Source organism: Runella defluvii, assembly GCF_014195535.1.
Taxonomy (GTDB): domain Bacteria; phylum Bacteroidota; class Bacteroidia; order Cytophagales; family Spirosomataceae; genus Runella; species Runella defluvii.
Genome location: NZ_JACIBY010000019.1, coordinates 1 through 107,676 on the forward strand (window position 1 = coordinate 1; position 107,676 = coordinate 107,676).

Annotated in this window: 71 protein-coding genes; 40 read left to right on the plus strand and 31 right to left on the minus strand. The window is 45.0% G+C overall.

What is annotated here, in order from left to right:
• Nucleotides 1-318 precede the first annotated feature (318 nt).
• A complete protein-coding gene (locus FHS57_RS27570) occupies nucleotides 319-2,445 on the minus strand; it encodes a xanthine dehydrogenase family protein molybdopterin-binding subunit (protein ID WP_183979369.1) in 2,127 nt (708 codons plus the stop codon).
• 24 nt (nucleotides 2,446-2,469) lie between these two features.
• A complete protein-coding gene (locus FHS57_RS27575; protein ID WP_183979371.1) occupies nucleotides 2,470-5,250 on the minus strand; it encodes a DUF7133 domain-containing protein in 2,781 nt (926 codons plus the stop codon).
• A 194-nt stretch (nucleotides 5,251-5,444) separates the two neighbouring features.
• On the opposite strand from FHS57_RS27575, the gene FHS57_RS27580 reads away from it, so the two are divergent.
• Nucleotides 5,445-6,050, plus strand: coding sequence for a Uma2 family endonuclease (locus FHS57_RS27580; protein WP_183979373.1), 606 nt, complete (start codon nucleotides 5,445-5,447; stop codon nucleotides 6,048-6,050).
• A gap of 272 nt (nucleotides 6,051-6,322) precedes the next feature.
• Here FHS57_RS27580 and FHS57_RS27585 read toward each other — a convergent pair whose 3' ends face one another.
• Complete coding sequence (locus FHS57_RS27585; protein ID WP_183979375.1) at nucleotides 6,323-7,300, minus strand: ThuA domain-containing protein; 978 nt, start codon at nucleotides 7,298-7,300, stop codon at nucleotides 6,323-6,325.
• Nucleotides 7,301-7,669: 369 nt separating this feature from the next.
• Here FHS57_RS27585 and FHS57_RS32295 point away from each other — a divergent pair, with 369 nt between their 5' ends.
• Both FHS57_RS32295 and FHS57_RS27590 read left to right on the plus strand, forming a co-directional pair.
• Nucleotides 7,670-7,765, plus strand: a complete 96-nt coding sequence (locus FHS57_RS32295; RefSeq protein ID WP_510186787.1) for a DUF8594 domain-containing protein — start codon at nucleotides 7,670-7,672, stop codon at nucleotides 7,763-7,765.
• Between the two features lie 93 nt (nucleotides 7,766-7,858).
• Nucleotides 7,859-8,155, plus strand: coding sequence for a DUF6958 family protein (locus FHS57_RS27590; RefSeq protein WP_183979377.1), 297 nt, complete (start codon nucleotides 7,859-7,861; stop codon nucleotides 8,153-8,155).
• Nucleotides 8,156-8,191: 36 nt separating this feature from the next.
• Here FHS57_RS27590 and FHS57_RS27595 read toward each other — a convergent pair whose 3' ends face one another.
• From FHS57_RS27595 to FHS57_RS27640, 10 genes are all read right to left on the minus strand, one after another.
• Nucleotides 8,192-9,097, minus strand: a complete 906-nt coding sequence (locus FHS57_RS27595; protein ID WP_183979379.1) for a 5-dehydro-4-deoxyglucarate dehydratase — start codon at nucleotides 9,095-9,097, stop codon at nucleotides 8,192-8,194.
• 21 nt (nucleotides 9,098-9,118) lie between these two features.
• Entirely contained in the window at nucleotides 9,119-10,432 is a 1,314-nt protein-coding gene (locus tag FHS57_RS27600) for an enolase C-terminal domain-like protein (protein ID WP_183979381.1), read from the minus strand.
• A 112-nt stretch (nucleotides 10,433-10,544) separates the two neighbouring features.
• The gene (locus tag FHS57_RS27605; RefSeq protein ID WP_183979383.1) at nucleotides 10,545-11,663 is read right to left on the minus strand and encodes a mannonate dehydratase; all 1,119 of its coding nucleotides are present in this window, start codon (nucleotides 11,661-11,663) and stop codon (nucleotides 10,545-10,547) included.
• Nucleotides 11,664-11,684: 21 nt separating this feature from the next.
• Nucleotides 11,685-13,115 (minus strand): GntP family permease, encoded by a 1,431-nt coding sequence (locus FHS57_RS27610; protein WP_183979385.1) that lies wholly within the window; start codon nucleotides 13,113-13,115, stop codon nucleotides 11,685-11,687.
• Between the two features lie 157 nt (nucleotides 13,116-13,272).
• On the minus strand, nucleotides 13,273-14,823 hold the full coding sequence (locus tag FHS57_RS27615; protein ID WP_183979387.1) for a SusD/RagB family nutrient-binding outer membrane lipoprotein: 1,551 nt from the start codon (nucleotides 14,821-14,823) through the stop codon (nucleotides 13,273-13,275).
• Between the two features lie 65 nt (nucleotides 14,824-14,888).
• Nucleotides 14,889-17,978 (minus strand): SusC/RagA family TonB-linked outer membrane protein, encoded by a 3,090-nt coding sequence (locus FHS57_RS27620; protein ID WP_183979483.1) that lies wholly within the window; start codon nucleotides 17,976-17,978, stop codon nucleotides 14,889-14,891.
• A 492-nt stretch (nucleotides 17,979-18,470) separates the two neighbouring features.
• Nucleotides 18,471-19,472 (minus strand): FecR family protein, encoded by a 1,002-nt coding sequence (locus FHS57_RS27625; protein WP_183979389.1) that lies wholly within the window; start codon nucleotides 19,470-19,472, stop codon nucleotides 18,471-18,473.
• 41 nt (nucleotides 19,473-19,513) lie between these two features.
• On the minus strand, nucleotides 19,514-20,182 hold the full coding sequence (locus FHS57_RS27630; protein WP_183979391.1) for an RNA polymerase sigma-70 factor: 669 nt from the start codon (nucleotides 20,180-20,182) through the stop codon (nucleotides 19,514-19,516).
• Between the two features lie 184 nt (nucleotides 20,183-20,366).
• Nucleotides 20,367-21,953, minus strand: coding sequence for a galactarate dehydratase (gene garD, locus FHS57_RS27635; protein WP_229601472.1), 1,587 nt, complete (start codon nucleotides 21,951-21,953; stop codon nucleotides 20,367-20,369).
• 76 nt (nucleotides 21,954-22,029) lie between these two features.
• Entirely contained in the window at nucleotides 22,030-23,469 is a 1,440-nt protein-coding gene (locus FHS57_RS27640) for a GntP family permease (RefSeq protein ID WP_183979393.1), read from the minus strand.
• A gap of 180 nt (nucleotides 23,470-23,649) precedes the next feature.
• Between FHS57_RS27640 and FHS57_RS27645 the strand changes: the two genes are divergently transcribed.
• Together FHS57_RS27645 and FHS57_RS27650 are read left to right on the plus strand one after the other, a co-directional pair.
• Nucleotides 23,650-25,032, plus strand: a complete 1,383-nt coding sequence (locus FHS57_RS27645) for an FAD-binding oxidoreductase (RefSeq protein WP_183979396.1) — start codon at nucleotides 23,650-23,652, stop codon at nucleotides 25,030-25,032.
• Nucleotides 25,033-25,141: 109 nt separating this feature from the next.
• Nucleotides 25,142-26,566 (plus strand): TlpA family protein disulfide reductase, encoded by a 1,425-nt coding sequence (locus FHS57_RS27650; RefSeq protein WP_183979398.1) that lies wholly within the window; start codon nucleotides 25,142-25,144, stop codon nucleotides 26,564-26,566.
• A gap of 112 nt (nucleotides 26,567-26,678) precedes the next feature.
• Here FHS57_RS27650 and FHS57_RS27655 read toward each other — a convergent pair whose 3' ends face one another.
• Together FHS57_RS27655 and FHS57_RS27660 are read right to left on the minus strand one after the other, a co-directional pair.
• On the minus strand, nucleotides 26,679-29,213 hold the full coding sequence (locus FHS57_RS27655) for an ABC transporter permease (RefSeq protein ID WP_183979400.1): 2,535 nt from the start codon (nucleotides 29,211-29,213) through the stop codon (nucleotides 26,679-26,681).
• A gap of 11 nt (nucleotides 29,214-29,224) precedes the next feature.
• Nucleotides 29,225-29,893: an ABC transporter ATP-binding protein gene (locus FHS57_RS27660; protein ID WP_122930831.1), complete on the minus strand. Its 669-nt coding sequence runs from the start codon at nucleotides 29,891-29,893 to the stop codon at nucleotides 29,225-29,227.
• Nucleotides 29,894-30,009: 116 nt separating this feature from the next.
• On the opposite strand from FHS57_RS27660, the gene FHS57_RS27665 reads away from it, so the two are divergent.
• A complete protein-coding gene (locus FHS57_RS27665) occupies nucleotides 30,010-30,705 on the plus strand; it encodes an arylesterase (protein ID WP_183979402.1) in 696 nt (231 codons plus the stop codon).
• Here FHS57_RS27665 and pbfA read toward each other — a convergent pair.
• Complete coding sequence (pbfA, locus tag FHS57_RS27670; RefSeq protein ID WP_183979404.1) at nucleotides 30,689-32,038, minus strand: (R)-1-hydroxy-2-aminoethylphosphonate ammonia-lyase; 1,350 nt, start codon at nucleotides 32,036-32,038, stop codon at nucleotides 30,689-30,691. The two genes, FHS57_RS27665 and pbfA, sit on opposite strands and share 17 nt — an antisense overlap.
• 107 nt (nucleotides 32,039-32,145) lie before the next feature.
• On the opposite strand from pbfA, the gene FHS57_RS27675 reads away from it, so the two are divergent.
• Nucleotides 32,146-33,915 (plus strand): AMP-dependent synthetase/ligase, encoded by a 1,770-nt coding sequence (locus FHS57_RS27675; protein ID WP_183979405.1) that lies wholly within the window; start codon nucleotides 32,146-32,148, stop codon nucleotides 33,913-33,915.
• 70 nt (nucleotides 33,916-33,985) lie between these two features.
• Here FHS57_RS27675 and FHS57_RS27680 read toward each other — a convergent pair whose 3' ends face one another.
• The 5 genes from FHS57_RS27680 to ffh all read right to left on the minus strand — a co-directional run bounded on the left by FHS57_RS27680 (nucleotide 33,986) and on the right by ffh (nucleotide 40,486).
• Nucleotides 33,986-37,108 (minus strand): ligand-binding sensor domain-containing protein, encoded by a 3,123-nt coding sequence (locus FHS57_RS27680; RefSeq protein WP_183979407.1) that lies wholly within the window; start codon nucleotides 37,106-37,108, stop codon nucleotides 33,986-33,988.
• A gap of 71 nt (nucleotides 37,109-37,179) precedes the next feature.
• Nucleotides 37,180-38,088, minus strand: coding sequence for a S66 peptidase family protein (locus FHS57_RS27685; RefSeq protein ID WP_183979409.1), 909 nt, complete (start codon nucleotides 38,086-38,088; stop codon nucleotides 37,180-37,182).
• Between the two features lie 46 nt (nucleotides 38,089-38,134).
• Nucleotides 38,135-38,665, minus strand: a complete 531-nt coding sequence (locus tag FHS57_RS27690; protein WP_183979411.1) for an NADH-quinone oxidoreductase subunit J family protein — start codon at nucleotides 38,663-38,665, stop codon at nucleotides 38,135-38,137.
• Between the two features lie 6 nt (nucleotides 38,666-38,671).
• A complete protein-coding gene (locus tag FHS57_RS27695) occupies nucleotides 38,672-39,160 on the minus strand; it encodes a hypothetical protein (RefSeq protein WP_183979413.1) in 489 nt (162 codons plus the stop codon).
• Between the two features lie 12 nt (nucleotides 39,161-39,172).
• Entirely contained in the window at nucleotides 39,173-40,486 is a 1,314-nt protein-coding gene (gene ffh / locus FHS57_RS27700) for a signal recognition particle protein (RefSeq protein ID WP_183979415.1), read from the minus strand.
• Nucleotides 40,487-40,630: 144 nt separating this feature from the next.
• Here ffh and FHS57_RS27705 point away from each other — a divergent pair, with 144 nt between their 5' ends.
• The 12 genes from FHS57_RS27705 to FHS57_RS27760 all read left to right on the plus strand — a co-directional run bounded on the left by FHS57_RS27705 (nucleotide 40,631) and on the right by FHS57_RS27760 (nucleotide 52,214).
• Nucleotides 40,631-42,796 (plus strand): T9SS type A sorting domain-containing protein, encoded by a 2,166-nt coding sequence (locus FHS57_RS27705; protein ID WP_183979417.1) that lies wholly within the window; start codon nucleotides 40,631-40,633, stop codon nucleotides 42,794-42,796.
• A gap of 142 nt (nucleotides 42,797-42,938) precedes the next feature.
• Nucleotides 42,939-43,313 carry an NADH-quinone oxidoreductase subunit A gene (locus FHS57_RS27710; protein WP_157607765.1) on the plus strand — a complete coding sequence of 125 codons (375 nt, stop codon included), beginning with the start codon at nucleotides 42,939-42,941 and terminating at the stop codon, nucleotides 43,311-43,313.
• A 19-nt stretch (nucleotides 43,314-43,332) separates the two neighbouring features.
• Nucleotides 43,333-43,878 (plus strand): NADH-quinone oxidoreductase subunit B, encoded by a 546-nt coding sequence (locus FHS57_RS27715; RefSeq protein WP_028526557.1) that lies wholly within the window; start codon nucleotides 43,333-43,335, stop codon nucleotides 43,876-43,878.
• Between the two features lie 24 nt (nucleotides 43,879-43,902).
• Nucleotides 43,903-44,406, plus strand: coding sequence for an NADH-quinone oxidoreductase subunit C (locus FHS57_RS27720; RefSeq protein WP_028526556.1), 504 nt, complete (start codon nucleotides 43,903-43,905; stop codon nucleotides 44,404-44,406).
• 18 nt (nucleotides 44,407-44,424) lie between these two features.
• Nucleotides 44,425-45,657 carry an NADH dehydrogenase (quinone) subunit D gene (gene nuoD / locus FHS57_RS27725; protein WP_183979419.1) on the plus strand — a complete coding sequence of 411 codons (1,233 nt, stop codon included), beginning with the start codon at nucleotides 44,425-44,427 and terminating at the stop codon, nucleotides 45,655-45,657.
• Between the two features lie 12 nt (nucleotides 45,658-45,669).
• Entirely contained in the window at nucleotides 45,670-46,170 is a 501-nt protein-coding gene (locus tag FHS57_RS27730; protein ID WP_183979421.1) for an NADH-quinone oxidoreductase subunit NuoE family protein, read from the plus strand.
• A gap of 21 nt (nucleotides 46,171-46,191) precedes the next feature.
• A complete protein-coding gene (gene nuoF / locus FHS57_RS27735) occupies nucleotides 46,192-47,532 on the plus strand; it encodes an NADH-quinone oxidoreductase subunit NuoF (RefSeq protein ID WP_122930843.1) in 1,341 nt (446 codons plus the stop codon).
• 35 nt (nucleotides 47,533-47,567) lie between these two features.
• A complete protein-coding gene (locus tag FHS57_RS27740; RefSeq protein ID WP_028526552.1) occupies nucleotides 47,568-48,677 on the plus strand; it encodes an NADH-quinone oxidoreductase subunit G in 1,110 nt (369 codons plus the stop codon).
• 18 nt (nucleotides 48,678-48,695) lie between these two features.
• Nucleotides 48,696-49,799: an NADH-quinone oxidoreductase subunit NuoH gene (nuoH, locus tag FHS57_RS27745; RefSeq protein WP_183979423.1), complete on the plus strand. Its 1,104-nt coding sequence runs from the start codon at nucleotides 48,696-48,698 to the stop codon at nucleotides 49,797-49,799.
• 70 nt (nucleotides 49,800-49,869) lie between these two features.
• Nucleotides 49,870-50,448 carry a NuoI/complex I 23 kDa subunit family protein gene (locus tag FHS57_RS27750; protein WP_183979426.1) on the plus strand — a complete coding sequence of 193 codons (579 nt, stop codon included), beginning with the start codon at nucleotides 49,870-49,872 and terminating at the stop codon, nucleotides 50,446-50,448.
• Between the two features lie 12 nt (nucleotides 50,449-50,460).
• Nucleotides 50,461-51,006, plus strand: a complete 546-nt coding sequence (locus tag FHS57_RS27755; protein ID WP_183979428.1) for an NADH-quinone oxidoreductase subunit J family protein — start codon at nucleotides 50,461-50,463, stop codon at nucleotides 51,004-51,006.
• A gap of 11 nt (nucleotides 51,007-51,017) precedes the next feature.
• Nucleotides 51,018-52,214, plus strand: coding sequence for an anhydro-N-acetylmuramic acid kinase (locus FHS57_RS27760; protein WP_183979430.1), 1,197 nt, complete (start codon nucleotides 51,018-51,020; stop codon nucleotides 52,212-52,214).
• A gap of 521 nt (nucleotides 52,215-52,735) precedes the next feature.
• Here FHS57_RS27760 and FHS57_RS27765 read toward each other — a convergent pair.
• Nucleotides 52,736-53,992: an aspartyl protease family protein gene (locus FHS57_RS27765; RefSeq protein WP_183979433.1), complete on the minus strand. Its 1,257-nt coding sequence runs from the start codon at nucleotides 53,990-53,992 to the stop codon at nucleotides 52,736-52,738.
• Nucleotides 53,993-54,239: 247 nt separating this feature from the next.
• Between FHS57_RS27765 and tpiA the strand changes: the two genes are divergently transcribed.
• From tpiA to FHS57_RS27795, 6 genes are all read left to right on the plus strand, one after another.
• A complete protein-coding gene (tpiA, locus tag FHS57_RS27770) occupies nucleotides 54,240-55,004 on the plus strand; it encodes a triose-phosphate isomerase (protein ID WP_183979435.1) in 765 nt (254 codons plus the stop codon).
• 81 nt (nucleotides 55,005-55,085) lie between these two features.
• A complete protein-coding gene (locus tag FHS57_RS27775) occupies nucleotides 55,086-56,177 on the plus strand; it encodes a hypothetical protein (RefSeq protein WP_183979437.1) in 1,092 nt (363 codons plus the stop codon).
• 44 nt (nucleotides 56,178-56,221) lie between these two features.
• On the plus strand, nucleotides 56,222-57,175 hold the full coding sequence (locus FHS57_RS27780; RefSeq protein WP_183979439.1) for a YihY/virulence factor BrkB family protein: 954 nt from the start codon (nucleotides 56,222-56,224) through the stop codon (nucleotides 57,173-57,175).
• 372 nt (nucleotides 57,176-57,547) lie between these two features.
• Nucleotides 57,548-58,552: a glycosyltransferase family 2 protein gene (locus FHS57_RS27785; protein WP_183979441.1), complete on the plus strand. Its 1,005-nt coding sequence runs from the start codon at nucleotides 57,548-57,550 to the stop codon at nucleotides 58,550-58,552.
• 101 nt (nucleotides 58,553-58,653) lie between these two features.
• Nucleotides 58,654-59,271: an L-threonylcarbamoyladenylate synthase gene (locus FHS57_RS27790; protein ID WP_183979443.1), complete on the plus strand. Its 618-nt coding sequence runs from the start codon at nucleotides 58,654-58,656 to the stop codon at nucleotides 59,269-59,271.
• A 1-nt stretch (nucleotide 59,272) separates the two neighbouring features.
• On the plus strand, nucleotides 59,273-60,604 hold the full coding sequence (locus tag FHS57_RS27795) for a DUF58 domain-containing protein (protein WP_183979445.1): 1,332 nt from the start codon (nucleotides 59,273-59,275) through the stop codon (nucleotides 60,602-60,604).
• Nucleotides 60,605-60,608: 4 nt separating this feature from the next.
• Here FHS57_RS27795 and FHS57_RS27800 read toward each other — a convergent pair whose 3' ends face one another.
• The 4 genes from FHS57_RS27800 to FHS57_RS27815 all read right to left on the minus strand — a co-directional run bounded on the left by FHS57_RS27800 (nucleotide 60,609) and on the right by FHS57_RS27815 (nucleotide 64,940).
• Complete coding sequence (locus FHS57_RS27800; RefSeq protein ID WP_183979447.1) at nucleotides 60,609-62,480, minus strand: gamma-glutamyltransferase family protein; 1,872 nt, start codon at nucleotides 62,478-62,480, stop codon at nucleotides 60,609-60,611.
• A 36-nt stretch (nucleotides 62,481-62,516) separates the two neighbouring features.
• On the minus strand, nucleotides 62,517-63,203 hold the full coding sequence (locus FHS57_RS27805; RefSeq protein ID WP_183979448.1) for a polysaccharide deacetylase family protein: 687 nt from the start codon (nucleotides 63,201-63,203) through the stop codon (nucleotides 62,517-62,519).
• 120 nt (nucleotides 63,204-63,323) lie between these two features.
• Nucleotides 63,324-64,475 (minus strand): glycosyltransferase, encoded by a 1,152-nt coding sequence (locus FHS57_RS27810; RefSeq protein WP_183979449.1) that lies wholly within the window; start codon nucleotides 64,473-64,475, stop codon nucleotides 63,324-63,326.
• Between the two features lie 3 nt (nucleotides 64,476-64,478).
• Nucleotides 64,479-64,940, minus strand: a complete 462-nt coding sequence (locus FHS57_RS27815) for an Lrp/AsnC family transcriptional regulator (protein WP_122930858.1) — start codon at nucleotides 64,938-64,940, stop codon at nucleotides 64,479-64,481.
• Between the two features lie 284 nt (nucleotides 64,941-65,224).
• Between FHS57_RS27815 and FHS57_RS27820 the strand changes: the two genes are divergently transcribed.
• The 6 genes from FHS57_RS27820 to FHS57_RS27845 all read left to right on the plus strand — a co-directional run bounded on the left by FHS57_RS27820 (nucleotide 65,225) and on the right by FHS57_RS27845 (nucleotide 75,209).
• Nucleotides 65,225-65,446: a hypothetical protein gene (locus tag FHS57_RS27820; RefSeq protein ID WP_183979450.1), complete on the plus strand. Its 222-nt coding sequence runs from the start codon at nucleotides 65,225-65,227 to the stop codon at nucleotides 65,444-65,446.
• Nucleotides 65,440-65,811, plus strand: coding sequence for a type II toxin-antitoxin system VapC family toxin (locus FHS57_RS27825; RefSeq protein ID WP_183979451.1), 372 nt, complete (start codon nucleotides 65,440-65,442; stop codon nucleotides 65,809-65,811). Before FHS57_RS27820 ends, FHS57_RS27825 begins: the two co-directional genes overlap by 7 nt.
• 2 nt (nucleotides 65,812-65,813) lie before the next feature.
• Entirely contained in the window at nucleotides 65,814-69,605 is a 3,792-nt protein-coding gene (metH, locus tag FHS57_RS27830; protein ID WP_183979452.1) for a methionine synthase, read from the plus strand.
• Between the two features lie 63 nt (nucleotides 69,606-69,668).
• The gene (gene dtd, locus FHS57_RS27835; protein WP_183979454.1) at nucleotides 69,669-70,121 is read left to right on the plus strand and encodes a D-aminoacyl-tRNA deacylase; all 453 of its coding nucleotides are present in this window, start codon (nucleotides 69,669-69,671) and stop codon (nucleotides 70,119-70,121) included.
• A 105-nt stretch (nucleotides 70,122-70,226) separates the two neighbouring features.
• Entirely contained in the window at nucleotides 70,227-72,002 is a 1,776-nt protein-coding gene (locus FHS57_RS27840) for a T9SS type B sorting domain-containing protein (protein ID WP_183979455.1), read from the plus strand.
• Nucleotides 72,003-72,533: 531 nt separating this feature from the next.
• Nucleotides 72,534-75,209 (plus strand): ATP-binding protein, encoded by a 2,676-nt coding sequence (locus tag FHS57_RS27845; protein WP_183979457.1) that lies wholly within the window; start codon nucleotides 72,534-72,536, stop codon nucleotides 75,207-75,209.
• A 2-nt stretch (nucleotides 75,210-75,211) separates the two neighbouring features.
• Here FHS57_RS27845 and FHS57_RS27850 read toward each other — a convergent pair whose 3' ends face one another.
• Nucleotides 75,212-76,360, minus strand: coding sequence for a TIGR03364 family FAD-dependent oxidoreductase (locus tag FHS57_RS27850; RefSeq protein ID WP_183979459.1), 1,149 nt, complete (start codon nucleotides 76,358-76,360; stop codon nucleotides 75,212-75,214).
• A complete protein-coding gene (locus FHS57_RS27855; protein ID WP_183979461.1) occupies nucleotides 76,360-77,097 on the minus strand; it encodes an HAD family hydrolase in 738 nt (245 codons plus the stop codon). The genes FHS57_RS27850 and FHS57_RS27855 overlap by 1 nt, the downstream gene beginning before the upstream one ends.
• Before the next feature lie 348 nt (nucleotides 77,098-77,445).
• On the opposite strand from FHS57_RS27855, the gene FHS57_RS27860 reads away from it, so the two are divergent.
• From FHS57_RS27860 to FHS57_RS27890, 7 genes are all read left to right on the plus strand, one after another.
• On the plus strand, nucleotides 77,446-80,652 hold the full coding sequence (locus FHS57_RS27860) for a SusC/RagA family TonB-linked outer membrane protein (RefSeq protein ID WP_374758008.1): 3,207 nt from the start codon (nucleotides 77,446-77,448) through the stop codon (nucleotides 80,650-80,652).
• A 49-nt stretch (nucleotides 80,653-80,701) separates the two neighbouring features.
• The gene (locus FHS57_RS27865) at nucleotides 80,702-82,201 is read left to right on the plus strand and encodes a SusD/RagB family nutrient-binding outer membrane lipoprotein (RefSeq protein WP_183979463.1); all 1,500 of its coding nucleotides are present in this window, start codon (nucleotides 80,702-80,704) and stop codon (nucleotides 82,199-82,201) included.
• 196 nt (nucleotides 82,202-82,397) lie between these two features.
• Nucleotides 82,398-83,864 (plus strand): PhoX family protein, encoded by a 1,467-nt coding sequence (locus FHS57_RS27870; RefSeq protein WP_183979465.1) that lies wholly within the window; start codon nucleotides 82,398-82,400, stop codon nucleotides 83,862-83,864.
• Between the two features lie 68 nt (nucleotides 83,865-83,932).
• Nucleotides 83,933-85,726 (plus strand): cytochrome-c peroxidase, encoded by a 1,794-nt coding sequence (locus FHS57_RS27875; protein ID WP_183979467.1) that lies wholly within the window; start codon nucleotides 83,933-83,935, stop codon nucleotides 85,724-85,726.
• Between the two features lie 39 nt (nucleotides 85,727-85,765).
• Complete coding sequence (locus FHS57_RS27880) at nucleotides 85,766-86,842, plus strand: alkaline phosphatase family protein (RefSeq protein ID WP_183979469.1); 1,077 nt, start codon at nucleotides 85,766-85,768, stop codon at nucleotides 86,840-86,842.
• 144 nt (nucleotides 86,843-86,986) lie between these two features.
• Nucleotides 86,987-87,535, plus strand: coding sequence for an HD domain-containing protein (locus FHS57_RS27885; protein ID WP_183979471.1), 549 nt, complete (start codon nucleotides 86,987-86,989; stop codon nucleotides 87,533-87,535).
• Between the two features lie 156 nt (nucleotides 87,536-87,691).
• On the plus strand, nucleotides 87,692-97,981 hold the full coding sequence (locus tag FHS57_RS27890) for a LamG-like jellyroll fold domain-containing protein (RefSeq protein WP_183979473.1): 10,290 nt from the start codon (nucleotides 87,692-87,694) through the stop codon (nucleotides 97,979-97,981).
• A gap of 67 nt (nucleotides 97,982-98,048) precedes the next feature.
• Here FHS57_RS27890 and FHS57_RS27895 read toward each other — a convergent pair whose 3' ends face one another.
• Nucleotides 98,049-98,333: a hypothetical protein gene (locus FHS57_RS27895; RefSeq protein ID WP_183979475.1), complete on the minus strand. Its 285-nt coding sequence runs from the start codon at nucleotides 98,331-98,333 to the stop codon at nucleotides 98,049-98,051.
• 245 nt (nucleotides 98,334-98,578) lie between these two features.
• On the opposite strand from FHS57_RS27895, the gene FHS57_RS27900 reads away from it, so the two are divergent.
• Nucleotides 98,579-101,134: a phosphocholine-specific phospholipase C gene (locus tag FHS57_RS27900; protein WP_183979477.1), complete on the plus strand. Its 2,556-nt coding sequence runs from the start codon at nucleotides 98,579-98,581 to the stop codon at nucleotides 101,132-101,134.
• Nucleotides 101,135-101,219: 85 nt separating this feature from the next.
• Here FHS57_RS27900 and yidC read toward each other — a convergent pair whose 3' ends face one another.
• Nucleotides 101,220-103,091, minus strand: coding sequence for a membrane protein insertase YidC (gene yidC / locus FHS57_RS27905; RefSeq protein WP_183979479.1), 1,872 nt, complete (start codon nucleotides 103,089-103,091; stop codon nucleotides 101,220-101,222).
• Nucleotides 103,092-103,530: 439 nt separating this feature from the next.
• Between yidC and rho the strand changes: the two genes are divergently transcribed.
• Entirely contained in the window at nucleotides 103,531-105,342 is a 1,812-nt protein-coding gene (gene rho, locus FHS57_RS27910; protein WP_183979481.1) for a transcription termination factor Rho, read from the plus strand.
• Nucleotides 105,343-105,450: 108 nt separating this feature from the next.
• On the opposite strand, the gene FHS57_RS27915 is transcribed toward rho, so the two are convergent.
• On the minus strand, nucleotides 105,451-107,676 hold a 2,226-nt coding region (locus FHS57_RS27915), incomplete at its 5' end, for an SdrD B-like domain-containing protein (RefSeq protein ID WP_183979482.1).

A 107,676-nucleotide genomic window follows, 5' to 3' on the forward strand; every position in this document is an offset into this window, starting at 1 on the left:
TCTATTTGCTGTGATTCACTTAGAATCGGTCTGTTTACTCGTCCCATTAGGACAAATTTACAAAATAATGCAAACTATTTATGAATCAGTACTTATTTTCATTTATTCTAATACACACTGTCATGGAACACGATGATTTTTTTACACTTGGTGGTGTCTGCACCGCCAAGCCCCATGAAGTTGTTAAAAAACACCGCACGGGCACGATATCGCTCGGGCAGCCTCAGCCGCTGCGGGCCCCGCAACTCCGGCAGAGAAGGTCCCAGATTCCGACCCGAAAGCGTTCGGATCAGAATGACAAATCTATGATGATAGATATTAACTGCTTTGACCAAACTTCACTCCTTTCATCGCCTCTTCTTTCATAAAAGGTTGGTTGTAAAGGCGTTTACCTGTGGCTTTGAAAAAGGCATTGGCAAAGGCAGCAGCGGCAGGCGGTAGGGCGGGTTCACCCAAACCCGTGGGGTTGATGGCGCTGTCCATAAAATGCACCTCCACGGCGGGGATTTCGTTGATGCGTATCAAGCGGTAGGTATTAAAGTTTTGTTGGTTGGGGATACCGTCTTTGAGCGTTACTTCGCCATATAAGGCGTGCCCCAAGCCGTCGATGATGCCACCTTGCACTTGCTGGTACGCGCCGCTGAGGTTGACCACTACCCCACAGTCCACCGCTGCAATCATTTTTCGCAGCACTATACGACCCTTTACCTTCTCTATTTCAGCTACTTGTGCAATGTACGAGCCGTGCGAAAAATAGGCACTAAAACCTTGATAAACGTTTTTCTTTTTGCCCCAATTCGCTTTTTCGGCTACCAGTTTTATCACTCCTTTCATCCGCTCAATGTCGTACTTGACCGCCCCAACGGGTTCTTTTTGGGCTTTTTCGAGGTATTCCAAACGGTATTCGATGGGGTCGCGGTGGGCGGCGGTGGCGATTTCGTCAAAAAACGACTGCTCGGCAAACCCCAAAAAATTCTCGGAAGGTGCCCGCCACGGACTCGTCGTCACGGGGGATTTGTGGTCGATGGAGTCCACCTGAAAATTTGGCACTGCGCCCGCAGGGAAATGGTCAGGACGCGTGCTGTTACCTGAGTTGACGCCCACACCCCGCATTCGGTAGCCTATCCAATTGCCTTTTGCGTCTAATGCCGCCTCAAAACGGTAGCGCATTGCGGGTCGGTATTGCCCACCTCGCATGTCGTCTTCGCGCGTCCACATGAGCTTGACGGGTGCTTTGACCAAACTCGACAATTCGGCGGCTTCCATCGAATAATCCGAGCGCTGTCGGCGGCCAAAACCACCGCCCATACGCGTCATTTCTAAGGTAACTTTCTCGATATCAACGCCCAATAGTTTTGCCACATTTTTTCGGGTATCTTCGGGCAATTGGGCAGGGCCAATCAGTTCAACGCCGTCTTGTTTCACGTGCGCAAAGAAATTCATGGGTTCCATGCAAGCGTGAGACAAAAAAGGCGCTTGGTATTCGCGGGTAATAATTTGGGGGGCTGTTTTCAATACAGCCTCTACATCACCCTCTTTGCGCGACGGTTTTACGTCTGATTTTTCCAGCAATTGTTTCATAATGCGGTCGTGGTCAGCCGTGCTTTCAACCGCTTCTTCGGGTTCATAAGTTACTTTGAGTGCCTTGCGGGCGTTCATTACTTGCCACGTGGACTTACCCAATACCGCTACTTTGTTCTTAAACACAATCACTTCCACAACACCAGGCATGGCTTTGGCCGCTGCGGTTTCGACCGATTTTATTTTTGTACCAAACGGAGGGCGTTCAATCATCGCCAACAACATCCCTTCCCGATAAATGTCCAAGCCATAGATTGGTTTTCCCGTAATGATGTCTGCGTTATCGACGTTGTGAATGGGTTTACCGACCAGTTTATAGTCTTTTTTCTCCTTAAACTTTACTTCTGTCGGTACGGGTAAGGCGGCGGCTTCGGTGGCCAATTCGCCGTAATTAAGTTTGCGGCCAGATTCTTTGTGCCACACCCAGCCATTGTCCGTCGTCAACGTATGGTGAGCTACGTTCCAACGTTTGGCGGCGGCTTCCATGAGCATCCAACGGGCGGTAGCACCTGCTTTGCGAAGCCGATCCCACGAATGCTGCATGGCGCCGCTCCCCGCTGTGGCTTGGCGGTTGAATTTTTTGGTATCCAAATGGGCTTGAACGATTTTCACGTTCTTCCAATCGGCGTCCAGTTCTTCGGCCACAATCATCGGAAAAGCCGTTTTGATGTTTTGGCCTACTTCTGGATTTGGGGCAAAAATAGTGATGAAGTTATCGGGAGAAATGGAAAGGTAACTGTTGAAACTCACCTCCGCAGGCAACGTCGCTGCCACCGAATCATTTCCCCGAAAACTCAGTAAAATCCCCCCTCCCATCATGGTGGAAGCCTTTATAAAATCCCTACGATTCAATTTGTTAGACATGGTGTGTACGAAATATAGTACTTTTTAATTTTGACCAAAAACCTTCAGTTGTCGCATCGACCACGGAACCTCATCGCTGTCTTGGGCCAAGTCTTCGTTGAGTTTTAGGCGTACAAACTTGGTTTTAACATTGCCCAAAGAAACTACGTTTTCCCCTTCTTTTCCCTTCAACTGGACCAAGGACTCCTTCCAAGTTGCCCCATCAGACGACGTCTCAACGGTATAAGCCCTTGGGTAAGACTGAACCATCGGAGGTGGAGTTTGGGGAGCTTTGGGGTTGCGCTGCCAGCCTTTTTTGATACCGGCAGGTGCCACAAATTGCAGTTCAGTTAGGTTCACTTCTTTTGGAAACTCAATTTGGTACCACATTCCTTTGGACTGACGACCACCCGTGGTCCAACCTTCGTACGTAAAAGCACTTTGAGGAGAGACATTTCCCCCAATACGGGTCGAAGTGGTGTGGCTCGCCGTTATTTTCCAACTTTCTTGTGGTTGCAGTTCGTGCGGCACGGTTTTTATTAATTTTTCGTACGGATACATCCCTTTTTGATCGGCCGTTTTAGCCCGAATGCTCGCCACTTGCTGCGGCGTCACCAACGATGCGTCGTTCGACAACCCATTTCTGATGTACGAAATGACATCAGCGACCCATTCGTCCGAATGTTCTTTCATCGAAGTCATCATTCCGCCCGCGTAGGTTTTTCCGTCAATCGCCCCTTCCATTCCGTGCAAAACTACCCGAACAGCATACTCGGGATGCGACTGAATACGGGCCGACCCTGCCAACGCGGGAGCAATCAACTTACCACCGCCTGCGGGCGTTCCTTGGCCATTGTTACCATGACATTGAGAGCACAACTCACTGTAAATCAGCAATCCTCTATCCAAAGAAGCCTGTTGTTCTTTGTTCAGCGCTCCCCCACCAAACGGCCCCATGTTTCTGGATTTAGGGGGTTCAATGATTTGCGAACCTACCAGTTTTACGCCCGCTGCATTGTTCTTTTCCGTGGCGGCTTTGATACCGCTTTCCATGTTTGGCAACTTCAAAAACTTGGCCGTCATCATGGTTTGAATCACCACGTTGGCGTCGGGGTCGTTGAGTAGATTTGCATAAGTCGTTTCTAGACTTTTTTCGCCTGCTTTATAAAGGGTTTCACTGGCACGAATGGCCTGAATACGGACGCGCGGATTGAGGTCTTGCATCAACTTTTGCACCAAATTTACTTTCAACGCTCCCAATCCCTCCAACGACCACAACGCGTGAAAGCGGGCGACGACACTCTTGCTAGTCAGCGCCATAGAAGTCAAAGCGGGCACAACAGAAAGGTCTTTTTTGAGTACGATTAGCTGTTGAGCGGCATCGCGACGCCAGCCGTTGGGGTGCTCCAAATGTTTGACCAAAGCCGCCGAATTTTCGTTGAGCATTTTTGGTGCTGCTTTATCACGTTCTTTTCCGTCGTAGGTAACGCGCCAAATTCGACCCAGTCCCACCACTTTGTCCAGTTGATATTGCTCAATTTTGGTACGGAGGTACGTTCCTTTTTGGGTCCATTGCCCTTCCTGAATAATGCCGTGGTACATATCCACAATATACATCGTTCCGTCGGGGGCAGTGGCCATGTCAACGGGGCGAAAAAGCGGGTCGGTAGAGCGTAAAAACTCCGATTTTTGGTCTTGGAAAGCATTGTGCAGCGTTGTCAATCCTTCCGTGACGACGGGGTTGATTTGACGAACAATTCGCGCCACGGGCTCCCCGTAAAAATACTGTCCTTTGATATTTTCGGGCAAACGATCGCCGCGATATACGTCATTTCCTGCCGCACCCGTCACTCGATTTAACGAACCATCAGGCTGACGCACTTCGTCCATTCCACCCTGCATATCAGCCAGTTTGACGGGCGCCCCCCACGGTACATCAAATCCTTTAGCAAATTCGTTGGGAACGTCAAAATTGCCGTAATGAATCGGAAACTGAAAGTACGAAGGTAAGCCACTTGCCCCACCCTGAAACCACAATTTTCCGTCGTCGTCGTGCGTAACGCCCCATTGGGCACGGTTAAAGCCCGTTTTTTCACGAATCACCCCATTGGGCGTTTCCCGCACCCGAAAAGCGTTGACGGTACTGTATAGCCAGTTGTCCATGCCATAATACATAAACGCCTGCTGGTGCTCCACATTCCCAGACCGACCGTATTTGGTGGTAAACAGTTCTTTTTTATCGGCCTTTCCATCGCCGTTGGTATCGGTATATTTATACACATTATCGGCGTCAGACTCCATGGTGAGGATGCAGTCTTTGCCGTAGGGCAGTACAAAACGGGGGAAGATTAAATTATCCAAAAAAGTCGTTCCTGACTCATACACGCCGTCGTTGTTTTTGTCTTCCCAACGCGAAATACGACTGGTAGGCTCTAGCTCATTTTTTGAATCGGCGTCGAGCATGTACGAACGTAGTTCCAAGACATACATACGTCCGTTGCCATCAAAGGCAATGGCACCTGGTTGTTGGATGGCGGGTTCGGTCAAAACAGGCTCAATGCGGTAACCTGGCGGCAGTAAAAACCGACTTTGCTCCTCAGCCACACCGAGCGGTCGAACGGGGGCTTTGGGTTCTAAATCAATCCCTTTCCAATCTTCGCTTTCGGGGTCAACCCCAGGCGGCAGCTTTACTTTGGTCAAGGTATCCGATTGATTTTCGTACACCTTTTTCAGCAATTCATTTGGAGGAACAGAAACCATGAAAGAGCAAAAAGCAAGTGCTAAACAGGCACTTACCAAGCCAAGTTTTAACGTAGAGGTTTGCATACAACTTTGGGTTTTTCAAGTTGTACGTATAAGCCTAAATGGGTCAAAATCTACTAATTAGGATACATACGTTGAAAGTGGATGGCTTGGTGACATGCTTCAGGCGAAACACGGCCAATTCCCGAAGCAGCTCCTGTAACGAGCGCCACTTTGTTTTCAAATCGTTTCATTTATTTTTGTAAAAATTTAAAGTTATGAGTGAAATTACAAGCCTTTCACAATTAGACCTTTCCAACGACAAATACACCTATGCCGACTATCTTTCGTGGAAGTTTGAGCAGACAGTTGAGTTAATCAAAGGCAAAATTTTCCCGATGTCGGGGCCAAGTCGTAGGCATCAAGATCTTTCAAGAGAGATTAATGGCATTTTTTACAACCATTTTAAAAATCACCGTTGTAAATTTTATGCTGCTCCTTTCGACGTTCGACTTTATGACAAACGTAAGGCTGCCAAAGGAGATAAAAATTTGTACAGCGTTGTCCAACCTGATATTTGTATTATTTGTGATTTAGATAAACTTGACGATAGAGGCTGCAACGGTGCCCCAGATTTGGTGATTGAGATACTTTCGCCAGGAAATTCTTCCAAAGAAATGAAGCTCAAAAAAGACCTTTACGAGGAAAATGGCGTACGAGAATACCTTATTATTGACCCCGAACACGAGAACGCTTTCCAGTTTCACTTGACGGAAGCGGAGGTGTACAGTCCAGCTACGATTTACGTGGATGATGAGGTGTTAACAAGCGTCATTTTTCCTGATTTACAACTCAACCTCAAGGAAGTTTTTAGTGCTTCTTAATGAATCATACATTCCTCCAACGCCATCCCGTTCACCACAAAAAAAACCGTACCGTCTTCGGTATGGCCTGTTACGACGCGTCGAATGGGGTTAGTCATATATTTTGCAGAGAGCTAGGTTAATTTCTCACAAAAGTATATTTCTTTCTTGGGAAGGTACTATACAAAAAACGGCAGAATATTGACAAAATCAGGCAATATCGCTTGCCAAATTTTGAATTTTTAAGCGTTGAGTAGGGCTTTTTCTCTACTCAACGCTTTTATCAGCGCGTATTACTCCACAAACTTACGCTGACTCACCGCTGTTTCCGTAGGAAAATCGGCAGGAATCGGGATATCAACTTTGCCCGTTGCCGCCCACTGTGCTCCGCGCTGAAGAGAAATAATAAAGCCCACGCACTCTACCGAATAATCAACGTGCCCAAGCGGCGTGTGAAAAATACGACCCTTCCCTTGTTTAATGGTCATCAGCATGGGTTCGTGGCGGTCGGTACCGCGATTGTCTTTCGGAGAAAAAGCCGTGGCCAGTACCTCCATATTTTCGGCAGGCCCACGCAAGCGGTCGTACATTTCGTCTTTGGAGTGCATCCAATTCAGCGGCATTCCCTTCGTAATTGGGTGTTTTGAATTGCGCACCGTAATCAAAAACTCCTTTTGCGCCCCGTGCGAGCCCGCCCGTCCTGGGCTTGTATCCCGCACCAATTTCCCCTCTTTGTCATAATACACAAACGGGCCATCTTTTTCGGTGCGATCGCCCCAACCACCCAAACCAATCATGCGGTTGTAAGCAGGCCACATCGGAAACGAATTATCGGCGGCATGAACCACCACTAGCCCACCTCCATTATTAATGTATTTTTCAAAATCTGCTTGCGTACCGTCCGACCAAGGGGCCGCGTTCCAACCAAAATTACAGATAACGACATCGTACTTGAAAAAATCGGGGTGATAGGCTGAATCCATCTTAGGTTTGGGCAACGATTGCGTCGCAGGAAGACCTTTGATTGGGTACTTTGCTTCCAAATCGCCTCCGTTCCACGTATAATAGGTACGCTGTACGTCCACGGTAAATTTACCCGTTTCCTCCAAGTAACGCTTCATCATGTAGGTGATTTTAGGCCATTGTTCGTGGTTATTTTGACCATCAATAATCAGTGCCTTTAACACTTTTTTTGAGGGATTAGCTACCGAAACATGACTAGCATAGATGCCTATCACTAGCACAAGAAGCAAAAAACTGAATTTCTTCATTGGTTTTTCTGGGGTTTAAAGTACATTTTACCTTTAGGTAGGTAAAGCAAAAAATACCTGCTTCCTATCTATTGTTTTGGGATTGATTTTTGAAACCCTCCCGAAAGTTTCATTTTAAAACCTCCCGAAAGTTTTAGAACTTTCGGGAGGTTGCTGTTATCTTTAAGAACTGAACCCACCTACTGTAAAACTGCCACAACGAGGACTTTATATATTAGACAATCACCATGTATAAACAGAAACTTTCTATATCAATTAACTCTACTTTTGACAGAAACAAGCTTTGTGATGAGTTTGAAATTCTGATGAGTAATTTTTGCAAAACAGGACAGATAATTGGGGATTACAAAACCCCTTACATTACTGACAATGAACTCATTGCTTATCAGACAACTTCTTGATTTTTATGACTTTAAATGTGAAAAATGCAAATTACTGTCCACTTTTTCACTTGTAACATTTTGAAAAACCCTTTGCGGTATGATTTCAAACCTTCCCGAAAGTTTTAGAACTTTCGGGAAGGTGATGTAATTCCCCATAAACTAATTTCCAGAACCCATGAAAGAAGAAACCATTCAGACGCTTCATCCAAAAGAAGGGAAGGTCAACAAGAAAATATCATTAGAAAAATACAACTTCATCCGAAAAAACTTGCTGCAAATTTTGGAGAAAGATGAGCTTACTCACACCGAACTCATGGAAAAATTGTACGAAAAGATAAAAGATGATTTTGTGGGTGGCGTGCAATGGTACGGCGAAACCGTTAAACTTGACCTAGAAGCCAGAAGCATCATTTTCAGAACGAAGTCAAGGCCCGAAAAATATACGTTGAAAGGAAAAGAGCAAACACAATGAAAAAGAGGCGATTATCACTAACCGCCTCTTTCCATTTTAACTATTAGCTTTTATAATTTTTTCAAGCTCAGCATAGTCAGCCTCAGTAGGCATCGATAACGGCGGACGAACATCGCCTGCGCTTTTACCAATTATTTTTGCCCCTGCTTTAATCAAACTGACCGCATAGCCGTTTTTCTTGCTCCGCAAGCGTACCAACGGAATGTAAAAACTCTTGGTGATTGCAGCGACGGCTTCGGTATCGCCCGCGCGGAGGCTATGGTAAAATTTATTTGCCAATTCGGGCACAAAATTAAACGCCGCCGACGAATACGTATTGACTCCAATCGACAAATAGGCTTCGGCAATAATCTCAGCCGTAGGCACACCTCCGATGTATGACAACCGCTTTCCAACGGTTTTGATGGTGTCGTTCAGGTCTTGCATGTTGCCCGTACCGTCCTTTAATCCTATAAAATTGGGACAGGCATCTGCTAGTTTTTGAATGTATTGCGTTGATAAAACACCGTTGCCACGGTTGTAATAAATGACGGGCAACGTGGTATTTTGAATAATCGTTTTGGCGTATTCAAACACCCCGTCTTGCGGGCATTCGGTCAGGTAAGGCGGGAAGAGCAACAACGCATTGATGCCCGCTTTTTCGGCCATTTTTGCAAAGGCAATGGCTTCGGGAATGCTACGCCCCACGCTCGAAATGACGGGTACGCGTTCGGCTACAACCTTCGCCGAAAGGTTGACAATCTGCTCATATTCTGCCGCCGAAAGCGAGAAAAACTCCCCCGTTCCCCCTGCTACAAACACCGACGAAACATCATGACTCACAAACCATTCGAGACGGTCGGCATAAGTTTCGGCGTTAAATTCTCCATTTTCGTCAAAATCAGTAATTGGAAACGAAAGAAGCCCGTCTTCGAGCGATGATTTTATTTTTGAAAGTTCCATGTTTTTTTAGTGATGAGTGATTTACCAACGTGTTGCCATAAATTTCCAGCCTGGTACTACTTTTTGCATTTCGATTTCGTCGTCGCGTTTGGTCAGGCCGCATTTTAGGTAGTTTTCGTGCAATTTTGCCAAGGCCACTTTGTCCAACTCCACGCCCAAGCCTGGGCCTTCGGGAACGGCAACGGCGCCTTCTTCAAACTTCAAGCGACCACCTACCACAATTTCGTCCGACTGCCATGGATAATGCGTATCAAGGGCATAACGTAGGTTAGGAATAGCCGCCCCTAAATGCACCATCGCCGCCAATGAAATCCCCAAATGCGAGTTGGAGTGCATCGACAAATCACGCCCAAAGGTTTCGCAAACGCTGGTAAGTTTCATCGATTCTTGCAAGCCCCCCCAAAAATGGTGATCGCTCAAAATAATGTCCTCCGACCCTAACTCAATCGCCTTGGGAATATCACCAAACGAAGTCGTACACATATTGGTTGCCAACGGTGTTTTGAGCGCTTTCCGAACCGTCGCCATGTTTTGCTGACCTCGGCAGGGGTCTTCCAAATACTCAAGTACGCCCTCCATTTCTTTCCCGTATTGAATAGAAGTTTCTACCGTCCAAAGGGCATTTGGGTCTAAACGCAAAGGCACATCGGGGCCAAAAGCGTTGTGCAAGGCCAAAATAGCATCTACTTCTTGGCGCGGGTCAAATACGCCTCCTTTGAGCTTAATCGACTTAAAACCAAACTCTTTGCACATGGCATGTGCTTGGGTAACAATCTCTTCGGGATTGAGCGCACTCGCCTGACGAGCCGCCGCCCAACCCGTGGCATTGGGGTCGGTGCCAAACTCAAGTTCACCCCCTGCTCCTTCGTATTTATAAAACAAATAGGCAGAAAACGGTACTGCATCGCGCCGACGCCCGCCTAACAAATCGACGACGGGGCGGTTGATGATTTTACCAATAATGTCCAAACACGCTACTTCAATGGAGCTAAACACGTGCACAACCGTACGTTGGTCCCAAGGAGTAAACCCACGGTCGGCGGGTTTTTCTGTGCCAAATTCGGCTTGCAGAATGTCCTTGATTTTATTGAGTTGAAACGGGTCTTGGCCAATGATTAGGCGTTTGCTACGCTCCAGTGCCTTATCGATGTCGATATTGCCAGGAATTTCACTGATTCCTACGATGTTGTCGTCGGTGATAAGTTCTACCACCGTACGCAACGCATAAGGCGCGTGAAGTCCCGCCGCATTGAGCAAAGGCGGGTCCACCACCGCGATGGGTGTAATGTTAAATTCTTTAATTCGTGGTCCTTGGGAGGGAAGGCTGATTGACATAAAAAGTTGAATAAATTGGTAAAGACGTACGATTGATTAAAACGAATTACTTTTTAAAAGCGCTTCTTGTGCCCAATCTTACGTCTTTGGGGTCTTTTTTTTATCAATGATACTAGGCGGTTTCGCTGGCAACTACTTGCAACAAACCTTTGATGTAACCGTAACAAAACGCAAAGGCTTCTTGAGTACTGTTAGCTGCATGGTGGTGCGGTACGTGGTCGGGCATAACCATCCCCGAATAACCTACATCCCGTAATGCTCTGATGACTTTGACAAAATCCATTTCACCGTTGTCGGGATAGACTTCTTGGAAATTATTGAAACTGCCTTTGATGTTTCTTAGGTGAACGTTAAAAATCTGATTGCGCTCTCCTACCCATTTGATGATGGGATAAATTTCGTTTTTGGGGTCTTTTAATCCCTCCGCAATGGAGCCAATGCAAAAGTTAAAGCCATGGTATTCGTTGTCGTACAATTTGGCAAAACGCTGAATCCCTTTAAACACATCGGGGCTGTTCCAACGCATCACACCACGGTAAGCCGCTGGCACTGGTGGGTCGGCAATGTGGTTGGCGAGTTTGACTTTGTACTCTTTGGCCACGGGAAGTAATCGGTCGAGCAAATACGTAATTCGCTCAAAAATTTGGTCGATTGATACATCTCCTGCTACCGTTTTGGGGTCATTCCTTTTCAATGCTTCTTCGTAATTCCAAACACTGTATTCGGCATTTCCGCGCTTGGGATCGGTGTATTTTCCCGTCCGCAGTACGGGCAATATGGTCGTATTGTAGTTCAGTACTTTGATGCCCGATTTGCCCGCCACTTGAATCATTTGTTGTAAATACTCAATCTCACGGTCGCGCTCAGGGCTTTTTCCCAACATAATATTGGGGTAAATCACTTTGTCAATTCCCGCCGAACTCAAGGGGTAATGGTACGCGTCCAAACTGATTCCGTACTTTTCGCAGGCTTCTTTTTTGGCCAACGAATCTTCCAAATCCCAGCCTTTACCTGGAATTACTTTTGGGGCACCACCGTCGATATTAAAGATACCATGACGGGCCTTAAATTCGAGATTTTCAACGCTCGTCCCGCCCGATTGGCAGCCTGCTTTCATCAATACTTTTTTGGGAGGCGTAACAAGCGACGCCGCATGGGTCTTTTCGCCCCCTGTTACCGAAGCACTTACCGAACCTACGGCAACTGCTTTGAGAAAATTACTACGTTTCATCTTATTTTAAACGGTTATTTTTTATACCAATGGAAACAAAGCCGCTCCAATCATAATGACAATCAAACCCGTCAACCCCATCACTACCAGCAACGGCGAAATGGTTTTGAGGGCTTCTTTTTCTGTAAGATTGCTCAATTTACAGATAATCCAAAAACCAGCATCATTCATCCAAGGCACTAATTTTGACCCACATCCAATCGCTAACCCTAAATAAACAGGGTGAAACGACAGGTTGGCGTTGCTGGCCATTCCTGACAAAATACCCGAGGCTGTAATCAAGGCTACCGTAGCCGAGCCTTGGGCGGTTCGAACCACGGCCGCAATAAAAAATGCCATTGGAATAAGTGCCATTTGGTATTCTTTGGTCATATCAGCAATGCGGCTACTGATGCCCGTTTGCTGCAACATTCCCCCAAACACACCACCCGCCGCTGTAATCAAAATAATACCGCCGCCACTCATCAAAGCCGACTGCACAAAAGGCGTTAATCCGTCTTTTTTAGCGTCCTTTTTCTGACTTGCCAACACCCACAACGCAATGAACCCTCCCGTGAGAATGGCAATGTTTTTGTCGCCAAAAAATTTCACAATAGCCACCAAAGTAGTAGGGACTTCACTTGCTTTAAAAAACGCGCTAAAAGCCGTATCGAGGCAAATAAAAAACAAAGGAACAGCTACGGGCAACAACGAAATACCCAACGAAGGGAGTTGTTTGGTTTCTTTAGCCGCAATCGACTTCATGTCTTCCAGTTTCGCATCCAACGAATCGCGGAGTTCAATTGGCCATTTTTTATTGGCCCAAAGGGCAAAAAAGTAGCCCGAGGTAATGGTAAAAAGCCCCACAATGACACCCGTCACCATCATCAAACCCATCGGAATGTGCATTTCGCCAATCAGGAACAACGGACCAGGCGCAGGGGGCACCAGCGAGTTGGCCATTGCCGCCCCCGCCATGATACACAACACCAACAAAAGGTAATTTTTACCAATGCGGAGGGTCATGGCTTTGGCAAGAGGCACCATCAAAAACAAAACGGTATCAAAAAAAACGGGGATTCCGAGGAAAAAACTGCTTAGTAGAAAGGCAATCGGGGCTTTTTCGATGCCCGTTAGACGAAGAATCGACCGAATGATGCGCTCGGCCGCTCCGCTTTCAAGCATACATTTTCCAATAATAGCGGCCATCGCTATCAGAATGCCTATTTTGGCGCAGGTATTTCCAAACTCGGTGGCAATGCGCTCACCTACGCTCTTTTTGGCCATCGCCAAGGCCGCAGCGGGAGCCGTTCCTTTGGACAATGCGTATTGCTCAATGACTTCGGGTGGTGTCAGCATCGCAACGGCCAAGGCTCCTAACAACAGAGCCAAAAATGGATGCAGCTTAGCGCCAATGATTCCACCCACCACAATCAACACGCCCACCGACAAGATAAATAAGGGGTCAGACATTCAGGGTTTTAGGTTTAGGTTTTTTAATTTTTCAAGGCTTGCCAAACGACTTGCCAAGTCTTTACTTTTATCGGTAGTGAGACTTGGCAAGTCGTTTTACCAAGTAGTGAGACTTGCCAAGTCTTGTTATCTCTTTTTCCAGACTTGGCAAGGCTTTTTATTTTTTATCCCACCAGATGCGGGTATCCAACAAGTTAGGCCCTTGGCGGTCGATGGCCTTTTGGACGTTCACTTTATTGACGTTCAACTCAGCATCAGTATAAGTCAAACGACGAATAAATGGCTCGGTTTTAAGGTCTTTTCCTGGATACGTATTCGGTGTTAACACAGGAAAATCGCTTCTTCGGAAGTTTGCCCACGATTCGGGGCCGTTCAGAAACGTGGCTACCCAATATTGTGTATTGATTTGTTCCAACTCTTTTCCTACTGCTAACGGATTCGCCTTTACGTACGTATCTATCGCCGCGTCGGCAATGGCCGAACTTGTGCCGTAGTTGGCATATTGCTGCATGTTGGCCTTTATCCCGTTGGCATACAGTGTAGCGGCATCGCCCGTTGTCCATTTCCGATACACTGCCTCTGCCAACAACAATTGGGTTTGGGCATACGTCACCAAAAAGCTAGGCGCCGTTAAGCCGCCCATACGCGTACGATCTAATTGACTATAATCCCACAAACTTGCCAGTTTTTTAGCGGTGACTGCGGTGCTTATTGTTGTGTTGTCGTAGCCTTGAGGCGCCCCAATCTGAACCGCAGACGTACGATTGGCCCGCGACTCCACCTGCTGAGCACCGCTCGTTGCGCCCACGTAACGCACAGCAATTGAAGCTAAACGCGGGTCGTTGTTTTTATTCAAATACTCCACAAAATCTTCGGAAAGGTAAAAGAACGCCGACTGCCCTCCGTTGAGTTGTGAGCCAATGGGGTTAGTAAAACTCGCATTGTGACGAATAATCGCATTGTCAGCGTTGGATTGCATTACCCCGCCCGTCACGGCCTTGGCCACGTATTCTGCCGCTTTTGCAGGGTTTACTTTTGATAAACGCATGGCCGCTCTCAACAAAAGTGAGTACCCCAAGCGCTTCCATTTGGTGACGTCACCATCGTACAACAAATCGGTAGTTGCTTTGGCTTTAGAGGCATCCAAAGCCGCCGAAGCGCCGTCTAATTCGCTTAAAATCGCCATATATACCGACTCTTGGGTATCGTAAATTGGCGTTGAGATGCCTTCCAAATAGTTTCGTCCTGCTTGGGTGTAAGGAATATCGCCGTAGGTATCGGTCAAAATCATGAACGAATATGCCTGCCAAATCCGAATCAAGTTGTAGAGGTTCGAGCGTGCGGGAATATCTTTGGTTTTAGCAAGGGCGTCTGTCAGTTCTTTGATGTTGGTTTGGTAATAGGTATTCCAGTTGCCCGACGCTACCCCCCGATTGTCTTGGTTAAAATTAGCCGCCGACCCTTGCCCGCTAAAGGGCGTTATCATCTGTTTGACGATGGTGGTTTCGTAACTCAAGTTCCCGTAGGCAGGTGCCGTATTGACAATGGCCGTATTGAGTTGATAGCCAGGGTCAACGGCCGTAAGGGCAATGGGGTTTACGTTCATTTCATCAAACCCTTTATCGCAGCCAACCAAGCCCCCCACTCCAACAACGATTGTCGTCCAAAAAGGGAGCGAAAAAGCCAATTTTCTGATTATATTTTTCATTGTTTGTATCCTTTTATTGTTTCCCCGAAAGCTTTGTATTTAGCCCCCATCGGGGGTTTGGGGGCTTAAAACTTCACATTCAAGTTAAAGCCAATGTTTCTGGTAATCGGTAGGCCCGTCGCTTCGAGGCCCACGAGGTTATCCGACGGAAATCCAAACTGCTCTGGGTGAATGTTTGGCACCCATTTTTTGATGACTGCTACGTTGTTGGCGACAGCATTGAGGCGGATTCCTTTGACAAAACGGCGGTTGGCGGGCAACAACTTGCTCAAATCATACCCCAACGAAATCTGGCGTAGCTGCCAAAGACCTGCGTTATAAACAAACTCTTCGGCAATGTTTTGCGAGCGTACCGTTTCGTAATAAGCCTGAACAACCGACTTGGTTTTGTTTACTTCTCCATTCGGATTTACGCCGTCTCCAATCACAAAATTCTCGGCCCGACCAACCAACGTGGCCTTGTGCAAACCATGACGCCACGCGTTGTGGTTGGTGCCAGAAATCATTTTATGACCCAATTTGAAGTCAATCAAAAACGATAACTCTACCCCTTTGAAGTTGAAACTATTGGTGATTCCACCCACCCAAAGTGGTAGGGCACTTCCAAACGGAATTTGGGTAGCAGTACGAAGTGGACGGCCATTGCCCGCGTCAAATACTTGGCGGCCTTGGGCATCGCGGAGGTAACCAAATCCGAACAATTGCCCCATCGGTTGCCCCACCACTTGGCGCAACTCTCCCGTAAATTCTCCCGTTCCGACGGTAATCATGTTATCGCTCACACCGCTTCCCAAATCCAGCACTTTGGTTTTGTTGTAAGCCGCGTTCAGAATCAGGCTCCAAGTGAGGTCTTCACGCCGAATGGGGTTGAGAGTCACCAACATTTCGACACCTCGGTTTTGGCTCTGGCCTACGTTGATAAGTTGCGTTAAGTACCCACCTGCATTGGAGGTCTGCGCCCGCAAAATTTGGTCAGAAGACAGTTTGTCGTAATAGGTAAAATCAAGTCCCAAGAAATTGTTAAACAACTTCAACTCCAACCCAAATTCCTTCTCTGACACACGCATGGGGCGTAAGTCTGGGTTGGGCACGGTGCTTCCGCTAATAGTTGCCAAAGGCTGAGCCACTCCCGTTGGAGAGGGAAATTGCTGCGCATTGATGCTGTAAAAAAGGTTGTTGGCATAAGGTGACACGTCGGTATCGCTACCCACTTCAGCGTAGGCAGCCCTGATTTTTCCGAAATTAATCCAAGTGGGCAACTTCGTCGCAAAGGCTTGAGAAAAGACAAAACTTGCGGTAACCGATGGGTACAAAATGCTTCTGTTGGCTGGCGATAACGTTGAAAACCAATCGTTGCGCACGGTTCCGTTCAAAAACAAATAATCTTTGTACGACACCTCAGCCGACGCATAGAGAGAGTTCACTTGGCGCTCAGAAAAATCGTACGTGGCATCACGCAAGCGACCGTTTCCAACGGTATATAGGTTTCTGGTATAAAAATCTTGCACAAACACATTGTGGCGGCTGATTCGGCGGTACATTTGGTTGCCCCCCACGTTTACGTTCATCCCAATGACTCCAAACGTACGATTGGCTCCCAACAGAAAATCGGCATTGAGCTCGCGTACACTGCGCGCATCTTGTACGAATTGCCCATTTACAAAACCTGCGGGGGCGGCGGGCTGTCGCTGCGTACCTGTGGGCAAGTTATAATCTTGCTCTCTCGAATAGTAATCTTGCCCTACCCGACCTTGCAAAAACAACCAGTCCGTAAAATTGTAGCGGGCGGTTAGGTTGCCAAAAACACGGTCATTATGAATATTATCAAAGCGTTTGAGGGCAAAATAAGGGTTAGTACGGTTCGTAAATCGCGACCAAACCACTTCGTTTCCGTTGGCATCTTCCGCATTTTTTTCCAATAAATCGAGCGGCATCGAATTGGCCATGTTGAAAATAATTACGGGACTGTAATCTTGTTCGGCAATGTTGGGGGGATTTTTACGGTATTCGTTTGAATAGTTTACGTTTCCCGAAACCGTCAGTTTTTTGGCAAATGTTTGGGTAAAACCAAGGTTGATGGTTCGACGGTGATAGCCCGAATTTCGGAGAATGGTGCGGTTGTCAAGGTTAGATACCGAAAGACTAAATCCTCCATTTTCACCTCCCGAAGATAGCGTCATGGTGTTAGTCCAAGTGTATCCTTTTTGGTAAAACTGTGAGATTTGATTCCGCTGTGGCTCATACGGAACGGTAATGTTGTCGAATAAAACTTGCGTCATTCCAGGCTGAAATTTTTCTCCAAAACTCCACTGCCCCGACGTAGGAAAGGCCGCCGTTGGACGCTGGCCGTTTTCGCCCTGACCGTATTCGTACTGGTAATCGGTGTAATCCAAGGGGGTTTCGGACGTAAAATTGGAATTATATGTCAAAGAAACGCCCGAGCCCGAACCACGATTTTTGGTCGTAATCATAATGACGCCGTCTTTGGCACGAGAGCCGTACAAGGCCGAAGCCGCCGCCCCCTTCAAAACCGTCATCGACTCAATGTCGTCGGGGTTGATGCTACTCAAACCGTCACCACCGTCGGAGGTACGGTTGCTTCCTTTTTCAGAAACATCACCGCGCGCGCCGTTGTTGGTATTATCGATGGGCACGCCATTGACCACAATCAAAGGTGAATTATTGCCCCCAAACGACGATTGGCCGCGAATACGAATTTTGCTCGTACCTGCGGGCCCAGACCCCAACGATGTGATATTTACCCCCGCCATTTTACCCTGCAACGCATTCATAAAATTGGCCGTGCGGTTGACCGTCATTTCGTCTGTTCCTACCGTTGCGGTCGCATAACCTACGCTTTTTGCTTGTTTTTTTATCCCCAAGGCCGTTACAACCACCTCACCCAACGACTTACTTTCGGGAACTAGCGAAATGTTGATGGCCGTTTGAGCACCTACGATGACTTCCTTGCTTTCGTATCCGACGTAGCTAAAAACCAGCACCGCCGCGTTGTTGGGCACTTCCAATTGATAGGCTCCCTCAACGTTGGTGGTAGTGCCGCGTTGCGTACCTTTGATTAAGACACTTACGCCTGGCAAACCTACGCCCTTTTCGTCGGACACTTTTCCTTTGATGAGTTCGGCTACTATTTCCATTTTTTCTACGGCTCTCACCACCGAAACCTCCGCCGTCAAGGGCTTCTCGGTGAGTTGAGGGGCAATGATGCTTTCTTGAAATCGGGCGTCAGCTTCCGCCGTTTTTTTGTTTTTTTTCGTTTCCAAAATCACGTAAGCCCCTTCTTTTACCTTCTTGTAGTTCAGTCCCGAAACTTTCAGGACTTTTTCTAAATTCGATTCCAACGAGGCTTTGTAATCAACAAGGTCGGTAGGCACTACAAGGCCATCCACAAGCCCGCCTTCAAAAAGAATATCAACGCGATAATAGCTTTTAAGTTGGCTCAAAACTCCTTTTAATTTTTGAGTTTCAGGCGCCGTTTTTTGTTCGGGTCTTGGCGCAAGTTTATACGCTTTGGCATACACCTGCTGCGACCAACTTGGCCGCCCAAAGAGCAATAAGGCAAGTAGTAAACTACCTACCCAACTTGATTTTTGTAGGTTTGTCTTCATTATAACACAGGTTTGGGTCTATTATTTATCAGTAAGAAGTACAGTATCACCCACTTTGGTGATTTGGAGGTTAAATATTTCGGAAACAATTTCAAGCAATTCGTCGGCATTATTGGCTCGAAACGATCCCACTAGCGTCCGTTGAGCCAAGGAATCGTCGGCGATAATTACTTTTAAACCATAATTATCCGCCATAATTCGGACAAACTCTTCCAAGGTTGTATCGTCAAACACAAAGCGGTGTTCTTTCCATGCCGTGTATTTTTCAGGTTGCTCGGTAATTTCTTTTTTGAGGTGATTACTTTGGTCAAACGTCACCAATTCTCCTGGCTTCATCATTAGCTCTTTCTGCGTTTTTCCTTCTTGGTAGCGCAACTGAACTTTGCCTTTATTCAACACCACTTTGGCTTCTTTACGGCGGGCATAAACCGAAAATTCTGTCCCCAAAACAACCACCTCCACGCCTTTTTCGGTTTTTACTACAAATCGTTGGTTATCAACGGTATGCGTAACCGTAAAATTAGCTTCTCCCGTCAACCTAACTTGGCGTGTTTTTTTACCAAACCCGAATCGAGGAACTTCCAACGATGAGTTGGCATTGAGTGTTACTTGGGTACCATCGCTAAGGGTAATTGTTTGGGTTTCACCAAATTCGGTGCGATGAGTTTTATACAAAAACGTATCTTGATAGACCCATCCAGTTACTAAAACACTGATTATTGAAGCTGCAATGGCCCACCATCGCCATGAAAAATGCGTAAATTCTTTTTCTTCCGATTCGGATAAAATCGACCAATCTGGGTTTTCATCAACTTGATTGGCCAATTGATTAAAACGGTCTAAACCAGCAGCTATATCGGTGCTATACTGCGGATTTTGACACTCATATTCGACCAACCATTTGTAAAACAGTTCTTCGTTTTCAGGTTTTTTAACCCAATCATCTATCATTCGTTTTTGTAAGGCCGACGCGCGTCCCGACAAATAGTTAAATATAATTTCTTTTGTAATTTCTATGTTCATTGACGTAAGTAGTAAAAACCTCACAAACGTGATAGTTTTGGTTAAAAAACGAGGCTTAACACGACTAAAACTTCAGAAAGTAACCACTTTCCTTTAAGTAGTGCTCGAATGTACTGATTGGCTCGATGAAGTTGTACATCCACTGTTTTTACTGAAAGATTCAGCTCATCCGCAATTTCTTGGTACTTTTTCCCTTCAAATTTTCGCATCAAATAAATTTTACGCCGCTCAATGGGTAATTTATTGACGGCTTCTTCCACATCATGGTACAGTTCTTCAAACTGACTGATATGGTCGGGCTGGTATTCATCAAGCATCGGTTTTTGGGCGGCTTCGAGCAGGTCCGCCTTACGGCTCAAATCCCAACGGAGGTGGTTATACGCTTTATTACGAACGGCCCGAAATAGGTAAAACCGATAAGAGGAAGTGATGTCGCTAAACGTTTTGTTGGCATACAGCTGAAAAAAGATTTCGGAGACAAGGTCTTCGGCCGTTTCTCGCGAACCAACATACTTCACCGCGTGGGTACAAAGGGGTTGGTAATAGCGTTTGTAGAGCAAGGCCATTCCTTCCCGCGCATTGGTTTCAAAGGTTTTTCGGATAAACAATTCGTCATCAAACTCCACGACTTTTTTATCGTCGGAAGAAGATAATGGTGTGGTAATAGGAGTACCCTTGGTTTCAATATAATTATTGTTGACCTGCTTCATCGTGCTATGGTGTACTTTCTCTAAAGACAAGTTCGCACGAATACTTCCTTACACGAATTGAAAAATATTTTTATTTTTTTGAATTTTATTTAGAATAGCGGGGGCTTATTTTGTAACCATATAAGAAATATAAGAGATTATAAGGCAAACCGTAAACCCAAAACAGGAAACAGGAAACCCAACACTAAGTCAAAGGCCCAGGGTTAAAGAGTACTAAGTCGTTGTAAAGGCCCAATTTATCGGTTGCTACTTTTTTGGTTCCACTGGCAACTTCCAAAATCAAGTGGAACAACTCCCAACCCATTTCTTCAATTGTTTTTTCGCCAAAAGCAACGGGGCCCGCGTCGAAATCAATCAAATCGTGCCAACGGTTGGCGAGTTTTGAGTTAGAGCTCACTTTTATCACAGGTACCATGTTTAGCCCATAAGGAGTGCCGCGCCCCGTGATGAAGACGTGCATGTTCATTCCTGCGGCCAATTGCAGCGTGCCGCAAGCGAAATCAGAGGCAGGCGTTGCGACAAAATTTAGTCCTTTCTTGCTTACTTTTTCTCCTGGGGAAACCACATCCACAATCGGGCTTGTCCCCGACTTTGCGACCGAACCCAATGCTTTTTCGACAATGTTACTTAGTCCTCCACCTTTGTTTCCTGGGGTTGTATTGGCGCTTCGGTCGGCTTGACCTTGGTAGAGGTAATTGTCGTACCAAGCCATTTCGTCTTTGAGTTTTTGGGCAACGGTTGCATCCATTGCCCGTGGCACCAACAAATGTATGGCATCGCGGACTTCGGTTACTTCCGAGAAAAACACCGTCCCACCCGCTTTCACAATCAAATCGGCGGCAAAACCTGACACAGGGTTGCCCGTCAAGCCCGAAAAAGCGTCGCTTCCGCCGCATTGCATCCCCACCACCAAATCGGCTACTGAACATTGCGTACGTTGGCGTTGGTTGAGTTTTTGAAGGTGCGTTTCTGCCATTTCCATGATTCCATCCACCATTTCATAAAAACCCTCAAAACGTTCATCTTGGAGGTAGAGAATGGAAGATTGGTTATCATTATCGGGGAGTAACCTTTCTGGTCTAAGTTTCTCACAACCAAGGCCAATAATCATCACTTCGCCGCCAAAATTGGGATTTTGCGCAATGTTTTTGATGGTTCGAATCGGCACAATTGCCCCAGGGGCATCAATCGCAATGCCACATCCATAACTGTGATTAAACGCCACCACATCATCGACATTAGGGTACAAAGGCAGCAATTCTTTTCGTATTTTATTTTCAATAAAATTGGTGATACCTGCCACGCATTGTACACTCGTGGTGATTGCCAGTACGTTTTTTGTACCTACACTACCGTCAGCATTTCGGTAGCCCATGAAAGAAGCCTCCTTTAGCCCAACAGGGAGAGAAAGTGAACTAACTCCGCCATTGGGGGCGGGAGGCGTTACATACTTAATATCTTCCAATTTGGGAGGTTCGGGTAGGCTGATATTTCCCTCATTTACCCAACTTCCTTTTTCGATGGTTCGGGTGGCATAGCCAATCACTTGTCCATAACGTCGTACTTCATCGCCCGTTTCAAGGGTTTGAAGCGCCACTTTATGTCCCATCGGAATATTCTCGACTAAAACCGTTGTGCCTAGCACAATACTCCCTCGTTTCAACCCCGATGGAGTTGCTACGATAGCGACATTGTCGTTGGGCGAGGTTTTGATAACAAGCCCCCTAGCCCCCATTGGGGAAGTTTGAGTATCTATTATAATATTTTTCATTTTCTGATGTATATATTAAAACTCCCCCATTGGGACGGGTGGTTCGCCACTGCGACGCCGCGCGGGTGGGGGGCTGCTACACCATCGGCCACAACCAAGCCGCTATCATTGTCAAAAGTACCCCCGCCAATCCCATCAAACTTTGCATGGGAGCAATGGTTTTGAGGGCTTCTTGCTCGGTTAAATTTGAGGTTTTACACATAATCCAAAAACCTGCGTCGTTCATCCAAGGAATCAGTTTTGCCCCACTACCAATGGCTAAACACAGATAAACGGGGTGAAAACCAAGGTTAGCATTTTGAGCCATTCCTGCCAATATCCCCGAAGCTGTAATCAACGCCACCGTCGCCGAGCCTTGGGCGGTGCGCACTACTGCCGTAATTAAAAATGCCAACGGAATGAGCGCCATTTGATAATCTTTGGTCATGTCGGCAATGCGCTGACTAATACCTGTTTGCTGCAACATCCCGCCAAAAGCACCGCCAGCGGCCGTAATCAAAATAATGCCTCCACCACTCATCAAAGCCGTTTGGGTAAATGCCGTCAGTTTGTCCTTGGTTGTTTTTTTCTGGCCTGCCAATACGTAAAGTGCAAAACAAGCACCCATAAAAATCGCTATATTTTTATCTCCACAAAACATCAGTACATCCATAAATCCCTGACTAAAAGGCGATAAATTTTCATGGGGAATTTTAAATGCCTCCACCGCCGAGCGCACACAAATCGTTACCAATGGAAACACCGCAGGAAGCAGCGCCCATCCCAAAGCGGGGAGTTCTTTGTCTTCTTTGTTGGCAATAGCAGCAATGTCTTCCAAACGGGCATCGGGCGCATCACGCAAGGGAATATCGTATTTTTTATTGAGGTACAGCGCAATAAGGTAACCTACTGTAATGGTACAAAGCCCTAACAAAGTGCCGCAAACCATCATTAAACCAATGGGAACGTTTAACGCCCCAATGAGAAATAACGGCCCAGGCGAAGGAGGAACGTAAGAGTTGGCCATCACGGCACCCGCAATGACCGACAACGCCAGCAAAAGATAGTTTTTGCCTAAACGCATTCCCATCGCTTTGGCCAAAGGCATCATTAAAAAGATAACTGTATCAACAAAAACGGGAATCGTCAAAAAGAAACTGCTCAGAATAAATCCAATGGGCGCATTTTTAACGCCTGTCACTTTTAGCATAGCACGAATGATTTTTTCGGCGGCTCCGCTGTCTAGCATCGACTTTCCGATGATAGCTGCCATCGCAATCAAAATACCTATTTTAGCGCAGGTATTTCCAAATTCGGTGGCAATACGTTCACCTACGCTTTTATGCGCTTGTTTCAACGCCTCAGCGGCAGACATTCCCTTAGCCAAATAAAATTGTTCAATCGCCGCCTCAGATGTGAGCAATGCCACCACCAGCGCTGCCGACAAAAGGGCCAAAAAGGGATGCAATTTAAAACCGATAATTCCTCCGACAACAATCACAACGCCTACGAGCAAAATGAGTACAGGATCTAACATGTTATATAAGTTAAGGATAACAACACTACTAACATTTATAAAATCATACAAAGAATAATTTGTATTTTTTCACGCAATCGTTATCGGGAACGTTGTCAATGTACCCTCTTTTTTATACCCATAGTAAGTAAAAACATTTGTGGTTTCTACTTTAAAAATTCACAAAACCAACCTTTCCTCATGACTTCAATTGTTGACCTCCTTATTCAAGCAGTTGGAAAAGACGCCATTTTAACCCAAATCGAAGCCGCCGAACGCCCTGCCAGCCGTTGGTTATCGACCGACAACCTTTCGTGCAAAGCATTAGCGCGTCCCAATACCACCGACGATGTGGCTACAGTCCTGCGACTTTGTTATGAACACGGCCAAACCGTAGTGCCGCACGGAGGTTTAACAAACGTGGTCGGCGGCGTGACCACTACCCACAACGACGTTGCACTGAGTCTCGAACGAATGAATGTCATTGAGAAAATTGACCTTCAAAACAAAACAGTGACGGTACAAGCGGGCGTGATTTTACACGATTTACAAAAGGCCGTTGCGGAGGCAGGTTTATTGTTTCCGCTGGACTTAGGAGCCAAAGGAAGTTGTATGATTGGCGGTACTATCTCAACGAATGCAGGAGGCTTACAAGCCATTCGTTACGGAGTTATGCGTCAGCTTGTCTTGGGCTTGGAAGTAGTTTTGGCCGACGGTACGGTTATTTCTTCCATGAATAAAATGCTCAAAAACAACGCAGGCTACGACCTAAAACACCTCTTTATTGGTTCAGAGGGGACGTTAGGCATCGTCACCAAAGCTGTTTTAAAACTAGAAGATGCCCCCAAAAGTAAAAATACGGCGCTTATTGGCCTTTCCAGCTTCGACAAAGCAATCGCATTTCTGCAAACCGCCAAGCGTGAATTGGCCAATAAACTCACCACTTTCGAAATCATCTGGCAAGACTATTACCGTTTGATGACCTCACCTCCCTCTAGTTTTACCCCTCCTCTTCCTCAAAACTACCCTTATTACGTGTTGCTGGAAGCATTAGGCCAACATCAAGAAGCTGACGAAGTTCATTTTCAAAATTTACTAGAACAATCGCTCGAAACTGGCCTTATCGAAGACGCCACGTTGGCACAATCTCAACAAGAACTGGATTGGTTTTGGGGAATACGCGAAAAAGTGGACTTTGTGTTTCAAGTTCATCAACCTGTCTTTTTGTTTGATGTGAGTTTGCCCATCACTGACATGGAATCGTACATTCACACCGTCATCCACGACCTTAAAGCGGTGTGGCCACAAGTTCATTTTTACAGTTTTGGTCACATGGGCGATGGGAATCTTCACTTGTTTGTAAGCTGCGGAGAAAACAGCCCCGAAACTCGCCACCGCGTGGAAGAAATCGTATTTTTACCCCTTCAAAAAATTGGTGGTTCGATTACGGCCGAACACGGAATTGGGCTTGAAAAAAAACCGTGGCTTCACCTCAGCCGCACACCCGAAGAAATAGCACTTATGCGTACCCTCAAACAAGCACTAGACCCCAAAGGTATCTTGAACCCTGGAAAAGTGGTTTAATTTTACGAAGGTTGCGGAGCAACAAAACGCCTATAAGTCCTTCTATTTCATCAAGATAACAATTTAGTATTAACCTTTTCGTTTCTACTAAAACCAACCCTTTACTCCCATGAAAATCTTCTCCACTTTCTTTTTTTTCATTTTTACTTTCTTTACTCACGCGCAGCTGCCGAATGTATCTATTCATCTCCAAACACCTCAAAAGCCCAATGCGGCAGCTTACGTGATGATCTCCAATTTGATTTCGGGAGGTGACACCATCGCCAAAACATCACTCAATGCGCTAGGAAATGGCTCCCTAAACTTTCACCTCGATCAACCAACATTTGCCGAATTAACCATTGAAAAATTCCAATTCACTTGTTTTCTTTCTCCCGACGACAACCTAAAGGTAATTGTGGAAACCAATGATAAGGCGACTTCGACCCAATTTTCGGGAAAAGGAGCTGAGGCCAATAATTACTTGGAGGAATCAAGTAATGTTTTCAATAAGCACTTTAGGATTGGGGGTAAACAAATCAATGAATTTCCACCCGAGGAATTTACCCATTCGTTGAATAAGATGAAAAGTGCTTTAGATGAGTTCCATCAAAGCTTCGTTCAAAAACATCCTTTGCCCGAAAAAGTCTCTAAATTACTGAAAATCAGCAATCTAATTATCCCTTTAAGTTTTAAACACAACTATATTTCGGCCCGCTATAACACAACAGAAGGGCGAATACTCATCCCTGAATTTTTAGAAAAAGTGTACGGAGAAATTCCACTAGATGATGATTTCCTCAACGCCAAGTACTCCTACTATGGCTGGGTTTTGAAAGAATATTACTACAATCTATGTTTTGCATTGCTGGCTCAAAAAACTCCTGATGGAAAAAAAATACCCTATGCAGAGTTTCCCGAAATGCTTGAGAAAATGATTAAAAATGGTAATTACTCCAAAGCAATGACAGAGTACTTGCTAGCGGTCAATGTCAACGATGCACTCAATCAAGGATTAACTAGCGGTACGATGTCAATTTATGATTCATTTAAAAAGGAATATCCTCATTCCCTTTATCAGTTACCCCTTGACAAAAAGTACCAAAAATGGATTACTATTTCAAAGGGTGCTCCCGCCCCCAATTTTACAGGAGTTACTCCTGATGGGAGGAAGGTCTCTTTGAGCGATTTAAAGGGTAAAATTGTCTATGCAGATATTTGGGCGACTTGGTGCGGACCTTGTGTAGAAGAATTACCAAAAGCAAAGGAAATTCAACAACAGTTTTCGGAGAACAATGACGTGGTGTTTCTATACGTCTCTATTGATAGCAAGAGTACAAATTGGAAGAATTTTTTAGAAAAAGACCCCGCATTTAAAGGTACACATATCAATATTTCAGACGATGCGGAGGTTTCTAAACTTTATAAAGCATATCAAATGAGCGGTGTTCCTGCATACTTCCTCATTGACAAAGAGGGTAAAATTATTACCGCCACCGCCTCCCGCCCATCGTCTGGTAAAGTGGAAGGAGAAATTCGAGCGTTGTTAAAATAAAATAATGGTTCCGCTTCTCCGAAGCGGGCATTTATTTGCCTCATTTTTATTTCTACAAACGTTTTGGCTTCTCCGAAGCAATTTGGGTTTCGGAGAAACGAAACGTTTGAATCTACACATCTTGCCTTAGCACTTCCAAAGGAGAACGAGACAGAATGCCCCAACTGTTGGCAAGGCCAATAAAAACTGTCAATAAAGTAACCGTCAAAAACACCACGCCAACAGGCCAAAGAACTGGATTAAAGGTCATTTCAAAACTCAACGTCGCCAGTGCCCAACTGCCTGCTACTGCCAGTAAAATTCCCGTAAAGGCGGCTAATGTCCCTAAAAAAAGATATTCTAACGCCGTGATTATCAATATTTGGCGGCGACTTGCGCCTAGCGTTCTCAACAAAATACTTTCCTGAATCCGTTGGTATTTTGAAATCAGCACCGAAGCAATCAGCACAATCAGCCCAGTTAGGATACTGAATCCTGCCATAAAACGAATCACAAAACCAATTTTTGTTGAAATATCGTCTAAAACCGTCAATATCAAGCCTAAATCAACCATCGACACGTTAGGAAACTGGCGCACCATGGTTTGCTGAAACTGCGCCGACACCGTCGTATTGGGTACGTGGGTGAGTAAAACGTGAAATTGAGGGGCTTCTTCCAACACGCCTTTAGGGAAAAGTACCAGAAAATTGGTTTGTACACCTGCCCAGTCCACATCACGCAAACTTGCCACAACGGTAGTGAGCATCATTCCTTGCACATTGAACAAAAGCGTATCACCGATGTTGATGGTATTGCGTTCGGCGTAACCATCTTCCAACGAAATAGGTACAGGTTGACTCACATCTTTTACTTCACTTATCCACTTTCCTTTCACCACTTTCTCAGTCGAAATGAGCGAATCACGGAATGTTACGCGGTATTCCCGACTAAACAGCCCTCGCCAACGCTTGTTGGTTGTATCTTTCAGCGCTTCGGTAGAAGTTTGCCCGTTGAGTTGTTCCAACCGCATCGTAACAATCGAAACGTTTTGTAAAATTGGCAATTTCTGACTTTTTACCACCTCCATTACAGCCTGTTTTTGAGGCGTTTGAATATCAAAAAGTACCATATTGGGCTGATCGCCGTCAGTTGATAGCTTGATTCGGTCAAGTAACAAGTTTTGGACAAACAAAAGGGTACAAATAAACATGGTACCAAGGCCAATCGATACCATTAAAATGGCGGTTTGGTTATTGGGACGGTACAAATTAGCCAATCCCTGCCGACTCAAGTAGCTCCATGAAGAAGGAAAAAATCGGCGAACTAACCACATCAAAAGCGTAGCCATTCCAAGTAAAAGTAAAAACGCAAAAGTAACACCCGCTGTAAATGCCACCGCATCCGTCCAACGCTTCATTTGCAGCCACGTAAAGCCAAACACAAATGCCAAAATCAACGCATACACCAGCCATTTGAGTGGGTCTTTTCCCAAACCCGATTGCTCGTACGATGCCCGTAATACATTAAGAGGCGAAATTTTACGAATTGAAATCAGCGACAAAAGCGCAAACAAATTGGAAATAATTACGCCTAATAGCACCCCTTGGCCGATGGCCGTAAACGAAAGTGAAGTGGCTAGTTCGAAGGGTAAAAAATCTTTGAGAACGAGGGGTAAAAATTGCTGAATCCCTGCTCCCAGCGCTGCCCCCAATAGAGAACCCAACAGGCCAATCCCCGAAATTTGAATGAGGTAAATCAAAAATGCCTGCGACGCTTTTACTCCCAAACAACGAAGAATGGCAATGGAATTGATTTTTTCACGGATATAAATGTGTATCGCACTTGCGACACCCACACACCCCAACAGCAACGCAATGAATCCCACCAAACTCAAAAATCGAGTTAAATCGCGAAACGAGCGACCTGTATCTTCTTTTTGACTTTCTACGGTTCGGAAATTATAGTTTTCGGTTTCGAGTTTAGGTTCAATTTTCTTCACTAAAGCCTCGATATTAGTTTTTGGGGCAAATTTGTAATAGTATCGATAAACAATCCGACTCCCTTTTTGCGCCAATTTAGTTTGTTCCAAAAACGCCATCGGAATATACACCGACGGTGCGACAGTAGCCGCAATACCCGTTTGACCTGGGGCTTTTTTGAGAATTCCTGCAATTTTAAAGGTCATTTCACCCACTTTGATAGAATCTCCTACTTGGGCTTGGTATTGCAACATTAAGGTTTGGTCAACCAAAGCGGCTTGTTGGGTACGAAAGTCTTTTTCGGCAGTGAGTGGCTCCGTTTCAAGGGTACCATAGTACGGAAAATTACCTTCCAAAGCCCGAATTTGCGCCAAACGTGTTCCACTGTTTTTGGGAAAATAAATCATCGAAGCAAAACTCATTTCCTTCGACTTTTGCCCTTTTAGTGAGTCCATCAGGGCCTGCATTTTATCATTGGGTGGCTGATTATCGGATAATTCCAAATCTGCACCCAATAATTCAGCTGCCTGACTGTCAATATTTTCCCGCAAATTATACCCCAAAGAATAAATGGCTACCAATGCCGCAATGCCCAAAACGATGGACGAAACAAACAGCAACAATCTCGAATAATTTCGCCGACTATCGCGCCAAGCCATTTTTAAAAGCCAACTTATGTTATTGTTCATGCTTTTTCTTATTAACCATTTACTTTTCCTCCTTTGATTCGGATAATACGCTGCGTTTTTGCGGCTAATTCCAAGTTGTGCGTCACCAGAATCAACGTCGTGCCTGCTTCTTTGTTAAGGTCAAACAGTAGTTTTTCGACCTTTTCACTTGTTTCGGCGTCGAGGTTACCCGTAGGTTCGTCGGCAAACAAAATTTGAGGTTGGTTAGAAAACGCCCTTGCCAACGACACCCGCTGTTGTTCGCCACCGCTGAGTTGGGTAGGATAGTGATGTCCCCGTTCGGCCAACCCAACTTTATCCAACAAATCCATCGCCCGACTTTTGATGTTTTTCTCTCCTCGAAGTTCGAGGGGAACCATGACATTTTCGAGGGCAGTTAGGGTCGGCAAGAGTTGAAAATTTTGAAAAATAAAGCCGACGTACCGATTTCGAACATCGGCGAGTTGGTCTTCATTGAGGTTGTTAAGGCGAATTCCGTTTAGTTCGACACTTCCCGAAGTAGCACGATCGAGCCCCGCACACAGCCCCAACAACGTGGTTTTTCCACTCCCCGACGGGCCTACGATGGAGAGGGTAGCCCCCGCCTCTACCGAAAAATTAATATCATCAAGTACCTTGAGTTCACGGTTTCCACTGCGATATACCTTCGCTACGTGTTCAAGTTGCAGTATATTTGCCATATTATTAGGTTTCACACAACGCCACTGCTTCGTACAATAGGAATACTTTCTTTGTCAGAAACTTATGCGGCGTTGCGTGGGTTTATGTTTCGATGGTTTCCTAATCAAAATACAATATGCTTAAAATAGTTTCGCGTTTATCACTTTATTTTTCTGCCTTAGTACTTCTGGCCTGCAACACGAGCGAGAAAACGAGCACTGAGCAATCAAAAACTACCGACACGGCGGCGGTTGCTGTTTCCCAAAAGGAAGTAAAAAATATCCTAATTTTTGGCAATAGCCTCACGGCTGGTTATGGACTCGAACCTGCACAAGCGTACCCTTCCGTTCTCCAAAACCGCATTGATTCTTTGAAATTACCCTATAAAATTGTGAATGCGGGTTTAAGCGGAGAAACCACTTCGGGCGGAAACAGTCGGTTGGATTGGGTGTTAAAAAACAAAGTCGATATTTTTATTTTAGAATTAGGAGGAAACGATGGTCTGCGCGGTATTGCTGTGACTGAAACGCGTAAAAACCTCCAAGCGATGATTGATAAAGTGAAGGCAAAATATCCAGAAGCAAAAATTATTTTGGCGGGAATGCAAGTACCTCCGAGCATGGGTAAAAAATATGGGGAAGAATTTAAAGTGATTTATCCCGAATTGGCCAAAAAGAACAACGTTGGATTGATTCCTTTCTTACTCGAAAAAGTAGGGGGAGAAGTTAACCTTAACCAAAAAGATGGTATTCACCCCAACGAAGCTGGGGCGAAAATCGTGGCTCAGAATGTTTGGGAAGTATTGCAGCCCATGCTTACTCAAGCTGAATAGCCGCCTCGATGGTTTCAAGGATAAAATCGCACTGGTCTTGGGTCAGAATGAGCGAAGGACGAAGGGTGATTACATTGCCTTCGATGGTTTTGAAAGCCAAACCTCGTTCCATGCAGCGGTACATGATGCGTTCGGCGGCTTCGTAGGCTCGCTCTTTGGTTTTGGGGTCTTTTACTAAGTCAATACCAATGTGAAAACCTCTCCCCGCGACATTCCCGATAATCGGGTATTTTTCTTGCATTGCTCGAAATGACGCCATTAAATACTCCCCTTTTTCGGCGGCATTATTCACTAGATTATGCTCTTCGATGTACTCGATTTCGGCCAAACCCGCTGCGGCACACAACGGATTTTTTTCGTGGGTAAAATGTCCAATCGAAAGATGTTGCAAGGTATTGTAGGCCGATTTGGTGACGATTCCCGCAAATGGCAACATTCCACCTCCCAATGATTTACCCAACACCAACACGTCGGGCGTCACAAAATGCTCGCTGGCAAACATTTTACCCGTACGCCCAAAGCCTTCGATAATTTCGTCAAAAACCAAGAAAATACCCTCACTATCGCACAGGTTACGTACTTCTTGCCAGTAATTTTTAGAAGGAACAACGGGAGTTGAAGAAATTGGTTCGGCCACGATGGCAGCAATGTCAGGCTCGTTCCGAATGAGGAGTTTGATTTGGCGTAAATATTCTTCGTCGATGGCATCTTGATCGGTCCAATTCCACGGATTTCGGTAATAATTGGGAAACTCAACGTGCAGCGCTCCTGGCACCATCGGGCCATTTCCTTTCGTAAAGTGTGCTTGTCCGCTTACACTTGCCGCCTGATACCCTGTTCCGTGGTAAGCATCCCAAAACGAAATTGTTTTCCATTTTCCCGTAATTTGTTTTGCCAACATCACGGCCATTTCGATGGCCTCAGAGCCGCCTGGACAAAAAAGAACTTTATCGAGCCCTGCGGGTGTAATTTCTGTTAGTTTTTTGGCCAACTGTATGGCTGGAATATTGGTATAACGGCGCGGCGTAAAAGCCAACGCTTCCTGCATCTGATGTTGAAGTGCTTCCACTACCTTGGGGTTATTAAAACCCGCATTGTGGACGCCATTACCGTGCATGTCTAAGTATTTTTTTCCGCTCAAATCATAAATATACGCCCCTTCCGTTCGGGACAAAACGTTCATTACGGGGGTAGAAAGCGCTTGGTGTAAAAAATATTTGGCATCTTCTTCTAGCCAAAAGTGCGTTTGTTCGTCGAGCTTTTCGTAAAACAATTGGCGTTGTTGTGAGCTGTTTATATCGCCTTGATCCTCAGAAATGGTATTTTTTGACATCTATTTAAAGGTTTGGTAAGGGTTGCATTTCCAAATATAAGCTGTTTCTTTTTGCAACATTGATTGCTTCTTTTTTATTTTACTCAGCTAAACCCGATGTTACCGCTATGCTATCTTCTACTACTCGTATATTCGACATTCTTGAGTACGCCGTTCGACCTCAAAACAAAGCCAACGTCCTAGCCTGTAAACGTAAAGGCGAATGGCTGACGTTTTCGGCCACCGATATTCTTCACCAGATTGACGAAATGAGTTTGGGGCTCATCGGCTTAGGGGTTAATGTCGGCGATCGAATTGCCATCGTTTCTGATGGTCGCCCCGAGTGGAATATTTTAGATTTTGCCATCCAACAGATAGGAGCTATTTCGGTACCCATTTATCCTACCCTCACGCTCGACGATTTTCAATTTATTTTTCATGAATCAGAGGTAAAATTTGTATTTGTAGGCGATGCAAGTCTTTTCCGAAAACTCCTTGACATTGTTGCTACTGCGCCTAGCATCGAAGAAATGTACACCTTTGATTCCGTAAAGAGTGCTAAAAATTGGCTAGACGTACAAGCCCAAGCCAACGAAGCCCACCGTAGCGAACTGAATAGACGCAAAGCTAGCATTCAACCCGACGACCTTTTGAGTATTATTTATACCTCAGGTACAACGGGCAACCCTAAAGGGGTAATGCTCAGCCACCAAAACCTCATCAGCAACGTCATTGAAGGTTGTAAATTGATTGCGTTTGGTACTGAGGCGCGTGCGTTGAGTTTTTTACCCCTCAATCACGTCTTTGAGCGCATGGTACAATACGTGTATTTGCGCTCGGGAATTTCAATTTACTACGCCGAAAACGTAGCCACCATTGCCGAAAATCTCAAAGAGGTGCGCCCAACGGTACTTTCTACGGTGCCTCGTTTGTTGGAAAAAGTGTATGATAAAATTATCGCCAAAGGCTACGAACAACCTCGCATTCAGCGAAATATATTTCTTTGGGCGCTTGATTTAGGTTTGAAGTATGCCCCAAATAACTCCATGGGATTTTTGTACAATGCTCAACTAAAATTAGCCCGTAAACTGGTTTTTAGCAAATGGCAAGAAGGGTTAGGAGGAAAATTGGAAATGATTGTAGCAGGGGCAGCCGCCACGCCGCCACGCATTGCACGAGTGTTTTGGGCCGCAGGTATTCCCGTTTGCGAAGGATATGGTCTGACTGAAACCTCGCCTGTTATTTCGTTTAATCGGCTTTTTCCTCAGCCCGAAGTTCGCATCGGAACAGTAGGACTAGTGATTGACGGGGTAGAAGTAAAATTGGCCGACGATGGAGAAATTTTGGTCAAAGGGCCCAATGTCATGAAAGGTTATTACCTAAAACCAGAACTCACAGCCGAAGTAATTGACGCGAATGGCTGGTTTCACACGGGCGACATTGGCGAATGGATAGATGGGCGTTTTTTAAAAATCACCGACCGTAAAAAAGAGATTTTCAAAACTTCCGCAGGAAAATACGTGGCACCTCAAGCCGTCGAAGCCAAACTCAAAGAATCATTTTTTGTTGAACAAGCGGTAGTAATGGGTGATGGTCAAAAATACGCCGCGGCCTTGATTGTCCCGTCGTTTGAAGCCATCAAAGAATTTTGTCGGGTCGAAAACATCACTTATACCAGCGACGAAGAAATCATCAAGAATGAGAAAGTTGTAGCCAAACTTCGCGCGGAAATTGAAAACGAAAATCGGGAATTAGCTCCATACGAACGCATCAAAAAATACCACCTATTATCAAGCCCTCTTTCGGTTGAAAATGGAGAACTAACCCCCACCCTCAAACCCAAGCGCCGTATAATTCAGGAAAAATACAAAGCGGAAATTGCGGGGTTGTTTGATTAGGCTATTTTAACAACCATATAAGAAATATAAGACCAGATAAGTAACTATAAATCAATTAAATGCCTCATATTCAATTGATTTCTCTGAAAGACACCAACCATTTCCGAAGTGATTCAATGACTTGTTTTACGTCCAGAAGCGATAATTCGGGGCGTTTTGAGGTCATGGGGATTTGAATAAAAACGGCATTTCCCTCCCCTACTTTTGGCGTCCAGACAATTTGTCCCCGCAAAACGGCCACCCTCGATTCGATATTCCCAATGCCAAGCCCTTGCTTTGCCTTGGCATAATCAAATCCTTTGCCATCGTCAAAATAATCAAAATGAATGATATCTTCATCTTGATGCGCACGAATGGTAATCTTCTTACAATCAGCGTGTTTTAGGCTGTTGTTCATTAACTCTTGGGTGATTCGGTACAAGCCCGTTTCGATTTCGGTAGGTAAACGTTCGGGCAGCCGAGAGGCATCCATTTCTACACCTACCACGCCCGATTGGCTGATTTTGCGCACCAACTCTTCAATAGCCGCTGCATAACCGTATTGTTCCAGCACCCTCGGACTTAGCTCGCGCAGCATCCGTCGAATGTCCACAATCGAGTCATTGATTATCTCCAATGTTTTACTTTTTATCTCCTGACTTTCAGGCTTTTTAGACAAATATTTTGTCATCGTGGACGCATAAAGCTTGAGTGTTGCAAGTCTTGCTCCCACCTCATCGTGCAGGTCTTGGGCTATTTGCTTACGTTCTTGTTCCTGCGCATCCAAAGCAATTCGTAGTCTTTCTTGTTCTTTTTCTTTCAAACGAACAAGTCTGTTTTTCCCTGCCACAAAAGCCACATAACCAAACAAACCTGTACAAACAAAATAGAACCACCACGTTTGCCAAAACGGAGGTTGTATCCGAATAAAAAGCTTCTTTTCATCATCACTCCACAGCCCATCACGGTTGGAGGCCATCACCCGAAAAACGTATCGACCTGGTGCGAGGTTAGCATACCGCACATAATTTTTACTACCACTGCGCACCCAATCATCGTCTTGCCCCTCCAGCCTATATTTGTATTCATTTCGGCCATTGCTGTAAAAATCAATGGCCGCAAATTCCAACGAAAAGGTATTTTGGGAATAGGGTAATGAAACGACATCGGTTTCGTTGATTTGTTTTTCCAATGGATAGGCTGCTTCATTTACACTAAAATTGTACAAATGAACACTAGGCTTAAAGGATAATTTCCGCATTCGTTCAGGATAAAAACTGTTAAAACCTTTTACCCCACCAAAAAATATCTCTCCTTCACTGGTCTCCAAAAACGCATTCCCGTTATACTCGTATCCCTGAATGCCATCAGCTACATCAAAATTTCGGAACTGGTTTGTTTGCTGATCAAAGTGCGAAATACCGTGATTTGTACTGAGCCACAAGTCTCTTTTTTTGTCGATAATTATCCCATAAATATACGAATTGGCTAGGCCATTTCGGTCGTTATAAAAGCGATAAACCCTATTTTTTGGATTTAGTTCGAGCAGCCCTTTCTCCGTACCAACCCAAAGCTTTCCACGAATTGTATCTTCACGTATCACATTGATATTGAAATACTTCATTCCATAATATACCTGCTTCCATTGGTTGTTTCGGTAACGATATCCGTACAATCCATCAAAATAAGACGACACCCAAATGGTACTATCTTTGGATTGAAACACCGAAAACACATTTCGATTTTTCAGCATGGGAGGACGTGAAAAAGTTGCCTTTTGGACATTAAAAATCCACGGGCCTTGCGGAGTTCCAAGTAAAAATAAACTGTCAGAAAGTTCAGTAATGTTTCGTGTATAGTTGTTTCGAGAAGGGTTTTTGTCAAACTGAAAAAGCGTAAATTTTTCTGCCTTTGGATCAAAATACATAATGCCACCGTACGTGCCTAACCACATCCGATTATGGCTGTCGCGAAGCAACGATTTTATAAAATTTAACGAAGGAATGGTTGGCATAGCAGCCTTCGTCAGGTATCGCTTGATGATGGTGCGGTTCTTGGGTTGATATACGTTTAAACTACCTTCGGTGCCCACCCACACGTTCCCATCGGGACTTTGGGCAAAACACCGAACCGAAAAATTATCCAAACGCCTTTCATCTGGCGAATCGGGGCTATCGGTTATTTTTCGCAAAACAGAAGCATTCGGAATTACTTTTAAAAGCCCATCTGGGTCAACGTTCGCCCAAATAATTCCTCTATTGTCAACGTAAATACGGGTAATCTCGTAATTGTCTAATTTTCGGGGTGTGACCAAGGGCAACGACAAAGGTTGCAGGGTCAATTTGGCGGGATTCAAAATCCAAAAACCATTTCGTTGGGTTCCTATCCACAATTTTTTATTGATGCCCTCAGCAATGCTATACACTGCCCCAATCGGCTGTCCTTCTGCCGATTTATCAAAGAATTGAAAAGTTGTATAGGTATTGTCAATACGAATGACGCCGTTTAACGACCCCAGCCAAACCGTATTTTTGGCGTCCACGTACAAACAAATGATATTAAGTGGAGTTCCGAGTTCGTTTTTGGGAGATTGGCTAAAATAATAATGGTATTTTTTTTCTTTGATATTATACCTCACTACCCCTTTGTCACCCACCATCCAAACATCTCCCGCAGACGTTCGCGTGGTCCAATCAATGTAGTCAAAATCCTGAGAAATAAATACCTCTGGCGCAATCACCCGATGGGTTTTGGTTTTGAAGTGATACGCCAACATCCCCTCACCTTCTCTGATATACCAAAGCTCGTCTTGATCGGCATAAAACGGAGCGGTTCGTTTTTTGATACCCGCGTGTTTTTTGTCAACAATGAGGGTAAAGTGCTCTGTCGAACGTTCATAACAATTCAACCCTTCCTCGGTACCTAGCCAAATATTGCCACGGCGATCTTCAACGATGCCCGCAATATTTACCCCATGAAGCGTATAAGGGTTGTTGGGGTCTGGTTTATATACCTTAAACGAATGTCCATCGTAACGATTCAAACCATCTTGCGTACCAAACCACATAAACCCCCGTGAGTCTTTGAGCATGTGATACGGCGAACCTTGTGATAGCCCTTTTTCTACCCCAATATGTTCCACCCGATAATCCTGCGCAAACAAGCATCGGCTTACCAACTGAATTCCTAAAAAGAAGAGGAATAATCTGTACACTTACCTGGGAGTTTAGGCCATAACTTCCTCTGTCAAAAGGCAGAGATAGGGCAAGTTACAGAAAAATATACTTAGGAGTCAAAACACAAGCGAGTATTTTCGGACGTCACTTCCAGCAGCGCATGTCGTCCGACTACCATGGCACGGTTATCAGCGACGTGCCCGACGGGAAAATCAAAGGCAACGGGATAATCAAATTCTTGCACGTAGTCACTGATAATTTCGAAGTGATTTTTACCAAAAGAAGCAGATTCGTTGTCTTTGAGGTCGGTAAATTGCCCCACGACGATGCCCGCCAGTTGGTCTAGCTTACGCGCTCGTTTCAATTGAACCATCATGCGGTCGAGGTTGTAATAGTATTCTTCTACATCTTCGATAAATAAAATTTTACCGCGTGTATCTATCTCAGAACGTGACCCTAACAAATGCGCTAAAAGGCATAAATTACCACCCACTACTGTTGCCGCTGCTTTGCCATTTCTGTTGTACGGATGAGCAGGCACATCATACGCAAGTTGCTCTCCCCAAAGCGCTTTACGCAGCGATTCAAGCGCATTTTCAGCACCTTCTTGGCCAAATAGCTTGGGCATAGTAGCATGCAAACTCTCAAAACCAAGGCGATGCAAGTGGCAGTGTACGGCCGTAATATCGCTAAAACCTACCAGCCATTTGGGCGATTTTTTAAACTTTTGAAAACGGAGGGTATCAATAATTTTTGAACTACCATAACCACCTCTCGCCGAGAAAATAGCCCTAACGCTCGGGTCATCAAGCATGTGTTGTAAGTCTTGGCGCCGCTCCTCGTCGGTTCCTGCAAACTGGTTGTAATGAGAATAGAGGGTGTGACCTTCAACTACCTCAAGCTCCCAGTCTTCTCGCAAAATTCGCAACCCCTCTTCCAAGGATGGGTACGACACTTTACTGGCCATTGCCACTACCCCTACTCGGTCTCCAGCTTGTAAAAATGATGGTCTTATCACGTAAAGTCTAGCTTCTTTAAGTTCAAAAAATCCTGTTTTAATTTTTCTATTTTTCTCGCTTAACGGCCAAATAGGTAGCGCCAATCAGGGCCATGAGCAACAAAATACCTATTACTTCAAAAGCCCAAACGTGGGTTGTCATTAGATGAATCCCAAACTGACGTAGTGTTGTACTTCTAACGGCTGGGTCAATCACATCGTCGGGGCCGTGTAGAATAAGAAAATTGGCATGAACAATCAACCAGAATAAACCGCCAAAAATGGCCAACGCCACCACAGTTCCCCAAAAATGGTTTATGTGGGTCGTCAGGACAATATTCGCCTGTTGGCTATCCGTTCGGTCGGCTCGGTGCGTCAGCATGACCCCAAAAATGAGGAGAATCAACACCCCACCTACGTAAATAAGTAACTGAGCCACTGCCAAAAAATCGGCTCCTGCCAAGACAAACAGCGCCGCAACCCCCAATAAAGTAATAAACAAACTCAAAGCGGCATACATCACATTGCGGGTAAAGAGTATCGTAAGGGCTGCTCCCACTGCAAGTGCTGAAAAGCCATAAAATGCTATTTCTTCCATTCTCCGCTATTTTTTTCCAAAGGTGTAAATCAGCCCAAAGTTACTTTTTAGAATGCCCGACTCAAACTTTCGCTCGACGTAAGGGGCAATTTCTAACGCAATTTTTACTTGGGGCACTGTTTTAAAGGGCGAAACGCGCGTTCCGATATTGAGCGAATAGCCCTCCACCACATTTTTTGTTTGATTGGCCAACACCCCAATAAAATTAAATCGTACGCCGCCGCCTGCATAAAATTGAGCGGCGCTTGTTTGTTTAAAATTAAACAAAGGCAACACCTCCGTACTAAGGCTTCCAAACAAGGTGTTGGTTTGTAGGCGAGCATCCAGCCAAAAAACCTTGGCAGGGTTTGTACTCACCGAAATCAGGCCATTCCAAGGGTAGTATCCTACCGATTGAGCTTTCACCTGAGCCATTCCCAAGAATAAGCCTAAAAAAAGCCCCGTTCGGAGAAGAGTCCGAGCGGGGTTTAATGATTGGTTCTGCGTTAAAAACATTTGAAAATGGTTTTATCTCATTTTAAGTTTACCCATTTTTTCCATTGTATTCATCTTTTTCATCATTTTGCGCATTTCGTCAAACTGTTTCAAAAGATTATTTACTTGCTGTAAAGATGTACCACTACCTGTTGCAATACGTTTCTTACGGCTATTGTCAATCATGTCTGGGTTTTCGCGTTCTTTCGGAGTCATTGACTGGATGATGGCCTCAATCGGTTTGAAAGAATCGTTGTCGATATCCATATCTTTCACGGCACTTCCCATGCCTGGAATCATTCCCAACAAATCTTTGACGTTACCCATCTTTTTGATTTGTTGTAATTGTCCCAAGAAGTCGTTGAAATCGAACTTATTTTGACGCATTTTGGCGTTCAAACGCTTCGCTTCGTCTTCGTCAAAGGCTTGTTGAGCGCGTTCTACCAACGAAAGTACGTCTCCCATTCCCAAAATACGGCTCGCCATACGATCAGGGTGGAAACTATCAAGGGCTTCCATTTTCTCGCCCGTTGAGATAAACTTAATCGGTTTATCTACAATTTGGCGAATTGAAAGCGCCGCTCCCCCACGAGCATCACCGTCTAACTTGGTAAGCACAACCCCGTCAAAGTTCAAACGTTCATTGAACGTCTTGGCCGTATTTACCGCATCTTGCCCCGTCATTGAGTCAACAACGAACAAAATTTCGGAAGGTTTTAGGGCTGCTTTGATATTTTCAACCTCACGCATCATGACCTCGTCAACGGCCAAACGACCCGCTGTATCGACAATCACAATTTTCTTGCCCGACTTTTTGGCGTGGGCAATGGCGTTTTGGGCAATTTCTACTGCATTTTTATTTTCTGGCTCGGCAAAAACTTCTACACCTATTTGCTCACCAAGCACTTTCAGCTGGTCAATCGCCGCAGGACGGTAAATATCACAGGCCGCCAACAACACCTGACGCCCTTGGCGTTTGAGTGAGCTGGCCAATTTACCCGAAAACGTTGTTTTACCCGAACCTTGAAGACCCGCAATCAAAATTACGGCAGGATCACCTTTGGTATTGATACCTTCGGCATGCCCACCCATCAATTCAGTCAACTCTTCATGGACAATTTTCACGAACATTTGCCCAGGCTCAACCGCAATCAAAATCTTCTGATCGAGGGCTTTATCTTTGATTCTGTCCGTAATTTCTTTGGCAACTTTGAAGTTAACGTCGGCGTCCACCAAGGCGCGGCGCACCTCTTTAATCGTGGCGGCTACGTTAATATCCGTAATTCTGTCTTTCCCCTTGAGGGTTCGAATGGCTTTGTTTAATTTATCCTGTAAGCTTTCAAACATAGTAAACGCAAATAAAATGAGGCCACAAATTTAGTGAAACAAGTCTGGAAACCATAATAACTTTGAATAGCAGTGTGAAAAGTAGTGTGATAATTTTAAATTTGCGCCGCAAAAAACTTAAAAATCGAAACGTCCGTCATGATTATGCAGAGAAGAACAACTACTTACTGGCGCTGGTTGAATGTGTTACTGATTGTGTTTATGACAGTAGGTACGTTGATGGCCCAAGTCAAAATTACTTTTCCCGTCGAAAGAGCCATTTTTCAGCGTAACAACGCCAACCAAGCAGTTATTTCTATTGGCGGCTACTATACACAAGCAGTTGACCGCATCGAAGCACGGCTAGTACCTGTGCTCGCAGGGCAAGGACAAGCCACTGACTGGACTACCATTCAAACAAATCCCAGTGGAGGCACTTTTTTAGGTACTTTGACAGGCCGTGGGGGTTGGTACACGCTAGAAGTAAGGGGATTTTATGGTCCAAACCAGATAGGACGTGACGCCATCAGTCGGGTAGGTGTTGGGGAAGTATTTCTGATTGCAGGCCAATCCAATGCCCAAGGCTTCTTCGATTTTGGCGCTCCCGCTGCCACTGATGACCGCGTAAATGCCGTAACTTGGGACAATCAAAACTCAGACAAAACCAACAATCCGACACTTACTTTCGCTCAGGTTACCGCCAATATGGTCATTGGACCTCGTGGACGCAGCGCTTGGTGCTGGGGTGCCTTGGGAGACTTGCTCGTCAGAAAGCTCAATGTTCCAGTGATGTTCATGAACGCCTCTTGGTTTGATACTTCCACCCAAAACTGGTTAGATGCCGCCAATGGCAAGCCCGTTGAGAGCCGAGTTCCAGGCGTATTCTTACCTCCAGGCATGCCTTATGCTAACCTCAAAGCATCGCTCCAATACTATGGTTCTATCTTAGGATTACGGGCTGTTTTATGGTTGCAAGGAGAAAACGATGCCGCCGCCCGTGTAACAAAGGCAGCTTACCAAAATTCATTACAAGGCTTAGTAAACGTTGCTCGCATTGAGCAAGGAGAAGTGTTATCTTCACTCCCTTGGGTGTTGTCGCGCACTTCTCGTTATGCCTTCAACAGCGCCTCGTTTGTATCTCAAGATGTAATTGACGCCCAAACAGCCGTCATTAATATTCCATTTAACAAATGCTACGGTGGGCCTTTCACTGATAATATTCAAGTACCACGACTTGCCAAAAATCCCGTCAATGGCGAAGACGACTACGTTCACTTCCAAGGACAAGGCTTGGTAGATGTAGCACGGGCGTGGGATAATTCTCTTCCTCCAAGCTTTTTTGCCACCGTGGTGCCCGTTATGGCACGGACAGTTTTACCCATTTCTATCAGTTGCAATACCCCTGCTGTTAGTTTTAATGCCAAAGCGCCCAATGGCTTTTCTTCTTACTTGTGGAGTACTGGCGAAACTACCCAAATCATTACGGTAAAAGGAGCAGGTACCTACCAAGTTACGATGAAAGATAACGCTGGGAATACCTACCTAACTGCTCCCATCACAGTGACCGAAAACGTTGAACCACCTGTTCCAACCATTACACCAAGTGGCGAACAAGTAATTTGTGCTGACTCGACCATCACCTTGTCGGTCAATGTATCAGCTGTTAATACCGTTACTTGGAGTAATTCATTTGAAGGCAGAACTATTTCGGTAAAAAACCCAGGCCAATACACTGCTAGAATTTCAAATATTTACGGGTGTAGTTCTGCTGTTTCGTCACCAGTAACCATTAAAACTATCAGCATAAAAGCACCGTCTATTGTTCAATCAGGCCCTTACAGTGTACAAGCGGCTGTTGATTCTACGATTTATTCGTTTGCTGACTCAAAGGTTTCGGCCATTTCTTGGGACTGGCAACAAGGTAGCCGCGCACTGCCCAACAAGCAATCTGCCATCAAGACAACATCTATTGGTGCATTCAGTGTCCGTTCTCGGGTGACGTTTGTATCATCGACGGGCGGCAGTTCACGTACGTGTGTATCTCCTTTTTCTTCAGAAATAACCGTTCGCCCCGCTGGTGAGGAAGAAGGTTTAATAATTTATCCCAATCCGAGTCGTCATGGGAAAATTGCCATTGAAACCTTCCAAGACCTGACAAATGTGCAGATAACCGTCGCCCACATTTCGGGTCAAGTGGTTTACCGTGAGAAACTTCCCGTGTTGGACGTCCGCAAAGTAGTGGATTTGTCGCACCTCCCAGATGGGGAATATATTTTCAAAATTTCGTCCACCACCCTCAACGATTCACGACGAATTATTATAGATTATTGATATTTTCGGGGCTTCTGTGGTGTACAGAAGCCTTTCTTATTAATTTTACAGCGCCGTTCAAAAACCAAAGCCCTAACATTTGGTTTACTTAACGGACATTCCTAATTTTGAGTATTAAGTTAATCTGCATTAACCAATCCCCATACGAATGAATTATTTACCTTCAGACTACCTACCTATCCTCATTCAACTAGGCTTGGCATTGGCCTTCATCGTGGTGACCATGATAGTAACGCACTCTATTGGTCCAAAGCGAAACAGTGAGCGTAAAGACGAAGCTTTTGAATGTGGTATCGAATCAAAAGGAGATGCGCGTACTCCTATTTCCATCAAGTATTTTCTAGTAGCTATTCTTTTCGTCTTGTTTGACGTGGAGGTTATTTTTATGTACCCTTGGGCGGTCAATTTCCAAAAATTAGGGTCGCTAGGATTTGTAGAAATGATTTTATTCATGGGCTTGCTTTTGGCTGGCTTCTACTACATTATCCGCAAAGGTGTTTTAGACTGGGAAAAATAACAACGATTAACCATCAATTATGGCAACTGATATAAAAATAGTAGAAGCCCCTGAAGGATTCGAAGGTTCGGGCTTCTTTGCTACCTCGTTTGATAAAGTAGTAGGTTTGGCCCGTAGCCACTCGTTGTGGCCATTGCCGTTTGCGACGTCTTGCTGCGGAATTGAGTTTATGTCCACCATGGCTTCGCGTTATGACTTGGCTCGTTTTGGTTCAGAGCGTCCTAGTTTCTCACCTCGCCAAGCTGACATGTTGCTGGTTGCAGGAACCATTGCCAAGAAAATGGCCCCTGTCTTGAAACAAGTTTACCTTCAAATGGCCGAACCTCGTTGGGTTATTGCCATTGGTGCTTGTGCTTCAAGTGGTGGTGTTTTCGATACGTACAGCGTTTTGCAGGGCATCGACCGCGTTATTCCTGTGGATGTATATGTACCTGGTTGCCCTCCTCGCCCTGAGCAAATTTTGGAAGGCATCATGCAAGTACGTGAACTTACCCACAACGAATCACTCCGCCGTCGTAATGGTGCCGAGTATCAAGCACTTTTGGCATCGTATAACATTCAGTAATCATCGATTTTATCATTGAGACTTATGCTCAACAATCAATCAGTAGCAGAAGAAATCGTCAAGAAATTTGGGGATGATGTATATGATTTTGAAGAGCCATTTGGGTTGCTCACGTTGACTACCACGCGTGAGCAGATTATTCCAATGCTCGAATACCTCAAAAATCACTCAGAATTTAAAATTGGCTTTCTAACAGATATTACTGGGGTACATTTTCCTGACACCACCCCCGCCACCGAATACTGTGTGGTATATCACTTGCACAGTTTTATTCACAATTTTCGGGTACGTATTAAAGTCTTTTTGGCAGAAGCCGATTTGCACATTCCAACGGCCTCCGAAGTATATGCAAGCGCCAATTGGATGGAACGCGAAACGTTTGACTTCTTCGGAATCATCTTCGATGGCCACCCTAATCTAATTCGTATCCTGAACATGGAAGAAATGGATTACCACCCAATGCGCCGCGAATATCCGTTGGAAGACGCTACCCGTGAAGATAAAATTGATGCTCTTTTTGGAAGATAATTTTAAGTAAAACAAGAAATGACCGAAGCTAACATTGCCAAATCAACTAGCGGTACTCTTGTCAAAGACGAACCAGTACAATACGTCAATGAACTGACTACCCTCAACCTTGGCCCTACCCACCCCGCGACACACGGTATTTTCCAAAACGTGTTGACGATGGATGGTGAAAAAATCATTGCTGGGGAACAAACAGTCGGGTATATCCACCGCGCTTTTGAAAAAATTGCCGAGCGTCGTCCGTTTTACCAAATTACGACCCTCACCGACCGCATGAACTACTGCTCTTCTCCTATCAATAACATGGGATGGCACATGACGGTTGAAAAACTCCTCGGCGTTGAGGTTCCAAAACGGGCTCAATACATTCGCGTTATTATGATGGAGCTGGCACGTATTGCCGACCACATCGTTTGTAACGGTATCTTAGGCGTTGATACAGGCGCATTTACGGGCTTTTTGTACATCTACGAGTACCGTGAAAAAATCTATGAAATTTACGAAGAAATGTGTGGTGCGCGTTTGACAACCAACATGGGTCGCGTAGGTGGAATGGAACGCGATTTGTCGAAAGAAGCGATTCGCAAAATCAATGAGTTTTTGACGACATTCCCCCCTATTTTCAGAGAATTCGAACGGTTATTTAACCGCAACCGTATTTTTATGGATCGTACCGTTGGGGTTGGCGCTATCTCTGCCGAGCGTGCCATGAGTTACGGCTTTACGGGGCCAAACCTTCGTGCTGCTGGGGTGGACTACGACGTTCGGGTGATGAACCCTTATTCTTCGTACGAAGATTTTGAATTTGACATTCCAGTTGGACAACATGGCGATACTTACGACCGATTCATGGTTCGTGACGAGGAAATTTGGCAAAGCCTTCGCATCATTGAGCAAGCGTTGAAAAATCTTCCAGAAGGCCCTTATTTTGCCGATGCCCCCGAATACTATCTGCCTCCAAAGCAAGAAGTATATCGTAGCATGGAAGCACTCATCTATCACTTCAAAATTGTGATGGGTGAAATCGACGCTCCTGTTGGCGAGGTGTATCATGCTGTTGAAGGCGGAAACGGAGAACTTGGATTCTACTTAATCAGCGATGGTGGACGTACGCCTTACCGTTTGCACTTCCGTCGTCCGTGTTTTATTTATTATCAGGCTTATCCTGAAATGTGCGTTGGTAGCACCATCTCAGATGCTATCGTGACCATGAGTAGTCTTAACGTAATTGCAGGTGAGTTGGATGCTTAATCGACTTTGAAAATGACTGAAACTACACATACTGTTGCTTTTACTACCGAGCGTCTAGCCAAAGCCAAAGAAATCATAGCTCGCTATCCAGAAGGTAAACAAAAATCTGCCCTTTTGCCTTTGCTTCACCTTGCCCAAGAACAATATGGCTGGGTAAGTCCTGAGGTGATGGATTATGTGGCTGGATTGCTCACTATTTTGCCCATTGAAGTATATGAGGTGGCATCGTTTTATACCATGTTTCACCTTGACCCCGTTGGCAAACACGTCATTGAGTATTGCCGTACGGGTCCTTGCTGCCTCATGGGTGGTGAAGATGTTTATGGATACCTCAAGACAAAATTGGGAATTGATACGGGCGAAACCACTGCCGATGGCAAATTTACCATCAAAGAAGTGGAGTGCTTGGCTGCCTGCGGATGGGGACCCGTCTTTCAGGTTCGTGAAAAGTACTACATGAACCTGACCAATGACAAGATTGACGAAATCATTGACGAATTAAGCAAAGACTAAAAGATATTTCATCGATATACTATGCCAGTAAAAATTCTTACCGAACACATAAATGTTCCCGGTATCGACACCTTCGAAGTCTATCGTAAGATGGGCGGTTATACTGCGGTAGAAAAGGCATTGAAAAAAATGACTCCTGACGAAATCGTGGAGGAAGTCAAAAAATCAGGTGTCAGAGGACGCGGTGGAGCAGGTTTCCCGATGGGAATGAAGTGGAGCTTTTTGGCCAAACCAGAAGGAGTTCCTCGCTACTTGGTCTGCAACGCCGATGAGTCAGAACCTGGTACTTTCAAAGACCACTACTTAATGAAAAACAACCCTCACTTGTTGATTGAGGGGATGATTGTTTCAAGTTTTGCGCTTGGTGCCAACAAATCATTCATTTATGTACGTGGTGAATTGATGTATGTCATTCACATCCTTGAAAGAGCCATTGAAGAAGCAAAAGCTGCGGGCTTTTTAGGAAAAAATATTTTGGGAACTGGCTATGACCTTGAATTGGTCGTTCAACCAGGCGGTGGTGCTTACATCTGCGGAGAAGAAACGGCCCTTCTTGAATCATTGGAAGGAAAACGTGGAAACCCACGCAACAAGCCACCATTCCCTGCCGTCAAGGGGCTTTACCAATGTCCTACGGTGGTTAATAACGTGGAGTCTATCTCAAATACACCTTGGATTGTCAACAACGGTGGTGAAGCTTATGCGGCACTTGGGGTAGGTCGTAGCACAGGAACGAAGCTTATTTCGGTTTCTGGCCACGTCAACAAACCTGGCGTTTATGAAATTCCATTAGGTATTACGGTTGAAGACTTTATTTATGCTGACGAATGGTGTGGCGGGATTCGCCCTGGGCACCACCTCAAAGCGGTGGTAGCAGGAGGTTCTTCTGTACCTATTTTGCCAGCCAACCTTATCCTAACATTGGCCAATGGTGACAAACGTTTGATGACGTATGAATCATTGTCTGACGGAGGTTTTGCCACAGGTACCATGCTTGGATCGGGCGGATTTATCGTCATGGATGAAACCACTTGTATCGTTCGCAATACGTTGACCTTTGCCCGTTTCTACCACCACGAGTCGTGCGGACAATGTTCACCTTGTCGCGAAGGAACTGGCTGGATGGATAAAGTGCTCGACCGCATCGAACACGGTAAAGGAAACATGCGTGACATTGACTTGTTGGTGGACGTTGCCAAAAAAATTGAAGGAAATACCATCTGTCCATTGGGAGATGCAGCAGCTTGGCCAATAGCGGCGGCCATTCGTCACTTCCGTCATGAATTTGAATGGCACGTGACCCATCCGCTCGAAGCAACAAAACCCGGTGCAGTGTACCGTGGTGAAATGGAATTAGTTTAAGAGATTGAAGTTTGATTTTGAACTACGAATAATACATGGAAACTACTGCACCGCAGTTATTCAAAATAACGTTTGACGGTATCGAAATCGAAGTGCCGCCTGGAACGACCATCATGCAAGCGGCCCGTAAAATCGCCGAAGCCGATCCTACAAAAATGCACCTTGCACCTCCAGCTATGTGCTACTATGAGCCATTGAAGGGTTCGGGTGGAAAATGCCGTGCTTGCTTGGTAAAAGTATCCGCAGGGTCAGCCAAAGACCCGCGCCCTATGCCTAAGTTGGTACCTTCGTGTATTACTACGGTGCAAGATGGTATGATTGTTGAAAACACCACCAACGAAGCCGTGGTAGAAACCCGCAAGGGAATCGTGGAGTTTTTGCTCCTCAACCACCCGCTCGATTGCCCAGTGTGCGACCAAGCAGGCGAATGCCACCTTCAAGACTTTGCGTTTGAGCATGGTCGTGTTCAAACGCGCTACGAAGAAGACCGTCGTACGTTTGAAAAGCAAGACATTGGCCCGTATGTTCAATTACACATGACGCGTTGTATTTTGTGCTACCGTTGTGTGTTTACTGCTGACCAAATCACCAACAAACGTGTACATGGGGTGATGAACCGTGGCGACCATGCCGAAATTAGTACGTACATCGAAAAAGCCATTGATAATGATTTCTCAGGAAACGTTATTGATGTTTGCCCAGTAGGTGCATTGACGGATAAGACCTACCGTTTCAAAAACCGTGTTTGGTTCACAAAGCCTGTAGATGCACATTGTGATTGTGAAAAATGCAGTGGTAAAGTGACGTTGTGGTACCGTGGAGATGAAGTAATCCGCGTAACTGCGCGCAAAAACGAATGGGGCGAAGTCAAAGAATTTATCTGTAATACCTGCCGTTTTGAACGTAAAAAAACCAGTGACTGGACCATCGAAGGCCCCATGAAAGTGGCACGTTACTCGGTGATTATGGCCAATAAATACCGCGCTGACTTGAAAAAACCAGAGTTTGGTTTGAAAGTAGCGGCCTCGCAATACAAGCAAATTGACGACTCTCGCCCGTTTGTCACTGACAACAGCACCATTCGGGAACTGAGTAAAGAAAATAACGCGAAAGCCAATCAACGTTCATTGGCCGAGAACAACTAAAAAACAGTCACTTCGATTATGGCTTTTTCAATAGACGCAGCTTTTATCATCAAGGCAATTATAATATTACTCATTTTTGCCATTACCCTGTTGATAGCAACTTACTCCACTTATGCAGAACGCAAGGTGGCAGCCTTTATTCAAGACCGTATTGGCCCTAACCGTGCAGGTCCGTTTGGGTTATTGCAACCCATCGCCGATGCCGTCAAAATGTTCTTTAAAGAGGACTTCATTCCATCACATGCCAGCAAATGGCTGTTTATTTTGGGCCCGTGTCTTTCCATGCTTACCGCCTTAATGACCAGCGCGGTTATTCCGTTTGGCGACAGCATCAAGTACGAAGCCGCCCCTGGTAAAGTTTGGGATGTGGCCGTACAAGCCATCGACGTTAACATTGGAATCCTATACGTGTTTGGAGTTGTTTCGCTTGGTGTGTATGGAATCATGGTGGGAGGTTGGGCTTCCAACAACAAATTCTCGCTTTTAGGCGCCATTCGTGCGGCTTCGCAGAACATCAGTTACGAAATCTCAATGGGTTTGGCTATTGTTGCCATTTTGATGATGACAGGGTCACTTTCTATCCGTCATATCGTGGAGCAACAGCACGGCGGCAACTGGAATATATTCTATCAACCGTTGGGTTTTGTTATTTTCATTACCTGTGCGTTTGCCGAGTGTAACCGTACTCCTTTTGACCTTCCTGAGTGTGAAACAGAGCTCATTGGTGGGTATCATACGGAGTATAGCTCAATGAAACTTGGTTTCTATCTCTTTGCTGAATACATCAACATGTTTGTTTCATCCGCAATGATTGCCAGTCTTTACTTTGGTGGGTACAACTACCCGGGCATGGATTGGGTACAAGCCAAATTGATTGCTGCAACGGGAGAAATTACGGGTCACAACCTTGCTACGTTGGTAGGTACGTTGGCTTTCTTTGGTAAGTCATTGTTCTTTGTATTCTTCTACATGTGGGTACGTTGGACATTGCCTCGTTTCCGTTACGACCAATTAATGAACCTCGGCTGGAAAGGACTTATTCCATTGGCCATTGTCAATGTTATCTTGACGGGGGGCGCCATTTTGTACTTGAAACCCTTAGTAGTTTCACTTTTGAAATAGCTTACAAGTGTTACAGCTTACTAATTATCGCCCTGTAAACTGTAAACTAGGAACTGTAAACCTTTGAGTTATGCAACTTACGAATCGTTCAAAACAAGTTAGTAATAAAGAAATGACCTTTGCAGAGAAGATTTATCTTCCTGCCATCGTCACAGGTCTAGGGATTACGATTAAGCACTTTTTTCAGAAAAAAGTGACCATCAGTTATCCTGAAGTTAAAAAGAACCTAGGCCCCGTATTTCGCGGGCGCCACGTCCTCAAACGCGACGACCAAGGCCGCGAACGCTGTACTGCCTGCGGTTTGTGTGCCGTAGCTTGTCCTGCTGAGGCGATTTCAATGGTGGCTTCAGAACGCCAAAAAGGAGAAGAAAATCTTTATCGGGAAGAGAAATACGCTGCCGTGTATGAAATCAACATGCTACGTTGTATTTTCTGCGGGCTGTGTGAGGAAGCTTGTCCAAAACAAGCCATTTACCTTCGTCACGATGAGTTTGTGCCCGTATTTACTGAACGTGATCAAGTAATTTGGGGTAAAGACAAGTTGGCCGAAAATATGAACAACCGCTATTTACGCACCGCTTGGACCAGAGAAGAAGCGCACGAACAAGATTTGAAAGGTATCGTAGCACAACCAAGAACACAACTGTAAACTACCTTAAAGATGGACTTTTCAACTTTTATTAATAACCTTACCCCCGCCGCTATTTTTTTCTACGTACTTTCGTTTTTGACGATTTTGTGCGGGCTAATGGTCGTTTTAGCAAGAAACCCGATTCACAGCGTACTTTTTTTGATTGGCACTTTCTTTTGTTTATCAGGACATTATGTGCTTCTAAACGCCCAATTCCTAGCCGCTGTTAATATCATCGTTTATGCAGGTGCTATCATGGTACTTTTCTTATTTGTCATTATGTTCTTGAACTTGCGTCAAGAAGACGAAGAATCGAAAACCAATTTAGTCAAAATCGCGGCAACCATTGTGGGTGGAACCCTCGGGGTTATCATGGTCGGTGTGTTGCGTAAATCACAATTTGGCTCTTACAATCCTTACGAATTTGATTCACAAGTGGGGATGGTCGAAAGTCTCGGAAATGTACTTTACAACGATTATTTACTTCCTTTTGAATTAGCGTCGGTATTGTTCCTTATTGCCATGGTAGGTGCCGTGATGTTGGGACGCCGCGAAGCTGGTGATAGACATTTTTAATCGACAGGCGAATGAATGCAAACCTCAGTAAATTAGTTGAGATTGCACAAAAGCCAACGCGACGAATCATAGGGCTCATGTCTGGGACATCCATGGATGGTTTAGACATAGCCCTATGTCGTTTTAGTGGGCATGGTGCAAAGACAACGCTTACCCTCGAAAAATTCGATACTATTGCTTTTGGTGATGACATCAAAGATGAAATTCGTCGGGTTTTTGCCAAAAAAGAAATTGATTTCCAACACCTTTGTCTCCTCAACCCGTGGGTGGGAAATTTGCATGGAAAACTCGTGCTGGATTGTTTGAAGAAATGGCAAATTGACCCGCAAGACATTGATGTTGTCGCGAGTCACGGGCAAACGGTTTTTCATGCTCCCAAAATTTTGCATCGGCTAGATAAATACCCCAACGCTACCCTTCAAATTGGCGATGGCGACCATATCGCCGTAACGACGGGCATTATTACCCTGAGTGATTTTCGGCAAAAACACTGCGCGGCGGGTGGTGAAGGTGCGCCTCTTGCTGTCTATGGCGACTATTTTATTTTTTCCAAAAAAGATGAAAACCGCATCATGCTAAACATGGGCGGAATAGCCAATTTTACGTATCTGCCAGGGTCGCTCAATGCCCAAGAGGTGTTCGTCACCGATACTGGGCCAGGCAACACCCTCATCGACGCTTTTATGCGTAAGTTTTTTAACTTGCCCTACGACCAAGATGGAAAAGTTGCTCTAAGTGGCCATGTCAATCAATCTTTGTTGGTCGCATTGAAAAAAGATGCCTTTTTTAAAGGGCCCTTTCCCAAGACAACGGGCCCCGAATTATTCAGTTTGGAGTACGTGCGAATTGCCCAGCAACGCAGCAATACCACCTCCTTATCTCCCGAAGATTTGGTCGCTACCCTTACTCAGTTTTCGGCAGAAACCATCGCCGAGGCCATTTTAAAAGTGTGCCAAAAAGACCAAGAATATCATTTGTATTTGAGCGGGGGGGGAATGCACAACCCTGCCCTCATTAAGGCACTTCGCAAATTACTGCCCGACTTTCCGATGGATGCCACCGATTCCTTAGGGATATCAGGGGATGCCAAAGAAGCGGTTTTGTTTGCCATTTTAGCCAACGAAACGCTTTGTGGAAATAACCTTGACTTTGGCACAAGAGAGGGAGTCCCCAGTGTTTCAATGGGAAAAATTTCATTCCCTAATTAAGCCTTGGCATTTTGTGGGTGTACAAATAAATGCAGGATTTAGTAACATTCCCTTCCCTTTAAAACACAGAGAGGACAATTAGAATAAACACATAGTAAACAAAGAAATCGGTCAGACGCATCGACCTTTAGATTTGTGTACTATGTGTTTAATTTTGCTAATCACCTAAAAGTCTCGTAAACCCTCCTTTGTTTAAGTCTTGAACTTTGACAAAGACCAAGGCTTAAATTAAGTACGTTGTTTATTAAGTTTCTTTATAATTTACCCGCAGATTTACGCTGATTCTAAAACCGCAGATAACCGCAGATTTTGGGTGATTAATTCGGCTAATGAGCTTATCTGCGCCAATCCGCGTTGAATTTTAATCTGCGTTTATCTGCGGGATAAAAAATATCATATTACTTTTCAAACAAGGCATTAAGTAGCAGAGCAAAAGTTTTAGGATATTTGCTTTAATGTAATTCGTTGATTTTGAACGGATAACGGTTAACCGCACGGGCGGCCCCGTTGTGCTTTAGCACTTAAATCATTCTTTTCAACTGAAATTTGGCAAAATGAATGACTCCTTTGCGGCGAACTAGCATCGCAATTTCTTTGCCCTCCCCTTTTTGAAGAAGTTTGTATATTTCACTGATAATCAAATCATCGGCTGATTTGTTATTAATAAACAGAAGTTCGTCGCCTTCCTGCAAGCCCGCGTCCCAAGCAGGCGAATCTTCAACCACTTTATCAATAATATAATCCTTAAAATCTTGGCCTTTGGCGCGAAACTCAATCCCACTCATATCGTGTTCAAAGGTTTCTTTCAAACGACGTTTGACGGGTTTGAGGACAATATACCGATCAGCATAATTGAACGTCACTTTAAAACGTCTTAAAAGTTCACAGCCAATATTTCCTTGACGTTCGTTTCGACTAGCAAATTTCATCCCAAACGATAAACTATCAGGAAACGACGCCAAGACATTGTCTAGTTCGTATTTGCCAAAACGGACTTTATCGATTCGGCCAAGATTGCCGTTAATCACGCCGTTTAACCCCCTCCCAAGCTGCGCCCGAAGTACTTTTTCTGGAAGTCTAACTTGGTTATCAGCGTGTTTGTCAATCAACAACGCATGGCCAGCGCCCGTATCAATCACCACCCGAATGGGAAGCTCTTGGCCATTGTCCACCAGCGCAATCACGTCGGCATAGGGCTTGGTATCTTCCACCACTATCGGGTAGCGATCACCGTGGCGACTGCGGTATTTATAACTTTCAGGTTTGTTCAGCAACAATTCCTTGTTCACAAAATCAATTGTGACTACAAAGTTATTAAACACTTCGTAGCCAAAAATTCCATCAATCGGAATCCCTACGTATTCCGACAGCCGAAGCACATCTTGTTCAAGAACAACGATATTTTGGTACGTTGCTTTCATTTTCCCCATTTCGAGGGTATTACCGATGGCCACCGAAGCCGTCAACGACTCCCCTTCTCCAGCCCCAGTTAGAACCACTTTTCGGGTAAATTTCAGTTTTTCTCTTTTTAGTGAATTAGGATTCGTAATAATCACTGAGCTCACGCCCGTATCGAGAATAAAGTGAAGGGTATCTGAACCGTTGATGTGAACTGGTACAACGATTAGATTAGCGTGCATTTCAAAAGGGATGCGGGTAAACTTCATATTACCCTGCAAGAAGAAGCCAAATTTGTCTTCTTTTTTTTGGCCTCGCTGGGCCAAAAGTGAAAGTGGCAAACAACAGGCTATTGCGAAAGATAAAAACCACCGTCTCATTGTCGTGCCGAAAAAAGGTAGGCTGTTAGTAAAGTTATGCTATTTTCTTAGAAAAACAAAAAATATACTACAAAAAGTGCCGTTTTGAATCAATTTATTCTTCTTAACTTCGCATCGAGTTTAATTGTTTTAGAAGGTTTGAGGCGGATTCTTTGGCAATTTCGACTAAGCTCGATGTAATATTGCTAAATACACCCAAAAATCGAAATAAAATTACTCCCAAAAACTTTTAAAAATCACCCATCCAATGAGAAAAAAAATTGTAGCTGGTAACTGGAAAATGAACAAATCGCTTGAAGAAGCGTTGAGCCTTACGTCGGAAGTAGTAAATATGGTACGGGACGAGGTTCGTGGCGACGTTGAAGTCGTTTTGTGTACACCTTACATTTACTTGCCAGTTTTGCAGAAATATGTACAAGAAGTAGATCGCATTTCCCTCGGAGCCCAAAACTGCCACCACAAGGCATCTGGCGCTTTCACAGGCGAAATTTCAGCTTCAATGCTTTCAGCGATTGAGGTTCCATACGTCATTATCGGCCACAGCGAACGTCGTCAGTACTTTGGAGAAACGGATGCGTTAATAGCACAAAAAGTAAAAATTGCGTTGGAAAACGGCTTGAAGCCCATCTTCTGCTGCGGCGAATTGTTGGAACAGCGTCAGAACGAGGATTTTATTGCCATCGTAAAAGACCAAATCACAGCAGCGTTGTTTGATTTGTCAGCTGAAGATTTTGGAAAAGTTGTCATCGCGTACGAACCTGTATGGGCCATTGGTACGGGCTTGACAGCCTCTTCTGCCCAAGCACAGGAAATGCACGCCGCACTGCGCGCGCACGTTGCTGAGAAATTTGGTGCTCAAGTAGCAGACGACACCACCATTTTGTACGGTGGCAGCTGCAACGAAAAAAATGCGGATGAACTTTTTGCTTGTCCCGACGTTGACGGTGGTTTGATTGGTGGTGCTTCTCTTAAATCAAGAGAGTTCACAAACATCATCAAATCGCGCATGTAATTCGTTTCGATAACATTCAAAACGCAACGGAGAAACCGAGATGCAACCTGTAGCTCCGTTTCTCCGTCTTTTTTTACAGGTATGAAAAAATTAACTCTTTACGCCATAGGGCTATTGGCTTTTGTAAGCTGTCAGCGCCCCGCAAGTCGTTCGATTTCAGGAGCTAGTATTGTCAAAGAAGGCTTTATTGACTGCTTTCAAGCGGGACTACAAGCCTCAGGCCGTGAGCTTTGGTGCGAAGCTTCTGCTGTTTTGTACGATGGCCAAAACCTCACTCTTGCTAACGACAAAGACATGCCAAACAACGACGCTGCGGTGTTTTATTGGGCTTATTCTGAAACCGATATGTTTGCCAATAAACCAACCTATTTGACCCAAAACTTACTCAAAACTAGCCAGAAATACGAAGATTTTGCCCTTGCTCCGAATCGTTCTTTGGCCTTTTTAAGCACAGGTTTTGATCGTGTCAAAGAAGGAAGCAACGAATGGGATGGCTATAATGCGCTTCTCTATTGGAAAGTTGGTGCCGACCCAAAAAACATTCAGCCCAAAGCTGCGCACTTGGTGGCGGGCGAAAAATTCTCCATGAGCCTTCGTAGTGCGTTGTCCAAAGCCCTCCGCTCCACCGATTTTCCTGACGGAATGCCTTATTTTAAAGTGGAAGGATTCGCAGCTACGCACGATAAGTTATATTTTGGAATCCGTGAAGAAGGAAAAAAATACGATGATTTTAAGTACAAAGCCAAAGTACTTACTGTCTCCTATCGCTTCGCCAATGATTCTTTGATGATTTCCACTAATTTTGAAACATTGGCTGACATCGATATTGCAAGTTTAGAACCCAGTTTACCAAAGCCATTGGCGCTTTCGTGCATCGAATACGACGCCAAACGCCAGCTATTTTGGGTACTTACCTCGATGGAAAGTGAAACACAGGGAAATAGTGCCTATCTATGGTGGGCAACCGAAGCCGACCTGAAGGCCAATAAACTCACCTTGGTCAAAGACCGTTCGACAGGTCAGCCGTTGAAGTTTACCCACAAAGCAGAAGACCTCACGCCTGTTGGGTCAAATACGTTGTTTGTCATTCACGACGATGACCGCAATCGCAGCAAAATTGGCGACCAAACCCGCCAACCTCATCAAGCAGCCTATTCAATTGTGGCGTTTTAAGGGAGTTTGAGCAGTCGAAAAATCACAAATTTTAAAACGGGTCCATGCTCCAACACTGGTCTAAATCCAAGTATCGTCAACTACGGAAGTTCTACCATTTTCTTCACCGTAAACGATTCTTTTCACTTTCAGTATCACTTGCCGACATCGTTACGATTCTGGTTGAAAAAATCCTTTTGTACAACATCGACCAACGCGCTACGGCTGTTGCTTATAATTTTACGTTGGCGGTTTTTCCCGCCACGCTTTTTCTATTTACCCTCATTCCGTACATACCCATTGAAAACATGGAGGTACAAATCATGGGATTTATGCGCGATGCCATGCCAGAGCCCCTCTATGAATTTGCCGCCACGACGATTTATGACATCATCAGCCGAAAACAAGGAGGCATTTTGTCGTTTGGTTTTATTTTAGCGCTTATTACCGCCACCAATGGCATGGGCGCCCTCATGACCGCCTTTAACACCGCCGACCAAGCCTCTGAAAATCGAGGCTATTTTAAAACCAAAGGCATTGCAATCATGCTGACGATTATGCTGTCTTTTGTGCTTTTTTTGGCAGTTTTGATCATTATTGTCGGTGGCTTTTTGGTCGATTGGCTTCACGACACCATTTTTCTCCGCGACAGCTTTACCGTTTTTTTATTAGATGTGGTGCGTTATGGCGTCATGTTTGCAACTTTTACGTTGGCAGTAGCCATTATTTATCGTTTTGCCCCCAAAATCAACCACGGCTGGCGATTTTTCAACCTTGGCGCAATCATCTCCTCTTTCTTGCTCATAGCATCCACCTACGGGTTTTCGTTTTATTTATCCCATTTTGGTAGTTACAATAAGCTCTATGGCTCCATCGGAACCATCATTGCGCTAATGATTTGGTTTTACCTCGTTGCTTTGCTATTGATTTTTGGTTTTGAATTAAATTTGAGCATTTGGCGGGCCAAATACGAAACATCTACGCCTCCGTCGAAGCTTACGAAGGGTACAAAAAAATAAATGCCGTACGCAGCGCGTGTCGGCATTTATGCACTACCCTAACCCATAAATATTGAAAGATGTTTTTCTACATCTTGATAAATACATAGAGAAAATCATGCCAAAGTTTTTCTTTATGTTGAATAAAATTTCTTCACTTTTAGCTCAAAAGCATTCAATCCCCTGTTTTTCAGAACACTTATCCTGCTTACTATTTTTTAAAAAAAAATTATTAGGCATTTTTCGCGGCGTTTTTTATGTCGAATAGATACACATACCGTTACCGTTTACTAAGAAGTAAGTATATCCTGAATAGAATTTGTAAATTTTAGATTACTTTTACTAATCAAATAAATGCCCTTTTACGCAAAGAAATAGTCTCAACGCCTCCTTATGAATCCAGAAGTGTCTGTCATCTGTACTTGCTACAACCATGCGCCGTTTATTTACGAGTGCCTGCAATCGGTTGCCAATCAAACGTATGACAATATTCAATTGATTGTAATTGATAATGCCAGTACGGATAACTCAAGACGGGTAATTTTACAATTTATTGATCAGTACCCCAACACCATTTTTATCCGCAATGTCGACAATATTGGGCTGTGCAAAGCCTTTAATCAAGGACTGGGTGAAGCCAAAGGGAAGTACGTCATCGACTTGGCCGCTGATGACGTCATGCCTCCTCAACGCATCGCACAGCAGGTCAAAGCGTTTGAGGGACTTCCCAAAGACTATGCCGTTGTTTTTTCAAATGCTTCATACATAGACACTTCAGGAAAACTTATTGGCTACCATTATGCCTTAGGTAACGATGGAAAAGCTCAAGGAGTAGTTCCAACGGGAAATGTTTACAAAGAAATATTGCGGCGCTATTTTATCTGTACTCCTTCTATCATGATGCGAAAATCCGTATTGATGAAACTCGGTGGGTACGACGAAACGCTGAGTTACGAAGATTTTGATTTTTTTGTTCGCTCAGCCCACGATTATAAATACCATTACATTGATGAAGTGTTAATGAGCAAGCGCGTTCTCGATGGGTCGATGGCTTCGCAGTTTTATCTGGTTGGAAACGACATGTTGAAATCCAGTTGGGCAGTTTGCAACAAAGCCTACGACCTCAGCCGTTCTCAAGAAGAATATGACTTATTAGCCGAAAGGATACGCCAATTCATCAAAAAGTGCTTCGTAGCAGAAGATGCCCAGCAAGCCACCGAATTTCGTAAGCTTCTCAATTACATCGAAGACCCTGGCTGGGAAACCGAATTGCTCGTTTTTTTATGCCGCCTCCACCTCCCAGTCAATTGGCTTTATCAATTTTACGCCAAGTGGCAAAGCAACCGAAAACGATCATTGATGCAGCAAGGTGTTCCGTTTGTACAGCTCGACTCTTAAAGTTCGTTGAATGACTTTCGTTATTTGTGTTCTCCAAATAAAATGATACGTTTGTAAAACAAAGCTTTTTCATTTGTTTCGGAAACCAACTGAGTTGTCGAATGCCTGCAGAGTTCCTTAAAATACACCCCCAGAATCCCGAACCACGCAAAATTCAGCAGGTGATCCGCTGTCTTCAAGATGGTGGTTTGGTGATTTATCCTACCGATACGGTCTATGCCTTAGGTTGCGATATTCACAATGCCCGCGCCGTCGAGCGCATTGCACGCATCAAAGGCATCAAGCCCCAAAAAAATGATTTTTCTTTCATTTGCCACGACCTAAGCCACATTGCGGATTATGCCAAAGTGAGCAATTCGGCTTTTAAAGTCATGAAACGTATTCTGCCAGGGCCATTTACCTTTATCCTCTTGGCTGGTAGTCGCGTTCCAAAAGTATTGGCAAACCGCAAAACAGTGGGGATTCGGATACCCAACCACCCCATTCCGCTTCAAATTGTCCACGAATTGGGCAATCCCATCATCACTACGTCTATCAAAGACGACGATGAGTTTATGGAGTACCCTACCGACCCCGAAATCATGTTCGAGCGTTTTCAACACCAAGTGGATATTGTAATCGACGGCGGCTTTGGAGGGCTTATCGCTTCAACCATTATTGACGCCACCACCGACGATTTTGAGGTCATTCGCGAAGGAGCGGGAGAATTTATTTATTAGCATGAAAGTCATCAAAAACCTGTATTTTTCTCCGCTTTTCTGGGCACTACTGATTGTTTTGGTAGCGGCTTTTTTGGTCTCTTACCTTTTCATCGGGCTATTTGGTTTGGTAAAATTGGCGGCAGCGGTAGCTTTGGTGGTGACCCTTGTGGATGCTTTGCTGCTGTTTCGGGCCGAAAAAGGTATTTTTGCCCGTCGAGATGTTGCAGATCGGCTTTCCAATGGCGACCCCAACCCCATCACTCTTCACCTTGAGAATCGTTATTCGTTCCGTACAAATCTTGACATCATCGACGAAATTCCTTTCCAATTTCAACGACGTGATGTGTTGTTTCAAACGAGTTTGGCGCCCAACGAAACCCAGCAACTTCGGTATGAACTCCGTCCCACCAAACGCGGTGAATATAGTTTCGGGGCCGTCAATGTTTTTGTTAAAAGTCCGCTTGGTTTGATAAAACGGCGTTACCAATTCTCGCAAGATAAAATGGTGGCTGTGTATCCTTCTTATTTACAAATGCGGCAATACGAACTTTTGGCCATTTCCAACCGACTCACCGACATTGGCATCAAACGTCAGCGACGGCTGGGGCATAGTATGGAGTTTGAACAAATTCGACCCTACGTACAGGGAGATGATATCCGTACCGTCAACTGGAAAGCCACCGCCCGTCGCAACGAGCTGATGGTAAACGCCTTCCAAGACGAACGCTCGCAAGCAGTGTATTGCTTGATTGATAAAGGAAGGGTAATGAAATCGCCGTTTGAGGGTTTAACACTGTTAGATTACGCCATCAACGCGTCGCTTGTATTGAGCAACATTGCCTTATTGAAGCAAGACAAAGCAGGAATTTTTACCTTTTCGGAAGTAATTGGGCAAGTTCTTCCCGCCGACCGCCGAACGGGACAAATGCAAAAGATTTTGGAAGTACTGTACAAACAAAAAACGCGGTATTTGGAAAGCGACTACGAAACGCTTTATAGCCACGTCAAAAACCAAATTCGCCAACGTAGTTTGCTTTTATTATTCACCAATTTTGAAACTGTCAATGCCCTGCATCGTCAGTTGCCTTATCTACGACAATTAGCAAAGAATCACTTACTTATAGTCGTATTCTTTGAAAATACCGAAACGGCTCAATTGCTAAAAACGCCCGCCGAAACAACCGAAACGATTTATCTGAAGACCATTGCCGAGCGGTTTTATTACGAAAAACGCCGTATCGTCAAGGAACTTGAACAATACGGCATTCAGTCGATTTTGACGGCACCACAGGACTTAAATGCGAATACCGTCAACAAATATTTGGAGTTAAAATCACGCGGGATGGTCTGATTTGCTACCAGCCAATTCCGTAATCTTCACCGTGGTTGCTTGAGCCTCCCCAAAAGCTACCGTGTTCCCAATCAAAATAAATGGCGTTGATGGGACCACTGGTTCGTTCTTGGTAGTTGATTTTATACCCCATTCTTCCAAGGTCTTTTCGTGTCCAAGAAGGCATGGCTTCGTTGAGGGTTAAACCACCGTTGATGCGTTCGTGGTTGCCAAACGTCGAGTACATCTGAAACGTTTTAAAACTTGGCGCTTCGCACGACTCCTGCACGGTCATGTCAAACTCCACCATATTGAGGAAAAACTGGAGCAATAACTGATCTTGTTCATCTCCTGCTTGTTTGGCAAAGGACAAGAAAGGCTTGCCATTTTTTAGGGCAAGGCTAGGGGTAAGTGTCACCCGAGGACGTTTCCCTGGCTCTACCACGTTGAAAGGATTCTCTTTCGGGTCAAGCACAAACGACTGCATTCGTTGGCTCATTCCGATACCCGTATTTCCTGCAATACACGCAGGTACCCATCCACCACTAGGCGTCATCGAAACCACCCAACCTTCGGCATCTGCGGCCTCTACCGAGGTCGTTCCTGCCGTGAAACTTTCCTGGAATTTCTCGTCCAGTGTTGCATTATTTTTAGGAGCCGTTAAGCTTGCGCTTCCCCAGTTTTTGAGCAAATCTAGGTAAGGATTTGCTTTGCCCTCAAACGGATACGGGTCGCCTGGGCCAATTTTGGGGTCGTTCATATTGGGGTTTATCAACTTGCTACGCTCTTTGGCATATTCCTTAGAAAGTAGCCCTTTCATGGGTTCTTCGGGGCCAAACGCAGGGTCTCCGTAGTAAAAATCACGGTCGGCAAAGGCCAAATTCATGGCTTGGTACAGCGTATGCACGTAGCGAGTGGAGTTGTAACCCATGCTTTTGAGGTCGAAGTTTTCCAAGATATTCAACGTTTGAAGCATGGCAGGACCTTGCGTCCACTGTTGGAGTTTATATACTTCAATTCCCTTGTAAGTAGTCATCATTGGCTCTTCGATTTTGACCTTCCAATTGGCCAAATCTTGTTCCGTAATCAAGCCTCCTTGCTCTTGGCAGCCCCGAGCAATTTCTTTGGCAATTTCCCCACGATAAAAAAGATCATTAGCGGCGTAAATTGCCTCTTTTCGAGATTTTCCTTTTGCCAACGCTTGCTGTTCGGCATTTACCAATTTTTTGAGCGTTTCGAGCAAATCTTTTTGCACAAAAATCTCTCCTGCATCGGGCGCTTCGCGTTTGGCACCCAAATGCGGCAAAAATACCTTTTTGGAATACGGCCACTGTTTGATAAGGTCTTTTTTCCCTTCGATTGAATTGGCCGTTTGGGCTTCAATAGGATAGCCTTCTGCCAATTGCATGGCAGGTGCAAGCACTTCTTTGAGCGACATGGTTCCGTATTCGGCCAAAATGGTCATCAATCCGCCTGGCGTTCCTGGTGTCACGGCTGCCAAAGGCCCGTACTCAGGAGGATACTTCATGCCTTTGTTTTTGAAGAAATCGGCAGTGGCTCCCGTTGGTGCTACCCCCAAGGCATTAATGGCAATGACTTTTTTGGTTTTGGGATTGTAAATAAGGGCTTGCGTTTCACCGCCCCAACTGAGCACATCCCACATGGTGCAGGTAGCTGCCAACATACCACAAGCTGCGTCCACGGCATTTCCTCCTTTGGTAAAAATCATTGCTCCTGCCGTGGCAGCCAAAGGTTTACCCGTAATAGCCATCCAGTGCTTTCCGTGCAAGGGTGGTTTTTGGGTAACAACAGGCAGGTTATTGAACGACTGAGCATGGGTTTGTGCCCAAATCGCCACCAGTAAAAAAGTAAAAGGTAAAAGTTTTGTCCACTTCATCGGTTTTCGGTTAGGTTAGATGATGATTTACTAAAATTAATGTACCAAATACGGCGAGCTTGCGGCATCACCAAGGTTCATAGAAGGCGGGATGTGCTGCGGTAAGGCTTCAAAACGATACCCAAGGCTGGAAAAATGTTCTAGCATTCTAGGAAGGACGTAACTCATATTACGCCACGCTTTTAGGCTATCGTGCAACACCACAATCGAGCCTGCTTTGGTATATTTCAACGTTTTTTCAAGGCAACGCTCAGGGCTAAGGTATTTTTCAAAATCGCCCGTTAGTACATCCCACATCACTACATGATAATTATTAAGGAGAGGCCGCGCTTGGCTCAGCTTTATTCGCCCGTAAGGTGGACGGAAAAGGGACGTATCTACGGGTAAGATGTCACTACACTGCTTTACGTTTTCGAGGTAAGTCTCATCCTCCGTATTCCAACCTTTCAGATGGTTAAAGGTATGATTTCCAACGCTATGTCCTTTGTCAAGCAAGCTGGCAAACAACTCAGGGTATTTACGAACGTTATCGCCAATGCAGAAAAACGTGGCTTTTGCCAAATAAATGTCCAGTTGCTCCAACACCCACTCAGTTACGTCAGGAATAGGGCCATCGTCGAATGTCAAATAAATCACGGGTTCTTCCGTTGGAATTTCCCAAACGAAAGGCGAATAAAATGACTTCAAGATTCGGGGCGACTTATGGACAAACAATGGAATCATAGCTGTTGATGATGTTAGTTAAGACCCGTTAATGATTGTAAAACTTTGGTTAAATTCTGCGAAATTTGCGGCTTTAAAGCTGCGAAAATCAGGGGGTAAAATCACTATTGCGGAGGCAATTTAACGCAAATTTCGCCCTTTCCAAACATAGCCTTTTCGTTGAGCTGCCAGTCCAAAAAACAGAACGTATATTGGATAAAAAAGTTGCACTATGGGAATGTAGCAATCCCAGGATTTTCTCCCCAAAAATCTGATAATCAAACGTAAAAACAAAAATTCAGGCACATATTTTAACAATAGAATTGTACAAAACTCAAAAGGCACTACATTTTCGTAGAATGGTGCTATTAACAAAATTAGCGTCAGCAAATTGACTAAAAATACCCAAACCGCAACCAGCATTGTGGCAAGGCGTTTATTGACTGCCCATTTGCTGGCCCAACGAATGCGTTGATGGTAAAAACCTTGCCAAGAATCTTGCGCGTGGGTTGAGACGACAGCAGCCTCATTTTTTAGGAAATAAAGCTTTTCCACGCCAAAATGTTTTGAAATTTTTTGAAGTAAAAACTCATCATCGCCCGACGCAATTTGCTCTACCCCTGCAAATCCTCCTACAGCTTCAAAGGCGGCACGTTCATACGCCAAATTTGCCCCGTTGCACATGGTTGGGTGACCCGCTTCGAGCAGACAAGCCCCCGTGCCAATCAAGCTGGCAAATTCGATGGTTTGAGCCACCTCTCCCATCCATTCTACGACACTGGTAGGCGTTGTTTTCAAGAACGTTACGGGGCCGCTTATTAATTTCGCTCCCGTTTCTAGGTACGTTTGAGCGAACATTTCCAACCACCTTTCTCCTACCCTACAGTCTCCGTCGGTGGTTATAATCAATTGTCCACTCGCTCGTTTGAGTGCTTCCGTAATGGCCCTTTTTTTAGGTGAACTTACGGGAGCATTGACCAATGACACGAGCTGTAAATTCAACATTTTGTTTTGAATAAATTCATTCACAATCTCCGCAGTTCTATCTGTGGAAGCGTCATCCATCACCCACACTTCAAAATGCTGACTGGCTAAAGTTTGTCGCTCAAGGTCATTCAATAATACGCCAATGTGGGCGGCTTCGTTGCGCACTGGAATGATGACCGAAATTTTAAAATCAGGAGGCATGTCCAAGTGATTCAATGGCCGCTTGGGAATACGTAACCATTGCCAACACAACCATAGACAAGCCACGGCATAGCCCCCAATCACCCCGCCAAACACGTACAACATAGCTTATACTTTCAGGGCGGTTTCGTGTTTGATTTCGCTCATCACAAAGATGCTGTGGGTATTGCCGATACTGTCTAAAGCCCCCAGCTTTTCCATCAAAAAGCGCTGATATTCAGGCATATCATTCACCACTACTTTCAACATAAAATCATATTCTCCCGAAATGTTATAACACTCCATCACTTCTTCAAAAGTCATCACGGCCGACACAAACTTTTCGCCGTTGGCACGGCTATGTTCTTTGAGAGAAACGTTGCAGAACGCAATGAGGTTACGGCCTATTTTTTCTCGATTGACGAGCGCCACGTACTTTTTGATGATTCCTTCTTTTTCCAGCTTTCTTACGCGCTCATAGACAGGCGTATAGGAAAGATTGAGTTGAGCGGCCAATTCTTTGGTCGTTAAGAGTGCATTTTGTTGCAGATAACGCAGAAGGCCACGGTCGGTTGTGTCTAGTTTGAGCATTGTTGTATTTTACACTGAAATTGAGGTTAGACATTTTATCTATTTTTTGCAGACTGATTTCTACAAATGCGGGTATTTTATAGGCATTAAAGGCTCAAAAGTATAAAATAAATCTATTTTCAAAGATTAATTGACAATAATCGTCTAATCACAGAAAAATTCTTTCTGAATTACGTTAATTTTGTACAATCCTAAGATGTCTATCTTTTCCGAGCATACGCCTCCTTCAAAGTGAACGTGCCCAGCGGAAAGTATGTTTTTGAGTAAATAAATCTCCTTTAATTATGGAAGAATTAATCTTGAAATACAATCTCTTAGATACATTCGGTCAACAAGAGCTAATGGATTTTTTAGAGTTTTTAGTACAGAAAAAACAAAAAAAAATGTCTGTAGATGCCTCTACTTACAAACAACAATTATTACAGGTTTCGACTTGGTCTGAGGATGATTTGGCAGAATTACAGGCCTATCCAAGTAAATTTAACTTTGAAGGTTCTGAATGGTAATGCTTGACACCTCTATCTTTATTGAGTACTTACGTGCTTCAAACAAAACACGTACTGCATTGTACAAATTAGCAGACACTCCTTTATCACTGTCATCTGTGACCTATTATGAACTTTTAATGGGTGCTACCAATGATTTAAAAAAACGAGATGTCTATCTACTAACTCAACTGCTAACCATTTTGCCTTTCAACGATGCAGTAGCTGAAAAAGCCTCGGAAATTTTTCATACTCTTAAACAAGAGAATAAGCTAATTGAATTTAGAGATATTTTTATTGCAGCCACTGCAATCACTCACAAAACACCTCTTAAAACACTTAATGTGAAGCATTTTAAGAGAATTAAAGAATTGATACTAGTATAAAAATGCAACAACCACCAATCCAAGAAATACTAAAATCGCGAATCCTTGTGCTTGACGGCGCGATGGGTTCAATGATTCAGCGTTATAAATTGACAGATGCTGATTACCGTGGCGATCGTTTCAAAGATTTCCCACACGAGGTCAAAGGCAACAACGATTTGTTGTCGTTGACCCGCCCCGACGTTATCAGCGAAATCCACGAGGCTTACCTCGAAGCGGGTGCCGACATCATCGAAACCAATACCTTCAGTGGGACCACCATCGCTATGGCCGACTACCACATGGAAGACTTAGTGTATGAGCTAAATTACGAATCGGCACGTTTGGCACGGGAAGCTTGTGATAAATACACCGCCATGAACCCCGATAAGCCGCGTTTTGTGGCAGGTTCTATTGGCCCCACCAACCGTACGGCCTCGCTCTCGCCCGACGTCAATGACCCAGGGTATCGCTCCGTTACGTTTGATGAGCTAGTGGATGCCTACTACGAACAAGCTCAAGCCCTTGCCGACGGTGGTGCTGATTTGTTTTTGGTCGAAACCATCTTTGATACGCTCAATGCTAAAGCCGCCCTTTATGCCATTGATTTGTATTTTTCGGACGTTAGAAAAGGGAGTGTTCGACCCATTCCAGGAAGCTTTCAACCTACCACTTTAAACCGTAAATCTGAAATGCCTATCATGGTGTCAGGTACGATTACGGATGCTTCGGGAAGAACTTTGTCGGGACAAACGACGGAAGCTTTTTTGACGTCGGTTTCGCACATGCCTTTGCTTTCGATTGGTCTCAACTGTGCGTTAGGAGCCGATTTGATGCGCCCTTACGTGCAAACCTTGGCCAACCAAGCGCCATTTTTTACTTCAGCTCACCCCAACGCAGGTTTGCCTAATGAAATGGGTGAATACGACCAATCTCCCGATGAAATGGCCGACATCGTTGAAGGCTTCTTGAAGGATAATTTTATTAATATCATCGGAGGATGTTGCGGAACAACACCACCGCACATCAAGGCCATTGCCGAAGTGGCCGCCAAATACGGGCCTCGTGATTTACCCGAAAACGACCATATTCAGAAACTTTCGGGACTTGAGCCGCTCAAAATCACGAAAGAAACCAATTTCGTAAACATCGGCGAGCGTTGTAACGTTACAGGCTCTAAGAAATTTGCTCGTTTGGTTCGTGAAAGCAAATACGACGAAGCCATCTCGGTAGCTCGCGAGCAGGTAGAAACGGGCGCTCAAGTCCTCGATATCAACATGGACGAAGGGATGATTGACGGCGTGCAAGCCATGACACGCTTCTGTAACTTGCTTATGGCCGAACCAGACATTGCCCGCGTTCCTTTTATGGTAGATTCCTCGAAATGGGAGGTGATTGAGGCTGGTCTGAAATGTTTGCAAGGAAAAGCCATTGTGAACTCTATTTCGTTGAAAGAAGGCGAAGAGAAGTTTATCGAACAAGCCGAAAAAGTAAAACGCTACGGGGCATCGGTGGTTGTAATGGCCTTTGATGAAGTAGGCCAAGCCGATAACTACGAACGTCGTGTCGAAATCTGTGAACGTGCGTATTGGATTTTAGTCAATAAAGTAGGTTTCCCTCCACAAGACATCATTTTCGACCCGAACATCCTTACGGTTGGTACGGGTATCGAAGAACATAATAATTATGCCGTTGATTTTATCAACGCAACCCGTTGGATTAAAGAACACTTACCGTACGCCAAAGTGAGCGGTGGGGTTTCCAACGTTTCGTTTTCGTTCCGTGGCAATGAGCCCGTGCGTGAAGCCATTCACACTGTTTTCTTGTACCACGCCATCAAGGCTGGGATGGACATGGGGATTGTGAACGCAGGTCAGTTGGGGGTTTATGACGACCTGCCCAAAGACATGTTGGAGCATTGCGAAGACCTCATTCTCAATCGTCGTCCTGATGCAACGGAGCGGATGTTGGCTTTTGCCGAAACCGTAAAATCGAAAGGAAAAGAAATAGTTGTTGACAATGCTTGGCGCGACCAACCTGTGTCAAAACGATTGGAACACGCTCTTATCAAAGGACTTACCGAATACATCGACACCGACGTGGAAGAAGCGCGTCAGCAATCAAGCCGCCCACTAGATGTGATTGAAGGGCCGTTAATGGACGGCATGAACGTAGTTGGAGATTTGTTTGGGGCAGGCAAAATGTTCTTGCCACAGGTGGTAAAATCGGCACGGGTAATGAAAAAAGCCGTGGCGTATTTGACCCCTTACATCGAAGCTGATAAAGCAGGTGGTGGTGCTGCGGCTGGAAAAATTTTGATGGCAACGGTAAAAGGCGACGTTCACGACATTGGAAAAAACATCGTAGGCGTAGTACTTGGCTGTAACAACTACGAAATCATCGACCTTGGGGTGATGGTCCCGACCGATAAAATTTTAGCAGCGGCCAAAGAAAATAACGTTGACATTATCGGGCTTTCGGGCTTGATAACTCCTTCCTTAGACGAAATGGTGGGTGTTGCCAAAGAAATGGAGCGCCAAGGCTTTACCATGCCTTTGTTGATTGGGGGTGCTACTACCTCTCGGATTCACACGGCGGTAAAAATTGACCCTCACTATTCGGGGCCTGTTATTCACGTCTTGGATGCGAGTCGCGCGGTGCCAGTAGCTGGAAAGTTGACGCAAAACGAACAAACCTACGCCGACACATTGGCCGACATCAAGAAAGAATACGCCAAACTTCGCGAAGACCACGCAAAACGTCAACAAGCCAAAGAAGCATTGTCGATTGCGGCTGCAAGAGCCAATAAAACCAACATTGATTGGGCAGGGTTTGAGCCAGTGAAACCCAAGTTTTTGGGAAATAAGTACTTCTACGATTATCCATTGGAAGAAATCGCGAAGTACATCGACTGGACGCCGTTTTTCCAAACGTGGCAATTGCACGGAAAATATCCAAAGATATTTGACGATGCGACGGTAGGGGCAGAAGCAAAAAAATTGTACGATGATGCCAATGCCATGTTAGCCAATATCATCAAAAATAAATCCCTCAAAGCCAACGCCGTCATTGGCTTTTACCCTGCCAATTCGGTGGAAGATGACATTGTGCTTACGCAGCCAACTGCTTCTCGCAAGGGAAGTGTAGCGGCTCCTGACGAGCGTATGGGAAAATGGCCATCGTTATTACAACAAAACGAAACGGTACGATTGCACAATTTACGTCAGCAAAATCAAAAGGCTGCCAATCTACCAAATCTCTGCCTAAGTGATTTCATCGCCCCCATTGAGGGAACAGGGGCAGACTACATCGGGGCTTTTGCCGTAACGACAGGTATTGGAATTGAGGCATTGTTGGAAAAATACGAAGCCGACCACGACGACTACAACAGCATCATGCTCAAGGCCGTCGCCGACCGATTGGCCGAAGCCTTTACGGAATTGATGCACGAACGCGTTCGCAAAGAATACTGGGGGTATGCCCAAAACGAAACGTTCAGCAACGAAGAATTGATTGCCGAAAAATACCAGGGGATTCGGCCAGCACCAGGGTATCCTGCCTGCCCCGACCATACCGAAAAGCGCACCATGTTTGAGTTGTTGGATGCCGAAGCCCAAGTAGGAATTCAACTGACGGAAAGTTTTGCCATGTACCCTGCGAGTTCAGTAAGTGGTTGGTATTTTGCCCACCCCGACAGCAAGTATTTTGCCCTCGGAAAAATCGCCAAAGACCAAGTGAAAGATTACGCCGTTCGCAAAGGAATGCCACTCGAAGAAGTAGAAAAATGGCTTTCGCCTGTTTTAAATTACGATTAGTTTATGAGTCGGGGTGCTTCCACCCCGACTTTTTTATTTACCTATTTAAGTCTTCCTTTTTCTATGATTGCAGTCATTCAGCGCGTTACCGAAGCCTCCGTCACCATCGAAGGACAAGTAAAAGGTCAAATCGGTTTAGGTTTCATGATTTTGTTGGGAATCACCCATGCCGATACCCAAGAGGACATTGATTGGTTGTCAAAAAAAATCGTGGGAATGCGCATTTTTGGAGACGAGGAAGGTAAAATGAACCTTGACATCAAAACCGTTGGTGGCAACATCCTACTTATCAGCCAATTTACCCTTCACGCCAGCACAAAAAAAGGGAATCGCCCTTCGTTCATTGATGCCGCTCGCCCTGATGTGGCCATTCCATTGTACGAAAAAATGATTGAACAGCTTTCACAGGAATTAGGCCACCCAATTCAAACGGGCGAATTTGGTGCCGATATGAAAGTCGCCCTCCTCAACGATGGACCTGTCACTATCTTAATTGATTCCAAAAATCGGGTATAGCCTTCCCAATAAGTATATTTACGTCCTTCCCGTGTTTTGAGCTAAGCAATCCTTTTTACCCAAATGCGAGGTCGGTCGGTTTTAGTTTGTTTAACGTTGTGGTGCATGGCATTGAAACTACTCCATGCCCATGAACCCGCTCGCGTTGCTGATTGCACTACCCCTCCCACCCTTTTTGTATCAAAAGTAAAGCGCCCATCAGTTGCCAGTTCTACAACCGTTTGTCAAGACAGTTTAGTCCAGCTTAACGCTCGAAACTACCCACCTGGCAGTACATTTACGTGGCAAAAAGGAGGCGTTGATGTACCCAATGCTGTTGATTCTGTTTTGGTAGTTCGTGGCAATCAATCGGGCACTTACCATTGTATTGTTCGCTCTCCACTTTGCTCCCTTCCTATCGTTTCCGCCCCTTTAGTCATAACGACCAATGCCAAACTGTTGGTCAGCATTTCGGCAGGGAACCCGATTGGCGTCCCGTGCAAGGAAGGAACGATAAAATTAACCAGTAACTCAAGCGGAAACGGCCCGTTAAAATATCAGTGGTACTTTGAAAATCAGCTCATTCCTAGTGCAACAAGCAACGTTTTTGATGCCATTGAGACGGGAGTTTATACCCTTAAAGTCGTTGATGGTTTCGATTGCGCTAACGTGTCTGGAGCACTGACGGTCATTACCTACACACCTCCCAAGGCCGACTTGAGCACGTCCCGCGCTGGGTTTTGTAATGGTGAAAAAGTAACACTCAAAGCCACCCAAGGACGCACCTACCTGTACCGTTGGCTACGCGACGGTCAAGAAATCAACGGCATCAAAGATTCCATCTCGGTCACGCAAACTGGTACATACACCGTCAAAATCACGTCTCCCAACGGATGTACCACGGAGTCGAACCAAATTTCAGTGGTACAATACGACGACCCTGTGGTATCCATTACCTCTTCTGGAAATCAAATTTGTCCAGGTGGAACCCTAGTACTGAAAGCCCAAGGAAAAGACTTGAAAACTTTTGAGTGGAAAAAAGAAGGAAAAACCGCTCAAAATGGTGTCAAAAGTGACTTTATAGTGACCCAAGCGGGAAGTTACACCGTCACAGTCAAAGATACCAACCGTTGTTTTGCAACCTCAAAACCCATTGACATTGAACTAGTTACCAAAATAGAAACCACCCTAGCTCCCATTCCTAGTTTTTGTGGAATAACCTCGGCCCCCTTTCGTCTAACGGGAACCCCAACGGGAGGAAGTTTTTCGGGGAAAGGCGTAATGGGAGATGTGTTTGACCCTCAATTGGCGGGTTTTGGACAACATACCGTTAGTTACTCCGTCAAAGGAAGTATAGAATGTATGAATGGAGAAAGCCGCCAAGATGTGCTCGTTTCCCCTTCCCCTCAGCTCGATTTGGGCCCCGACAAGGACATTATCAAAGGTGGTAGTATCGCATTAAATGCTGACCTAGGGCCCGACTATCGTTACCAATGGTCTCCTACCACGGGCGTTAGTGACATCGCAAGTCCTACCCCAACATTGTCCCCCTCACAATCGACAAAGTACATTGTCAAAGCCATTGGCCCTTCTCGGTGCGTTGCAACTGATAGCATTTATATTACCGTTTTTACTCCACTTTATATCCCTGATGTGTTCAGTCCTAACCAAGACGGCGTCAATGATACGTGGGAAATCAAAGGTTTAGAAGACTATCCCGACGCTCAAATCAGTGTATATAATCGCTGGGGAGAACTTATCTATCACCGTCACCAAGTTTCATTGGCCTCCTTTGATGGAAACTGGAATGGCAATCCCCTTCCAATAGGAGTTTATACTTATCACATCTTGACCGAACCCAAAGGGCGAGTCTATCGAGGTTTTGTGAATTTACTTCGTTGATTGCTTTCGTACATTACGTATCAGGTTGAACGCATTAAAAAAAGTAGCCTCAGCGAGGCTAAATCTTAGTAGAAAAAAGAGGTAAAGGACATCCCCAATCCCTAACGGGGCATTTTTCTACTAAGATGTAGCTCCTCTGGAGCAATCAATAGCCATTCTACATTTTAATGCGTTCAACCTGATTACGTATTAACTTCTAGGCATTTCTTCGTTTTTTTTAGTACGTTTTCCTATTTTAGCGCTCCCTTACCCTACTATAGAGTATATTTTAAAGGAATGTCGTTTGGTTCAAGATTCATTCGCAGTTACTTTCTTTCGCTTTTTTTGCAAGCGATTACCCCCTTTTTCTTTTGCCTTGTTTATGGACAACAGTCGCCTACCTCCATCCAAAAAAAGCGAGTTGATGAACTTTATGTCCTTTTCCAAAAGAAAATCTTAACAGCTCACCTTGCAATACCCTCCTGCCCTCCCTCCCATTTAAGCCATTCAGAAGCACTTGATTACGTATTAAACCACTCATCCTTTGAAAGTTTGTACAAAAATGGGAGAATAAAATGCGCAGGAGAAATACTCTCAACCGCCCGTCCAGCCACCAATTCTGCTTCGTATTCTTCTTGGTTAGCTTCCCTTACCAAATTCTTACAGATTACCCAACAGCAAGATTCTGCGTCGAAATGTTTGGCACTTTTAGAACGTTCTCTCTCAGCTCATTCTCCTTTAATCGGCACACTGGCATTGTTCAAAACCGCTCAGTTTCGACGCCAAATTCAGTTTGAAAAAGCCTTGCAAACAGCCAACGAAGCCTTACAATCCGCTCGTGCTACCAAGGATAAACGATTAACCGCCGCACTATTGAATGAAATTGGCAATACCTCCAGAGATATTTACCGCCAAGAACCCGATAAGTATTTGCCTATTTTTAAAGAAGCCCTCGACATCGCTCAATCCCTCAACGACTCTTCGCTCATTAGCGATACCTACGAAAACCTTGTTTATACCTATTTTATGGACAATTCGATGGACATTGAACATGCCCTCGAAAACCTAGAGCTGGCTTTAGCTACTTTCCCTAGCCAGACTACCCTTTTTGCACGGTATCGTTTTACCAATACAGTGGTCGCTTTTCTAAGTTATTTATCAGGAGAAAATGAAAAAGTTATTTCTTTATTTAAACACGTAGTACTTCTTTCGCGTCAGCTTCAACGGCCTACCGACACCCGCGCCACGTTTCAATATATTGCCGACCAATACATCAACATAAAAAATTTCAAATTGGCCTCGATGTACTTAGATTCGGCCCAACGATACGATTCACCCGAATGGGAAAAAGACTATTTCTACGAAAACCGAGCACAAGTAGCCAAAGCATTAGGCGATTTTCAGGGAGCCAACGATTACTACAAAAAAGCGTTGGAAGAAAAAGAAAGGGTGTATTTACGGCGCAATAACCAAACCATGACGCAATGGGAGACCCAATTCCGCACCCGCGAAACGGCTTTACAACTAGCACAAGAAAAGCGGCAACAATGGTTTTTGTGGGGAATTGTAGGCTTGGTAACCCTTCTTTTCTTTTTAGCAACGTATTCTTTTTGGCGTAACCGAAAACAACTTCAGCAGTTGGCCCAACAACATGAAATCATTGAACGCCAGAGTCAGGAGCTTCGCCAACTCGACGAGGCGAAAACCCGCTTTTTTTCCAACATCACCCACGAATTTCGTACGCCGCTGACCCTCATTATCAGTCCGCTCGAAACCCTTTTGAAGCAACAACCCAAACAACCTATTTTAGGAATGATTCATGCCAATGCTTCTCGGTTGTTGGCCTTAATTAATCAGCTCCTTGATTTATCAAAAATCGATGCGGGTGCCTTACAGCCCTCATTAACCAAAGAAAACTTGGTACTTTTTCTTCGCCGCCAAGCTGAGCCTTTTGAAGCATTGGCCGACGAACGAGGCATTGAATTACATGTTCCAAAAAAAGTTTTGGAAATGCCATTGGGGTACATCGATACCGACAAACTCAGTAAAATCATCACCAACTTATTAAGCAATGCCCTGAAATTCACACCTCAAGGTGGGGAAGTACAGTATCACTGGGATATTAGCGACAAACTACTTTCTATCACCCTGTCGGATTCAGGAATTGGCATTCCTCCCGAAAAGTTGAGCACCATCTTCGACCGCTTTTACCAAGTTGATTCTTCATCACGACGGATGTACGAGGGTTCGGGCATTGGTTTGTCTTTGGTGAAAGAACTTGTAGGAGTACTAAAAGGGGAAATTACGGTAGAAAGTAGGCTCAGCTCAGGCACAACTTTTCTCTTACGTTTTCCCATCGATGCACACACATGGGGAATCGTTGAAACCGAAAACATGTTGGAAAAGCAGCCCGAAGTCGTTCCTGCTTTGATCGAAAAAGCAACTTCTGTTTTGGTGGACGAAATTACTACCTCCACTTCGGTCGTGCTTATCGTAGAAGACAATCCCGATTTGCGGACATACATCGCCAGTTTGTTTGACAATCAATGTCAGGTACTTACGGCCGTAGATGGGCAAGAGGGATTAGAAAAAGCGATGGAAGCCATTCCTGATTTGATTATTTCTGACTGGATGATGCCTAATATGGACGGAATCAACCTTTGTCAGCACCTCAAAAAAGACGCCCGAACTAGCCACATTCCCGTTGTTTTGCTGACGGCTAAAACGGCGATTGAAAGTCGATTAACAGGTTTTGAAGGAGGAGCCGACGACTATATTGTGAAGCCCTTTCACGCAACTGAGTTACAGTTGAAAGTCAAAAACTGGCTGGCTAGACAAGAAAAATTAAAGAAACATTACACGGAGTTGCTCCAAAAACCCGTGCTCGTCCCGCCCACCCCTGAGTTGGAAGGAGCCTTTATGGAACGGTTGTTTGGAGTCATTGATAATCACCTTTCTGACACCACATTCAGCGTGGACTCACTGGCCGACGCCTTGCAATTAAATCGGCGAACACTGCAACGAAAAGTAAATAGCTTGACAAATCTTTCTCCCAACGAGCTAATCCGAAATCATCGTTTACGGCGGGCTTTGACATTGTTAAAGCAAGGAGAATCGATTGCCGATGCGGCCTTTAAAGTCGGTTTCGAAACCCCCTCCTATTTTACCAAATGTTTTAAAGAAACCTTTGGTATCAAACCTTCGGAGCTTGAAATTTCATCGCTTTGAAGCTAAGCAAACAACTTCTTTATATTTTCTTCGGAATACCCGCCCGTTGAGGTCATTCCTTTTCCCCCAATCCCCGTAATGATTTGGATGTGGTCGTCGATCTGACGTTCATAGATTTCCTCAGTAGTTTGACTGTAAAAACCAGCCCAAGTTGTACGAATTTTGTCCACCTCAAAAGTAACAATTCGCTCAGCTTCACTGATAATCAAGCCATTAATATAGTCAGTTGTATGAAAACCCAAATCATCTACGTGTTGTGCATCTGCGTACTCGTGCGAGTCGCCTATCACCACGGAACCGTCTTCTGCTTGTTTGAATAACACGTGAATCCCCCACTTTTTGAGATCGGAATAATGCTCAGGAGTAACCATCGACGCATACGAAGGCATTTGTTGGAAGGATTCATAACGGCGGATGGTCAAGCCCGTCAGGATATTTCCCTTCATTGATAAAGTAGGAAAAGGTATCGTCTGCATCATTTGTAATTTGCTAACAATCAAACCGCTGTTGGCAAACAATTCGGGATACAACATTCGGAACTCATGTCCATTGCAAATCAGTACTTTTTCAGCCTCAAATTCTTGTCGGTTGGCCAAACGTACCGTGGCTTTTCCGCTGGCGCTTTGGCAATCAACCACCGTCGCATTGTTAAGAAAAGTAATACCGATTTGTTCCTTACAATACCCCAACAATCGCTGCATCAAAACAGGTGAATCAACGCTCAGCTCTTGCGGAAAAAACAATGCCCCTACGGGATAGCTTGGTCGTAAATAAGGATAAATTTCAAGGCACTTTTGGCGACTTAATAACTCGCAGGTGTAGCCTATTTTTTGGTAATAATCGTACAGTTCATTGGCCAACTGCCATTCGTCGTCGTCAGACGCCACATAGACAGAGCCATTGTTACGAACGGTCAAATCTACCTTCGATTGCAACGTTTGGTATAATTCTAGGCTGCGTTGCCCATAATTAAACCACCGTCCCGACAGCCCCGAAGGCACCACTTGCCCAAAGTTTCGGACAGTAGCTCCAACGGGAAAATTATCTTTTTCAAGCAATAAGACCGATTTGTTTTGGCGAGCTGCGTGATAGGCATGAAACGTGCCCATGATACCGCCGCCCACCACAATAAGATCAAAATGTTTTTGCATTAGTTTTTTACTTTAATTTCTTCCAAAACCTGAATAATTTCATCAATCGAACCCAACAACGCGTCGTGTGGGTGACCAATCAATTGTTCGGTGGTATGTGTTCCGTTGGTAACGCCAAGGTTAAGATACACACCTGCTGCTTTGCCTGAGCCTAAGTCTGAAGGGGTATCACCTGCGTTGATGACGCGCTTCACATCCGTGACTCCCAAAAGGCGCATGGCTTTATAAATCATGTCGGGAGCAGGACGCCCCTGCGGCACTTCATCGCTCGAAATCGACGCTTGAATGACGGTCGATTCATTGCCAACACGCTGTGCATCAAGACCTTCCAACCAGCCCAGTTTCCCTAAAATAATGTCGGTTACTTCCCGATAGAAACCCGTTGTAAGGGCCACTTTAATGCCATTCTTTTTAAGGTAACCAAACAACTCCAAACACCCAACTGTAGGATAAACAGGCTGTGTGCGATAATGTTTTTCCAACACCTCTTTAAAAACCGCATACGATTCATCTACCCTACTCTCGACATCGGGGTGAGTTTCACCCAATTGTTTTCTCCAAAATAACTGAAAAACAAAACGTTTAGCAAGCCCCTGAACGGCTAATATTTCCTCGTCGGTTGCTTCAATTCCAGTTTGCCGTGCAGCTTTGGCAAAACAGGCTTCTACTTCGTGCTGGTCGGTTACGGTTGTACCAGCCATGTCCAAAATGACTAATTCTATTTGATGTACACTCATTCGATTACGTGGTAGCTTAGTTGAAATAACAAAGGTATAATATTACTATACAAAGTTAACAATTGACTTTGTTATTGTTTAGTTAAATTTAACAAAAAAGAGTTTTTCCAAGAAAGAAAAAAAGTGAATTAACAGCCCTAAAAAACCACGATACACTGTCTTTCAATTTATTACACAAGACAAATACTTCTTTTACCTAATTACACCTGGGCTTAAAAGTTTAACTCTTGTAAAAATCTTAATACATACTTCATCTTACATTAATCATGAGGTAACATCCACATTCTTACTTTGTGGCCTGAAATACACAAACTCTTCTTCATTCTTACAATTAACCATTCTGTACTTATGTTACAAGCTCTACCCCCAATTTTAGGGAAGAAAATCTGGGTGCTATGTTGTTTAGCGCTTTGTTTTTGCACCACGGTGTTTGCACAAGATATGACGGTGCAAGGAAAAATTATCGACGTCGAAAATAACACCCCGCTACCTGGCGTCAGCATCGTTATTAAAGGGACAAATAAAGGCACAAATACTGACGCCCAAGGCAAATACCGTTTGAGTGTCCCTGCCAATGCCTCTCTGGTTTTTTCGTTTGTGGGTTATACTCCTCAAGAAGTTTCGGTGGGCAATCGTACCGTCATTGACCTCTCTATGGCGCAAGATTTTCGTCAACTGAATGAAATTGTTGTAACTGCGCTCGGTATCAAAAAAGACGTTCGTCGCACGGGGGTTTCTATTCAAGGAATCGACGCAAGCCAAACCATCAAAGCCCGTGAACCCAATGCAGTTCAGGGTCTGGTTGGAAAAGTAGCGGGCTTAACGATTGGAATGAGCGCCGAAATGCTCCGTCGTCCACAAGTAATACTTCGTGGTAATACGGATATTTTGTACGTAGTGGATGGTGTACCTATCAACTCAGACACTTGGAACATCAGCCCCGACGACATCGAAAGCTACTCCGTATTGAAAGGAGCTTCGGCATCGGCTTTGTATGGTTTCCGTGGCAAAAACGGCGCTATTTTGATTACAACCAAGCGTGGCTCAAAAGATAAACGTGGCTTTGCGGTTGATTTTAATTCCTCAACCATGTTTGACAATGGATTTAACGCCATTCCAAAAGTACAAGATCAATATGGACCTGGCGACCACGGTGTTTATGAGTTTGTGGATGGTCGTGGGGGCGGTAAAAACGACGGAGATTATGACGTCTGGGGACCAAAATTTGAAGGACAGCCCATTGCTCAATACGACAGCCCTATCGACGCTGCAACTGGCAAACGCATTCCTACTCCATGGATCGCTCGCGGAACTGACAACTTAAAGCGGTATTTAGAAACAGGGGTATTATCAACCAACAACATTGCCGTATCGGCATCAGGTGACAAGTATAACGCCCGTTTCTCGTTGTCAAATACCTACCAAAAAGGGATTGTGCCTAACACCCGTCTCAACAGCTCTACCTTCAACACCTCGTTTGATTATAAGTTTAGCAACAAACTTTCTTTTGAGTCAAACTTGCAGTATAACCGCCAACAATCCCCCAATTTCCCTGACGTAAACTATGGCCCTAACTCCATGATTTACAACATTGTCATTTGGGCGGGTGCCGATTGGAATATCGACGACATGCGCAATTATTGGCAGCCTGGCAAAGAGGGTGTACAGCAAATTTACGCCGAATATCAGCGTTATAACAACCCTTACTTTATGGCGTATGAGTGGCTGCGGGGACACAATAAAACCGACATTGTGGGTCAAGTGGCGATGAAATACCAAATCGCCAACGGCATCGAAGCCATGTTGCGTACCCAAGTATCTTCGTGGAATACCCTTCGTACCGAAAAATTCCCGTTTTCGATGGGCACGTACGGACGCGACGAACGCCGTGGCGACTACCGCGAAGACCAGCGCAATTTGTTTGACAACAACACGGAATTGTTGGTAAAAATTGACAAAAAAATTGGCACTAATTTTTCGGTCAACGGTTTTGTGGGTGGAAATATCCGTACGTTCAACTTCAACTATAATTTCACTACCACTGATTACCTCAACGTACCAGGTGTTTATAGTTTTGCCAACTCAGCCAACCCTGTCAAACTCAGCAATTTCCGTTCGGCTATGGGGGTAAATTCGGCCTACTACTCGGCAGACTTCTCCTTCAAAAACTTGCTAACAGTCTCTACTACAGGCCGTATGGACCAATTATCAACGCTTCCTAAAGGGAACAACACGTTCTTTTACCCTTCGGTAGCTGCGAGTTTTGTCGTTTCTGATTTGGTTCAAAATTTAGGCCCCATTTCGTTTCTAAAATTACGTGGGTCGTATGCCAACGTAAAAGATGGTTTAACCTCTTCATCGTTCTCAGGCATTGGTTTGGGCTACGGCGACTCTTACACCTCTTCGTACGATGGCCCCACTTACCAAAACTCCGCCGTTTACAGTACGCCATTGACCTACAACAACCAACCTGCGGCCTTTTTTACAAACACGCTCAACAATGCTCAAATTAAGCCCAACTCTACTTCTCAGACTGAGTTTGGAGCCGACATTCGTTTCTTAAACAACCGCCTCAGCTTTGATGCTGCCTATTTTATCTCAAACGATGGGCCTCGTATCTTTAACTTGCCTCTTTCTACGACAACGGGGTATTCGGCGGCTTTGGTTAACGGTATCAAGACTCAGAAAAAAGGGATTGAACTTTCAATAACTGGCACGCCCATTAAAAATCTCAATGGATTAAATTGGGAAATTTTGGCCAACTGGTCCACCTTCAAGGAGCGTTTGACTGAGATTTACCCTGGTGTTGACCGTTTGAATCAATTCTTAAAAGTAGGTGACCGTACTGATGCGTACTACGACCAAACGTTTATCCGTACGCAAGATGGCCAATTGATCAATGACGCGGGAGGGCGCCCAATCATCAACCCAGTTAGTCAATTCCTCGGCTACCTAAATCCAGACTGGGTGTGGGGCTTAAACAACCGCTTCAATTACAAAAACTGGAATTTCAGCTTCCAATTTGACGGACGTGTAGGTGGTGTCATTGCCAATTACATTCAGCGTCAGACCTTCCGTGGAGGTCGTCACATTGCTACTGTGGATGGCGCTATGGGTGAGGCCCGTTTCCAAGATTACAAAGGTGTAAAATCATACGTTGGCGAAGGTGTGGTAGTTTCCAATAATGTAGCTATCAAATACGATGTTGATGGTAACATTACTAATTATGGCGAGCTTCAGTTTACTCCAAATACCACGAAGCAGTTTCTCCAAGACTACATCAGCCGACGGTATAGCCCCAACGGTGGCAACCTAATGGATCGTTCATTTGCCAAACTTCGCGAAGTCGTTATAGGGTACAATTTGCCAGCCAATTTGCTCCAAAAGACGTTCTTCAAACAAGCAAGCATCTCATTTGTTGGTCGTAACTTACTGTATTTTGCCGAGAAAAAAGACATTGACCTCGATCAGTTTGCAAACGGCTCACAAGGCAGTTCTGACCTTCAAACACCGACCATGCGTCGTTATGGAGTAAACATCAATTTAACATTCTAAAACAAGGCTCCAAACCCCCAATGGGGGATTCACATAAAATTTTATACCGATGAAAAATATTTTTAGACTTCTGTTATTATTCCCACTTTGGGGATTAGGGGGGTGCCAAGATTTTACTACTCTCGAAAAAGACCCTAACCGCCCTGTGAACGCACCTGCTTCGTTGGTTTTCAATGGGGTTTTGAACGACATGTACAATGTTGTAAACGGTGGAAGTGCTTGGGGAGACAAAGCCCGTTGGAACCAGTATTATTGCTCCAACTACAATTATTACGCGACCAACGAATATTCTTGGACGACCACCGACCTCTACTATTTTACGATAAAAAACGTATTAAAGATGGAAGAAGAAGCCAAAAGAGCGGGATTACCTGAACAAAATCCTTACAGTGCTTTGGGCAAATTTTTTCGGGCTTATTTCTTCGAAAATATGACAAAGCGCGTAGGCGATATTCCCATGACGGAAGCCCTCAAAGGGTTGGAATCACCTACACCTAAATACGACACTCAGAAAGCGGTGTACGTTCAGGTTTTGAAGTGGTTAGACAGCTCCAACGAGGAGTTAGCCGCCCTTATCGCCAAAGGAGATCGCAATTTATCGGGCGATATTTACCTTGGCAACGACCTTGTCAAATGGCAAAGAGCGGTTAATTCGTTCAAAATGAGGGTACTGATAAGTCTTAGTAGCAAAGATGCTGACGGTGAGTTGCAGGTAAAACAACGTTTTGCCGAAATGATTAGCAACCCTACTAAATTCCCAGTACAAGCAAGCATGAGCGATAACCTTCAATATACTTTTAATAACTTCAACAAATACCCCCGAAACCCATCCAATTTTGGTTTCAATGCCACGCGTGAGAACATGGCCAAGACGTACATTGATTTGCTCGTAACCCGTAAAGACCCGCGCGTTTTTGTCGTTGCTGAACCTGCCGAAGCCAAAATCAATGCAGGTTTGAAAGCCACTGATTACGAAGCATACGTAGGTGCCTCTTCGGGAGAAGATTTGGCCGATATGAGTACCAAAGTGCTCAAGGGAGAATATTCTTTCCAAAAACGTGCTCGGTATTACTCCAACGACGTTGGCGAGGCACTTTTCCTCATTGGTTATCCAGAATTGTGTTTTAACATTGCCGAAGGTATTAATCGTGGTTGGGCTACGGGTGATGCTGCTTCATGGTACAAAAAAGGCATTGAAGCATCCATGAGCCACTATGGTATCGCTGATGCAGCGACGCTAACCACTTACCTCGACGGTACGCTGGTAAAATACGCTGGCAACAATCAAACAGGTTTAAGTCAAATTGTCACTCAAAAGTACATCGCTTTCTTCCAAAACTCGGGATTAGAGCCATTTTACAACCAACGCCGTACGGGCATTCCTACTTTTCTGACAGGTGTAGGCACTGGCAACAGTGGTCGTATTCCGAAACGCTGGCAGTACCCAGCCACCGAACGTACCACCAACGTAACTAACTATAACTCTGCTCTTTCCTCACAGTTCACTGGTAAAGATGACGTGAACGACTTGATGTGGTTACTAAAATAAATGTTTTACTCATAGGCTAAGTGAACACTAAAGCGGGAGGTATTCTTCCCGCTTTACTCTTTTAAAACCGCCTAATGGTTAAGAAAACGCTATTTTTTTATCACTTAATTTTAAATAAGGATAAACTCTATTTCACACTAGGGTAACGTTTGCTCCTGTACTTTACACCGTAATTAAAATCAATAAAGTAAAGTACATGAAAATTACAAAATTTACTCTTGCAGCTTTTACTTCAGCGGCTCTCATGACGAGTTGTGTGAATGACCACGTAACTTCGCCTCCTACCGACGTCGTGTTGAAAAACCACTCGGTCAACCCTTCGCTCATTAAATCTCTTGCAGGTTTTGAGAATTTGGAAATCACTACGTTGATTTCTTCTGACGATAAACTTGAACAATCGCCTGACTTCGTATTTGGTGGACAGCCCGACGGCGCAGGTATCATCAAAAATCCTGCTGGTGATGGCTTTATCATGCTCAACAACCACGAGTTTAACCGTTCGGTATCGCGGGTTTATTTGGATAAAACTTTCAAACCAGTAAAAGGCGAATACATCGTTGATTATGACGGTGGTACTTGGCGTTTGTGTTCGGCTACATTGGCAACCCCCGAAGAGCACGGCTTTGGCCCCGTGTTTTTGACAGCAGGTGAAAGCGGTGCTGAGTCAATGGTACATGCGATTAATCCAACTGGGGCTGCGGACAAGAAGAACAAAGACCGTGTATTGCCTGCTTTGGGAAAAGCTTCAATGGAAAACGCCGTTCCACTTCCCAAAACTGCTTACAGCGGCAAAACTATCATCATCATTGGCGAAGACGATGGTGCTGGTCAGTTATTAGCTTATGTTTCAAACACGGTAGGCGATTTGCAAAACGGAAAACTTTATTTCTTGCGCCGTACGGATCAAAATGCGGTAGAAACCGACATGAAGCGTGGCACTTCTTATGACGTGGAGTTTGTGGAAGTAGATGATGCCAAAACACAAACTGGCGCGCAAATCGCAGCACAGTCGGTAACCAAAAAAGCCATTCAGTTTACACGTGTAGAAGATATTGACTATGGCAAAGGTTCTGCAGCGGCTGGTCGTGAAATTTACTTTACGGCAACTGGTCAAGCCAATAACCGCAAAGATCCAATTCCTGGCAAAACCATGTGGGGCCGTGTGTATCAGCTTTCGATGAATGCCAACGACCCATTGAAAGGCAAATTGCAGCTTATTGTAGATGGTGATGAAACTCCAAGCCTTTCGATTGTAAACCCAGACAACATTTGCGTAACACAAAACTTTGTTTACATCCAAGAAGATGGTGACTCGTTTTATTTGGACACCAAGCACGATGGCCGCATTTGGCAGTATAACATTGCTACTAAAGTACTCAAGCCAATGCTCGAAATGAACCACCGCCGTACTGAAACTACCTTCAATGACAAATACAACACTGTCAAGAGCGATTTATTGAGTTCTTGGGAATATGGCGCCATGTATGATGTTTCGGATTTGACGGGTATTCCTAACACCTTTGCTATTAATATTCACCCTCACACTTGGCGTGATGTCAAATATGCAGGTGTTGATGGCTCGACGTCCACAAAAACTACAGATTTGACCAGCTCTTTTACCGAGGGTGGTCAGGTAGTAATTGTACGCGGTATCCAGAAATAATAGTTGTTTTATCAAAAGCCTGTCAATTTTTTAAAAGTTGGCAGGCTTTTATTTTTTCCACCAATACTATGAACAAGTACTTTTTATTGCTGAGCACCTGTCTTTTTGCGGCAGTATTGATTGTAACCTGCCGCCCTCAAACAAGCCCTATTGAAGAATCCAAAACACAGTTCATCAAAGATCTAGATTCGCTTGAACACCTCGTCAATGGAGAATTGACTCAGCTTGCCCAGCATAGCAACGACCAAGATTCGTTACAGAAATCCTTTCTAAAAAGCAGACTTCAATACAAAAAAATAGAGCATTTAACTGAGTATTTCTTTCCCACCACAAGTCGTTTGGTAAACGGCCCGCCGCTGCCAGAATACGAACTCGAAGAGAACAAATCATTTGAACCTGGTGGCTTACAGGTTATTGAGGAACATCTGTTTCCGTTTGACTCCACAAACCGAGCGGAACTGCTGCGTGAAATAAAAAAACTTCAACCCGAGCTCCGCCGCTACCGCGAGCTTTGGGAAGCTACCGAATTTACGGAAGCACACCTATTTGATGCGATACGCTTACAACTTTTTAGAAACATTTCGCTTGGAATTTCTGGCTTTGATACACCACTTTGTAAAACCGCTACCCCAGAACTAGCCGTAAGTTTGGAAGCACTACAACAATACGCCAACCTGTTCAAAGGTTCTAAATCTGACGCTATCAATCAGTTGTTTAGAGAAGCCATCGCTTTTGCAAACCAGAACAACGACTTTGACACGTTCGACCGTCTTACCTTCATCACCAAATATGCCAACCCACTCACTACCCAGCTACTCGCCCAACAGAAAGAGCTACGAATCATGCCTTTCACGGAGTTGAGGGCTTTGCGGGGCGATGTCGCTACTTTATTTGACAAAAATGCGTTTGACCCCAACTACTACACAGGCAATGCCGATTTGTTTGTAAGTGATGCCAAAGTAGCACTTGGGAAAACACTTTTTTATGATACCCAACTTTCCGCTAAAAACAATCGTAGTTGTGCCACTTGCCACCAGCCACAAAAAGCATTTACGGATGGGTTACCCAAAAGTCTTAAATTGGGCGGTGGGCACATCGAACGCAACGCTCCTACAATTTTATACGCAGCGCTCCAACAGCGCCAGTTTCATGACCAGCGTGCCAATAGCCTTGAAGTCCAAACCCAAGATGTAATTCAAAACCGCGATGAGATGCACGGCTCTCTACCAGAGGCTTGCAATATTCTTCAAAAAGATGCGAAGTACATGGCCCTTTTTCGAAGTGCGTTTCCTGACTTAAAGCAAATAGAACCCAAGCACGTCATGAATGCCCTGGCCAGTTATGAGCGTAGTTTGATACCTTTCAACAGTCGTTTTGACCAGTATATGCGTGGCAAAGAAACTATGCTCACCGACTCCGAAAAGCGTGGTTTTAATCTTTTTATGGGCAAGGCCAAATGTGGCATTTGCCATTTTATGCCACTCTTCAACGGTACCGTTCCACCTTCATTCGCCAAAAGCGAGTCGGAAGTGATTGGGGTAATGACCGCTCCAAGGTCTCGTATAATTGACCCTGATTTAGGAAAAGGATTCAATTATCCCACCCTGCCCGACCTAAAATATGCGTTTAAAACACCCACAGTGCGTAACATTGCCCTTACTGCGCCTTATATGCACAACGGAGCTTACAAAACGCTTGAAGAAGTAATTGATTTTTACGACCACGGAGGTGCGGCAGGATTGGGTCTTGATTTGCCCAACCAAACCCTACCGTCTGACAAACTCAACCTCAGTAAAGAGGAAAAAGCCGATATGATAGCATTTTTGAAAGCTCTTACTGATATTGGGTCCAATTCTTTTTAAAATGACAGTCCATATTTAACCCCTGACTTTTTTTACAAAATGAAAACCATACTATCTTTCCTCTGCTCTCTCTTGATTACTTTATCAAGCATTGCCCAGCGCCAAACCGAAAACGTCATTCTGGTTACCACCGATGGCCTTCGCTGGCAAGAAATGTTTGGAGGGGCTGATTCTTCCCTCCTTTTTGACCCAACTTATACCAGCGATACGGCGAAATTAATAAAACAATTTTGGGCCAATACGCCCGAAGAACGCCGCCAAAAACTATTTCCATTTTTCTGGAGTACCATCGCCAAACAAGGTCAACTGTACGGAAACCGCTGGAATGGCAGTAAAATGAACATCTCGAACACCTACTGGTTTAGCTACCCAGGATACAACGAAATTTTGAGTGGCTTTGCCGATGAGCGAATCAACTCAAACGATAAAATCGACAACCCCAACACCACCGTTTTTGAGTTTATCAACAACCAACCAAAGTACAAAGGTAAAGTAGCCAGCTATGCAACTTGGGATGTGGTGCCGCACATTATCAATGAAAAACGAACTGGCATACCCGTCAATGCAGGCCACGAACCCGTCGCTAGTCCCAACCCTCGCGAACAATTGCTAAACGATATTCAAGATAAGTTACCTAGTCCTTGGGGTGAAACTCGCCAAGATTTTATTACCTACTACATGGCCAAAGAATACATTCAAAAAAATAAGCCTAAAGTATTTTTCTTGTCGTTTGACGAAACTGATGACTTTGCCCACGCGGGAAAATATGACCAGTATTTGCTAACGGCCAACATGGTTGATAAGTTTATCGCAGATTTGTGGACTTACCTCCAATCACAACCCGAATACAAAGGCAAAACCACGATTTTGCTCACCACCGACCACGGACGCGGACATACGCCTAAAGCCCGTTGGAAAGACCACGGCACCAAAACCCCCGATTGTTTTCAAATCTGGATGGGCGCTTTAGGCCCCGATACCCCTGCCAAAGGCGAAATGCAACACGCGGAAGTACTATTCCAAAACCAAATCGCTCAAACACTCGCCAAAGCGCTTGGGTTACATTTTACCTGTGAACATCCAGTAGGAGAAGCCATTCAAACGGTTTTTAAGTGAGTAAAGCTTCGTCTGACTATCGTCTGACGATTAAACCAGTCAGACGACAGTCAGACGGGGTACAGCAAATAATTTTTAAGTGAATAAAACTTCGTCTGACTATCGTCTGACGAAGAAAGATAATTCAACTTTTCATTCAAAAAAATGTCCGCAATCACCACCATTCGTCAACTTTTTGAAGCACAAGGAGATGACCAATACTACGGCGAAGACGTAAGCCAACTCGAACATGCCGCCCAAGGCGCCGATTTAGCCCGAAAAGGAGGCTTTGACCAAGAAGTGCAAGTAGCCGCTTTTTTACACGATATTGGCCACTTAATGCCAACCGAGCTCGAAGAAGAACTCATGGCAGAATACGGCCGCAAAGACCACGAAGAAGTAGCGGCCGATTGGCTCCGTGACCAAGGTTTTCCCGAAAAGGTGTGCATTTTGGTTGCTAACCACGTCAATGCAAAACGGTACTTGACCTTCAAAAACCCCAAGTATTTTGCGGGACTTTCGGAAGCAAGTCTAAAAACACTAGAGTTTCAAGGGGGCCCAATGAATGCCGAAGAAGCCGCTACTTTTGAACAAAATCCTTACTTTGACTTAATCATTCAGATGCGTCGCTGGGACGAAGCCGCCAAAGTCACAGGTTTAGCCAAACCCAACTTAGAGTACTACCTTCAACTGTGCGAAGAGGTATTGGCCTGAGTTTACCCGAGCCCCAACAATGATTTTTTGCGAATTATTTCCCTAAAAACACCCCTTTAGAACAAATCGGACAGTCGCTGTCCGATTTGTTCTAACAGTTAACCCGCTGAATTTAGCTGTTTTGCGAAGTACATAGACAATCACTTCGTGAAACGTATGAAAGCGAACCTCTACCCTTCTTTCTTCTCCAAAACCAACCGTAGTCTGCTCCTCCTATGTGGTGTTTTTCTCGGTTTACTATTCATGTCTGGCAACCCTACGTTTGCCCAAATTACCATTTCTGAAGACTTTGATTACGGAACGACTTCGGGAGACTTAACCAACCAAAACGGCGGAACTGGCTTTGCCGCAGCTTGGTCAGGAGGCACAGGCGCCTACACCGCCACGGGACTAAGTTTCGGAGGTTTAACCAGCCCAGGTGGGGCAATGATTGTTGCTAGCGGTTCGAATGCCCGTCGGCAAATCACGACGGGGTTTGACGCCGCTGGTCCTATTTCAGGAAGTTTTTTATTCAAGCTAAATGCAGCGCCCGCCAGTTCGTCGGTATTGATGTTGGGGCTAGGAACGAATGCTTCTACCAACAACCAAAATCACTATCTAGGATTTCTACCTGCCAACGATGGGCAATCGGGTAACCCTGCCCTTGGCATCAGAGGAACAGGAATCTCAGCCATGACAGGTGGAGCAGCATTGACCACTGGAACCACCTACCTGTACGCCTTTTCTTACGGCAACGGTTCGACGTCTGCGTGGATTCTGTCGTTGGCACAGTACAACAATTTTTTTAATGGTACTACGCTCGACCAAACAGCCATGAATGCCGCTACGATAGGTTCGGCTGCAACGAACGTAACAGGAAAAGTTACCATTGCCACCAATTCATCGAACCTAACGACGATGAATTACCTTTTTTCATACTTTTTCAGCAATGGTAGCCTAACCGTTGACCGTGTTCGAATGTCAGGCACGGCAGCATTAGGGGGGCTTGGCAGTGCTACAACCAGCTATACCTTCAACGGTACCAACAGCACCGATTGGGCGACAGCTTTCAATTGGAGTGGTGCGGTCGTACCTACTTCGGCAAATTTGGCCAGCGGTGACGCCGTCGTAATTGCGTCAAATTGTACCATCACTGGGGGGGCTATTTCTTTTCCGTCTGGTACGTCATTGACCATCAATGCCTCGACTACCTTCACAATGACCAGTACCCCGACCATTACCATTCAATCGGGTGCAACACTTACCATTAATGGTACTTTAACCGCCAACAATGGTACCTTGAACAACGCGGGTACTATGAACACTGCCTCAACGGGTAACTTCTCCAATCCAAGTGGCAGTTTTAACAATTCAGGGACGTTCAATCATAGTGGCACCAGTACCTCCACGTATGGCGGTTTTACAAATACAGGGACGATTAATAATTCGGGAACGTTGAATAGTAGTCAATACATCAATGTTCAAAATAATGGTACGTTTACAAACAACAGTGGCGGCTCAGTTCAATTCAACGGCTTTATCAATGCTGCAAACAAGACCATCACCAATAATGGGTCAATGGCAGCAGCGTTGGACAATGCTGGGACATTCATCAACAATAACACCTTTAGTTTTAACTATCTCGGCGTTTCAAACCGTTCAGGAGCGACCCTGACCAATAGCACAGGGGCTACAATGGCGTTTGGTTTGTTGGCTTTTTCCAACAGCGGCACCTTCAACAATAACGGTACGTATTCAATGACGCAAGGAAGTGGTTTGGCAAGTTTCGCGAATACGTCAACAGGAATAATCACGAATACTGGAACGATGACTATCGGGGCGTCTGTGCCTGCTACAAATGCTGGAACAATCACTAATGAAACATCATCTACTTTCACCAATAATGGTACCTTGAGTGGTGCGGGTACGTTGACCAACAATGGTACGTACAAAGGGGCAGGTAGTTACTCGGGAAGTTTGTTTACCAACCCCAATGGAAGTTTTGTGGCACCAGGAAATTCGCCTGGCTGCCATTCTTTTTCCAACGGTTATACCAACAACGGTACTCTTCAAATTGAATTGGGCGGAACTACTGCTTGTACCCAATACGACCGCCTGAACATCACAGGTACGGCAACCCTTGGGGGAACCCTCGACGTTTCTCTTATCAATAGCTACACGGGTAGCAACGGCCACCAACTCACTATCATAAATGCCACCACTTTGTCGGGGACTTTTTCGACGGTTAACCTTCCTGCCAATTGGTACATCAACTACAACCTGCCTTCCGCAGGACAAGTGACATTGTCGTACAATGCCCCCATTACAGCGGGAGCGGCTCTTTCTTTTGACGGAACCAACGATTATGTGAGTGTACCTGATGCCAATATACTTGACTTTGGGGCAAGTCTTACCCTTGAAGCTTGGGTTAAACCAGCCAGTTTTAATTCATACAACATCATTATTGACAAACGTACCAATACGGATGCGACTGCCAACTATGGCCTGACATTGACCAATGGAAAACCGATGTTTTATTTTTGGACCAACTCCAGTGATAGCCGCTTTCACACGGCCCCAAGTGCTATTTCTTTGAATACATGGAGCCATATCGCGGCCACTTACGACGGAGCCAAAGTAAAACTATACGTCAATGGGGTACTGGTCTATTCGCAAGCAGAGACGCAGATTCCTCCCTCTACAAACCAACCGTTGAGTATCGGTAGAAACCCCAGTTCTCTTCAATACTTTAACGGTGCGATCGATGAAGTACGGATTTGGAATACCGTGCGTACCTGCGACCAAATTGGCCAACAGTACAACTGTGAATTAGTGGGGAATGAAAGCGGGCTTGTGGCGTATTACAAATTCAACCAAGGAGCAGCGGATAGTAATAATTCCTCTATTTCAAGTCTGACGGACGCCACTGCAAACGGCAATCATGGAACTTTTAACAATTTTGCGCTCAGCGGTAGCACCTCCAATTTCATAGCTACTGGCAGTGTCACGACGGGTACGAGTTGCCCGACGGTTGTTGCCCCTGAAATTGACTTACAGGGTGGCACACCGCTGACTTCTATCTCAAGTGGAGACTCCAGCCCTGCTACCGCCGATGGTACTGATTTGGGTAATGTTCTAGTAAATGGGTCGTTGACGCGCACTTTCACCATTTTGAATACAGGAAACAATACGCTGACTATCACCGACATTACATCCAATAACACCAAGTTTACCATCACCAATAAACCAACCTCGGTGGCGGCAAATAGTTCTGCAACCTTCGATGTTGTATTTAATCCTACGGCAACAGGGGCACAAAATGCCACTATTTCTGTCACCAATAACGACTGCGACGAAAGCCCGTACACTTTTATCGTGACTGGTGCTGGGGCAACTACAGGGGCTGCTCTTCACTTTGATGGCTCTAATGACCTTATTACAGCATCGGGCTTACTCCCAACCCCACCGACTCAGTTCACCGTCGAGTTTTGGCTAAAACCCGAGTCATTGAGCGACTACAACCAAGAAATCTCAATTGGAAGTGCCTCTAGTGGGCATTGGAATGGCTTTGCATTTCATACCACAGCCAACGGCTCAGTGTATGTAGGTACTGATATAGCGAGCAGAATGACCCCCGTAAACATTCCTGCCAACACCGTTGTACTTAATACTTGGCAGCACTTTGCGTATGTTTATAACAATGGGACGGGCTATTTTTACAAAAACGGCGTTTTGTTATATACCAAGGGCAACAGCGCACCGCCTAGTTTTGATGTGTTACGAATTGGTTCGGGTTGCTGTCTGCCTATCAAGGGAGCATTGGACGAATTGCGTATTTGGAACACAGCCCGTACTTGTGAGCAGATTAGTCAACAGCGTAGTTGTGAATTGACAGGTACAGAAGCAAATTTAGTGGCCTATTACCCTTTCAACCAAGGATTTGCGGGCAGCGACAACAGTGGTACAACTACATTAAATGATTTGGCCACAACCATTGGCGGAGCTAATAATGGTACGTTGACAGGCTTTGCACTCACTGGAACTACTTCCAACTGGATTGCCGCTGGAGGAGTCATTTCAGGCACCAATTGCCCTGCGGTAGTCGCTCCCGAAATTAACGTACAGGGTGGTTCACCTTTGGTTTCCATTTTGAACGGTAGTACATCTACCTCGACGGCCAATCATACTGATTTTGGCAGTGTGAACATTAACAGCGCTTTGGAACGGACGTTCACCATTCAAAATACTGGCAATGATGCTTTGACCCTCACTAACATTACGTCTAATAATGCTACGTTTGTGGTAAGCAATGTCCCCACAACGGTTGCGGCCAATAGCTCAGCTACTTTTACCGTGACTTTTACACCGACAGCTACAGGTGCTCAAAATGCCACAATTACAGTACTAAACAATGATTGCGACGAAGCCAATTACACTTTTACCATCTCTGGAACAGGAAGTTGTGTAGCGCCATCTTTCTCAGTCTGTCCTACGAACCAAACGGCAAACACAGCCGCTGGCGGATGTACCGCAACGGTCAATTACACCGCAACGGCTACGGGCAATCCTACTCCCACAATCTCATACGTATTTACTGGAGCCACCGTTGGTAGCGGCAGTGGAACAGGTAGCGGATCAGTTTTCAATAAAGGAATTACTTCCGTTACCCTCACGGCGGCCAACGGCTGTGGAAATAACGCCACCTGTACATTTAATGTCACCGTCAATGATACCGAAGCGCCCGTGCTTCATTGTCCTTCCAACCAAACAATGACAGTGGCTTCAGGTGGCTGTACCACCGATTATACCATAGCAGACCCGCTATCGGATAATTGTTCGGGAGCCACTTGGGGATATATCTTGAGCGGAGCAACCACAAAAACCATTAGTGGGGTGGCCGATGGCGCAAGTAGTGGGGCAATTAGCTTTAACGTTGGTACTACAACAGTTACCTTAACAGGAACCGATGGAACCAACTCAGCTGTGGGCTGTACTTTCACCGTAACGGTCAATGCTCCTGAAATCAACGTCAAAGGAAAAGGTCAGGACATTGTCGATGGCACAACGGGTACGTCGGAATTGAATGATACAAATTTTGGGACTACTTCAGGAGCAGCCCTTACGAGAACCTTTACCATTCAGAATACGGGAACCGCTCCGCTTACGATTAGTGCCCTCACGAGCAGCAATACAAAATTCAAAGTAAGTGAGCTGAGTTCGCCGAGTCCGCTTTCTTCAGGCAGTTCTGCTACATTTACAGTTACTTTTTCCCCCAACTCCATTACTACCCAAACCAGCGTTATTTCGATAATAAACGACGATTGTAACGAATCAACGTACGATTTTGACGTATCAGCGACAAGTACCTCGGTCAATGCCAATGCCCTATATTTTGACGGATACGATGATCTCATTGAAGTTCCTATGCCGACCCCATTGTTTGGTACCAATTCAACCACCGTTGAGTTTTGGGCAAAAGGAGCTCCTAACTTCTCATTTCCCATCAATTTTACTGGGTCTGGAACGACCATAATTTTGGGGCCAACGTTGGCACTAGCTGTTTACGGGGACAATACCTATTTCACAGGTTATCCCATCGAAGATTGCTGGCACCATTATGCTTTCACTTACAACGGCACAACGAGCACCGTGTATGCCTACGTGGATGGCCAACCGACACCAACGGCCAGCTTTCAAGGTAATTTCCCCACCGTTAGTACAAATATGTGGTTGGGCTCACGGGCAGGCAGTTATCCCTGGAACGGTACCATGGATGAGCTACGTGTTTGGAATGTTCAACGAACGCAAGCCCAAATACAAGCCAATTTATTCAATGAGTTAGCAGGAAATGAAAGTGGTCTGGTTGCGTATTACAATTTCAACCAAGGGACGGCAGGCGGTGATAATACAGGCAATACCTCCCTTTTTGATGCTCAAACCAATGGTACTGCCAGAACTGGCACCATGACAGGATTTGCGCTCAACGGAACAACCTCCAACTGGATTGCTTCGGGTGGGTTGCAGCACTATCCTGAAATCGATATTCAAGGAAATACCACTTCGATTGTCGATGGTGACACCTCCCCTGCTGACACCGACCATACAAGTTTTGGCGATGTATTTATTGGAAATTCGCTTGTTAGAACCTTTACTATCAAAAATACAGGAACCAAAGAATTGAACATCGGTTCCATTGGAAGTTCAAATTCGTTATTTAAGGTAGGAAGTTTGAGTACCGCCAGCCCATTAGCCGTAAACGCATCCGCTACTTTTACCGTTACCTTTACTCCCACTGCCCTTGGAGCTCAATCAGCAACCATCACTGTCAACAACGACGACTGTAACGAAGCAGTGTACGATTTCGAGGTTTCAGGATTAAGCTCTTGTACCGCAACTGCCACCATAAGTGGAACCAATTCAGCCATTTGTGCGGGCAACAATGCCGTTTTCACGCTGACGGGGACTAACGGCGCTGTTGTTACGTACAACGTCAACGGTGGTTCTAATGCTACCACCACCCTCACGGGAGGAACCGCAACAGTGACAATTTCGGGCGTTACTGCAAACCAAACGCTCAATTTGGTATCGGTCAACGACGGTACTTGTACGCTAAACCTTTCGGCCTCGGCTACGGTCACGGTCAAACCGCTTCCGAGCATCAACGTACCTGCCACGGCGATTTGTATAGGTGGAAATCTTACACTTTCGCCCAACACAGGAGGGGTTTGGACAAGCAGCGATGAAAGCAAAGCTACTGTCACGAATGCTGGACAAGTAACGGCGATTGCCAGCGGAAATGTAACGTTTACTTTTACCGAAACCGTAACAGGATGCAGCAGTACTACTCCTACAATCACTGTCAATGCTTTACCCACATCGGTGGTCAGTGGGGGCGGCACGGTTTGCTCTACCGAACCACTTCCCAACGTTTCGATTGCGTTAACTGGGACTGGGCCGTGGAGTTTAGTTTACTCAAACGGAACGACATCCACTTCAAGAACAGGCATTTCAAGCAGCCCATATACCATTGTAGGCGCAGCGGCAGGGACGTACACAGTCACGAGCGTAAGCGATGCCAATTGTACAGGGACTTCCATGAGTGGTTCGGCGCTTGTAAAGGTCAATCCAATGCCTACTTTAGTGGCAGGGGCGGTCACTTCGCCAACCTCTTGCGCGGGTACAAACGGAAAAATTGCCTTTACTACCACTAATTTGCCCGACGGCGATTACCAGCTTACCTACACAGGGGCAGGAAGTCCTAAAACAGTAACGGTTTTGTCCAATACGTTTACGTTAGGTGGATTGTCGGCAGGTGTTTACAGCAGTTTCTCAATAACGTACAACAACTGTACTGCCACCTTAGCAGATGCCCAATCACTCAGCGACCCATTAGCCCCAGTTTTATCCATAAAATCGACCTCAAACCCCAGTACTTGTTTGGGGAATGATGGCCGTATCGTTTTTAGCACCACGAATTTACCCGACGGAAACCACCCCATCGCTTTTACGGGCACAGGTAGTCCTAAAACACTTAGTGTAGCGGCAGGAGTTGGAACGTTAGAAGGCTTGTCGGCAGGGACATATACCAATTTCTCTGTGAGTTATTCAGGTTGCACGGGTACTTTAACTGAGTCAGCTACCTTAAATGACCCCTCTACTCCCGTCCTTGTTGCAGGAGCCGTTACCAATCCAAGTACTTGCTCGGGTAGCGACGGGAGAATTGCCTTTACCACCCAACAATTGCAAGATGGCAGTTATTCACTAAACTACACGGGAGCAGGAAGCCCTAAAACCGTCAATGTCGTAGCTAATGGATTTACCCTGTCTTCTTTACCTGCGGGCGAATACAGTACGTTTTCCATTACCCGTTCAGGCTGTACAGGTTCGGACATAACTTCTAAAACCTTGTCTGACCCCAATCCCCCAACAATTACCCTCGGTGCGATTCCTGCTATTTGTGCAGGGGCAACTTCATTTACCATTCCGTACACGGCGACTACTCTTTCGCCCGTTACTTATTCGGTTGCTGGCGCTGGAATTGTTGCAGAAACTAACCAAAGTTTAACTCCTAGCTTCATTACGGTTCAGTTATCGGCTCCCGCATCAGGAACTTCGATGCATTTTACATTGACCGTCAAAAACGGGAATCAATGCGTTTCTCAACCGCTTACGGGCACCGTTGTAGTTCGCCCACTACCAACAGCTACCATTCAAGGCACCACAACGGTGTGCCTCAATGCCCCTATGCCAACTATTCAATTTACGGGAGCTTCAACTACTTCTCCCTACACATTTTCTTTCAAACTAAATGGAAATAGTACCCAAAGTATCACGACCTCAAGTGGTAACAGTGCCAGTCTCAACGCCGCAACCAACCAAGCGGGCGTGTTTACCTATACGTTAGAAAAGGTCAGCGACACCTATGGTTGTAGCCAACCTCAAAACGGTTCGGCAACGGTTACGGTGTTAACCAAACCCACTTTTACTTTAACGACCCAACAAGTGACATTGAATGAAGGCAATTCACAAACCTTCTGCGATACAGATGCGAATCCCGTGAACAGTTTACAGTTTAATGTTACGGGTTTGTGTGTGGTGGGTTCGCCCGTTTGGCGAGTTCAAATAGGCAGTGGCGTATGGAGTGACTGGTCACCCATTTCACCCATTTCCCAATTATCCAATAACCAACCCCACCGCTATCAAGCGGCCTGTGATCGTACTTGTCCAGTAACTTATACCAGCCCAATTGAAGTGACCATTAATAGCCGAGCTTCGGTACCGCAAAATGTGTCATTAGCCGTAGATGGGGTTAGTGTGGCAGCGGGTGAAACGAAAGAGGTGTGTAGTTTGGTCAATACAACGCTTCTTTTCGCTGCCAACTGTGCCACGGACGAGATGACGCTCTATTCGGTGGATGGGGGCGATTATAGCGCAGGAGTGCCCGTAGGATTGGTGGACAATCAATACCATAATTATCGGGTGCGTTGCCGCAAATCGAACGGGTTGCCATCGTGCATAGAAACTGAGTCAGGTGTGATGCGTTTAAAATTGGTCTTAATTCCATCTGCCCCAACAGTCTCATTATCATCAACGGGAAGTTGTAATTCCACTGCAAGTTTCGGTGGGCAATCATCTTGTGGTAGTTTGAAAACAGTTTGGTACAATGCCACTACCCACATCGCCTTGCCAAGCCTGCCCACCACTGTTCCTTTGGAAACTACCTCGTACTACGCCCGTTGTCAGACTGAAAACGGCTGCGTGAGTGAAAAAAGTAACGTGGTAACGTTTACGATAACACCTACCCAGGTAGCTCCCATCGTAACTGTTTCTCAAGAATTAGTTTGCACTGGTACAACCGTGACCGTTTCAGCCAACTGCCCCGCAGGAAGTACAACCTTCTGGAACACAGGCATCACAACGCCAAGTTTTGAGGTATCATTCAGCAATGTCACCAAGCAAAGTTACTGGGCAAAGTGTCTCTTTGAAAGCGGTTGCCAAAGTGCGGAGAGCATTCGCAAAGACATTTACTGGAATGCGTTTGTCGTAACATTAATCAATATCGGCCAAACCAAATCAGCGGTAAAAACCAACGACCGTTCTGCTTGGTCGAGCCAATTCATCACCCGCGACGGTGGCCCTGAATTGGAGCAGAGCACGCAGCAAAACCCAACGCTTTATTATGTTGAGCATCCCAATAAAATTGCTCCTCGTTATTGGACAATCAACGTAGATGCTTGTGCATTAGGAACAAATGGTTCGCTAACGTTTGATATGTTGGCAACGCCAGAAATGGGCGCTATCCGCTCATTTAATACCCACGAAAACAACGCCCCCTACTTTATGTACGCCAACCGTGATGGCTGGACGGAGTTATACGCTCAAAACCATCCAGCTTACGGTTTTTTTGCAGACAATGGCAACGGAGGCAATCAATACGACGAAGGCTTACCGAAAGGTTTGTATAAGTTAAGTGTACGGTATTGGGATAAAAAGGGCTGGGGTAGTATTTATCCTGCAACGCGCCAAGCCCAGGGCAGTGTATTGGCTTACCAAGAATACTGGTTCCGTATTCAGTCCAAAGAGGGCGTCGGAGTGGGTGCAGCGCGGACAGCGGATAGCGGTCAGCAGTCAGCAGCCAGCGAAGAGGTAAAAAGCAAAGAGCAAGGAACAAATGCGCAAGGGTCGGATAACGGAAAACAGCTAACCGATAACGGCACCTTCGCTACCGTTCTCCCCAACCCCGTGACCAACACCCTTCACCTCAAAGTACAAAAAAGCAAAGGGCAAGTCGTTCAAACTACATTGAGGGATGCTTCAGGCCGACAAATTTTTAGTTATTCTTTTCAACCTGAGTCAAACACTCATCAGGAAGAAATGGAAGTTACAAATCTTCCTAGTGGTCTTTATTTCTTAAACGTACAAACCCAAATGGAACAAGTAACGTTGAAAGTGATTAAAATAAATTAAAAAACACACAAATAAGGAGGTAGCCTTGGATGCTACCTCCTCTTATCATAAAAAGTACTTCCTACATCTACTCAGCAGTTGCGTCTTTTGTTTCGCTCACGGGCGCCACTACTTTCGCTTTTTCTTTTTTTGAAGATTTCTTCCCCTCCTTTTTATTACCTTTTTCGGCTTTTTTAGCTTCTTTCGCTTTTTCTTTTTCTTCTTTCTTTGCTATTTTGGCAAGCTTCTTTGCCAATTTCTCAGCTGCTTTGCCCACAGCTTTGGCCGCTTTTTTTGAGCTTGTTTCGTCGGTAAGTGCGGCGGTTATTTTCTCAATAATTGCACTTGCTTGGGCTTTCTTTTCAGATTTCATTGATTGTTTACTGATTTAAAAGGTTCAAATAAAAAAATCTACAAATACATAGCTATTTTTCGGTTAAAACAAAATTTTCAAGTTATGTTTATGTTAAGTTTCTGCCACGACAAAAAATACCATAACCGCTTAGTATTTCTATTTTTTAGTGAAAATAACCATTTCTTAACGCCTTTCCTTAGCCTTTATGTACACTTTTGTCGTAGTATTGCTATCTGTTCCATTTTCATCACCAACTTTTCTATATGGATTCTAGAAGAGAATTTCTCAAAAAAGCCGCTCTACTCTCTAGCGGTGCAAGCCTATGGAGTGCCTTACCTCAATCTATCCAAAAAGCATTAGAAATTAATCCCCAACAGGGAAGTACTTACCTCGACGCTGAGCACATTGTCGTCTTGATGCAAGAAAACCGCTCATTCGACCACGCACTTGGTGCCCTCAGAGGGGTTCGGGGCTTTAATGACCCTCGGGCTATTCGCCAACCCAACAAAAACTTGGTTTGGTTGCAATCTAACGCCAAAGGTGAAACCTACGCCCCTTTTCGCCTTGATATTAAAGATACCAAAGTGACTTGGATGAGCTCACTCCCCCACTCTTGGGAAAACCAAGTGGATGCTCGAAACAACGGGAAGTACAACCGCTGGCTTGACGTCAAAAAATCGGGCAACAAAGCCTATGCCCACATGCCGCTCACGATGGGCTATTTTACCCGCGAAGACCTCCCATTTTATTATGCCATGGCCGATGCCTTCACGGTTTGTGACCATAATTTCTGTTCGTCATTGACAGGTACTACCCCCAACCGCCTGTATCTTTGGTCGGGAACGATTCGGGAAAAACCTACGATCGAATCAAAAGCCAATGTTCGTAACTCAGACGTTGATTACGACGATTTGGCCCACTGGACCACTTTCCCTGAACGGTTAGAAGATAATGGCATTTCGTGGAGAATTTATCAAAACGAATTGAGTATTTCGATGGGCTTCAACGGCGAACAAGATGCGTGGCTTGCTAACTTCACCGATAACCCCATTGAGTGGTTTTCTCAATATAACGTTCGTTTCTCAACTGGCTATCAACGATTCCTTGCCAAACAGGTTGTTGAATTGCCCAAAGAAATTGCGGCGTTAGAACAAAAACTGCAAGCGCTTCCTCCGTCTGGTAAAGAAACTGAAACTGCCCAAAAAACGCTCAAACAGAAAAAAGATGAACTAGAAATCGCCATAAAAGACCGCGAGCTTTGGAGCAAAGAAAACTTTGAAAAACTTTCGCAGCGCGCTAAAAATCTTCACCAAAAGGCGTTTACGACCAACATAAACGATTCTCACTACCACGAATTGGCTACACACCGATACGAGGATGGCAGCGTCGAACGTGAAATGTCGGTTCCTAAAGGTGATACCCTTCACCAATTCAGAGAAGATGTCAACACGGGCAAACTCCCGACCGTTTCGTGGATTGTTGCCCCCGAAAACTTCTCCGACCACCCAGGGGCACCTTGGTACGGCGCTTGGTATATTTCGGAGGTAATGGATATTTTAACCAAAAACCCTGAGGTTTGGAAAAAAACCATTTTCATTGTTACGTACGATGAAAACGACGGCTATTTTGACCACGTCCCTCCTTTCGTAGCCCCTAAACCTGATTTAAGCGACGGGTTGGTTTCCAAAGGCATCGACCCGAGCGTTGAACACGTGACCATAGAACAAGAACGTAAACGCAAAGAATACAGTGCGCAAAACCCTGGCCGCGACGGAGCCATTGGACTGGGCTACCGCGTTCCGATGCTGATTGCCTCCCCTTGGAGCCGTGGTGGATTTGTCAACTCGCAGGTGTTTGACCACACCTCTGTGTTGCAGTTTATGGAGCACTTCTTGAGCCATAAAACCAAGAAAGACATCAAAGAAACCAACATCAGCGCTTGGCGAAGAACGGTATGCGGGGATTTAACTTCGGTCTTTCGCCCCTACAGCGGAGAAGAAATTCCGTTGCCAGAATCCGTTAAAAAAGACAGCTTTTATCAACTCGTCCACAACGCCAAGTTCAAAAATCCGCCTTCTAACTTTAAGGCCCTTTCACCAGAAGAAATTGCCGCAGCCAACCAAAATCCTGCCGCTACTTCATGGATGCCAAAACAAGAAGAAGGTACACGCCCCTCGGCGGCCATTCCGTATGAACTTTACGCTGACGCGGTACTCAGTACCGATAAAAAATCGGTATCAGTTCAGTTGAGCGCCCAAAACCGTGTGTTTGGCGCAAAATCGGCGGGATCTCCCTTTCACGTGTATGCCCCGCACAAATACCGTGCAAACGAAAATGCTCCTTTTGAAGACTTAAAAGCTTGGTCGTACGCCGTAAGTTCAGGCGATTCACTCACACCCTCTTGGCCGCTTTCCAGTTTTGAAAACAATGCCTATCATCTCTGTGTATATGGGCCTAACGGTTTTTTCCGCGAATTTAAAGGACAAGCCAATAGCCCACAGTTGAGTGTAAAAGGAGTATATGAAACATCGAAGGGTTCAAAAAATCAACTTTCAGGTAATTTAACCTTGCAATTCCGTAATGCGGACTCTCAAAAAAGGCTACGCGTAGTGGTTACGGACAATGCCTACAAAAACGCTCCTAAAACGGTGGTTGTAGAGGCTAAAAATGGGCAAGCATCGCTCGTTCTCGACCTCAAGAAAAGCCACGGCTGGTACGATGTCAGCATCCGCATAGAAGGTGCGGAGGGTTTTGAGCAACGTTTTGCGGGCCACGTCGAAACGGGCAAAGATTCTGTAAGCGACCCCGCAATGGCATAAATTGATAGATAACAAAAAAGGGCAGCGATGAGCTGCCCTTTTTTGTTATTGGCGTGTGCGTCGGGGTGTGAGCACCCCAACACACCTATTTTTTCTTCGCTTGCGCACGTTTTGCTTCGACTTGCTTTTTCGCTTCATCTGCTTGTTTTTTGGCTTCGTCAGCCGCTTTCATTGAGCGCTCAAGCATATCCGAGAACTTCGACTTCTTCTTCTCACCTGACGCAATTTTGCGGCGGTTTTCTTCCAAAATCGAGCGAATTTTATCATCATTCACAAAACGACGAATCACCTGCTGTTGTAAAATAGTCACTACGTTCGATACCAAGTAGTAAAAGCTCAAACCCGCAGGGAATGAGTTCATGACAAACATGAACATCACAGGCATAAAATACGTCAACATACGCATATCAGGCATGCCAGGCTGCTGCACTTGCGCAGGCGTTATCTGGTTGTTGTACCACGCGTACACCAACTGAGAGACCGTCATCGCCAACGTAAAAATACTGACGTGAGCACCGTAGAATGGAATCGCAAACGGCAACTTGATAGGTGCATCGTAGGTAGAAAGGTCACTTGCCCACAAAAACGACTGCTGGCGAAGTTCAATCAAGTTGGGAAACAAGAAGAACAACGACATCAAAATAGGCATTGTCGCCAACACAGGAATACAGCCACTCAACGGACTCACGCCCACTTGTTGGTACAACTTCATTTGTTCTTGTTGCATTTTGGCCGCATCATCCCCTACTTTTTCTTTGATAATTGCCAGCTCTGGCGCCAACATCCGCATTTTAGCCATACTCACATACGACTTATAGACGAGCGGGGTCATCAACAATTTTACAATCAACACCAACACCACAATCAGCACCCCATAGTTAGAGAAAAACTTCTCCAAAAAGCTAAACATAGGCACAAAGAAGAACTTGTTAAGCGGTTTCAAGAATGCATAGCCCAAGTCCACGTTATCACCAAAATCGGTAGCTGTACCAATATTCTTTACAATTTGGTAGTCGTTTGGTCCAAAGAAAAACTGGAAATTTCCTTTGCCAGCTTTCAAGTCAGCCGTTGAAAGGCTTCCTTCACTTTGCATGGTTTTGATGTAAGTCGAGTCCGACTGATTAACCAACGACTTTAAAGTGGCATTACTCAAACTCGACCCTTTTGTAATAAAAGCAGAAAGGAAATATTTGTTTTTATGGGCAAACCACGAAACAGGTTGCTCAATTTTCTCTTCTACATTATCGCTTTGTCCACGACCAATGTCCGACAACTCCCCGTCTGAGTAATAATTGGTTGTTACTACTTTACGGTTTTCGGCCATGTCATTTTCGAGCTGTTTCAGCTTATCTTGCCACACAAGGCGAGTTGGCTCGTTCTTAACAAGGCCATCCAATCCAACCAATTGCACATCATAATCAATCAAATACCCACTTCCCTGAATGGTGTAGGTTTGTTCGATGTACTGATTAGCTCCTAGAGGCAAACGGAAAGCTAGTTTTGTTGATTTTCCCGTCGTGATTACTTGGTTGCTTGCCTCAGTTGTAAAATACAAATCAGCTAAGTTGATTGTGCCTTTGTTGGTAGGGAGTTCGAGATTAAACTTACTACTTTGCTCATCAATGAGGTACAAAGGAGCATTGGTGTAGGTTTTGAATTTTTTCAATAGTACTTCTTTGACATTTCCACCTTTGGTGCTAAAAGTCAAGCGAACATCATCGGTTTCTACCACAATATCTTTTGCGGTACCGATGGCTGCACTGGCAAAATCGCCATAGATGGCTTTGGCAGCTACCGAATCCAACTGACGAGGGGCAGGTGCAACAGCGGCTGTGGCACTAGACTTGGTTTGCGTCGCAGGATTCGTCTTGGGAGGCTCAGTTTGTGGTGCTAGGATTTGATACCCTACTAGCATCATCATGATGAGCGCTAATCCAATGATTTGATTTCTCTCCATTTGTTTGGTTTATACGTTATTTATGACACGTTATTTGTTACACGTTATTCGTACTCAGCCGTTAGAAAACATTCTCATGATTAACGGTAAACTAATAACTGCTCTTGCTGTGGCAAAAGCGGGTGCAAAGTTAGTGAGTTTTCAAGAATTAGCACCTGTGAGAAGGATGAGCGGTCATTTTTTAGCGAAAAAATCACAATAGCGCCAAAAAAAATAACAAATACCAAAATTTTCTTGACAGAATCCCGTTTAAGAAGTATAATTGCGAGACTTTTCTGACAATACTACGGCTTATCTGATACACATTAACCCAAAAGCCGTCTCTCTTGTTCAGTTCCAGCTATCAATCCCTATTTTTTCCTGGTTTATCCTCTTGTTGTTAAATAACTAATAATAAACATTTCTCCGTGTAAAGGTTCTCTTTACCCTTCATTTTTATATGCTCAGCATTGATGATCTAAATCCCAAGCTCCTAGCGGAGTTGCGGGTAATTGCCGAAAAAAACGGTATCAAAGACCCTTCTAAGTTTTCAAAGAAAGAACTGATTGCTAAAATTTTAGAAAAACAGTCCTCTACTTCTGACACTCCCGCCGAAAAATCAAAATCTGCACAACCTTCAGGTAAACGTCCTCGAAAAGTTGCTGCGTCAGACACTGATGCTCCAACTGAAGACGCCGCCGCAGAAGATGCTTCTTCAGAATCTATTGAAGTAGTTTCTCAAAGTACTATTGACTTTTTTCACCCCAAATCAAACGATTCGTTTGAGAAGCGTGGCAAACGTCAACGTATTCATAAAAACGAGAAGCCATTCCCTGAAAATTCACCTCAGGAGGCCGCCCCTCGTTTTTTTGATGAACCTACTCCCGAACCCACTGTTGCACCCACCGAGGCGCCCGCGCAGCCAGCAAATGAGCAACCAGCAGCTGAGGAAGAATTTGCCGATATAAAAATCGAGCTTCCCGAGGATGACTTTTTCGACACCTCATTTATTACGGAAAATTTTGAAGCAGAAGCACCCGCAGAGGTAGAAGCCGAACCGCTTCCCGCGAAAACGGAAGAACGCTCCCGCGACTATCGCCCCGATGAGTTCCAAAATAAAATCAAACGGCAGTACAACAACTACGTAAAAGAATTTGATGGACTTATCATCAACGAAGGTGTCCTCGAAATTATGTCAGATGGTGGGTACGGTTTCTTACGTTCTGCCGATTATAATTATTTAGCTAGTCCCGACGATATTTATGTATCGCCGTCTCAAATAAAACTCTTTGGCTTAAAAACTGGCGATACCATTCGTGGCTCAGTCCGCCCGCCCAAAGAAGGAGAAAAATACTTTGCCTTGCTTCGCGTCGAAACCGTCAATGGTAAAACAACCGAAGAAATCCGTGACCGTATTCCATTTGAATACCTCACGCCTTTATTCCCCCAAGACCACATCAAGCTCAGCGGCAAACCCGACAACTATTCTACGCGCATTCTTGACCTTTTTGCCCCCATCGGGAAAGGCCAACGTGGGATGATTGTAGCACAACCTAAAACGGGTAAAACGGTATTACTCAAAGAAATTGCCAACGCAATTACGCGTAATCACCCTGAGATTTACCTGATCATTTTACTCATTGACGAACGTCCAGAAGAAGTTACCGACATGCAGCGTAGTGTTCGCGCCGAAGTGATTTCTTCCACTTTTGACGAGCAAGCCGACCGCCACGTAAAAGTAACGGGTATGGTGCTTGAAAAAGCAAAGCGGATGGTAGAATGTGGCCACGATGTGGTGATACTCCTCGACTCTATCACGCGTTTGGCCCGTGCATACAACACCGTTACACCTGCTTCGGGTAAAATCCTTTCGGGTGGGGTGGACGCCAACGCACTTCACAAACCCAAGCGCTTCTTTGGTGCGGCTCGTAACGTAGAAAATGGCGGATCGTTGACCATCATTGCTACGGCTCTTATTGATACTGGTTCGAAAATGGACGAAGTTATCTTTGAAGAATTTAAAGGTACGGGTAACATGGAACTCCAACTCGACCGCCGTTTGGCCAACAAACGTATGTATCCAGCAGTTGATGTGAACGCCTCAGGTACACGACGTGAAGATTTGCTCCTCGACCGTGAAACCCTTCAGCGTATGTGGATTTTGCGTAAATACCTTTCTGACATGAATCCAAACGAGGCAATGGATTTCTTATTGGAACGCATGAAAGGAACACGTACCAACGAAGAATTCTTGATTTCGATGAACCGATAGAAAAACGTTTTTTTAATTTAGCCCTCTTCACGAGGGCTATTTTTTTGCACAAAAAAGGTATCAGGCAGAGCCTAATACCTTTTTTACTTCTTTGAAAAACTATACTTTTTACCCTTTTATTTTTCGAGTTGTAACAGGAACACATACGGCTGGGGGACAGCAATTGTTTGACGCTTCAATGATGATTGGACAACAACCTTCAGTTGGACAAGTTTGACCATCTGCTGTAAACGTATAGGTTCCAATTTCACTCAATAACACTACATTCCCCGTTGCCACTGGTACAATTCCTCCGTCTTTAAACCATTTGACGTTCACATAGGTATCAGAGACACGTGCTTCTATTTTGCTACCTGTGCATAATGAAATAGGTACTGTAAAACATTGACGATCAATATCATCTTCTGAGTCTCTGTGATTGCAAGGAGTTGAATCTACGTCTTTTTCATTGGTCGTACACACTTCAGCTACATTCAAATGAATACCCATTTGAACAGCCTTAACTTGATACGTTAATATAACCGTATCACCATTTGCCGCTAATGAACCAATGTTCCAACTAATTGTATTATTCACAAAACTTGCAGTACCTCGACTAGCCACGATACTTCCTACCACAAATTCGACGGTTGATGCCATACTATCTTTTACAGAAACCCCAGTTGCATTTTTAGATGCCTGATTATACACTTTTATTGTGTACGTAAGCACGTCGCCAATTCGTGCTACTTTCTTGCTAATCAGCTTCTTCAAAGCTACATCAACTGTGTCAATACAACTTTGTGCATTGATTGTTGCTGAGACTCGACTCGAACTAATGGCCGTTGGGCAAGAAGGGTCAGTGCTCCGGGCTTGAGCATAAAAAAAGATACTATTAACCATCGTACCGACAGGTTTGAAATCCAAACCTGTATGCATCAATACTCCTCCCGTTGGTTGGCTATACCACTCCACCGTAGCTAATCCTACAACGGTTGCTTTCAACGTTGGGAAGGTATCACCAATACAAGCCGATAAACTCTGAATCGCGATTGTTGGAAGAGGAGGATTACAATTACAATTAAGACCGATAATCACTGTATCCATTTTACATACCGAATTCAAGCTATCGGTGATTGTCACTAACGCCCCAGAAGGAATTCCTGACACTGTATAAGGGTTATTACCCGAAAGAACACCTTTGTTCACTTTAACAACCCCCAATTGATTTTGGACAGAGAACGTCATTGTATAGGTCTGTAAATCAGAAGAACAAATTGGCAAATTAGACATCGTGATTTTTGACATTGTGCAAGCTATAATTAGACCCGCATCAATTGTTGGATTATCTTTTGCAATACCTGAGCTTGTCGGGTCTATGGTTACTGTTGGGCTCCATCCCATCTCAGTAAAGTCGTTGTCGTTGGTATCAATACCTGCATCTTGCTTACTACTTACTGCACACTCTGTTGGAATTGTACGTAAATCCATTTGCACTTTGTAGTCGCCTTGAGATAGATTAGCAAATGAATAGTAGCCATTTTTAACACCATTATTAAAAGTTACAACGCTGTCTAGCTTAGTGGTTGCAACGCCATTTACAACAGACCACAGAATCATTTTCACTCCATTGACTCCGACTTCAACATCTTGTTGCAAACCATCGTTATTTTCATCTTTCCAAACATAATCTCCAAGGCTACCTTTTGCACAATTTTTGGTTTCTACCGATACAGTATCAATACAGCCATTTAAGGTATAAACAAATTGGTAAATACCGATAGAGGTCATGCCCGAAACAGCCCCCGCATTTGTCACATTCGCAACGCTTGGAGTTGTACCTAGCTGGTTCCAAGTACCTCCTGAAGGGGATGCTGACAAAGCAACCGTTCCGACACTTGTACAAACTGCACTTGTTCCCAAAATATCTTGACCTGCATTTGGCTTGGCATTTACCGTCACTACCACGTTCGCTGTATCCTTGCAGCCTGCCGCGTTTTGAGCAATCAACACATAGGTCGTCGTAGAGGCTGGTTTTACTGAGCTTGGTGTTGTCACCGCTGTGCCGCCAACTGTCCCTACCGTCCAAACTGGACTCAAATACGTGGCGTAATTCGTGATTTTTGATGTTAAATCCACCGATTCTCCTGCGCAAAGTGTCGCACTGCCATCGGCAATCACGGGCTTGGCCAAGACAACTACTTGTGCCGTGTCAGTACACGTTTGACCGCCACCCGTCACCGAGTACACAAACTTATAGGTCCCTGCTGCGTTCAAACCACTGATGTTCCCACTCACATCTATCGTCGCTGCACTTGGGTTGGATGGACTGCCAATTGGAGCCCATGTCCCTCC

Excerpts from the sequence above, each read along its gene's own strand:
- FHS57_RS27570 (WP_183979369.1), bottom strand. The coding sequence starts at position 2,445 with ATGTCTAACAAATTGAATCGTAGGGATTTTATAAAGGCTTCCACCATG.
- FHS57_RS27575 (WP_183979371.1), bottom strand. The coding sequence starts at position 5,250 with ATGCAAACCTCTACGTTAAAACTTGGCTTGGTAAGTGCCTGTTTAGCA.
- FHS57_RS27580 (WP_183979373.1), top strand. The coding sequence starts at position 5,445 with ATGAGTGAAATTACAAGCCTTTCACAATTAGACCTTTCCAACGACAAA.
- FHS57_RS27585 (WP_183979375.1), bottom strand. The coding sequence starts at position 7,300 with ATGAAGAAATTCAGTTTTTTGCTTCTTGTGCTAGTGATAGGCATCTAT.
- FHS57_RS32295 (WP_510186787.1), top strand. The coding sequence starts at position 7,670 with ATGAACTCATTGCTTATCAGACAACTTCTTGATTTTTATGACTTTAAA.
- FHS57_RS27590 (WP_183979377.1), top strand. The coding sequence starts at position 7,859 with ATGAAAGAAGAAACCATTCAGACGCTTCATCCAAAAGAAGGGAAGGTC.
- FHS57_RS27595 (WP_183979379.1), bottom strand. The coding sequence starts at position 9,097 with ATGGAACTTTCAAAAATAAAATCATCGCTCGAAGACGGGCTTCTTTCG.
- FHS57_RS27600 (WP_183979381.1), bottom strand. The coding sequence starts at position 10,432 with ATGTCAATCAGCCTTCCCTCCCAAGGACCACGAATTAAAGAATTTAAC.
- FHS57_RS27605 (WP_183979383.1), bottom strand. The coding sequence starts at position 11,663 with ATGAAACGTAGTAATTTTCTCAAAGCAGTTGCCGTAGGTTCGGTAAGT.
- FHS57_RS27610 (WP_183979385.1), bottom strand. The coding sequence starts at position 13,115 with ATGTCTGACCCCTTATTTATCTTGTCGGTGGGCGTGTTGATTGTGGTG.
- FHS57_RS27615 (WP_183979387.1), bottom strand. The coding sequence starts at position 14,823 with ATGAAAAATATAATCAGAAAATTGGCTTTTTCGCTCCCTTTTTGGACG.
- FHS57_RS27620 (WP_183979483.1), bottom strand. The coding sequence starts at position 17,978 with ATGGAAATAGTAGCCGAACTCATCAAAGGAAAAGTGTCCGACGAAAAG.
- FHS57_RS27625 (WP_183979389.1), bottom strand. The coding sequence starts at position 19,472 with ATGAACATAGAAATTACAAAAGAAATTATATTTAACTATTTGTCGGGA.
- FHS57_RS27630 (WP_183979391.1), bottom strand. The coding sequence starts at position 20,182 with ATGAAGCAGGTCAACAATAATTATATTGAAACCAAGGGTACTCCTATT.
- garD (WP_229601472.1), bottom strand. The coding sequence starts at position 21,953 with ATGAAAAATATTATAATAGATACTCAAACTTCCCCAATGGGGGCTAGG.
- FHS57_RS27640 (WP_183979393.1), bottom strand. The coding sequence starts at position 23,469 with ATGTTAGATCCTGTACTCATTTTGCTCGTAGGCGTTGTGATTGTTGTC.
- FHS57_RS27645 (WP_183979396.1), top strand. The coding sequence starts at position 23,650 with ATGACTTCAATTGTTGACCTCCTTATTCAAGCAGTTGGAAAAGACGCC.
- FHS57_RS27650 (WP_183979398.1), top strand. The coding sequence starts at position 25,142 with ATGAAAATCTTCTCCACTTTCTTTTTTTTCATTTTTACTTTCTTTACT.
- FHS57_RS27655 (WP_183979400.1), bottom strand. The coding sequence starts at position 29,213 with ATGAACAATAACATAAGTTGGCTTTTAAAAATGGCTTGGCGCGATAGT.
- FHS57_RS27660 (WP_122930831.1), bottom strand. The coding sequence starts at position 29,893 with ATGGCAAATATACTGCAACTTGAACACGTAGCGAAGGTATATCGCAGT.
- FHS57_RS27665 (WP_183979402.1), top strand. The coding sequence starts at position 30,010 with ATGCTTAAAATAGTTTCGCGTTTATCACTTTATTTTTCTGCCTTAGTA.
- pbfA (WP_183979404.1), bottom strand. The coding sequence starts at position 32,038 with ATGTCAAAAAATACCATTTCTGAGGATCAAGGCGATATAAACAGCTCA.
- FHS57_RS27675 (WP_183979405.1), top strand. The coding sequence starts at position 32,146 with ATGCTATCTTCTACTACTCGTATATTCGACATTCTTGAGTACGCCGTT.
- FHS57_RS27690 (WP_183979411.1), bottom strand. The coding sequence starts at position 38,665 with ATGGAAGAAATAGCATTTTATGGCTTTTCAGCACTTGCAGTGGGAGCA.
- FHS57_RS27695 (WP_183979413.1), bottom strand. The coding sequence starts at position 39,160 with ATGTTTTTAACGCAGAACCAATCATTAAACCCCGCTCGGACTCTTCTC.
- ffh (WP_183979415.1), bottom strand. The coding sequence starts at position 40,486 with ATGTTTGAAAGCTTACAGGATAAATTAAACAAAGCCATTCGAACCCTC.
- FHS57_RS27705 (WP_183979417.1), top strand. The coding sequence starts at position 40,631 with ATGCAGAGAAGAACAACTACTTACTGGCGCTGGTTGAATGTGTTACTG.
- FHS57_RS27715 (WP_028526557.1), top strand. The coding sequence starts at position 43,333 with ATGGCAACTGATATAAAAATAGTAGAAGCCCCTGAAGGATTCGAAGGT.
- FHS57_RS27720 (WP_028526556.1), top strand. The coding sequence starts at position 43,903 with ATGCTCAACAATCAATCAGTAGCAGAAGAAATCGTCAAGAAATTTGGG.
- nuoD (WP_183979419.1), top strand. The coding sequence starts at position 44,425 with ATGACCGAAGCTAACATTGCCAAATCAACTAGCGGTACTCTTGTCAAA.
- FHS57_RS27730 (WP_183979421.1), top strand. The coding sequence starts at position 45,670 with ATGACTGAAACTACACATACTGTTGCTTTTACTACCGAGCGTCTAGCC.
- nuoF (WP_122930843.1), top strand. The coding sequence starts at position 46,192 with ATGCCAGTAAAAATTCTTACCGAACACATAAATGTTCCCGGTATCGAC.
- FHS57_RS27740 (WP_028526552.1), top strand. The coding sequence starts at position 47,568 with ATGGAAACTACTGCACCGCAGTTATTCAAAATAACGTTTGACGGTATC.
- nuoH (WP_183979423.1), top strand. The coding sequence starts at position 48,696 with ATGGCTTTTTCAATAGACGCAGCTTTTATCATCAAGGCAATTATAATA.
- FHS57_RS27750 (WP_183979426.1), top strand. The coding sequence starts at position 49,870 with ATGCAACTTACGAATCGTTCAAAACAAGTTAGTAATAAAGAAATGACC.
- FHS57_RS27755 (WP_183979428.1), top strand. The coding sequence starts at position 50,461 with ATGGACTTTTCAACTTTTATTAATAACCTTACCCCCGCCGCTATTTTT.
- FHS57_RS27760 (WP_183979430.1), top strand. The coding sequence starts at position 51,018 with ATGAATGCAAACCTCAGTAAATTAGTTGAGATTGCACAAAAGCCAACG.
- FHS57_RS27765 (WP_183979433.1), bottom strand. The coding sequence starts at position 53,992 with ATGAGACGGTGGTTTTTATCTTTCGCAATAGCCTGTTGTTTGCCACTT.
- tpiA (WP_183979435.1), top strand. The coding sequence starts at position 54,240 with ATGAGAAAAAAAATTGTAGCTGGTAACTGGAAAATGAACAAATCGCTT.
- FHS57_RS27775 (WP_183979437.1), top strand. The coding sequence starts at position 55,086 with ATGAAAAAATTAACTCTTTACGCCATAGGGCTATTGGCTTTTGTAAGC.
- FHS57_RS27780 (WP_183979439.1), top strand. The coding sequence starts at position 56,222 with ATGCTCCAACACTGGTCTAAATCCAAGTATCGTCAACTACGGAAGTTC.
- FHS57_RS27785 (WP_183979441.1), top strand. The coding sequence starts at position 57,548 with ATGAATCCAGAAGTGTCTGTCATCTGTACTTGCTACAACCATGCGCCG.
- FHS57_RS27790 (WP_183979443.1), top strand. The coding sequence starts at position 58,654 with ATGCCTGCAGAGTTCCTTAAAATACACCCCCAGAATCCCGAACCACGC.
- FHS57_RS27795 (WP_183979445.1), top strand. The coding sequence starts at position 59,273 with ATGAAAGTCATCAAAAACCTGTATTTTTCTCCGCTTTTCTGGGCACTA.
- FHS57_RS27800 (WP_183979447.1), bottom strand. The coding sequence starts at position 62,480 with ATGAAGTGGACAAAACTTTTACCTTTTACTTTTTTACTGGTGGCGATT.
- FHS57_RS27805 (WP_183979448.1), bottom strand. The coding sequence starts at position 63,203 with ATGATTCCATTGTTTGTCCATAAGTCGCCCCGAATCTTGAAGTCATTT.
- FHS57_RS27810 (WP_183979449.1), bottom strand. The coding sequence starts at position 64,475 with ATGTTGTACGTGTTTGGCGGGGTGATTGGGGGCTATGCCGTGGCTTGT.
- FHS57_RS27815 (WP_122930858.1), bottom strand. The coding sequence starts at position 64,940 with ATGCTCAAACTAGACACAACCGACCGTGGCCTTCTGCGTTATCTGCAA.
- FHS57_RS27820 (WP_183979450.1), top strand. The coding sequence starts at position 65,225 with ATGGAAGAATTAATCTTGAAATACAATCTCTTAGATACATTCGGTCAA.
- FHS57_RS27825 (WP_183979451.1), top strand. The coding sequence starts at position 65,440 with ATGGTAATGCTTGACACCTCTATCTTTATTGAGTACTTACGTGCTTCA.
- metH (WP_183979452.1), top strand. The coding sequence starts at position 65,814 with ATGCAACAACCACCAATCCAAGAAATACTAAAATCGCGAATCCTTGTG.
- dtd (WP_183979454.1), top strand. The coding sequence starts at position 69,669 with ATGATTGCAGTCATTCAGCGCGTTACCGAAGCCTCCGTCACCATCGAA.
- FHS57_RS27840 (WP_183979455.1), top strand. The coding sequence starts at position 70,227 with ATGGCATTGAAACTACTCCATGCCCATGAACCCGCTCGCGTTGCTGAT.
- FHS57_RS27850 (WP_183979459.1), bottom strand. The coding sequence starts at position 76,360 with ATGCAAAAACATTTTGATCTTATTGTGGTGGGCGGCGGTATCATGGGC.
- FHS57_RS27855 (WP_183979461.1), bottom strand. The coding sequence starts at position 77,097 with ATGAGTGTACATCAAATAGAATTAGTCATTTTGGACATGGCTGGTACA.
- FHS57_RS27860 (WP_374758008.1), top strand. The coding sequence starts at position 77,446 with ATGTTACAAGCTCTACCCCCAATTTTAGGGAAGAAAATCTGGGTGCTA.
- FHS57_RS27865 (WP_183979463.1), top strand. The coding sequence starts at position 80,702 with ATGAAAAATATTTTTAGACTTCTGTTATTATTCCCACTTTGGGGATTA.
- FHS57_RS27870 (WP_183979465.1), top strand. The coding sequence starts at position 82,398 with ATGAAAATTACAAAATTTACTCTTGCAGCTTTTACTTCAGCGGCTCTC.
- FHS57_RS27875 (WP_183979467.1), top strand. The coding sequence starts at position 83,933 with ATGAACAAGTACTTTTTATTGCTGAGCACCTGTCTTTTTGCGGCAGTA.
- FHS57_RS27880 (WP_183979469.1), top strand. The coding sequence starts at position 85,766 with ATGAAAACCATACTATCTTTCCTCTGCTCTCTCTTGATTACTTTATCA.
- FHS57_RS27885 (WP_183979471.1), top strand. The coding sequence starts at position 86,987 with ATGTCCGCAATCACCACCATTCGTCAACTTTTTGAAGCACAAGGAGAT.
- FHS57_RS27890 (WP_183979473.1), top strand. The coding sequence starts at position 87,692 with ATGAAAGCGAACCTCTACCCTTCTTTCTTCTCCAAAACCAACCGTAGT.
- FHS57_RS27895 (WP_183979475.1), bottom strand. The coding sequence starts at position 98,333 with ATGAAATCTGAAAAGAAAGCCCAAGCAAGTGCAATTATTGAGAAAATA.
- FHS57_RS27900 (WP_183979477.1), top strand. The coding sequence starts at position 98,579 with ATGGATTCTAGAAGAGAATTTCTCAAAAAAGCCGCTCTACTCTCTAGC.
- yidC (WP_183979479.1), bottom strand. The coding sequence starts at position 103,091 with ATGGAGAGAAATCAAATCATTGGATTAGCGCTCATCATGATGATGCTA.
- rho (WP_183979481.1), top strand. The coding sequence starts at position 103,531 with ATGCTCAGCATTGATGATCTAAATCCCAAGCTCCTAGCGGAGTTGCGG.